The sequence below is a fragment of the Stakelama sediminis genome (assembly GCF_014199335.1).
Classification (GTDB): Bacteria; Pseudomonadota; Alphaproteobacteria; order Sphingomonadales; family Sphingomonadaceae; genus Sphingomonas; species Sphingomonas sediminis.
In genome coordinates this window covers 563,680-675,301 of the sequence record NZ_JACIJI010000001.1, presented here as the reverse complement: position 1 = coordinate 675,301, position 111,622 = coordinate 563,680, and the positions used below count along the sequence as shown (strand labels likewise).

Annotated in this window: 118 protein-coding genes and 1 pseudogene (2 of these 119 running past the window's edge); 57 read left to right on the top strand and 62 right to left on the bottom strand. The window is 63.0% G+C overall.

Features of this window, described 5'->3' with window-relative positions; genetic code table 11:
- The 6 genes from FHR23_RS03470 to aroQ all read right to left on the bottom strand — a co-directional run.
- Window positions 1–851 carry the 5' portion of an MFS transporter gene (locus FHR23_RS03470; protein ID WP_184001510.1) on the bottom strand. Its footprint begins 385 nt before the window's first position, so 851 of the gene's 1,236 nt are visible here — the first part of the coding sequence; its start codon is at window positions 849–851; its stop codon lies off the left edge, out of view.
- A gap of 170 nt (window positions 852–1,021) precedes the next feature.
- Window positions 1,022–1,321: a TM2 domain-containing protein gene (locus FHR23_RS03465; RefSeq protein WP_184001509.1), complete on the bottom strand. Its 300-nt coding sequence runs from the start codon at window positions 1,319–1,321 to the stop codon at window positions 1,022–1,024.
- 108 nt (window positions 1,322–1,429) lie between these two features.
- The gene (locus FHR23_RS03460) at window positions 1,430–1,954 is read right to left on the bottom strand and encodes a hypothetical protein (protein ID WP_184001508.1); all 525 of its coding nucleotides are present in this window, start codon (window positions 1,952–1,954) and stop codon (window positions 1,430–1,432) included.
- A gap of 4 nt (window positions 1,955–1,958) precedes the next feature.
- Window positions 1,959–3,308, bottom strand: coding sequence for an acetyl-CoA carboxylase biotin carboxylase subunit (accC, locus tag FHR23_RS03455; protein WP_343042967.1), 1,350 nt, complete (start codon window positions 3,306–3,308; stop codon window positions 1,959–1,961).
- A gap of 4 nt (window positions 3,309–3,312) precedes the next feature.
- The gene (accB, locus tag FHR23_RS03450; protein WP_184001506.1) at window positions 3,313–3,804 is read right to left on the bottom strand and encodes an acetyl-CoA carboxylase biotin carboxyl carrier protein; all 492 of its coding nucleotides are present in this window, start codon (window positions 3,802–3,804) and stop codon (window positions 3,313–3,315) included.
- A 34-nt stretch (window positions 3,805–3,838) separates the two neighbouring features.
- Window positions 3,839–4,273 (bottom strand): type II 3-dehydroquinate dehydratase, encoded by a 435-nt coding sequence (gene aroQ, locus FHR23_RS03445; protein ID WP_184001505.1) that lies wholly within the window; start codon window positions 4,271–4,273, stop codon window positions 3,839–3,841.
- Window positions 4,274–4,413: 140 nt separating this feature from the next.
- On the opposite strand from aroQ, the gene thiS reads away from it, so the two are divergent.
- From thiS to FHR23_RS03430, 3 genes are all read left to right on the top strand, one after another.
- Window positions 4,414–5,418 carry a sulfur carrier protein ThiS gene (gene thiS, locus FHR23_RS03440; protein ID WP_184001504.1) on the top strand — a complete coding sequence of 335 codons (1,005 nt, stop codon included), beginning with the start codon at window positions 4,414–4,416 and terminating at the stop codon, window positions 5,416–5,418.
- A gap of 147 nt (window positions 5,419–5,565) precedes the next feature.
- Entirely contained in the window at window positions 5,566–5,736 is a 171-nt protein-coding gene (locus FHR23_RS03435) for a CsbD family protein (protein ID WP_184001503.1), read from the top strand.
- Window positions 5,737–5,863: 127 nt separating this feature from the next.
- Entirely contained in the window at window positions 5,864–6,514 is a 651-nt protein-coding gene (locus FHR23_RS03430) for a hypothetical protein (RefSeq protein ID WP_184001502.1), read from the top strand.
- Here the strand turns inward: FHR23_RS03430 and FHR23_RS03425 are convergent.
- The 7 genes from FHR23_RS03425 to FHR23_RS03395 form a co-directional block, all read right to left on the bottom strand.
- Window positions 6,488–8,182 (bottom strand): thiamine pyrophosphate-binding protein, encoded by a 1,695-nt coding sequence (locus tag FHR23_RS03425; protein ID WP_184001501.1) that lies wholly within the window; start codon window positions 8,180–8,182, stop codon window positions 6,488–6,490. The genes FHR23_RS03430 and FHR23_RS03425 overlap by 27 nt on opposite strands.
- A 43-nt stretch (window positions 8,183–8,225) precedes the next feature.
- Window positions 8,226–8,423, bottom strand: coding sequence for a hypothetical protein (locus FHR23_RS03420; RefSeq protein WP_184001500.1), 198 nt, complete (start codon window positions 8,421–8,423; stop codon window positions 8,226–8,228).
- A 38-nt stretch (window positions 8,424–8,461) separates the two neighbouring features.
- Entirely contained in the window at window positions 8,462–9,601 is a 1,140-nt protein-coding gene (gene tgt, locus FHR23_RS03415) for a tRNA guanosine(34) transglycosylase Tgt (RefSeq protein WP_184001499.1), read from the bottom strand.
- A 57-nt stretch (window positions 9,602–9,658) separates the two neighbouring features.
- Window positions 9,659–9,883 carry a hypothetical protein gene (locus FHR23_RS03410; protein ID WP_184001498.1) on the bottom strand — a complete coding sequence of 75 codons (225 nt, stop codon included), beginning with the start codon at window positions 9,881–9,883 and terminating at the stop codon, window positions 9,659–9,661.
- A 72-nt stretch (window positions 9,884–9,955) separates the two neighbouring features.
- Window positions 9,956–11,524 carry an alpha/beta hydrolase gene (locus FHR23_RS03405; protein WP_184001497.1) on the bottom strand — a complete coding sequence of 523 codons (1,569 nt, stop codon included), beginning with the start codon at window positions 11,522–11,524 and terminating at the stop codon, window positions 9,956–9,958.
- Between the two features lie 21 nt (window positions 11,525–11,545).
- Window positions 11,546–13,069: a trypsin-like peptidase domain-containing protein gene (locus FHR23_RS03400; RefSeq protein WP_184001496.1), complete on the bottom strand. Its 1,524-nt coding sequence runs from the start codon at window positions 13,067–13,069 to the stop codon at window positions 11,546–11,548.
- 65 nt (window positions 13,070–13,134) lie between these two features.
- On the bottom strand, window positions 13,135–15,306 hold the full coding sequence (locus tag FHR23_RS03395; protein ID WP_184001495.1) for a primosomal protein N': 2,172 nt from the start codon (window positions 15,304–15,306) through the stop codon (window positions 13,135–13,137).
- 189 nt (window positions 15,307–15,495) lie between these two features.
- Here FHR23_RS03395 and fsa point away from each other — a divergent pair, with 189 nt between their 5' ends.
- The gene (gene fsa, locus FHR23_RS03390) at window positions 15,496–16,149 is read left to right on the top strand and encodes a fructose-6-phosphate aldolase (RefSeq protein ID WP_184001494.1); all 654 of its coding nucleotides are present in this window, start codon (window positions 15,496–15,498) and stop codon (window positions 16,147–16,149) included.
- A 2-nt stretch (window positions 16,150–16,151) separates the two neighbouring features.
- Window positions 16,152–16,676 (top strand): AAA family ATPase, encoded by a 525-nt coding sequence (locus FHR23_RS03385; RefSeq protein WP_343042965.1) that lies wholly within the window; start codon window positions 16,152–16,154, stop codon window positions 16,674–16,676.
- 26 nt (window positions 16,677–16,702) lie between these two features.
- Here FHR23_RS03385 and FHR23_RS03380 read toward each other — a convergent pair whose 3' ends face one another.
- Window positions 16,703–17,077 (bottom strand): VOC family protein, encoded by a 375-nt coding sequence (locus FHR23_RS03380; RefSeq protein ID WP_184001493.1) that lies wholly within the window; start codon window positions 17,075–17,077, stop codon window positions 16,703–16,705.
- 88 nt (window positions 17,078–17,165) lie between these two features.
- Here FHR23_RS03380 and soxR point away from each other — a divergent pair, with 88 nt between their 5' ends.
- Both soxR and FHR23_RS03370 read left to right on the top strand, forming a co-directional pair.
- Window positions 17,166–17,603, top strand: a complete 438-nt coding sequence (gene soxR / locus FHR23_RS03375; protein ID WP_184001492.1) for a redox-sensitive transcriptional activator SoxR — start codon at window positions 17,166–17,168, stop codon at window positions 17,601–17,603.
- 110 nt (window positions 17,604–17,713) lie between these two features.
- Window positions 17,714–18,604, top strand: coding sequence for a tyrosine recombinase XerC (locus FHR23_RS03370; protein WP_184001491.1), 891 nt, complete (start codon window positions 17,714–17,716; stop codon window positions 18,602–18,604).
- A gap of 3 nt (window positions 18,605–18,607) precedes the next feature.
- On the opposite strand, the gene FHR23_RS03365 is transcribed toward FHR23_RS03370, so the two are convergent.
- The 4 genes from FHR23_RS03365 to rsmI all read right to left on the bottom strand — a co-directional run bounded on the left by FHR23_RS03365 (window position 18,608) and on the right by rsmI (window position 21,525).
- Window positions 18,608–19,216 (bottom strand): DedA family protein, encoded by a 609-nt coding sequence (locus FHR23_RS03365; RefSeq protein ID WP_184001490.1) that lies wholly within the window; start codon window positions 19,214–19,216, stop codon window positions 18,608–18,610.
- Window positions 19,217–19,261: 45 nt separating this feature from the next.
- The gene (gene gshB / locus FHR23_RS03360; RefSeq protein ID WP_184001489.1) at window positions 19,262–20,224 is read right to left on the bottom strand and encodes a glutathione synthase; all 963 of its coding nucleotides are present in this window, start codon (window positions 20,222–20,224) and stop codon (window positions 19,262–19,264) included.
- A gap of 114 nt (window positions 20,225–20,338) precedes the next feature.
- Window positions 20,339–20,689 carry a YraN family protein gene (locus FHR23_RS03355; RefSeq protein ID WP_184001488.1) on the bottom strand — a complete coding sequence of 117 codons (351 nt, stop codon included), beginning with the start codon at window positions 20,687–20,689 and terminating at the stop codon, window positions 20,339–20,341.
- A 2-nt stretch (window positions 20,690–20,691) separates the two neighbouring features.
- Window positions 20,692–21,525 carry a 16S rRNA (cytidine(1402)-2'-O)-methyltransferase gene (gene rsmI / locus FHR23_RS03350; RefSeq protein ID WP_184001487.1) on the bottom strand — a complete coding sequence of 278 codons (834 nt, stop codon included), beginning with the start codon at window positions 21,523–21,525 and terminating at the stop codon, window positions 20,692–20,694.
- Window positions 21,526–21,536: 11 nt separating this feature from the next.
- On the opposite strand from rsmI, the gene FHR23_RS03345 reads away from it, so the two are divergent.
- Together FHR23_RS03345 and FHR23_RS03340 are read left to right on the top strand one after the other, a co-directional pair.
- On the top strand, window positions 21,537–22,724 hold the full coding sequence (locus FHR23_RS03345) for a penicillin-binding protein activator (protein ID WP_184001486.1): 1,188 nt from the start codon (window positions 21,537–21,539) through the stop codon (window positions 22,722–22,724).
- A 17-nt stretch (window positions 22,725–22,741) separates the two neighbouring features.
- Window positions 22,742–22,933 carry a hypothetical protein gene (locus FHR23_RS03340; protein ID WP_184001485.1) on the top strand — a complete coding sequence of 64 codons (192 nt, stop codon included), beginning with the start codon at window positions 22,742–22,744 and terminating at the stop codon, window positions 22,931–22,933.
- Between the two features lie 16 nt (window positions 22,934–22,949).
- Here FHR23_RS03340 and FHR23_RS03335 read toward each other — a convergent pair whose 3' ends face one another.
- The 10 genes from FHR23_RS03335 to coxB form a co-directional block, all read right to left on the bottom strand.
- Complete coding sequence (locus FHR23_RS03335) at window positions 22,950–23,819, bottom strand: class I SAM-dependent methyltransferase (RefSeq protein ID WP_184001484.1); 870 nt, start codon at window positions 23,817–23,819, stop codon at window positions 22,950–22,952.
- Entirely contained in the window at window positions 23,816–25,219 is a 1,404-nt protein-coding gene (gene thrC, locus FHR23_RS03330; RefSeq protein WP_184001483.1) for a threonine synthase, read from the bottom strand. The genes FHR23_RS03335 and thrC overlap by 4 nt, the downstream gene beginning before the upstream one ends.
- Before the next feature lie 65 nt (window positions 25,220–25,284).
- On the bottom strand, window positions 25,285–25,902 hold the full coding sequence (locus tag FHR23_RS03325; RefSeq protein WP_184001482.1) for an SURF1 family protein: 618 nt from the start codon (window positions 25,900–25,902) through the stop codon (window positions 25,285–25,287).
- Window positions 25,899–26,267, bottom strand: a complete 369-nt coding sequence (locus tag FHR23_RS03320; protein ID WP_184001481.1) for a DUF983 domain-containing protein — start codon at window positions 26,265–26,267, stop codon at window positions 25,899–25,901. The genes FHR23_RS03325 and FHR23_RS03320 overlap by 4 nt, the downstream gene beginning before the upstream one ends.
- A gap of 15 nt (window positions 26,268–26,282) precedes the next feature.
- Window positions 26,283–27,179 (bottom strand): cytochrome c oxidase subunit 3, encoded by an 897-nt coding sequence (locus FHR23_RS03315; RefSeq protein ID WP_184001480.1) that lies wholly within the window; start codon window positions 27,177–27,179, stop codon window positions 26,283–26,285.
- 35 nt (window positions 27,180–27,214) lie between these two features.
- The gene (locus FHR23_RS03310) at window positions 27,215–27,748 is read right to left on the bottom strand and encodes a cytochrome c oxidase assembly protein (RefSeq protein ID WP_184001479.1); all 534 of its coding nucleotides are present in this window, start codon (window positions 27,746–27,748) and stop codon (window positions 27,215–27,217) included.
- Window positions 27,745–27,882 (bottom strand): hypothetical protein, encoded by a 138-nt coding sequence (locus tag FHR23_RS03305; RefSeq protein ID WP_184001478.1) that lies wholly within the window; start codon window positions 27,880–27,882, stop codon window positions 27,745–27,747. The genes FHR23_RS03310 and FHR23_RS03305 overlap by 4 nt, the downstream gene beginning before the upstream one ends.
- Entirely contained in the window at window positions 27,879–28,793 is a 915-nt protein-coding gene (locus FHR23_RS03300) for a heme o synthase (protein WP_184001477.1), read from the bottom strand. The genes FHR23_RS03305 and FHR23_RS03300 overlap by 4 nt, the downstream gene beginning before the upstream one ends.
- Window positions 28,794–28,929: 136 nt before the next feature.
- Entirely contained in the window at window positions 28,930–30,594 is a 1,665-nt protein-coding gene (gene ctaD, locus FHR23_RS03295) for a cytochrome c oxidase subunit I (RefSeq protein WP_184001476.1), read from the bottom strand.
- Window positions 30,594–31,691, bottom strand: a complete 1,098-nt coding sequence (gene coxB / locus FHR23_RS03290) for a cytochrome c oxidase subunit II (protein ID WP_184001475.1) — start codon at window positions 31,689–31,691, stop codon at window positions 30,594–30,596. Before coxB ends, ctaD begins: the two co-directional genes overlap by 1 nt.
- A gap of 199 nt (window positions 31,692–31,890) precedes the next feature.
- Between coxB and pyrE the strand changes: the two genes are divergently transcribed.
- The 9 genes from pyrE to FHR23_RS03245 all read left to right on the top strand — a co-directional run bounded on the left by pyrE (window position 31,891) and on the right by FHR23_RS03245 (window position 39,269).
- Window positions 31,891–32,475: an orotate phosphoribosyltransferase gene (pyrE, locus tag FHR23_RS03285; protein WP_184001474.1), complete on the top strand. Its 585-nt coding sequence runs from the start codon at window positions 31,891–31,893 to the stop codon at window positions 32,473–32,475.
- Window positions 32,472–33,200, top strand: coding sequence for a pyridoxine 5'-phosphate synthase (locus FHR23_RS03280; RefSeq protein ID WP_184001473.1), 729 nt, complete (start codon window positions 32,472–32,474; stop codon window positions 33,198–33,200). The genes pyrE and FHR23_RS03280 overlap by 4 nt, the downstream gene beginning before the upstream one ends.
- Before the next feature lie 214 nt (window positions 33,201–33,414).
- Window positions 33,415–33,837, top strand: coding sequence for a holo-ACP synthase (gene acpS, locus FHR23_RS03275; RefSeq protein WP_184001472.1), 423 nt, complete (start codon window positions 33,415–33,417; stop codon window positions 33,835–33,837).
- Complete coding sequence (lepB, locus tag FHR23_RS03270; RefSeq protein ID WP_184001471.1) at window positions 33,827–34,717, top strand: signal peptidase I; 891 nt, start codon at window positions 33,827–33,829, stop codon at window positions 34,715–34,717. The genes acpS and lepB overlap by 11 nt, the downstream gene beginning before the upstream one ends.
- Entirely contained in the window at window positions 34,714–35,778 is a 1,065-nt protein-coding gene (locus FHR23_RS03265) for an AI-2E family transporter (protein ID WP_184001470.1), read from the top strand. The genes lepB and FHR23_RS03265 overlap by 4 nt, the downstream gene beginning before the upstream one ends.
- On the top strand, window positions 35,771–36,412 hold the full coding sequence (gene maiA / locus FHR23_RS03260) for a maleylacetoacetate isomerase (protein ID WP_184001469.1): 642 nt from the start codon (window positions 35,771–35,773) through the stop codon (window positions 36,410–36,412). The genes FHR23_RS03265 and maiA overlap by 8 nt, the downstream gene beginning before the upstream one ends.
- A 157-nt stretch (window positions 36,413–36,569) precedes the next feature.
- Window positions 36,570–37,517 (top strand): hypothetical protein, encoded by a 948-nt coding sequence (locus FHR23_RS03255; RefSeq protein WP_184001468.1) that lies wholly within the window; start codon window positions 36,570–36,572, stop codon window positions 37,515–37,517.
- Entirely contained in the window at window positions 37,517–38,044 is a 528-nt protein-coding gene (locus tag FHR23_RS03250) for a DUF2141 domain-containing protein (protein ID WP_184002155.1), read from the top strand. Before FHR23_RS03255 ends, FHR23_RS03250 begins: the two co-directional genes overlap by 1 nt.
- Window positions 38,045–38,069: 25 nt before the next feature.
- On the top strand, window positions 38,070–39,269 hold the full coding sequence (locus FHR23_RS03245; RefSeq protein ID WP_184001467.1) for a glycosyltransferase: 1,200 nt from the start codon (window positions 38,070–38,072) through the stop codon (window positions 39,267–39,269).
- Between the two features lie 22 nt (window positions 39,270–39,291).
- On the opposite strand, the gene FHR23_RS03240 is transcribed toward FHR23_RS03245, so the two are convergent.
- Window positions 39,292–40,986, bottom strand: a complete 1,695-nt coding sequence (locus tag FHR23_RS03240; protein WP_184001466.1) for a dipeptidyl-peptidase 3 family protein — start codon at window positions 40,984–40,986, stop codon at window positions 39,292–39,294.
- Between the two features lie 137 nt (window positions 40,987–41,123).
- Here FHR23_RS03240 and FHR23_RS03235 point away from each other — a divergent pair, with 137 nt between their 5' ends.
- Both FHR23_RS03235 and FHR23_RS03230 read left to right on the top strand, forming a co-directional pair.
- A complete protein-coding gene (locus tag FHR23_RS03235; RefSeq protein ID WP_184001465.1) occupies window positions 41,124–42,752 on the top strand; it encodes an alkaline phosphatase D family protein in 1,629 nt (542 codons plus the stop codon).
- Between the two features lie 75 nt (window positions 42,753–42,827).
- On the top strand, window positions 42,828–43,712 hold the full coding sequence (locus FHR23_RS03230) for a LysR substrate-binding domain-containing protein (RefSeq protein ID WP_184001464.1): 885 nt from the start codon (window positions 42,828–42,830) through the stop codon (window positions 43,710–43,712).
- Between the two features lie 4 nt (window positions 43,713–43,716).
- On the opposite strand, the gene pepN is transcribed toward FHR23_RS03230, so the two are convergent.
- Window positions 43,717–46,308 carry an aminopeptidase N gene (pepN, locus tag FHR23_RS03225; RefSeq protein ID WP_184001463.1) on the bottom strand — a complete coding sequence of 864 codons (2,592 nt, stop codon included), beginning with the start codon at window positions 46,306–46,308 and terminating at the stop codon, window positions 43,717–43,719.
- Window positions 46,309–46,430: 122 nt separating this feature from the next.
- Here pepN and FHR23_RS03220 point away from each other — a divergent pair, with 122 nt between their 5' ends.
- Window positions 46,431–48,095, top strand: a complete 1,665-nt coding sequence (locus FHR23_RS03220) for a M28 family peptidase (protein ID WP_343042964.1) — start codon at window positions 46,431–46,433, stop codon at window positions 48,093–48,095.
- Between the two features lie 10 nt (window positions 48,096–48,105).
- The gene (locus FHR23_RS03215; RefSeq protein WP_184001462.1) at window positions 48,106–48,918 is read left to right on the top strand and encodes a Rossmann-fold NAD(P)-binding domain-containing protein; all 813 of its coding nucleotides are present in this window, start codon (window positions 48,106–48,108) and stop codon (window positions 48,916–48,918) included.
- On the opposite strand, the gene FHR23_RS03210 is transcribed toward FHR23_RS03215, so the two are convergent.
- The 4 genes from FHR23_RS03210 to FHR23_RS03195 form a co-directional block, all read right to left on the bottom strand.
- Window positions 48,843–49,763, bottom strand: coding sequence for an EamA family transporter (locus FHR23_RS03210; protein ID WP_184001461.1), 921 nt, complete (start codon window positions 49,761–49,763; stop codon window positions 48,843–48,845). The genes FHR23_RS03215 and FHR23_RS03210 overlap by 76 nt on opposite strands.
- Window positions 49,760–50,764, bottom strand: a complete 1,005-nt coding sequence (locus tag FHR23_RS03205) for a threonine aldolase family protein (RefSeq protein WP_184001460.1) — start codon at window positions 50,762–50,764, stop codon at window positions 49,760–49,762. Before FHR23_RS03205 ends, FHR23_RS03210 begins: the two co-directional genes overlap by 4 nt.
- 57 nt (window positions 50,765–50,821) lie before the next feature.
- Window positions 50,822–52,846: a transglycosylase domain-containing protein gene (locus FHR23_RS03200; RefSeq protein ID WP_246359671.1), complete on the bottom strand. Its 2,025-nt coding sequence runs from the start codon at window positions 52,844–52,846 to the stop codon at window positions 50,822–50,824.
- A gap of 783 nt (window positions 52,847–53,629) precedes the next feature.
- Window positions 53,630–54,196, bottom strand: coding sequence for an HNH endonuclease (locus FHR23_RS03195; RefSeq protein WP_425506350.1), 567 nt, complete (start codon window positions 54,194–54,196; stop codon window positions 53,630–53,632).
- A gap of 111 nt (window positions 54,197–54,307) precedes the next feature.
- On the opposite strand from FHR23_RS03195, the gene gluQRS reads away from it, so the two are divergent.
- From gluQRS to FHR23_RS03165, 6 genes are all read left to right on the top strand, one after another.
- A complete protein-coding gene (gluQRS, locus tag FHR23_RS03190; RefSeq protein ID WP_343042961.1) occupies window positions 54,308–55,213 on the top strand; it encodes a tRNA glutamyl-Q(34) synthetase GluQRS in 906 nt (301 codons plus the stop codon).
- A gap of 10 nt (window positions 55,214–55,223) precedes the next feature.
- On the top strand, window positions 55,224–55,451 hold the full coding sequence (locus FHR23_RS03185; protein ID WP_184001458.1) for a twin transmembrane helix small protein: 228 nt from the start codon (window positions 55,224–55,226) through the stop codon (window positions 55,449–55,451).
- A 3-nt stretch (window positions 55,452–55,454) separates the two neighbouring features.
- Window positions 55,455–56,024 carry a cob(I)yrinic acid a,c-diamide adenosyltransferase gene (locus tag FHR23_RS03180; RefSeq protein ID WP_184001457.1) on the top strand — a complete coding sequence of 190 codons (570 nt, stop codon included), beginning with the start codon at window positions 55,455–55,457 and terminating at the stop codon, window positions 56,022–56,024.
- Between the two features lie 74 nt (window positions 56,025–56,098).
- Window positions 56,099–57,358, top strand: a complete 1,260-nt coding sequence (gene egtB, locus FHR23_RS03175) for an ergothioneine biosynthesis protein EgtB (protein ID WP_184001456.1) — start codon at window positions 56,099–56,101, stop codon at window positions 57,356–57,358.
- A gap of 6 nt (window positions 57,359–57,364) precedes the next feature.
- Entirely contained in the window at window positions 57,365–58,342 is a 978-nt protein-coding gene (egtD, locus tag FHR23_RS03170) for an L-histidine N(alpha)-methyltransferase (protein ID WP_184001455.1), read from the top strand.
- Window positions 58,343–58,497: 155 nt separating this feature from the next.
- On the top strand, window positions 58,498–59,367 hold the full coding sequence (locus FHR23_RS03165; protein WP_184001454.1) for a 3-hydroxybutyryl-CoA dehydrogenase: 870 nt from the start codon (window positions 58,498–58,500) through the stop codon (window positions 59,365–59,367).
- A 55-nt stretch (window positions 59,368–59,422) separates the two neighbouring features.
- Here the strand turns inward: FHR23_RS03165 and FHR23_RS03160 are convergent, their stop codons facing one another.
- A complete protein-coding gene (locus tag FHR23_RS03160) occupies window positions 59,423–60,247 on the bottom strand; it encodes a MerR family transcriptional regulator (protein ID WP_184001453.1) in 825 nt (274 codons plus the stop codon).
- Between the two features lie 52 nt (window positions 60,248–60,299).
- The gene (locus tag FHR23_RS03155; protein ID WP_184001452.1) at window positions 60,300–61,502 is read right to left on the bottom strand and encodes an MFS transporter; all 1,203 of its coding nucleotides are present in this window, start codon (window positions 61,500–61,502) and stop codon (window positions 60,300–60,302) included.
- A gap of 149 nt (window positions 61,503–61,651) precedes the next feature.
- Between FHR23_RS03155 and FHR23_RS03150 the strand changes: the two genes are divergently transcribed.
- The gene (locus tag FHR23_RS03150; RefSeq protein WP_184001451.1) at window positions 61,652–61,948 is read left to right on the top strand and encodes a hypothetical protein; all 297 of its coding nucleotides are present in this window, start codon (window positions 61,652–61,654) and stop codon (window positions 61,946–61,948) included.
- On the opposite strand, the gene FHR23_RS03145 is transcribed toward FHR23_RS03150, so the two are convergent.
- Window positions 61,942–63,216 (bottom strand): NupC/NupG family nucleoside CNT transporter, encoded by a 1,275-nt coding sequence (locus FHR23_RS03145; protein ID WP_184001450.1) that lies wholly within the window; start codon window positions 63,214–63,216, stop codon window positions 61,942–61,944. The genes FHR23_RS03150 and FHR23_RS03145 overlap by 7 nt on opposite strands.
- A gap of 311 nt (window positions 63,217–63,527) precedes the next feature.
- On the opposite strand from FHR23_RS03145, the gene FHR23_RS03140 reads away from it, so the two are divergent.
- Window positions 63,528–64,223, top strand: coding sequence for a queuosine precursor transporter (locus tag FHR23_RS03140; protein WP_184001449.1), 696 nt, complete (start codon window positions 63,528–63,530; stop codon window positions 64,221–64,223).
- An 18-nt stretch (window positions 64,224–64,241) separates the two neighbouring features.
- Here FHR23_RS03140 and FHR23_RS03135 read toward each other — a convergent pair whose 3' ends face one another.
- Together FHR23_RS03135 and FHR23_RS03130 are read right to left on the bottom strand one after the other, a co-directional pair.
- The gene (locus FHR23_RS03135) at window positions 64,242–64,733 is read right to left on the bottom strand and encodes a hypothetical protein (protein WP_221227332.1); all 492 of its coding nucleotides are present in this window, start codon (window positions 64,731–64,733) and stop codon (window positions 64,242–64,244) included.
- Between the two features lie 13 nt (window positions 64,734–64,746).
- A complete protein-coding gene (locus tag FHR23_RS03130) occupies window positions 64,747–65,142 on the bottom strand; it encodes a hypothetical protein (protein WP_184001447.1) in 396 nt (131 codons plus the stop codon).
- Window positions 65,143–65,650: 508 nt separating this feature from the next.
- On the opposite strand from FHR23_RS03130, the gene argB reads away from it, so the two are divergent.
- The 5 genes from argB to FHR23_RS03105 all read left to right on the top strand — a co-directional run bounded on the left by argB (window position 65,651) and on the right by FHR23_RS03105 (window position 68,723).
- Window positions 65,651–66,550 (top strand): acetylglutamate kinase, encoded by a 900-nt coding sequence (gene argB / locus FHR23_RS03125; RefSeq protein ID WP_184001446.1) that lies wholly within the window; start codon window positions 65,651–65,653, stop codon window positions 66,548–66,550.
- 64 nt (window positions 66,551–66,614) lie between these two features.
- A complete protein-coding gene (locus FHR23_RS03120) occupies window positions 66,615–66,914 on the top strand; it encodes a YggT family protein (RefSeq protein ID WP_184001445.1) in 300 nt (99 codons plus the stop codon).
- On the top strand, window positions 66,911–67,216 hold the full coding sequence (locus FHR23_RS03115; RefSeq protein ID WP_343042960.1) for a DUF167 domain-containing protein: 306 nt from the start codon (window positions 66,911–66,913) through the stop codon (window positions 67,214–67,216). Before FHR23_RS03120 ends, FHR23_RS03115 begins: the two co-directional genes overlap by 4 nt.
- Entirely contained in the window at window positions 67,213–68,088 is an 876-nt protein-coding gene (folD, locus tag FHR23_RS03110) for a bifunctional methylenetetrahydrofolate dehydrogenase/methenyltetrahydrofolate cyclohydrolase FolD (protein WP_184001444.1), read from the top strand. Before FHR23_RS03115 ends, folD begins: the two co-directional genes overlap by 4 nt.
- A gap of 8 nt (window positions 68,089–68,096) precedes the next feature.
- Window positions 68,097–68,723, top strand: a complete 627-nt coding sequence (locus tag FHR23_RS03105) for a MarC family protein (protein ID WP_184002150.1) — start codon at window positions 68,097–68,099, stop codon at window positions 68,721–68,723.
- Here FHR23_RS03105 and FHR23_RS03100 read toward each other — a convergent pair.
- Window positions 68,710–70,491 carry an AcrB/AcrD/AcrF family protein gene (locus tag FHR23_RS03100; RefSeq protein ID WP_184001443.1) on the bottom strand — a complete coding sequence of 594 codons (1,782 nt, stop codon included), beginning with the start codon at window positions 70,489–70,491 and terminating at the stop codon, window positions 68,710–68,712. The two genes, FHR23_RS03105 and FHR23_RS03100, sit on opposite strands and share 14 nt — an antisense overlap.
- Before the next feature lie 92 nt (window positions 70,492–70,583).
- Here FHR23_RS03100 and FHR23_RS03095 point away from each other — a divergent pair, with 92 nt between their 5' ends.
- Entirely contained in the window at window positions 70,584–71,003 is a 420-nt protein-coding gene (locus FHR23_RS03095) for a GtrA family protein (RefSeq protein ID WP_184002149.1), read from the top strand.
- A 10-nt stretch (window positions 71,004–71,013) separates the two neighbouring features.
- Window positions 71,014–71,742, top strand: coding sequence for a class I SAM-dependent methyltransferase (locus FHR23_RS03090; protein ID WP_184001442.1), 729 nt, complete (start codon window positions 71,014–71,016; stop codon window positions 71,740–71,742).
- Between the two features lie 150 nt (window positions 71,743–71,892).
- Here FHR23_RS03090 and FHR23_RS03085 read toward each other — a convergent pair whose 3' ends face one another.
- From FHR23_RS03085 to FHR23_RS03055, 7 genes are all read right to left on the bottom strand, one after another.
- Window positions 71,893–72,252, bottom strand: coding sequence for an SCO4402 family protein (locus FHR23_RS03085; RefSeq protein WP_184001441.1), 360 nt, complete (start codon window positions 72,250–72,252; stop codon window positions 71,893–71,895).
- A 146-nt stretch (window positions 72,253–72,398) separates the two neighbouring features.
- On the bottom strand, window positions 72,399–73,424 hold the full coding sequence (locus tag FHR23_RS03080; RefSeq protein ID WP_184001440.1) for a glycosyltransferase family 2 protein: 1,026 nt from the start codon (window positions 73,422–73,424) through the stop codon (window positions 72,399–72,401).
- A gap of 51 nt (window positions 73,425–73,475) precedes the next feature.
- A complete protein-coding gene (locus FHR23_RS03075; protein ID WP_184001439.1) occupies window positions 73,476–75,005 on the bottom strand; it encodes a methyl-accepting chemotaxis protein in 1,530 nt (509 codons plus the stop codon).
- Window positions 75,002–75,319 (bottom strand): hypothetical protein, encoded by a 318-nt coding sequence (locus tag FHR23_RS03070; RefSeq protein ID WP_184001438.1) that lies wholly within the window; start codon window positions 75,317–75,319, stop codon window positions 75,002–75,004. The genes FHR23_RS03075 and FHR23_RS03070 overlap by 4 nt, the downstream gene beginning before the upstream one ends.
- Window positions 75,320–75,372: 53 nt before the next feature.
- Complete coding sequence (locus FHR23_RS03065) at window positions 75,373–75,789, bottom strand: acyl-CoA thioesterase (protein ID WP_184001437.1); 417 nt, start codon at window positions 75,787–75,789, stop codon at window positions 75,373–75,375.
- Between the two features lie 66 nt (window positions 75,790–75,855).
- Window positions 75,856–77,952 carry a RelA/SpoT family protein gene (locus FHR23_RS03060; protein WP_184001436.1) on the bottom strand — a complete coding sequence of 699 codons (2,097 nt, stop codon included), beginning with the start codon at window positions 77,950–77,952 and terminating at the stop codon, window positions 75,856–75,858.
- Between the two features lie 49 nt (window positions 77,953–78,001).
- Window positions 78,002–78,301, bottom strand: coding sequence for a CC_3452 family protein (locus FHR23_RS03055; protein ID WP_184001435.1), 300 nt, complete (start codon window positions 78,299–78,301; stop codon window positions 78,002–78,004).
- Between the two features lie 136 nt (window positions 78,302–78,437).
- Between FHR23_RS03055 and FHR23_RS03050 the strand changes: the two genes are divergently transcribed.
- Window positions 78,438–78,923 (top strand): winged helix-turn-helix transcriptional regulator, encoded by a 486-nt coding sequence (locus tag FHR23_RS03050; RefSeq protein WP_184001434.1) that lies wholly within the window; start codon window positions 78,438–78,440, stop codon window positions 78,921–78,923.
- Between the two features lie 65 nt (window positions 78,924–78,988).
- Here FHR23_RS03050 and FHR23_RS03045 read toward each other — a convergent pair whose 3' ends face one another.
- Entirely contained in the window at window positions 78,989–79,300 is a 312-nt protein-coding gene (locus FHR23_RS03045) for a DUF2061 domain-containing protein (RefSeq protein ID WP_184001433.1), read from the bottom strand.
- Between the two features lie 6 nt (window positions 79,301–79,306).
- Entirely contained in the window at window positions 79,307–80,518 is a 1,212-nt protein-coding gene (locus FHR23_RS03040) for an LL-diaminopimelate aminotransferase (protein WP_184002148.1), read from the bottom strand.
- A 13-nt stretch (window positions 80,519–80,531) separates the two neighbouring features.
- Between FHR23_RS03040 and FHR23_RS03035 the strand changes: the two genes are divergently transcribed.
- A complete protein-coding gene (locus FHR23_RS03035; protein ID WP_184001432.1) occupies window positions 80,532–82,352 on the top strand; it encodes a PHA/PHB synthase family protein in 1,821 nt (606 codons plus the stop codon).
- Between the two features lie 118 nt (window positions 82,353–82,470).
- A complete protein-coding gene (locus FHR23_RS03030; RefSeq protein ID WP_184001431.1) occupies window positions 82,471–83,382 on the top strand; it encodes a phasin family protein in 912 nt (303 codons plus the stop codon).
- Between the two features lie 97 nt (window positions 83,383–83,479).
- On the opposite strand, the gene FHR23_RS03025 is transcribed toward FHR23_RS03030, so the two are convergent.
- Complete coding sequence (locus FHR23_RS03025; protein WP_184001430.1) at window positions 83,480–84,046, bottom strand: DUF1993 domain-containing protein; 567 nt, start codon at window positions 84,044–84,046, stop codon at window positions 83,480–83,482.
- 188 nt (window positions 84,047–84,234) lie between these two features.
- On the opposite strand from FHR23_RS03025, the gene clpS reads away from it, so the two are divergent.
- A complete protein-coding gene (gene clpS / locus FHR23_RS03020) occupies window positions 84,235–84,564 on the top strand; it encodes an ATP-dependent Clp protease adapter ClpS (protein WP_184002147.1) in 330 nt (109 codons plus the stop codon).
- Window positions 84,565–84,729: 165 nt separating this feature from the next.
- Here clpS and FHR23_RS03015 read toward each other — a convergent pair whose 3' ends face one another.
- Complete coding sequence (locus tag FHR23_RS03015) at window positions 84,730–85,470, bottom strand: Crp/Fnr family transcriptional regulator (protein ID WP_343042958.1); 741 nt, start codon at window positions 85,468–85,470, stop codon at window positions 84,730–84,732.
- A gap of 131 nt (window positions 85,471–85,601) precedes the next feature.
- On the opposite strand from FHR23_RS03015, the gene murA reads away from it, so the two are divergent.
- Entirely contained in the window at window positions 85,602–86,885 is a 1,284-nt protein-coding gene (gene murA, locus FHR23_RS03010) for a UDP-N-acetylglucosamine 1-carboxyvinyltransferase (RefSeq protein ID WP_184001429.1), read from the top strand.
- A gap of 97 nt (window positions 86,886–86,982) precedes the next feature.
- On the opposite strand, the gene FHR23_RS03005 is transcribed toward murA, so the two are convergent.
- From FHR23_RS03005 to FHR23_RS02990, 4 genes are all read right to left on the bottom strand, one after another.
- Window positions 86,983–87,543, bottom strand: a complete 561-nt coding sequence (locus FHR23_RS03005; protein ID WP_184001428.1) for a DUF1003 domain-containing protein — start codon at window positions 87,541–87,543, stop codon at window positions 86,983–86,985.
- Between the two features lie 289 nt (window positions 87,544–87,832).
- Complete coding sequence (locus FHR23_RS03000) at window positions 87,833–89,089, bottom strand: adenosylmethionine--8-amino-7-oxononanoate transaminase (RefSeq protein WP_184001427.1); 1,257 nt, start codon at window positions 89,087–89,089, stop codon at window positions 87,833–87,835.
- Complete coding sequence (bioD, locus tag FHR23_RS02995) at window positions 89,086–89,709, bottom strand: dethiobiotin synthase (RefSeq protein ID WP_184001426.1); 624 nt, start codon at window positions 89,707–89,709, stop codon at window positions 89,086–89,088. The genes FHR23_RS03000 and bioD overlap by 4 nt, the downstream gene beginning before the upstream one ends.
- Window positions 89,706–90,830: an 8-amino-7-oxononanoate synthase gene (locus FHR23_RS02990; RefSeq protein WP_184001425.1), complete on the bottom strand. Its 1,125-nt coding sequence runs from the start codon at window positions 90,828–90,830 to the stop codon at window positions 89,706–89,708. Before FHR23_RS02990 ends, bioD begins: the two co-directional genes overlap by 4 nt.
- Window positions 90,831–90,957: 127 nt before the next feature.
- On the opposite strand from FHR23_RS02990, the pseudogene FHR23_RS02985 reads away from it, so the two are divergent.
- A pseudogene (locus FHR23_RS02985) lies at window positions 90,958–91,242 on the top strand (hypothetical protein); the annotation flags it as partial.
- A 195-nt stretch (window positions 91,243–91,437) separates the two neighbouring features.
- Here FHR23_RS02985 and FHR23_RS16805 read toward each other — a convergent pair.
- The 5 genes from FHR23_RS16805 to FHR23_RS02960 all read right to left on the bottom strand — a co-directional run bounded on the left by FHR23_RS16805 (window position 91,438) and on the right by FHR23_RS02960 (window position 97,080).
- Complete coding sequence (locus FHR23_RS16805; RefSeq protein ID WP_425506349.1) at window positions 91,438–91,719, bottom strand: DUF2335 domain-containing protein; 282 nt, start codon at window positions 91,717–91,719, stop codon at window positions 91,438–91,440.
- Between the two features lie 438 nt (window positions 91,720–92,157).
- Window positions 92,158–93,474, bottom strand: a complete 1,317-nt coding sequence (gene xylA, locus FHR23_RS02975) for a xylose isomerase (protein WP_425506339.1) — start codon at window positions 93,472–93,474, stop codon at window positions 92,158–92,160.
- A complete protein-coding gene (xylB, locus tag FHR23_RS02970; RefSeq protein ID WP_184001423.1) occupies window positions 93,471–94,922 on the bottom strand; it encodes a xylulokinase in 1,452 nt (483 codons plus the stop codon). The genes xylA and xylB overlap by 4 nt, the downstream gene beginning before the upstream one ends.
- A gap of 6 nt (window positions 94,923–94,928) precedes the next feature.
- Window positions 94,929–96,005 carry a glycoside hydrolase family 43 protein gene (locus FHR23_RS02965; RefSeq protein WP_246359670.1) on the bottom strand — a complete coding sequence of 359 codons (1,077 nt, stop codon included), beginning with the start codon at window positions 96,003–96,005 and terminating at the stop codon, window positions 94,929–94,931.
- 142 nt (window positions 96,006–96,147) lie between these two features.
- Complete coding sequence (locus tag FHR23_RS02960) at window positions 96,148–97,080, bottom strand: hypothetical protein (protein ID WP_184001421.1); 933 nt, start codon at window positions 97,078–97,080, stop codon at window positions 96,148–96,150.
- 396 nt (window positions 97,081–97,476) lie between these two features.
- On the opposite strand from FHR23_RS02960, the gene FHR23_RS02955 reads away from it, so the two are divergent.
- The 4 genes from FHR23_RS02955 (at window position 97,477) to acnA (ending at window position 102,317) form a co-directional block, all read left to right on the top strand.
- Window positions 97,477–97,830 carry a helix-turn-helix domain-containing protein gene (locus tag FHR23_RS02955; RefSeq protein ID WP_184001420.1) on the top strand — a complete coding sequence of 118 codons (354 nt, stop codon included), beginning with the start codon at window positions 97,477–97,479 and terminating at the stop codon, window positions 97,828–97,830.
- 9 nt (window positions 97,831–97,839) lie between these two features.
- Window positions 97,840–98,382 carry an ImmA/IrrE family metallo-endopeptidase gene (locus tag FHR23_RS16755; RefSeq protein WP_221227330.1) on the top strand — a complete coding sequence of 181 codons (543 nt, stop codon included), beginning with the start codon at window positions 97,840–97,842 and terminating at the stop codon, window positions 98,380–98,382.
- 595 nt (window positions 98,383–98,977) lie between these two features.
- Window positions 98,978–99,163, top strand: a complete 186-nt coding sequence (locus tag FHR23_RS02940) for a YodC family protein (RefSeq protein WP_184001418.1) — start codon at window positions 98,978–98,980, stop codon at window positions 99,161–99,163.
- 481 nt (window positions 99,164–99,644) lie between these two features.
- Window positions 99,645–102,317 (top strand): aconitate hydratase AcnA, encoded by a 2,673-nt coding sequence (acnA, locus tag FHR23_RS02935; RefSeq protein ID WP_184001417.1) that lies wholly within the window; start codon window positions 99,645–99,647, stop codon window positions 102,315–102,317.
- 84 nt (window positions 102,318–102,401) lie between these two features.
- On the opposite strand, the gene FHR23_RS02930 is transcribed toward acnA, so the two are convergent.
- A complete protein-coding gene (locus FHR23_RS02930; protein WP_184001416.1) occupies window positions 102,402–102,842 on the bottom strand; it encodes a bactofilin family protein in 441 nt (146 codons plus the stop codon).
- A 21-nt stretch (window positions 102,843–102,863) separates the two neighbouring features.
- Window positions 102,864–103,457, bottom strand: a complete 594-nt coding sequence (locus FHR23_RS02925) for a hypothetical protein (protein WP_184001415.1) — start codon at window positions 103,455–103,457, stop codon at window positions 102,864–102,866.
- Between the two features lie 281 nt (window positions 103,458–103,738).
- Here FHR23_RS02925 and rpsL point away from each other — a divergent pair, with 281 nt between their 5' ends.
- From rpsL to rplB, 10 genes are all read left to right on the top strand, one after another.
- A complete protein-coding gene (rpsL, locus tag FHR23_RS02920) occupies window positions 103,739–104,110 on the top strand; it encodes a 30S ribosomal protein S12 (RefSeq protein WP_119511496.1) in 372 nt (123 codons plus the stop codon).
- A gap of 94 nt (window positions 104,111–104,204) precedes the next feature.
- Window positions 104,205–104,675: a 30S ribosomal protein S7 gene (rpsG, locus tag FHR23_RS02915; protein ID WP_184001414.1), complete on the top strand. Its 471-nt coding sequence runs from the start codon at window positions 104,205–104,207 to the stop codon at window positions 104,673–104,675.
- A 47-nt stretch (window positions 104,676–104,722) separates the two neighbouring features.
- Entirely contained in the window at window positions 104,723–106,795 is a 2,073-nt protein-coding gene (fusA, locus tag FHR23_RS02910; protein WP_184001413.1) for an elongation factor G, read from the top strand.
- A gap of 81 nt (window positions 106,796–106,876) precedes the next feature.
- Window positions 106,877–108,070 (top strand): elongation factor Tu, encoded by a 1,194-nt coding sequence (tuf, locus tag FHR23_RS02905; protein ID WP_184001412.1) that lies wholly within the window; start codon window positions 106,877–106,879, stop codon window positions 108,068–108,070.
- 155 nt (window positions 108,071–108,225) lie between these two features.
- Window positions 108,226–108,933 carry an SDR family NAD(P)-dependent oxidoreductase gene (locus tag FHR23_RS02900; RefSeq protein ID WP_184001411.1) on the top strand — a complete coding sequence of 236 codons (708 nt, stop codon included), beginning with the start codon at window positions 108,226–108,228 and terminating at the stop codon, window positions 108,931–108,933.
- 174 nt (window positions 108,934–109,107) lie between these two features.
- Entirely contained in the window at window positions 109,108–109,416 is a 309-nt protein-coding gene (gene rpsJ, locus FHR23_RS02895; protein WP_066476792.1) for a 30S ribosomal protein S10, read from the top strand.
- 301 nt (window positions 109,417–109,717) lie between these two features.
- The gene (rplC, locus tag FHR23_RS02890; protein ID WP_184001410.1) at window positions 109,718–110,476 is read left to right on the top strand and encodes a 50S ribosomal protein L3; all 759 of its coding nucleotides are present in this window, start codon (window positions 109,718–109,720) and stop codon (window positions 110,474–110,476) included.
- Between the two features lie 3 nt (window positions 110,477–110,479).
- Window positions 110,480–111,103, top strand: a complete 624-nt coding sequence (gene rplD, locus FHR23_RS02885) for a 50S ribosomal protein L4 (RefSeq protein WP_184001409.1) — start codon at window positions 110,480–110,482, stop codon at window positions 111,101–111,103.
- Window positions 111,096–111,410: a 50S ribosomal protein L23 gene (locus FHR23_RS02880; RefSeq protein ID WP_184001408.1), complete on the top strand. Its 315-nt coding sequence runs from the start codon at window positions 111,096–111,098 to the stop codon at window positions 111,408–111,410. The genes rplD and FHR23_RS02880 overlap by 8 nt, the downstream gene beginning before the upstream one ends.
- Before the next feature lie 4 nt (window positions 111,411–111,414).
- Window positions 111,415–111,622, top strand: the 5' portion of a protein-coding gene (gene rplB / locus FHR23_RS02875; protein ID WP_184001407.1) for a 50S ribosomal protein L2. It continues 629 nt past the right edge of the window; 208 of the gene's 837 nt are visible here — the first part of the coding sequence; the start codon lies at window positions 111,415–111,417; its stop codon lies off the right edge, out of view.

Below are 111,622 nucleotides of genomic sequence, written 5' to 3'. Positions count from 1 at the left end.
GCGCGCTTGCGTCCGATGGTTTCCGACCAGATGCCGAAACTGATGCCGCCGATAATTGCGCCGACATTCATGATAATCGCCAGCGTACCCGTCATATGTGTGCTGAAATGGTGCTGTGTCTGCAGGAATGTGGGATAGAGATCCTGCGTGCCGTGGCTGAAGAAATTGAACGCGGTCATCAGCACGATCATGTAAAGCGCGGTTTTCCAGTGGCGGAACAGTTCGCGCACCGGGTTGACCTTTGGCCCGTCCTTGCGGGCCTCGAACGCCGGGCTTTCCTCGACATGCATGCGGATCAGGATGACCAGAATGGCGGGCAGGATGCCGACCATGAACATGCCGCGCCAGCCGATCGTGTCGAACAGCAGGTAAAAGACCAGACTGGCGAAAAGATAGCCCGACGGATAGCCGCTTTGCAGCAGCCCGGACACCGGCCCGCGCAGTTTCTTCGGAATCGATTCCATCACCAGACTGGCGCCGATGCCCCATTCGCCGCCCATCGCGAAACCGAACAGGATGCGCAGGATCAGCAGCACGGTAAAATCGGGGGCGAAGGCGGACGCCAGTTCGAACAGCGAGAACAGCGTGATGTCCAGCATCAGGATCGGCCGCCTGCCGAACCGGTCGGCCAGATAGCCGAAGAACAGGGCGCCGAAGGGACGCGCCGCCAGCGTCGCGGCCACCGCGAACGAAACTTTTTCCACGCTGTCGCCGAATTCGCTGGCGATGGCGTGGAGCATGAACACCATCAGAAAGAAGTCGAAGGCATCCAGCGTCCAGCCCAGATAGCTCGCCCAGATCGCGCTTTTCTGTGATTTGTCGAGCGCCCTGATATCCGCGATCAATGCCATGGGCGCTCCTTTTTCCGCGTGTTCCGGGCAGGAAGCAGGAACGCGCAGCGCCTGCTCACCGGGTATTTTCCACTATGTCGATAGCGAGGCGACATGGCGGGTGCAACGCGGTTCCGGCGACAAGGTTGCGTGGCGGCGCTGTCGCGAGCGCCGCCGGCCCCGTGCAAAATTCAGGCGAAAGCGAGTTGCTGACCGCCTTCCATTTCGGTCGTCAGCCGCTGTCGCATCACATCGCGTTTCTGGCGAACCATGTCGGGGATCAGCAACAGATCGAGTAGCAGCCAGAAAAAGCCGATCAGAACGAAATAGGATAGAATTTGCAGGATCGCTGAAGCGGGACGCCCCAAATAGAAGCGGTGCGCACTGAGGAGTCCCAGAAAGAACCAGAGTAGATAGGCAACCGGCGTGCTTGGCCCGTCATTGGTGACGCGTTGTTCGATCAGCGTCAGCTCGGAAGTGTTGAGTGGCATGAACTCTCCCCTTTATTTTTATCCGGCGATCATAACTCAATTCCGGACAAATAAAAGGAAGTTGTTGAACGCTGCTGATCTTGGCTTTGCGAAGACGGGATCCAGTTCCTAAGAGGCTTTCCAAAAGTCCATTTTGGGCTTTCCTGTACGCCATTCGGCCAGCGAAACCCGGTATTCGTGCGAAGCCTTTAATCGCTTCATATAACGGATTTTCCGGCGACTGGCGAAGGGCAGGCTGACCTCGCTCAGCGTGCCGCGCGCCCCGCAATAGGCGGAACAGCTTTGCTCGCCGTCGTCGATGCGCAAACGCTTGCCGTCGCGCCGGATGGTGAGGCGGCACGACCGGTTCGATCCCCAATGTGCCGGATCGCGATAGACGAGCCGGTCGCCGGTTGCCTGCGCAACGCCGTAAATGCCGCAGACATGGCCATTGGCGTAATCGAGATGAATGCGGAAATAGGCGGCATCGGCGGCGACGGGCACGATTTCGACGATATCCTCGCCACGGTAATAGGGACCGCCGACCAGCTTGTCGGAAAATTGCCGGTAATAGCGCCCGGCAAGCGCCTGTGCCGGCGATGCGGCGGGAGCAACTGCTCCCAGCGCGATCACCGGCAACAGGGCACGTATCATGGGGTCAGTCCTGGCTTGCCAGCCATTCCTCCAGCCATTTGATCGTATAGTTGCCCGACAGGAAATCGGGCTGGTCGAGCAATGCCTGATGCAGCGGAACGGTGGTCTTCACGCCTTCCACGACAAATTCGTCGAGCGCGCGGCGCAGCCGCATGATGCAGCCTTCGCGCGTGCGCCCGAACACGATCAGCTTGGCGATCATCGAATCATAATAAGGCGGGATGCGATACCCGGCATAGATGCCGCTGTCGACGCGGACATGCATACCGCCCGGCGCGTGATAATAGGTGATCTGGCCGGGCGACGGCGCGAAAGTTTTCGGGTCTTCGGCGTTGATGCGGCATTCGATGGCATGGCCGCGAAATTCGATCTCGTCCTGCGCGACCGACAGCGGCATTCCTTCCGCGACGCGAATCTGTTCGCGCACCAGATCGACGCCGGTAATCATCTCCGTCACCGGATGCTCGACCTGAAGCCGGGTGTTCATTTCGATGAAGTAGAACTTCCCGTCTTCCCACAGAAATTCGATCGTGCCCGCGCCGCGATAGCCCATATCGGCCATCGCTTTGGCGACCACGCCACCCATGCGTGCGCGTTCCTGCGGCGTAATGACGGGGGAGGTGGCTTCCTCCAGCACCTTCTGGTGACGGCGTTGCAGCGAACAATCGCGTTCGCCCAGATGGATGGCGTTACCGTTTCCGTCGCCGAACACCTGAAACTCGATATGGCGCGGATTGCCGAGATACTTCTCCATATAGACGGTGGCGTCGCCGAACGCCGCCTTCGCCTCGGAGCCTGCCTGCTGCATCGCGCTTTCGAGCTGATCCTCGCTCGGCACCACCTTCATGCCGCGCCCGCCGCCGCCCGATGCCGCCTTGATCAGCACCGGATAGCCGACATCGGCTGCCAGCTTCTTCGCTTCTTCCAGGTCGCTGATCGCGCCGTCGGAACCGGGCACCAGCGGCAGGCCGAGCGCACCGGCAGTGCGCTTCGCCTCCACCTTGTCGCCCATGATGCGGATATGCTCCGGCTTGGGGCCGACGAAGATGATGCCGTGGCTTTCGACGATTTCCGCGAACTTGGCGTTTTCCGACAGGAAACCATAGCCGGGGTGGATCGCGTCCGCGCCGGAGATTTCGGCCGCCGAAATGATGTTCGGGATGTTGAGATAGCTCTGGCCCGCGGCTGGCGGACCGATGCAGATGGCTTCATCGGCCAGCCGCACATGCATGGCGTCGGCATCGGCGGTGGAATGGACCGCCACGGTGCGGATACCCATTTCCTTGCACGCGCGGTGGATGCGCAGGGCAATCTCCCCGCGATTGGCGATCAGCAGCTTCTCGATTTTGGCCACGGGCTTACTCGACGACGACGAGCGGCTGGTCGAACTCGACCGGCTGGCCGTCCTCGACCAGAACCGCCTTGACCGTGCCTGCATTGGGCGCGGTGATCGGGTTCATCACTTTCATCGCCTCGACGATCAGCAGCGTGTCGCCGGCCGCGACCTGCTTGCCGATTTCGGCATAGGCTTTGGCACCCGGTTCGGGCGACAGATAGGCGGTGCCGACCATCGGCGATTTGACCGCATTGGCATGGTCGGGCGCGGCAGGCGCGGGGGCCTCCGCAGCCGGAGCGGCCGCAGGCGCGGCGGCAGCCGGTGCGGCGGTCATCGGCGGCGCTGCATAGGATGCGGCGGGCGCTGCGGTCACGGTGCGCGCGACGCGGACCTTGCGATCGCCGTCCTCGACCTCGATCTCGGTCAGATGCGTGTCATCCAGTACGGTGGCAAGCTGACGCACCAGATCGATATCGACCTGCATTACGCCGCTGTGTTTTGTGTCTTCGCTCATGCGATCCCTCAAAAGAATCCAAACCGGCCCTGTGTCAGAGACTGGCCGCGGCTTCAAGCGCCAGAAGATAGGAAAGCGCGCCAAAGCCCGCGATGGTTCCGCGTGCGGCACGGCCTACATAGCTGGTGTGGCGGAATTTTTCGCGCGCATGCGGGTTGGAAAGGTGAATCTCGATTACCGGCGTCGTAATCGCCGCGACGGCATCGTGCAGCGCGACCGAGGTGTGCGTATAGCCGCCGGGATTGAGGATCACCGCCTTTGCATTCGTCGACTGCGCCTCGTGCAGCCAGTCGATCAGATGCCCCTCATGATTGGACTGGCGCATGTCGATTTCGCAGTTCAGCGCGCGGGCGCGATCCTCCAGCCGTCCGCCAATATCGTCCAGCGTGTCGGAGCCGTAGATTTCCGGTTCGCGCGTGCCGAGCAGGTTGAGGTTGGGACCGTTGAGGACGTAAATCGTGTCGGCCAAGCCGGTGCCTTTCGGTTGCGGGCGGGCGCCTGCGCGCCTAAATCGCATCCATCCTTACCCCCACCGGCCGCGGGAAGTCGAGACGCCTTTATCCTGAAGGCGGTTGCTGCACCCGCGCCGGGACGCATGGAGAAGCGGATTTGCATAACGACGGAACCATCACCATCCGGGTCAATGGCGAACATCGCCGCGTCACGGCGGGCCTGACCCTCGCCCAGCTTGCGAGTGAGCTGGGGCTGGAGCCGGAAAAGGTGGCGGTCGAACGCAATCTGGAGGTTGTGCCGCGTTCGACGCTCGGCAGTGTGAAGGTGGAGGATGGCGATGAGCTGGAGATCGTCCACTTCGTCGGCGGCGGCGATCATGCTGCCGGGGTGGAGGAGGATCGCTGGACGGTGGCGGGGCACAGCTTTCGCTCGCGCCTGATCGTCGGTACAGGCAAATACAAGGATTTCGAACAGAATGCCGCCGCGCTCGAAGCATCGGGGGCGGAAATCGTCACGGTCGCGGTGCGCCGGGTTAATGTGTCGGACCCGAAGGCGCCGATGCTGACCGACTATATCGACCCGAAAAAGGTCATGTACCTGCCCAACACCGCCGGATGCTTCACCGCAGAGGACGCGATCCGCACGTTGCGGCTGGCGCGAGAGGCGGGTGGCTGGGACCTGGTCAAGCTGGAGGTGCTGGGGGAGGCGCGCACGCTCTATCCCGACATGGTCGAAACGCTGCGCGCGACCGAGGTGCTGGCGAAGGAAGGCTTCAAGCCGATGGTCTATTGCGTCGACGATCCGATTGCGGCGAAGCGGCTGGAGGATGCAGGCGCGGTGGCGATCATGCCGCTGGGCGCGCCGATCGGGTCCGGCCTTGGTATCCAGAACGAAGTGACGATCCGCCTGATCGTCGAGGGCGCGAGCGTGCCTGTGCTGGTCGATGCGGGCGTCGGCAGTGCATCGGATGCGTCGCGCGCGATGGAGCTTGGCTGTGACGGGGTGCTGATGAACACCGCGATTGCCGAAGCAAAGAACCCGATCATGATGGCGCGCGCCATGAAGCTGGCGATTGAAAGCGGACGGCTTTCCTATCTGGCGGGGCGGATGGGCAAGCGGCGCTATGCCGACCCGTCCAGCCCGCTGGCGGGACTGATCTGACGGTTAAATACGACGAACGGTGTAACGATGCGCCGAGGCGTTTTGCAGCGCGGAACAAAGTCGAGCCTCGCCCGTTGATTTTACGTGATATCCGAATGGTTTGCGCTCATGCAACCTGTTCGAGCTGACACGTGAAGGAGACGTATCATGGGTGAACTGACTGACAAGATCAAAGGCAATGTCAACGAAGCTGCCGGCAAGCTGAAGCAGAAGAGCAACGACCCCGAAACCCGCGCGGAAGGTGCGGAGCAGGAAGGGAAAGGCAAGGTGCAGCAGTTCGTCGGCAAGGTAAAGGGCGCGCTGGGCGACGATATCTGACCCCCGCTCTATCACCCTACGACAAAGCAAGGCCGTTCCGGAATGCCGGGGCGGCCCTTTGCTTTGGATTTCCGAAAGGATTGGCGGATAGGCTCTGGCCCGACGCAATGCCGCGCCGGAGTCATGAATGGACATACGCTTTCGCACCCGGACCCTGACGCCGGAACAGCGTGCTGCTCTGGTAAAGGCGGGTGCGCGTGATTCCGTGGCGCGGGCGCTGGAACCGGGCCGCAGCAATCCGCCTGTGGCAAAGGAAGGCAGCAGCCTCACTCAGGCGCTGAGGGCGGGACAGGCCGACGCCGCGACGACGGAAGCGTTGCAACGCGTGCTGACCGGGCTGGTACAGACTAAGGTGGCGTCCTCCCGTACCGATTCGAAAACACCGTCCAAATCGCAGGCGATGGTGGACGCGGCCTTGACCGGGCAATTTGCTAAGACGCCAAAGTCGACCCTCGCCACGGCCGGTCGCACGTCGCTCGCATCCGCTGCGCCGCCGCAAAACCAGTCCGGAGCGGCAAATGCCCAGCAGTTGCCGTATCTTTCGCTGGCCATGCCCCAATCCGCGATTCAGGGCGATCCAGAGGGCAATCTGCTTTCCGGCATTACTGGCGGCTTGCCGGGGCAGGGGCGCTATTCCGGTCCCGACCTGATTCGTCAGCGCGCCGATATTCCCGTGCCGCTGCCACGTCCTGAAGGCTGGAACCGACGCTGGCAGGCTGTGGCCTTTCTGGGCGGGCTGGCGGTCGTCGCGCTATTCCTGTTGTGGATCCTGCACTGAGGTTCCGTTCCGACCGCGATTGCGGATAGCCTCAATCGTCGTCGCGGCGGTAATCACCTCAATATCGGTCTTGCAATGCAACAGGCGCAGGCCCGTCTGCGCCAGCGCGCGGTCGAGCGCAGGCGCAAATGCGTCTGTCCGTTCCACCGTTTCCGCCCAGCCGCCAAAGGCGCGCGCCAATGCGGCGAAATCGGGATTGTGCAACTGCGTGCCCGACAGGCGGGCTGGATATTCGCGCTCCTGATGCATGCGGATGGTGCCGTATCCGCCGTTGTCGATCAGGATGACGAGCAGGTTCGCGCCATGTTGTACGGCGGTGGCCAGTTCCTGCCCGTTCATCAGGAAATCGCCGTCGCCTGCAACCGCAACTACCGTTTTTTCGGGCTTGCGCAGCGCCGCGGCCACGGCGGCAGGAACGCCATAGCCCATCGCACCAGCGGTCGGCGCAAGCTGCGTCCCATAGGCGCCATAGTGCCAGTAGCGGTGCCACCAGCCGGAATAATTGCCCGCGCCGTTGCAGAGGATCGTGTCATCCGCCGACAGCCGCTCGCGCATCGCCGCGACGCACGGGCCAAGGTCCAGTGTCACGCCCTCACGCGCGCGCGGAGTCGACCATTCGCGCCACTCGGCATGGGCCTCCGCACCGCCGGGGTGCGGCTGCTCGGGCGCATCCAGCCCGGTGAGCATGGCGGCGAAATCGAACACATCGGCCGGTATCGCCATATCGGCGCGATAGACGCGGTTCAGTTCGTTGGCATCCGGGTGGACATGGATCAGCACCTGCCCCGGATGATCGGGCGTGATCAGCGTATAGCCGTCGGTGGTCGCTTCTCCCAGCCGCGCGCCCAGCGTCAGGATCAGGTCGGCGGCTTTGATCCTCTCCACCAGCTTCGGATTGGGGCCGTATCCCAGATTGCCCGCCCAGACCGGCAGGGCGTTGGGCACTGCGTCCTGTCGCCGGAACGCACCGGCCACGGGGATGCCCCAGCGACGGGCGAAATCGCCGAACGCAGCGCCGGTGGCAATGTCCCAGCCCGCCCCGCCGATAATCGCGACCGGCCGTTCGGCAGTGCGCAGCATGTCGGCAAGATCGGTAAAGTCGGCCGGGTCGAGCGCGGCGGAATGCGGTTCGAGCTTCGGCCGGTCCGTCGCCTCCGCCACATCGCACAGCATATCCTCGGGCAGTGCGATCACCACCGGGCCGGGGCGGCCGCTGATCGCGACATTCCATGCCCGCGCGACATATTCGGGGATACGCCGCGCGTCATCGATGCGCAGCGCCAGCTTGGCGAGCGGGCCGAACATCGCGGCGAAATCGACCTCCTGAAACCCTTCCCGGTCGCGCATCGAACGATCGACATCGCCGATGAAATACAGCATCGGGATCGAATCCTGCATTGCCACATGCACGCCGATCGAGCCGTTGGTGGCGCCCGGACCGCGGGTGACGAAACACACGCCCGGCCGCCCGGTCAGCGCGCCGTCGGCACATGCCATGAACGCCGCACCGCCTTCCTGACGACAGGTGACGAGATCGATTTCGGGCGTGTCGTGGAGCGCGTCGAGGACGGCCAGAAAGCTCTCGCCGGGAACGTGGAAAATGCGGTCGCACCCTTGCGCGACCAGATTGTCGACCAGAATGCGGCCGCCGCTGCGTTTGCTTGTCATCGCACCGTCTTAGCGGGGGAGCCGCGGCATCGAAAGCCGTGCGTTATTTGCGTCGCGATCGCATCGAATAGAGCGCGGCGCCCGCCAGCGCGGCCGAGCCGATGCCCAGCCCAAGCGTCGAAAACCGCATCTTGTTGCGATGCGCCGGTTCCGGCGTGGTCGCCTCGGCGGCTTCGCGGCAATGGTTGGCGCTGCGCGCGGTCGCGGTAATCTCGTTTTCCGGTGCGGTATCGTCCGCCATAATCGATCTCCCTTCCACCAGCCAACGCCCGGATGGCGTCAGCGATCCTTTCCGCCCGAAGCATAGCGTGCGCGAAAGGCATTTGCGAAGTCGGATAGTTGCGTATTTGCGATGGCTGCGCGCAGGTCCGCCATCAGTTGCTGGTAGAACCAGATATTGTGTTCGGTCATCAGCATCGCACCCAGAATTTCGCCCGCGCGTACCAGATGATGCAGATAGGCGCGGCTCCAGGTCGCACAGACCGGACAGCCGCATTCGGGGTCGAGCGGGCCGGTATCCTCGGCAAAGCGCGCATTGCGGATGTTGATCGGGCCGAGGCGCGTAAACGCCTGTCCGGTGCGTCCCGACCGGGTGGGCAGCACGCAATCGAACATGTCGACGCCGCGTTCGACCGCACCGACGATATCGTCGGGCTTGCCCACCCCCATCAGATAGCGGGGCCGGTGGGCGGGAAGCTGGCCCGGTGCATAGTCGAGCACGCCGAACATCGCTTCCTGTCCTTCGCCCACGGCCAGCCCGCCGATGGCATAGCCGTCGAAGCCGATGTCGGTCAGCGCCTGTGCCGACTGCTGCCGCAATTCCTCGTCCAGCGCACCCTGCTGAATCCCGAACAGCGCGGCATGTTCGGCATGGTCGCTGCCTGAATCGAACCCGTCGCGGCTGCGCTTCGCCCAGCGCATCGAGCGTTCCATCGCTGCCGCCTGCACATCGCGCGTGGTGTCGGTGGGGACCAGTTCGTCGAACGCCATGACGATGTCGGAGCCGAGCAGCCGCTGGATTTCCATCGAGCGTTCGGGGCTCATCATATGATGCGACCCGTCGAGATGGCTTTTGAACGCGACGCCCTCCTCCGTCACCTTCGCCAGTTCGGACAGGCTCATCACCTGATAGCCGCCCGAATCGGTCAGGATCGGCCGGTCCCAGCCCATGAAGGCGTGCAGTCCGCCCAGCCGGGCCACGCGTTCGGCGGTGGGACGCAGCATCAGGTGATAGGTGTTGCCCAGAATGATGTCGGCCCCGGCGGCACGGACATCACCGGGCTTCATCGCCTTGACGGTGGCGGCGGTGCCGACCGGCATGAAGGCGGGCGTGCGGATATCGCCGCGCCGCATGCTGATCGTGCCGGTGCGTGCCTTGCCGTCGGTGGCGTGAATGTCGAACTGAAATCGCGGTGCCATGATCCGGCTGCCCATGCCGCGTTAAGCGTGTGCTGTCCATCGCATAAGGCGCATGGATCAGCCGCCGTCGCCGGGATAGCGCATCACGCATCGACGCTGTTTTTTGCGCTCGCCCACCTCGCAATAGCGCTGTTTACGCGTCCATTCTCCTACTTTGCCCGATTGCGGATCGGTGGAGAAAACACCGTTTTCCGAAGGGGGAGAGGGACGGTTGGTGCGCCCATAGGCCATGCAGCCGGAAAGCAACGGCATCGTCGCCAGGATCAGCAGGATACGTATCATCCCTTCTCCCTTGATGGACCGCACCGGGCGGGTCGAAGGGACGATACGCTTATTTGATGGATATTGCGCCGATTAATTCGGTTTCGCGTTCGGACGGGCCACGGCGTACATTTCGCGCGCGATTTCTTCTTTCAGGCCGCTGCGGTCCTTGCCGATCCGGTAGAGGTCGAAATGCGTGCGGCCGGGGATGAAGCGGAACTGCACCGGATCGCCCAGCTTGTTGAGCACCGCCTGCAACCGATGCGCGGGACCGTCGAGATAGAAGGTATCCGCGGTGCCGACGATCAGGTGGATCTTGCCCTTCAGGTCGGGGCCGATTTTCGGCCAGTCACGCTGCAGCATATGGGCGATGTCATAATGGTCGATCCAGTAGCGCGCGACCTTCGGGTCGATCGCGCCGGTTGCCCGGTTGAAGACGGGGCAGGGGCGGCCATCGGGGCATTTGGGGGAGAACACCCATTCGAAACTGGCGAACTGCCCGCCATAGGCACCCAGTACGCGTTCCAGTTGCGCGAACTGTTTGACCGTCGCGATCACCTTGCCCTTGTCGCGGATCAGCGGCAGCGCCTTGCCCACCGCATCATGATAGAAATTGCCGTTGGCGGCATACAGGTCGACATTGGTGAAATCGTGGAAATCGCTGGGATCGGGCGCGGTCGGCCAGGTGCCGCCGAAGATTTTGGGATAGGAGACCTGCAACCACAATGCCGACCAGCCGCCCGAACTATGCCCGGTCAGAAACCGGCCGGAGGGCCGCGCATCCATGCGATACTGTTTTTCGAGCGCGGGGATCAGTTCGGTGGTCAGCGCCTCGCCCCAGGGGCCGTTATTGGCCGAATCGGCAAATTCATGCGTGCCCGTGGCGATGTGATGATCCAGCACCACCCAGATCATCGGCGGGATTTTCTTCTGTACCATCATCGCGCGCATCGTCGCGGCGTTCAGCCGTGCGGAGCGCAGCGTGCTGGTGAACCCGCCATCGGTATAGACGGTGGGATAGGTGCCTTTGCCCCCGGCATAGCCTGGCGGCAGCGCCACCCAGCCGCGAATGACGGTCGGCCGTCCCCAGAAGCGGGTCATCACCGGGCTTTGAAAATTGATGGGTTTCAGCGCACGCAAACCGTTCTCGATTTCGGTGCGTTCTGCTTTCGGCGCGCGTGCGAGCAGCGTGTCGAGGCTGGTTGCGGGGACGTTATGGTCCAGCGTGATGGTGGGCACCGGGCCGGGCAGTTGCACCTCCACCACCTTCGACAGCAGATCGCCGGGGCCGCGCCCGTTATAGGCATAGCTGTGATTGCGGTCGAGCACCGCCTGCACCCGATAGGTGCCGGGCGGCAGGTCCGAAAAGGGGGTGGGATAGCTGTCGGTCTCCGCACCGATAATGGCGGGACGGCCGGGGTCGAGATCGCGGACTTCGCGCGCCGCCACCGCCGTTTGCGTGGGGTTGAAGGCGGAGGTGTCGACGCTGTCCGCCGGTTTTTCTCCCGGCGTGACCTTCTTGGCAAAGACCAGCAACCGCCCCGACAGGGCATGGCCCAGATCGGGTGCGACCGTCACCGGAATGCTGACGGGTGTCGGCGCCGGTTCCGGTGCTGCACCGATCAGCAGCAGCGCGGCGGCACCTGCAAGAATGCGTTTCATGGTTGAGGCCCCCTGTTGGTTCTACTTCGTTGATTTCGGCGCGCAGTGATAGACCAGCCGTTCGTCCGGCTGAGCGGGCAGCAGCGAGCGCAGGCTCGACTGGCGTGACGCAAGCTCGGCCAGCACCGCTTCATTGGCGGAACACAGCTTCAGCTTCTTGTCCGGCTCCATCTTGCGCAACTGCGCCATCTGGTCGTCGCTTTCGAAATACAGGTTGCGGGTCAGCGTGCGCGTCACCGGGTCATAGCTGGACAGGGTCGCCGTCTGCGCATTGGCGGGTACGGTCACATGCTCCCAGCTTCCGCGCGTTTCGACATATTGCGCTTTCCCCGCGCAGCCGTTCGCATTCCAGTCAAAGGCAACATCCCTGCCGTCGGACACGGTGATCCGGCTGCGGTCGGGATCCAGCTTGCACACCATCGCACCGGTGGCGGGTTGCGGGGTGGTGCTGTCGCTTCCCTGATCGGGCAGGGTGATTGAATTGGGGTCGAAGTCGGGGCGGAACAGGAACAGCGATATCGCCCCGACCATCAGTAACGCACCGCCCGATGCCGTCCAGATCGCCGGACGCTTGCAGTCACGCGACAGCAGCAGACCGCCGCCCCCGACCGCCAGCGCACCCAGCACCAGCAGCAATGCCGCCCCCGCCATGAAATTGTCGCGGGTATTTTCATTGGCTTGCTGCGCCGCTTCCACCGCCGAATCATGCGCACGCTGCACCTGTAGCTCGCGGTCGCGTACCGCCTGTTGCTGCGCATCGCTTTGCTGTTGCGCCTGCTGTTGTGTTTGCGCCTGATAGTCGGCCATGCTGACACAGGGCCAGGATACGGCGTTGAACGGCTGGTTTGCGGATTTCAGGAATGCCGCCAGTTCATCCTCGGCCACCGCCAGCACGAAGCTGCCGTCGCCGTCCTGCCCGGTCGTCACCGCGCGATTGACCGCGATCACCCGACCGCAATCGTCGAGCAGCGGGCCGCCCGAATTGCCGCGTGCAATCTGGGCGGTGTGTTCGATACCGTCGATGCCGCGCTGGCTGCGATGGCTCGACAAGACGCCGGTCGAACGCACCGGCGCCATGGGGTCGAGCATATCGGTGGGCGTGGTGCCCGTCGCCTGATCGACATTGGCGGGATAGCCCAGCGACACCAGCGCGGTGCCGTCGGGCACCGGGCGGCTGAACAGCGTCAGTGGCGGCAGCGGCGGGCCGTCGAAATGGATGAGCGCCAGATCGCGATCCTCGTCCAGCGTGACCAGTTCGCCCTGATAATGGTCGCTGCCTTCGCTCGGCACGATATTGATGGTGACGATCGAGGGGAATTTCTTCGCCAGTTCGACGACATGCGCGTTGGTGACGATGGTGTTGGGGCCGATCGCAAAGCCGCTGCCATGCGCGCTGCCCAGCGATTCGCCGTTGATCGAGGCGGACAGCACGACCCGCACCACCCCGCGCGCAGCGGCGGAAATGTCGTCGGCATGGGCCGGGCCTGTCAGAATCATCGCCGCCAGCACCGCCAGCAGTCCGCCCGTCCATCGGATCAATGTCATAGCCCTATCGGTTCCTCCGCCCCCTGTGCGCGCTTTTCCGGCATCCGCCGCGGCGTTTCAAGGGGTCAAACGAAGCTGTAGGGATCGATATCGACGGCGACGCGGACCTTGGACGGCCATTCCAGTCCGCCCAGCCAGTCGCGGATCACGTCCTGCACGTCGAGCGTGCGGCGCGCATGGACGAGCAGGCGGAAGCGGTGACGTCCGCGCAGCATGGCGAGCGGCGCGGGCGCGGGGCCGAACACCATCATCCCCTCCACTTCCGGCGCGGTACGGCCGATGCGCCGCGCGATTGCTTCGGCGGTTTCCTTGTCCTCCGACGACACGATGATCGCGGCATAGCGTCCGAAGGGCGGGGCGTCGGCGTCCTGCCGCGCCTCTGTTTCGGCGGCATAGAAGCTGTCGGCATCGCCCTTCACCAGCGCCTGCAGCACCGGTGCGCGGGGGCTGTGCGTCTGGATCAGCACGGTGCCGGGCTTTTCTCCGCGTCCGGCGCGTCCTGCCACCTGCATGATCTGCTGAAACGTCTTTTCCGATGCGCGCAGGTCGCCGCCTTCCAGCCCCAGATCGGCATCGATCACGCCCACCAGCGTCAGTTCGGGAAAGTGATAGCCCTTGGTCACGAGCTGTGTGCCGACGACGATGTCGATATCGCCCGCCTCCATGCGGTGTACGAATTCAGCCGCCTTGGCGGGCGACCAGAGCGTGTCGGAGGTGACGATGGCGATGCGCGCATCGGGCCACAGCATCGCGGCCTCATCGGCGATGCGCTCGACACCGGGGCCACAGGCAACCAGCATGTCCTCCTCATGGCATTCAGGACACGCCTTGGGCGTCGGCATATTATGCCCGCAATGGTGACAGGCGAGGCGGTTGAGCAGTCGGTGCTCGACCATCCAGGCGGTGCAGTTGGGGCACTGGAAGCGGTGCCCGCAATGGCGGCACAGCGTCAGCGGCGCATAGCCGCGCCGGTTGAGGAACAGCAGCACCTGCTCTTTACGTTCCAGCGTTTCTTCAATGGCTTTGACCAGTTTCGGCGCGATCCAGCGGCCGCGCTCGGGCGGTGTCTCGATCAGGTCGATGGCCTCGATCGCCGGAAGCTGCGCCACGCCGTACCGCCCCGGCAGCTTCAATTCGCGATAACGGCCCAGATCGACCTGATGGCGCGTCTCGATCGCCGGGGTGGCAGAGGCCAGCACCACCGGGCATTGTTCGAACAGGCCGCGCATCACCGCCACGTCGCGGGCGTGATAATGGACGCCTTCCTCCTGCTTGAAACTGGTTTCATGCGCCTCATCGACGACGATCAGGCCGAGATCGGGATAGGGCAGGAACAGCGCCGATCGCGCGCCCACCGTCACCCGCGCCTCCCCGGTGGCAATCGCGCGCCATGCGCGGCGGCGCTGCGATTGACGCATTCCCGAATGCCAGGCGATCGGTTCACAGCCGAAACGCGCGGCGAAGCGTTTGAGGAACGGCTCGGTCAGCGCGATTTCGGGGAGCAGCACCAGCGTTTGTCGCCCCGCCGCAATGGCTTCCGCGACGGCTTCGAAATACACTTCCGTCTTGCCCGACCCGGTGACGCCGTCGAGCAGGAAGGGCTGGAATTTGTGCGCATCGACCGCCGCGCGCAGTTCGTCCGACACGCGTTGCTGATCGCCGGACAGGTCGGGCGGTGCGAAATCGGCGCGGGGGACGGGGAAGGGGCTGTCGAGATCGACCTCTACGGCCTCGATCGCACCGGTTTTGACCAGCCCGCGAATCACCCCGTCCGACACGTCGGCGGCAGCGGCGAGTTCGCGGATCAGGCCCTGCCGTTCGCCGATCCGTTCCAGCGCCTGTTCGCGCTGCGGCGTCATCCGGTCGGGCAGCACGCCGGTCGGGCGATATTCGGTGGTGGTCTTGCTCCCCTCCAGCGCGGAGGTGGAGGCAAGCGCCATGCGCAGCACCGCGGCGGGCGCGGCGAGATAATAATCCGACGTCCATTCGATCAGCCGTCGCAGCGGCGCAGGGATCGGCGGCGCGTCCATCACGCCCAGCAGGTTGCGCAGCCGGTTGTCGCTCACTTCCTCGGCGGGAAGCCGGTCCGCCTCCCACACCACCGCGAGCAACTGACGCGGTCCCAGCGGGGCGACGACGATCGACCCCGGTTCCACCGTCATGCCGTGCGGCACCCGGTAATCGAGCGGGCCGAGCGCGGAATTGAGGACCAGACAACGGACACGGGAGGAAGGCATCGCCTGTCTATATCGGGCTTTGGCGGAAGAAACGAAACCCCGGCCGGCATCAACTGCAAATCGCGAATGATTGCGCTACCATCAATCGGGCTGTCATCCGCGTGCGGGCAGGCTATAGCGGCGTGAACGATTCGCGTGGGGCTTCGTTGATTGCGTGTACGCCCCGCCTAAGCAGAAGAGGACAGGTCCATGAAATTCTTTGTCGATACCGCCGATACCAAGGAAATCCGCGAACTGGCGGATACCGGACTGGTGGACGGCGTCACTACCAACCCCTCGCTGGTGCAGAAATCGGGCCGCGAATTCCTCGACGTGGTGAAGGAAATCTGTTCGATCGTGCCCGGCCCGGTGTCGGCCGAAGTGGTCGCGCTCGACCATGAAGGCATGATGAAAGAGGCCGAAGTGCTGCGCAAGATCGCCGACAATGTCACGATCAAGGTGCCGCTGACTATCGACGGCCTGAAAACCTGCAAGGCGCTGACCGAAGACGGCACGATGGTCAATGTCACGCTGTGCTTCTCCGCCAATCAGGCGCTGCTCGCGGCAAAGGCGGGGGCGACCTTTATTTCGCCGTTCGTCGGGCGGCTGGACGATATCGGGCAGGACGGCATGGACCTGATCGCCGATATCCGGCTGATCTATGACAATTACGATTACGACACCGAAATTCTGGTCGCCAGCATCCGCCATCCGCTGCACGTGCTGCAGGCCGCGAAGATCGGCGGCGACGTGATGACCGCCCCGCCCAAGGTCATCAAGCAGCTGTTCAACCACCCGCTGACCGACAAGGGGCTGGAAAGCTTCCTCGCCGACTGGAAAAAGACCGGCCAGACCATCGGGTAAGCGTGGGCGAGGCGCCCCGCTTCGTCATGATTTCGGGATGCTCGGGCGGCGGTAAATCGACTCTGCTGTCCGAGCTGAAGCGGCGCGGGTACCATGTTGTGGCGGAGCCGGGACGACGGATCATCGCCGAAGAACGCGATGGCGACGGCGCGGCATTCCCATGGGTCGATGCCGCCGCGTTTGCGAAGCGCGCGCTGGCAATGTCGATCGCCGATCACGACGCCGCGTCAGGACTGACCTTCTTCGATCGCGGTATTGTCGATGCCGCCGTTGCGATCGGGGCAACACGAGGCGAATTTCCGGCAGCGGAGATCGCCCGCTATCGCTATGACCTGTTGTTCTTCGCCCCGCCATGGCCCGAAATTTACGTCAACGACGATGACCGTCGTCACAGTCTGGAAAAAGCGCTGTCCGATTATGACCGCGTCCGGCAGGCCTATCTCGACGCGGGGTATGACCCGATATACCTGCCCCGCGATACGGTATCGGCCCGCGCTGATTGGATTCTCGAAAGAATTGCGGGTTAGCGTGCATCGGTCCGCTGAGGATAATCTCATTCATAGCTGACTACCTCGAACTCGATACCGTCCCTGTCGAAAAAATAGAAACTGCGTGGGCCAGGCTCATACTGGCTATGACTGAACGGCTTCAGACCTTCGGCAACGATCAGGGCCTCGGCAGCGTCCAGATCCTCTACGGCAATGCCGATATGATTCATCGGCACGCCCTTCACGAAACCGCCGGACACGGACGGATTGGAATAGATTGCGAGATAGCCGGTCTCATTACCGAGGTGGATGGTATGGCCACCGTTCATCGCCGGGCCTTCCCAGCGCCGGTGCCAGCCGGTGAGTTTTTCCAGCAGTGTGGCGGTGCGATCGGCATCCGTGACCGATATGTTGACGTGTTCCAGGCGAGCCGTGGGCATGATTATCTCCTGCGAATCAAAGATGGTGTGAGTGTGCAATCTCAAGTTAACTTGAGGTCAAGGATGAATTTTGCTACGAGATCGACCGATGAAAGCGGGCGACCTTCTGACCATCGGCGAACTGGCCCGACGCACCGGACTGAGCGTGTCGGCGATCCGATTCTATGAAGAGAAGGGGTTGATCGAGGCGCTTCGCACGCGTGGAAACCAGCGCCGCTTCCTGCGTGCCGATATCCGGCGCCTGAGCTTCATCCTCATTGCCCAGCGCCTTGGCCTCAGCTTGAGCGAGATTTCGGAGGCGATGGCACGCCTGCCGCATGGTCGCACGCCCGATGCCCGCGACTGGGAACGGATCAGCGGAACGATCCGCACACGCATCGACGCCGAAATCGCTCGACTTGAAAAGGTTCGCGAAGATCTGGACGGGTGCATCGGCTGCGGATGCCTTAGTCTGAAGAAATGTGCGCTCTACAATGCCGATGATATCTGGGGTGCCACCGGCCCGGGCCCGCGCGTACTGCGTTAGCTCAGCGTCTATGGATGCTGAACTTGGTTCAGCATGACGCAGTTTGATTGACCGCCACCGATCTCACCCGGACATTGCCCGACCGTGCTTCCACGGCGTAGGATCGCACCATGTCCGAACCTGCCCTGCCGCCGCTCTATGCGCAGCATCTTGCCCGTGACCGGCGGCGGTCGGTGCATACGGTGCGCGCCTATCAGGCGACGGCGGAGCGGCTGATCGCGTTTTTGCAGGGCCATTGGGGAAAGGTGGCGGACCGTGCCGCGCTGGCGACGCTGACGGCGGCGGATTTGCGCGCGTTTCTGGCGCATCGCCGGGCGGCGGCCAACCTCACCAATGCCTCGGCTGCACGCGAATTGTCGGCGGTGCGCGGCTTTGTGCGCTTCGTCACAGGGGAAGAGGCACCGCGCCTGAAAGGGCCGCGCGTGAAAAAGGGTGTGCCGCGCCCGATTGCGCCGGATGAGGCGGTCGCGCTCGCCGAGGAGGTGGCGGACGAGGCTGGCGAACCGTGGATCGGCGCGCGTGACTGGGCGGTGCTGCTGCTGCTCTATGGCGCGGGTCTGCGCATCGGGGAGGCGATGGGGCTGACCGGTGCGATCCTGCCCATCGGCGATACGATTGCGGTGACGGGCAAGCGCAGCAAGACGCGCATCGTCCCGATCCTCCCGCCGGTGCGCGCGGCGGTGGAACGCTATGTCGCGCTGACGCCATATGGGGTTGCGCGCAACGAGGTGCTGTTTCGCGGAGCGAAGGGCGGGCCGCTGTCGGCCGCCGTCATCCGGCGTTCGGTGCGTGCGGCGCGGGTGCGGCTGGGGCTGTCGGATCGCACCACGCCACACGCGCTGCGCCACAGTTTCGCCACCCATCTGCTGGGGCGCGGGGCGGACCTGCGCGCGTTGCAGGAACTGCTGGGCCATGCCAGCCTGTCGTCGACGCAAATCTATACGCAGGTCGATGCAGCGCACCTGCTCGACATTTATCGCAACGCCCATCCGCGTGCCTGATCGTCATGCCTGTTGCGCGGTCGGTTTCCAGGTGAAAATGCGATAGAGATACCACAGCACGATCAGTGCGATCGAAGCGATGGTGACCGGGCCGACCACCTTGTCGATTTCGGTGAACTGCCTGCCCAGCGTGTACCCGGCCCAGACGAGGAATGCGTTCCAGATCGCGCTTCCCGCCGCGGTCCACACCACAAAGCGCCAGAACGGCATCGCCACCAGCCCGGCGGGCAGGGAGATCATCGTGCGGAATGTCGGCAGAAAGCGGCAGACGAAGACCATCCAGCCGCCATGTTTGCGGAAAAAGCGATAGGCGCGCTCGACATCGCACCAGTCGACCGTCAGCCACCGGCCCCAGCGGTCGATAAAGGGTTTCAGGCGCTTATAGCCGACCTTGCGCCCGACCCAGTACCAGAAACAGTTGCCGACCACGGTACCGACGGTGCCCGCGATGGTCAGCAGCACCAGATCCATATGCCCGCGCGATGCCGCAATGCCACCCAGCCCCATGATCAGTTCGGAAGGGATGGGCGGGATGATATTTTCCAGCGCCATCAGCAGCGCGATACCCCAATATCCGCCTGCGGCGATCAGTCCGACGATCCAGTGTCCCATGAAAATCGAACGTCCAGACGGGGTTAAGGGTTCATCGCCATGCGGTCAGCCGCCCGATTGTTCGGCCACACGCCGCTCGATTGCGTCCCAGATCATGCCTGCGGTATCGGTGCCGTCGAAATTGTCGATGGCGACGATCCCGGTGGGGGAGGTGACGTTGATTTCCGTCAGCCACTTGCCGCCGATCACGTCGATGCCGACAAAGATCAGCCCGCGCCGTTTCAGTTCCGGGCCGAGTGCGGCACAGATTTCGCGTTCGGTTTCGGTCAGTTCCGTCTTTTCCGCCGATCCGCCGACCGCGAGGTTGGAACGAATCTCCCCCTTGCCCGGCAGGCGGTTGATCGCGCCCGCCACTGCGCCGTCCACCAGCACGATCCGCTTGTCGCCCTGCGCAATGTCGGGAAGGAAGGCCTGCACCATATGCGGCTCGCGCCAGGCGGTGTTGAACACTTCCATCAGCGAAGAGAGATTCTGTCCGTCCGCATCGATCTTGAAAATCGCCTTGCCGCCATTGCCGTGCAGCGGCTTGACCACGATCGAGCCGTGCTTGGCCAGAAACGCCTTTGCCTCTTCATAGCTGCGGGTAATCAGCGTCGGCGGCATGAAGCGCGCATAGTCGAGGACGAAGACCTTTTCGGGTGCATTGCGCACGCTGGCCGGATCGTTGACCACCAGTGTCCGGTCGGCAATCCGCTCCAGCAGGTGGGTGGCGGTGATATAGCCGAGGTCGAAGGGCGGGTCCTGCCGCATCAGCACGACATCGGCCTCTTCGCCCAGATCGAGGCTTTGCGGCTCGCCCAGCGTGAAATGGTCGCCTTTCACGCGCTGCACGCTGACCGGCCATGCCTTTGCCCAGACGCGGCCATCGGCATAGTTGAGCGCTTCCGGCGGATAATAGAACAACCGGTGCCCGCGTGCCTGTGCCGACAGCATCAGCGCAAAGGACGAATCGCCCGCGATGTTGATGCTGTCGAGCGGGTCCATCTGAACGGCGACGGTAAGCGGCATTATGGTCTCCTTTTCCGTCACCCCAGCGAAAGCTGGTGTCTCATGCGGCAAGAGATGCCGACTTTCATCGGCATGACGACTTGAGCGGAGAAGTAGGGACGATCCCTGCGCTTGTCACCCGATCCACGCATTCTCGATATGGCGCGGCGGCATTCCCCGCGCGATCAGGATCACGTCGATCCGCACATCCTCTCCGTTCGGGGCATAGCGCGGGGTCAGGATTTCCGCCGCCGCCGCCACACGCGCCAGTCGCCGCTCGTCGATGGCAAGGTCGAGGGCGCGTTGCGTCGTGCGGGTCTTCACCTCGACAAAAGCAACCAGCCCGCGTTTCTTCGCCACCAGATCGACCTCCCCCGCCGGGGTGCGCACGCGTTTGGCGAGGATGCGCCAGCCTTTCAGCCGCAGGAACCATGCGGCAATATTCTCTCCCTGTCGTCCGCGCCGTTCCGCCGTCTGCCGCCGCACTGTCATTGCTTGAGTTCGAGTGCGCGGGCGTAGAGCGCCTTGCGGTCGAGGCCCAGCGCGCGGGCGACTTCGCCTGCGGCCTTGGAGGCGGGCAGGCGGGTCAGCGCCTCGGTCAGCGCGGCATCGGCATCGGCCTGAGTCGCGGGCGGCGCTTCGCCGGGCGGTCCGACAACGATCACGATCTCGCCTTTGGGCGGTGCATCGGCATAGCGTTCGGCAAGCGTTGCCAGCGTGCCGGTCACGCATTCCTCGAACTTCTTGGTGATTTCACGTGTGACCGCCGCTTCGCGTTCGCCCAGCCCCTCGGCAAGCGCGCCCAGCGTCGCCGCCAGTCGTGGCCCCGATTCATAGAGGACCAGCGTTGCGCGAATCGTGGCGACCTCCGCAATCGCCTGCGCGCGCGCCTGCGCTTTTGCGGGCAGGAAGCCCAGAAAGAAAAACCGGTCGGTCGGCAATCCCGCCAGCGTCAGCGCGGCGATTGCGGCGCACGGGCCGGGAATCGTCGTCACCGCATGGCCCGCCGCACGCGCGTCGCGCACCAGCTTGTAACCGGGGTCGGAGATCAGCGGTGTGCCCGCATCCGACACCAGCACGACAATTTCATGCGCCATGCGGGAGATTAATGCAGGCCGCACCCGTTCCGCATTATGGTCATGATAGGGTGTCATTGGGCGCTTCACACCGATATGGCGGAGCAGACCGGCGGTAACGCGGCTGTCCTCGACGGCGATCACATCGGCCCGCGCCAGCAACGCACTGGCACGTGGGGAAAGATCACCGAGATTGCCGATCGGCGTGGCGACGATATAGAGACCGGGAGTAGGTTCAGCGTGCATAGGGGATTGTCATGGCAGAGGCTGTAGTGAAACCGCAACGGGGCAAACGCGTCCTGCAGGCTCTGGCAGTGGCCGGCGCGATGGTGTTGAGCGGATGTTCGACGCTGATTCCGCGCGGTTCCACCCCGCCGCCACCGCCGCCGCCGAAGCCGACAAAACCCGTACCGGTCGAACCGGGCATTCCGCAGGATCATGACCGCCATCGCGTCGCGCTGCTGGTGCCGCTGTCGGGAACCAATGCCGGGGTGGGGCAAAGCCTCGCCAATGCGACCCAGCTCGCGCTGCTCGATACCAAGGCCACATCGGTGCGAATCACCACCTATGACACCGCGCAGGGGGCCACCAGCGCCGCGCGCAAGGCGATTGCGGACGGCAACGGCCTGATCCTCGGCCCGCTCCTGTCGAAAAATGCAGAGGCCGTGGCACCGATCGCCAGTGCCGCGCATGTCCCGGTGCTCAGCTATTCCAACGATGTGCGCGTGGCGGGCAACGGCACCTTCATCATGGGTTATACGCCGCAGCAATCGATCCGGCGTGTCGTCGATTACGCGACCCAGACCGGGATTACGCAGTTCGCCGCCATCGTTCCGCGCGGCCTGTATGGCGACCGTGCCTCCGATGCGCTGCTGCGTGCGGTGCGCGCCGACAAGGGGCAGGTGGTTTCGATCCAGCCCTATGACCGGTCGCGCGAATCGATTGCTTCGGCGATCAATCGCATTCCCGATACCTCGCCCTATCAGGCGATTCTGGTTGCCGACAGCGCCGATGTCGCGGTGCTGGCAGCACCCGTGATCCGGCAGGGCGCGAGTGCGAGCGCCCGTATTCTCGGCACCGAATTGTGGAACACCGATTCGTCGGTCGGCTCGAACACCGCACTGAACGGCGCCTGGTTCGCCAGCGTTTCCGACGGCCTTTATCGCCAGTATGCGCGCAAATATCATGCGCGTTTCGGCAAGGCACCGTACCGCCTTTCGACCATCGCCTATGATTCGGTGCTGCTGACCGTTCGGCTGGCGCGCGAATGGAAGTTCGGCGCACCGTTCCCGGAAACGATGCTCTACAGCAAGGACGGCTTTGTCGGGCTGGACGGCGCGTTCCGCTTCGATCGCGGCGGCGTTGCACAGCGCGCGCTGGAGGTGCAGGAAATCCGCAACGGTTCGACCGTGGTGGTGTCGCAGGCACCCCGAAGCTTCCAATAGGCGAAAGGCGGGTGGTCATGCCACAGCTTTGGGCGATTGCCGCAGCGGCCGTCAGCGTCTTCTGCATCGTGCGCGGTATTTCGGATTTTCGTGCCAAGCGCTATGTCTGGGCGGTGTTCGGCCTTGTCTGCGGCATCACGATTCTCGCGCTGCCGGTCCCGACCCATGCCGTGAAAATCGACCTGCCGAGACAGGGGCAGCAACCCTGAACGGCTTGAAGGCGGTTTATCTGGACCAGCGTGCGAAGATGGCGGTCGGCAGCGTCAGTCCGCGCGCTTCCTCGCGCACGCCCAGCTCGCCCGCTTCCACCGTCCCCCCCAGCGATGCGGTGGCCTGTGCCAGCAACTCGCCGATGGCAAGCGCCGACATCCGCACGGCATAGACGGTCAGGAACAGGAAGCGTGATTCGCCGTCGAGCAGCCTGACCGCATCGTCGATCAGGCCGGGCAGCGCCTCTTCCAGTTTCCACACCTCGCCATTGGGGCCGCGGCCATATTTGGGCGGGTCCATCAGGATACCGTCATAGCGCCGCCCGCGCCGCACCTCCCGCGCGGTGAATTTCGCCGCATCCTCGACCAGCCAGCGGATCGGCGCGTCGGTCATGCCGGAAAGCGCAGCGTTGCCGCGCGCGGCCTCGACCGATTTCTTGGAGGCATCGACATGCACCATCTGCGCGCCCGTCGCCGCCATCGCCAGCGTGCCGACACCGGTATAGCCGAACAGGTTCATCACCTGCGGCGCGTCGAGATCGGCGACCTGCGCGCGCATCCATTCCCATACCGGGGCCATGTCGGGGAAAAATCCCAGATGGCGAAACGGTGTGGTCTGCGCGGTGAACCGCACCGCATCCCATGCCAGCGGCCAGCCCTCCTCCGGCACCGGCTTGTCGAAATGCCAGCGCCCGCCGCCATCGGCATCGGATGCGGGGACGAATTCGCCATGCGCGTCCCATACGGGCTGTGCGGGCGCCCACATGGCCTGCGGTTCCGGGCGAATGAAGCGATAGGTGCCGTAACGCTCCAGCTTGCGCCCGTGCCCGCTGTCGATCAGGCCGTAATCGCCCCAGGGCTCGCCGATAAGCTGGACGAGTTTCATGCCTTTGGCGTGGCGAGCTCGGCGATATGCGCGGTCACATCGTCGAAGGTCGCATGAACCACGTCATACTTCTCTTCGCGCTCGAACAGATCGCCGATGCGCGACGGCAGGATCGGGCGGGTGCCGGTGGAGCGTTCGACCGCATCGCGGAACTTCGCCGGATGCGCGGTCGCCAGCGTCACCACGGGAATTGCGGGATCGAGATCGACCGACCGCGCCGCCGCCAGACCGATGGCGGTATGCGGATCGACCAGTTCGCCCGACCGTTCCCAGGTCCGGCGCATCGCCAGCGCCATATCGTCGGGGTCGATCCGGGCGCTGGTGAACAGCTTCGCCGCGCCTTCGCGCTGGGCGTTGGTCAGCCGGATTGCCCGAGTTGTCTCGAACGTCTGCATCTGCTCGGCCAGTGCCGCGCCGTCACGCCCGTTCAGGTCGAACAACAGGCGTTCGAAGTTCGAACTGACCTGAATATCCATTGACGGGGCGGCCGTCGGCGTCACCTCTCCCGCGGAATAATCGCCGCTGGTCAGCGCGCGGTGCAGAATGTCGTTGATGTTGGTGGCGACGATCAGCTTCGCGACCGGCAGCCCCATCTTTGCTGCGACATAGCCTGCGAACACATCGCCGAAATTGCCGGTCGGCACGGAAAAGGCGACCGGGCATTCGGGCGCGCCCAGCCGGACGGCGGCGTAGAAATAATAAACGATCTGCGCCATCAGCCGCGCCCAGTTGATCGAATTGACCGCCGACAGGGTGAAGCGCCCGGAAAAGCCGGGATCGTTGAACATCGCTTTCACCAGCGCCTGTGCCTGATCGAAATTGCCGTCGATCGCGATGTTGTGGACATTGGGCGACAGCACCGTGGTCATCTGGCGCCGCTGCACATCCGACACCCGGCCGCGCGGATGCAGCATGAAGATGTCAATCCCTTCACGCCCCGCCACCGCGTCGATAGCCGCCGATCCGGTGTCGCCGCTGGTCGCGCCGATAATCGTCAGATGCTCGTCGCGATGTTGCAGGAAGGTTTCGAACAACAGGCCCAGCAATTGCAGCGCCACATCCTTGAACGCCAGTGTCGGCCCGTGGAACAGTTCCAGCAGCCAGTGCTGGTGGTCGAGTTGCACCAGCGGCGTCACCGCGTCATGCGCGAACCGCCCGGCATAGGCCTGTTCGCACAACCGGGTGAGCGTGTCGCGGTCCAGGCTGTCGCCGACAAACGGCGCCATCACCCGCACCGCGGTTTCGACATAGGACAGCCCCGCCATTTCCGCGATTTCCTCGGCGGTAAAGTGCGGCCATTGTTCGGGCACGTACAGGCCGCCATCGGCCGCCAGCCCCGCCAGCGTCGCGCCCTCGAAATCGAGGACGGGCGCATTCCCCCTGGTACTCACATAGCGCATAGTGCCGAACGCGTTAGCGGCGGGGGAAGCGGGCGGCAAGCCCGGTTTTCCGCAGTTCCCTTTTGTCAGGAACGCTTCGGCCCGTCCGGCATTCGCCAGCGCCGCCGCAGCGCCAGCGCATAGATGACGAGCGCAATCGTGGCGAACAGGAACCACTGCACCGCATAGGACAGATGATTGTTGGGCACCGAACTCAGGTCGGGACCGGGATTGGCGTTCAGCCCCGGCGGCGGCGTCCTGACGACCAGCAGCAGGGGCTGCGGCTGCGGGTGGAGCATCGTTTCGATCAGAAAGCGATGGGTGGGCGCATGGCTGATAAATCCTTCTACCGTGCCGCCGGGCCAGTGCGTCTTAGCCTGCGGATCGTGCGAGGTGCCGAGCTGTACCGTCATTGCGCCGCCCCGTGCGCGTCGGCAATCGGCAAGCATGCGGAACCCCGCATTGCCCGCACCTTCAAGGCGGAAGTTATCCGCTTTGGCGCAGGTCGCATAGGCGGGGCGGAAGAGCGTGCTCTGGTCCGGCCCCTGCGGAAAGGGGATGGGGGATTTATGCTCATTGGCGGCGTAGCGCGCCAGCAGTGCCTCTTTCCAGTGCAGGCGCTGAATCTGCCAGACGCCCAGACCGATCATCAGCCCCACCGCCAGCAATACGGTGATCGTCGAAAAGATCGGGATACGTTTCATGCGTCGGGCGGGGCGATCCGTCCTTCGCGCGCGGCGTTGCGATATTCGAGCGCGAGCAGCAGCGCCTTGGCCATGCGCAGTGACGCGACCACGCCGATCAGCGTCAGCGGAATCCATAGCAGCATATGCACCCAGATCGGCGGGCTGAACACCAGTTCGACCGTAATGGCGCCAATACAGATCAGCGCCCCCCAGATCAGGATCAGAAACGCCGCAGGACCGTCACCGACATTGAAGGCCGAAAAATCAAGGCCGCACGCGCGACATTTCGGTGCAAAGCCGAGAGTCGTGGCGAAAAGGCCGTGCGCGCCGCAACGCGGACACAGCCCCTTCAACGCCACGGCGGCGGGTGTCGGTTCGCTCATCCCCGCCCGGCCGGATCAGCCGGCGTGGACCGGCGCGCCCCAGCCGCCCCAGACATAGATGGAGACGAACAGGAACAGCCAGACGACATCGACGAAATGCCAGTACCAGGCGGCTGCCTCGAACCCGAAATGCTGACGCGGGGTAAAGTCGCCGCGATAGGCGCGGATCAAACAGACGATCAGGAAGATCGTGCCGATAATGACGTGCAGTCCGTGAAACCCCGTCGCCATGAAGAAGACCGAGGCATAGTTGAACGTACCGAACGGGAAGGGCGCATGGGCATATTCATACGCCTGAATGCAGCTGAAGCAGAGGCCCAGTATGATCGTCAGCCACAGGCCCTTTTTCAGCCCGTCATTGGTGCCGACGCCGATCAGGCCCCAGATCCCCTTTCTTTCACCCCCGCGCTGGCCGTGGATCAGCGCATGATGCGCCCACGTCACCGTCGTGCCCGACAATAACAGGATGAAGGTGTTGAGCAGCGGCAGTTCCCAGGGGTTCATCACGATCAGGCCTTTGGGCGGCCATGTCGCCTCCAGCGCGGCGATCTGCGGTGCGCCGTCGACGATCTGCAACGGCGTCGGGAACAGCGCAAAGGCGAACCACGCCCAGAACCAGCCGACGAAGAACATTACTTCGGATGCAATGAACAGGATCATGCCATAGCGGAAATGCAGTTGCACCACCGGCGTATGGTCGCCGCGATGCGCCTCGCGGATCACATCGGCCCACCAGAAGAACATGGTGGCGAGTACCAGCAACAGGCCGATGAAGAATACCGAGGTGCCGAACGCCACCTTGTGCATCCACATGACGCCGCCGGACGTCATTACCAGCGCGCCCATCGACCCCATCAGGGGCCATGGGCTGGGCGCCAATATATGATAGTCGTGATTCTTGGCTCCGGCCATGATGATCCTCGTCCCCTTTTGTCTTTGTCTATGGTTTAACTTGTGCCGCCTTGTGAATCCACCGGATAAAATGTGTAGGAAAGCGTGATTTCCCGTACGTCGTTCGTGTCGGGATCATTGTATAGCTGCGGATCGACATAGAAGATGACCGGCATGCGCACTTTTTCCCGTGCCGCCAGCGTTTGCTGCGTGAAGCAGAAACATTCGATCTTCCTGAAATATTTGCCGACCCGCGCGGGCGTGACATTGAACGTCGCGGTACCCGTCAGCGGCCGGTCGGTCAGGTTCTGCGCGGTGAAGAACACCATGTCGCGCGCGCCGACATCGATATGTTCGCGCCGCTGTTCGGGTTCGAACCGCCAGCGCAGTTTCGGGCTGATATTGGTGTCGAAGGCGACTGCGACCTTCTGTCCCGTGGCGCCGGGGGCGTCGGCGCCGCGCTGCACGGTGCCGTTCAGGCCGGTCACCTGGCAAAAGGCGCGGTAGAGCGGGACGGAAGCAAAGGCCAGCGCAAGCATGGCGACGGCGATGCCGGCAAACAGCCCCGCCGTGCGCTGGTTGCGGGTCACGGCGTACCGGACGCCATTTTCACGATCGAAATCGCGAAGAACAGGACGACCAGCGCGCCCAGCAGCAGTGCCATGACGCGCGCGCGGGACTTTTGCCGGGCACGGATCAGCTTTTGCCGGTCGGGATCGATCATCCCAGCACCCAATGGTCGATCACCAGCGCGCCGAACAGCGCGAAGAGATAGATAATCGAAAAGGCGAAAAGCTGCTTTTCCGGGCGCAACCGGTCTTCCGCCATCGGCGTGCGCAACGCCACCCGTGCGGCCAGTGCGGCGAAGATACCCGTCATCGCCACTGCCGTCACGCCATAGATCGCACCGGTCAGGCCAAGCGGCCATGGCGCAACCGCCGCCGCTGCCATCGGAATAGTGTACAGCCCGATCTGCCGCCGTGTGGTCTGTTCGCCCGCCACCACCGGCAGCATCGGAATGCCCGCATTGGCGTAATCCATCTTCACCCATAGCGACAGCGCCCAGAAATGCGGCGGTGTCCACAGGAAGATGATCGCGAACAGCAGGACCGGCATCAGCGTGATGTTGCCGGTTGCCGCCGCCCAGCCGATCATCGGCGGAAACGCACCCGCAGCGCCGCCGATGACGATATTCTGCGGCGTGCGGGGTTTCAGCCAGGCGGTATAGACGAACACATAGAACAGGATCGACACGGTCAGGATCGCGGCCGCAACCAGATTGACCGCCAGCCCCATCAAAATCACCGAGAAACAAGCCAGCCCGACGCCGAAATGCAGTGCCGATTGCCGATCCATCCGCCCGGCGGGCAGGGGGCGGTCACAGGTGCGGCGCATCTTGGTATCGATATCGGCTTCGTACCACATGTTGAGTGCGCCCGACGCGCCCGCGCCCAGCGCGATGCACAGGATCGCGGTAAAGCCGATCACCGGATGGATCGGCACCGGCGCGATCAGCATCCCGCACAGCGCGGTAAAGATCACCAGCCGCATGACCTTCGGTTTGGTCAGCGCCAGGAAATCCCGCCACTCGGCAGGCAGGGTCAGGGGATTGTCGGCGGTACTCACATGCATCATCGTCTGAACCCCGAACCGGGCGTGGCGGGGCTTCGCGGGCCTTTATCCGCGAAGCGCACCACCCGCAACCGGGTGCCCGCATCGCGGCCCATCCGCCCGATATAGGAAGGCGAAGGGACGCGTGCGAGCATTTGGACTAGTCCACCTGCGGCAGCGTTTCGAACTGGTGATAGGGCGGCGGGCTGGACAGCGTCCATTCCAGCGTCGTCGCGCCTTCGCCCCAGGGATTGTCCGGTGCCTTCTTTCCTGCCGCCAGCGACCAGACCACATTGATGAAGAAAATAATCATCCCCACCGCCATGATCTCATAACCGTGCGTGGCAATGGCGTTCCAATAGGAATAGGCGTCCGGATAGTCGGGGATGCGCCGCGGCATATTCTGCGCGCCCAGGAAATGCATGGGGAAGAACAGCACGTTCACGCCGACGAAGAAGATCCAGAAGTGCAGCTGGCCCAGAACTTCGCTGTACATCTTCCCCGACATTTTGGGGAACCAGTAATAGAATCCGGCGAACAGCGAGAAGACCGCGCCAAGGCTGAGTACATAATGGAAGTGGGCGACGACGAAATAGGTGTCCTGCAGATTGTCGTCGATACCGCCATTGGCCAGCACCACGCCGGTCACGCCGCCGACCGTGAACATGAAGATGAACCCGATCGCCCAGACCATCGGCGTCTTGAAACTGATCGAACCGCCCCACATCGTCGCGATCCAGCTGAAGATCTTGATGCCGGTGGGCACCGCGATCACCATCGTCGCGGCGGTGAAGTACATCTTCACATTCACCGGCAGGCCGGTGGTGTACATATGGTGCGCCCAGACGACGAAGCCGACCACGCCGATCGCGACCATGGCATATGCCATGCCCAGATAGCCGAATACCGGCTTCTTGCTGAACGTCGCGATGATCTGGGAGATCATGCCGAAGCCCGGCAGGATCATGATGTACACTTCCGGATGGCCGAAGAACCAGAACAGATGCTGGTACAGCACCGGATCGCCGCCGCCCGCCGGATCGAAGAAGGTCGTGCCGAAATTACGGTCGGTCAGCAGCATGGTGATCGCCGCCGCCAGTACCGGCAGCGCCAGCAGCAACAGGAACGCGGTGACCAGCACCGACCACACGAACAGCGGCATTTTGTGCAGCGTCATGCCCGGCGCGCGCATGTTGAAGATGGTGGTGATGAAGTTGATCGCACCCAGGATCGACGCCGCACCGGCAAGGTGCAGCGCAAAGATCGCGAAGTCGACCGACATCCCCGGCTCGCCATAGGTCGACAGCGGTGCATAGACCGTCCAGCCCGTACCCGCGCCCGGCCCGGCAAAAGGCGAGATCATCAGCGAACAGAAGCCCGCGACCGTCAGCCAGAAGCTGATATTGTTCATCCGCGGGAACGCCATGTCGGGCGCGCCGATCATGATCGGCACGAACCAGTTGCCGAACCCGCCGATCATCGCGGGCATCACCATGAAGAACACCATGATCAGGCCGTGCGCGGTAATCAGCACGTTCCAGAAATGCAGCGCCTGATCGAGGTTCTCCTTACCGTGGATCATCGACGCCCAATAGGGCAGATACTGGATGCCCGGCTCGGCCAGTTCGGCGCGCATCAGCCCTGAAATCGCACCGCCGATAATCCCCGCGATAATCGCGAAGATCAGATAAAGCGTGCCGATGTCCTTATGGTTGGTGGACATGAACCAGCGCGCGAAGAAACCCGGTTTGTGATCGGCTTCATGCGCATGGTCGTGCGCGCCGTGCGCTTCGAACGCACTGGGGGTGATGGCGGTGTCGGTCATCAGTCAATCGCTCCAACGGCGGGCTGATCGGTCGCATCGGCATTGCCGTTGGCGATCCCCTGAGTCATGTCCTTGGCGGGCGGCAGCACGCCGTCATGGCCAAGCGGCGTGTCGGTGTCGTTCTCTCCGGGCGGCGGCGGGGCGTTCTCGCCCGGCATCTTGCCGCCTTTCGCATGGACCCACTGGGCGAACTCGGCCGGCGGCACTGCTTCGACCGCGATCGGCATGAAGCCGTGCCGTGCGCCGCACAGTTCCGAACATTGCCCGAAATACAGGCCCGGCTTTTCAATCGTGAAGCTGGTTTCGTTCAACCGCCCGGGAATGGCGTCGAGCTTGATCCAGAAGGCGGGCACCGCCCAGCTATGGATCACGTCGGTCGAGGTGGTGAGCAGGCGGATCGGAACCCCGACCGGCAGCACCACGCGATTGTCGACGGCAAGCAGGCGCGGCCCGTCCGCATCGGTGCGGTACCGCTGCCCGGGCTGAACCTCGTCCTTTTCCTTCAGGATGTTCGAGGTGAACTGAATGTCGCCGTTATCGGGATATTCGTAGGACCAGTACCACTGGTTGCCGATCGCCTTCAGCGTGACGGCATTGTCGGGCGCGGGCCGGTATTGATGCGCGAGCAGTCGAATCGACGGGATCGCGATGAACACCAGGATCAGCACCGGGATTACCGTCCACGCTACCTCCAGCACGGTATTGTGCGAGGTCTTGGACGGCACCGGGTTGCGGCCCGCGCGGAAGCGGAAAATCGCCACGGCGAGCAGAACGAAGACCAGCACGGAGATGCCGATGGCCAGCGGCAGCAGGATATTGTTGTTGAACCCGTGCGCTTCGATCCCCGTCGGCGTCACCTGCGGTTGCAGGTCGACGGCGCGCGCGGTCGGCTGACCGATGCCGGGCGTGGCATGGATGATTTCCTGCCCGTCCGCCGTCAGCGTCGGATCGGCCGGAGTCGCGGCCGTTGCCGTTGTCGTGGCTGCCGCGGAAGCGGCCGGTGTGGTTTGTGTCGCCGGTTGTGCTGCGGCGGCGCCGACCCCCATGATCGAAAGTGCGACCGCCAGCAATACGGGCTTCAACCGAAATAGTTGCATCGTTCCCCGTTACCCCTCTCAAAGTCGCGCCGGATTTGTTTTAGGCGCTGTTCTTTGGGCGAAACACTATCCGCCGAATAAAAGCTATACGGTGGGAAACGCTTTGTCTCAAGCACAACAACCGCTTTTTTGCCGCAGTTGCAGTGCACAACGCGGATGCGTATGGAACGCGCGGCCATGCTTGGATGAAGGAGTTGTGATGACGGATGAAGAGATTCTGGCGGAATTTCGGGCTGCCGATGCGCTGCTGGAGGGGCATTTCATCCTGTCGTCGGGCCTGCGCAGTCCCCGTTATCTGCAATGCGCACGCGTGCTGATGAACCCCGCGCGCGGCGGGCGGCTGGCCGAAGCGCTGGTTGCGCGCATTCCCGAATCGCTGCGGAGCGATATTTCGGCGGTGGTGTCGCCCGCCATGGGCGGCGTGATCGCGGGACAGGAAATGGCGCGCGCGCTGGGCGTCGATGCGATGTTCCTCGAACGCCCCACCGGCACCTTCGAACTGCGCCGCGGCTTCCGGCTGGAACCGGGGCAGAAAGTGCTGATGATGGAGGATGTCGTCACCACCGGCCTGTCGTCGCGCGAAGCGATTGCCGCGATTGAGGCGGCAGGCGGGGAAGTGGTCGCCGCCGCGTCGCTGGTCGACCGGTCGGGCGGCAAGGCTGAATTCGCTATGCCCTTCTTCCCGCTGATCCGGCTCGACGTGCCGACCTATGAAGCCGATGCGCTGCCGCCCGAACTCGCCGCCATCCCCGCGATCAAGCCGGGGAGCCGCGCGGCTGAATGAACGAAGCTTTGCGCCTCGGCGTCAATATCGACCATGTCGCCACCGTGCGCAACGCACGCGGATCGGGCTATCCCGACCCGGTGCGCGCGGCGCTGCTCGCGGCTCAGGCGGGGGCGGACGGGATTACCGCGCATCTGCGCGAGGATCGCCGCCATATCACCGATGACGATATCGCGCGGCTGTCCGACCAGTTGACGATCCCGCTCAATCTCGAAATGGCGGCGACGCAGGAGATGCTGGCGATCGCCCTGCGCCATCGTCCGCACGCCGCCTGCATCGTCCCCGAAAAGCGCGAGGAACTGACGACCGAGGGCGGGCTGGACGCGGCGGGACAGTATGACCGCCTTGCCCCGATGTGCGCACAGCTGAGGGAGGCAGGCGTGCGGGTTAGCCTGTTCATCGAACCCGACCCTGCGCAAATCGAGGCGGCGATCCGGCTGGGCGCACCGGTCGTCGAACTGCACACGGGGCGCTACGCCGAACTGGACGGAGCCGATCAGGCGGCGGAACTGAAACGTCTCGCCGATGCTGCGGCGCTGGCTGCGAAAAACGGGATTGAGGTCCATGCCGGGCACGGTCTGACCTTCGACAATGTCGTGCCCATCGCCGCGATCCCGCAGATACGCGAACTCAATATCGGCCATTTTCTGATCGGGCAGGCGATTTTCGACGGCCTTGCCCCGGTGGTGCAGCGGATGCGCGCGTTGATGGATGCGGCGCGCTAATGGTTGGCTCGCTCTCGCTCGCAGACGGCACCGGCCCGCTCCCCCTCCCGGCCACCCATGACAATATCCTGATTGGGTGGCCGGGAGGGGGAGCGGGCCGGTGCCGCAAGGGACGGGCGGATGCCCGTGCCGCACCCACAAAGAATCGTATTTGCGAGACTAAGGAATATGACGGGAGCCATCTTCACCGGGATGCCGCATTCGGAAATGCGTCATGATCATCGGCCTCGGTTCCGACCTGTGTAATATCGACCGGATTGCCCATTCGCTGGACCGGTTCGGCGAGCGCTTCCTCAACCGCGTGTTCACCGATGTCGAGCGGGCAAAGGCGGCGCGGCGGCCGCACACCATCGCCGGCACGCTGGCCAAGCGCTTCGCCGCCAAGGAGGCCTTTTCCAAGGCGGTGGGAACCGGCTTCAAACGCGGTGTGTTCATGCGCGATATCGGTGTGGTAAATGCGCCATCGGGCGCGCCGACGCTGGCCCTGAGCGGCGGTGCGAAGGAACGGCTGATGGCGATGGTGCCCGCCGGACATGAGGTACAGATACACGTGACGCTGACCGACGATCATCCCTGGGCGCAGGCGTTCGTCATCATTGAGGCGTTGCCGATAGCCGGGACAATGCATGACGAGTGAAAAACTGACGTTGGATCAAGCAAATAACGGCGGGAGCGCCGCACGGGAAGAAACTGCGGGTACAGCCAGGAAAAAAACCAACTGGTGGGCGGAGGCGCGCGCGATCCTGCTGCTGATTTTGGCGGTGCTCGCCTTTCACAGCCTCGTCGCAAAGCCCTTCTATATCCCGTCGGAATCGATGCTGCCGACGCTCCGCGTGGGCGACCGGCTGATCGTCACCAAATATCCTTATGGCTATTCGTACATCACCCCGACCTTTCACGTCCTGCCGTTCATGCATGGCCGCCTGTTCGGGCATATGCCGAAGCGCGGTGACATCGTCATCGTCGTCCCGCCGGGTAAGGACACCGATTATATCAAGCGGGTGATCGGCCTGCCGGGCGACCGGATCGGGGTGGCGGGCGGCACCGTCTATCTGAACGGGGTGCCGCTGAAGCAGAAGCGGATGGGCACGCGCGATATTCCGGTCGACGGCAATACGAAATGCAGTCCCGACGAATATCCCGGCATGCGCGTGCGCAATGCACAGGGGAAATGGGTCTGCCGCGTGCCGATCGTGCGCGAATGGCTGCCCAGCGGTCGTTATTACGACACGATTGACCTGGGCTATTCGCCCGGCGACAATTATCCTGAAATTACGGTGCCTAAGGGGAAGGTGTTCCTGATGGGGGATAATCGCGACAACAGCGCCGACAGCCGGTATCCGCTGTCGGAAGACGGACTTGGCGGGCCGGTGCCGTGGGAAAATATCGGCGGCCGGGCGGAGTTCATCACCTTCTCGCTCGACGGTAACGCGACCTGGAATCCGCTGACCTGGATTCACGATTTCCGTCCCGGCCGGACGGGTCTGTCGCTCCACCCCAAACAGGCGAAGCAATGAGCAGCGAGCCCGAACCGGTGCAGCAGCCGGGGCCGAATGAAATGCGCGATCCCGCGACGCGGGCGGAAGTGCGCAGGGCACTGGTCTGGTTTTCGATCGCGGCGGCGATCGCGCTGATCGTGTTGCTGATTCAGCCCCTGCTGATCATTTTCGGCGGGCTGGTCTTTGCCGCGATGCTCGACGGCGGGGTGCGCCTGCTGGGCCGGGTATTGCCGATCCCGCGCGGCTTTCGCCTGCTGATCGTCGTGCTGCTGGCAACCGCTTTTGTGCTCGGCACCTTCTACATGGCAGGCATGCAGATTGCCGCGCAGGCCAGCCAGTTGCGCACAACGCTGGAAACGCAGGCGGACAGGGTCATCGCCTGGGCCGCCAATCTGGGCATCATGCCGCATCGGGAAGATATTACCGGATTGGTACGCGAAGGCATGGGATCGATCGGCAAGCTGACCTCCGCTTTGGGAACGGCGGTCGGCGCGGTGACGACGATGTTCATGATTCTGGTGATCGGCCTGTTCGTCGCGATGGAGCCGCGCATCTATGATCGTGGCCTGCAATGGATGGTGCCGCTCGACCGGCGTGAGGACTTCGCGGTCACGATCGACAACATGGCGCTGACCATGCGCCGCCTGCTTGCCGGGCGGCTGCTCGGCATGGCGTTCGAAGGAACGCTGACCTGGCTGGCGCTGTGGGCGGCGGGCGTGCCGATGGCGCTGCTGCTGGGCATCCTGACCGGCCTGCTCGCCTTCATTCCCAATATCGGCGCGTTTATCAGCGGCATGCTGATGGCGGCGGTGGGGTTCAGCGCGGGCGTGGACACGGGGCTGTGGGCGATTGGCATCTATATCGTCGTGCAGACCTTTGACGGCTATGTCGTCATCCCGATGGTCGCACGCCGCACGGTGGACCTGCCGCCCGCGCTCACTTTGTCGGCGCAGATCCTGACCAGCGCGCTGTTCGGCATCTTGGGGCTGGCGCTGGCCGATCCGATGGTGGCGATGATCAAAGTGGCGCTGGAGCGTAAATCGGAAATTTCAGCGCGTGGAGCGGTGCCGCATGAGTGATCTGCTGCTCTATGACTACTTCCGGTCCTCGGCGGGATACCGGGTGCGCATTGCGCTGGCGATGAAGGGGCTGTCCTATCGCCGCCATCCGGTGCAACTGCTGCCGGGTGAGCAGCGGCAACCCGATTATCTCGCCCGTAATCCGCAGGGGCTGGTGCCCGCGCTCGATATCGGCGGCGCGGTGCTGACGCAAAGTCTGGCGATCCTCGATTGGCTGGACCGGCGCTACCCGGAACCGCGCCTGCTGCCCGATGAGCCGGAGGCGCGCGCGCGACAATATGCCATGGCGCTGGCAATTGCCTGCGACATTCACCCCATCGATAATCTGCGCGTGCTGCAATATCTCGATCGCGAATTGCAGGTCGCAAAGCCCGACCGCGACGCCTGGTATGCGCACTGGATCGTCGAGGGGCTGACCGCGCTCGAACGCATGGCGGGCGACGGGCGGTTTCTGGGCGGGGAAGAGCCGGGGCTTGCCGATATCTGTCTGGTGCCGCAACTCTATAACGCCCGGCGCTTTTCGGTACCGCTCGACGCCTTTCCCAAACTGGTGGCGATCGACGCTGCCGCAACCGCCTTGCCCGCCTTTGCCGCTGCGCATCCGGACCGGTGCGAAGAAGCGTCCGGCGCATGACGCATTGACGGAAATATGACGGAAACCTATCTACCGTTACTGGCGAAGCCGTTGAGATGCGACGCCTTACACGCGAAATCCGCGTGGTAAGCGGCGGCCTGCATCGGTCGGCGCCGTATGACGTCGATAGTCGATTGAGGCCGCAAAAGCGCACGCCATGACCGTATCCGGTTCCCAGACCGACATTAGCGATACCCCGGTAAAGCCGATTCCGTTCGGGTCCGATATCGCGGGACTGGAGCCGGTCGAAAAAATCCGTCGTCGCTGGCCGCTATGGCTGGGCTATGCGCTCAGCATATTGATGGTGATCGGGCTGGCGCGCGAGCTGTTCGACGACGGGCTGACCGGATTGACGCGGATGGTACCGGTCAATCCACTGTTTTATGCGTTCTTTTTCGCCGCCTATATCGCGCCGCCCGCATTCGATTTCCTGATCTTCCGGCGCTTGTGGAAATTGCCCTTTTCCGGATTCGGGGCGCTGGTCCGCAAACGCATCGCGAACGATGTGATCATCGGCTATTCGGGCGATGTCTATTTCTATGTCTGGGCGCGCGAGCGGCTGAAAATGGTCGTCGCCCCATTCGGCGCGATCAAGGACGTGACCATCCTGTCGGGTATTGCCGGAAACGGTATTACCTTGCTGATGGCGGCGTTCGCGCTGCCGCTGGGGCTGGGATTGCTGACCCCGTATCAGTTCCGGGTATTTATCGGATCGGTGGCGATCGTGCTGGCCACCTCCCTGCCGTTTCTGATTTTTTCGCGACGGGTGTTTTCGCTGCCGCGCGGGCAATTGTGGTGGATTTTCGTCATGCACTGCGCGCGCGCGGTTTTCGGCATGGCGATGCTGGCGCTGGCCTGGCATTTTGCGATGCCGATGGTCGCGGTGGGATGGTGGGCATTCCTGGTCGCGGCACGCCTTTTGGTGTCGCGTTTGCCGCTGGTGCCCAACAAAGACCTCCTTTTCGCCAACATCGCGATTATGTTGATCGGGGAGGGCAAGGCGCTGTCGAACCTGATCGCGTTCACCGCTGCGTCAACATTGCTCCTGCATATAGTGCTGGCAGGAGCGTTTGCGCTCCATGCTTTGTTGGAGAAGAAGAATTGATTGGTAAGATTGCATTGATTGCCGCCGCCGGCAGCGCGCTTCTGGCTGCGCCCGCAGCAGCGCAGGCAGGCGCGATCGGTACCGATGCCGCCGCTTGTAACAGTGACAATGGCCCGGCCATCCGCGTCAATGTCGAGGGGCTGAAGGACCGTACGGGCCGTCTGAAGCTGGAACTCTATCCCGCCGACGCGGACGATTTCCTGAAGGACGATCACGATCTGGAACGCGAAGGAAAGGTGTTCCGGCGCGTCTGGGCGAAAACCCCGCAATCGGGGCCGGTAACGATGTGCATCAAGGTGCCGCATCCCGGCACCTATGCGCTGTTTTTCACCCATGATCGCGATGGCCGTAACAAGTTCAATATCTGGAAGGACGGCGCAGGCATTCCCAGCAACGAAAAGCTGGGACGCAGCAAGCCTAAAGTCGGCGAAGCCGAGGTGACGGTCGGTGATGGTGTCGTCACCAAGGATATCCGCGCCCAATATATGCGCGGGATCTTCAGCGGTTTCGGTCCGCTGAAGAACTAAACAGGGCTGAAAAGGGGGGCGGGTCATGCGCGTCGTCGATATCAACGAGTTCTACTCGCCGACCGGCGGGGGTGTTCGGACCTATCTGGAGCGCAAGATGGCGATCATGGCCGAGATGGGCCATGAACTGATCGTCATCGCCCCCGGCAAGGAAGACGGCGTGGAAGAACGCGTCGGCGGCGGCAGGATCTGCTGGGTCAAGTCGTTGCCGATGGTGGTGGACAAGAATTACCGCCTGTTCTGGGCCGAGGCGCCGATCCACCGCCTGCTCGACTCGCTGAAACCCGATATCGTCGAAACCAGTTCGCCCTGGCGTCCGGGCTGGATTCTGGCGAACTGGCAGGGCGATGCACCAAAGGTGTTCTTCGCCCATAACGACAATGTCGCCGCCTATCCGCTGCGCTGGTTCGAACGGCTTGCCTCTCCGAAGAAAATCGAAGAGGCGTTCGGCTGGTACACGCGGCGGATGGACGGTTTCCTGCAACATTACGACGCGTTCGTGACCAACGGGCCGGCGCTGTTCAAACGCTATGCCAAGCGCGGGCTGAAGGTTCATGCGTCGATGGCGCTGGGAATCGAGCGCGGCTTTTTCTCGCCTACCCTCCGCGACGAGAAACTGCGTAGTGCCTTGCTGGAGCAGCTCGACCTGCCGCCGCATGGCCATCTGCTGCTGGGGCTTGGCCGCCATCATCCCGAAAAGCGCTGGCCGATGGTGTTCGACGCGGTCGAAACCGCCGGGCACGACCTGCCGGTGGGCATGATCCTGATCGGGCAGGGGGTGGATCGCCGGCGTCTGGAACGCCGGATCGCGGGCAGCCCGCATATCAAGATGTTCCACCCGGTCTATGATCGCCCGCGTCTGGCGCGGATCATGGCAAGCTGCGACGCGCTGATCCACGGATCGGATGCAGAGCCGTTCGGGCTGGTCGGGCTGGAGGCGGTGGCGTCCGGCCTGCCGCTGGTCGTGCCGGATGAGGGCGGGCTGTTCGAAATTTCCGATCCGCTCTATGCCGAAACCTATCGCGCGCGCGATGCACACAGCGCCGCCGAGGCGATTTTGCGTCTGTTCGGTCGCGATCAGCGCATCCTGAAGGCGGCCGCCAACCACGCCGCCGGACAGGTCCGCACCGACCGCGATCATGTCGTCGACCTGCTCGCTTATTATGAAAGCCTGATCCGTGAAAAGGCAGGCGACGTTCCGCTGCTGGGACGCGGCGCCGCCTGACCGGCAACCGCGTCCGGTCACGTCAGACCTTGTCGGGATAGATGGGCTGAATGTCGACGGGAATGTCGTGCATCGTCGCGATCACGCCCTTGGCATGGTCGTCCAGCACCGCCCATTTCGCCATGAACGCCTTCGTGCCCGCATAATCGCCGGTCGCCTGAAACATCAGGATCTGGTGGAGCAGGTCGCGGATGGCGCTTTCCATCTTCGCATCATCGACGCGATAGCGTTTGTCGGTCGCATCCCATCGGATCGCGCCCTTGGCTTGTAAATAGCGATATTGCATGGCCGCACCCCGGCCGTGCGCTTCCTCGGTCCCGAAGCGGACGGAACGGAAGATGCCCGCGACATAGCTGGCGAACAGTTGCGGCTTTTCGGAAGCCGGCAATACGCCCTTCTTCATCATGAACAGGATGTTCCACACGCCCGCGACATCGGCCTTGGCTTCTTCCAGCGCGGAATTCTGTTCCTTCAATTCGGCATCGACGGTGGTCTGGCGCCCGTCGACGGTGATCGTGCCCGGCCCCAGGCTGTGCGACAATTCGTGGAACAGCGTGTCGAGCTGCATATATTTCTTCACGACCAGCTTGGCCTGATCGGGTTCAAGCACCAGCGGCGCCATCGGCTTCAGGATGCGGTCGTATTTGGCGCCGAGCACATTGGACAGGATCACCTTTTTCGCGCCCTTGGCCTCACGCACGCGCTCGTCATTGGGCAGGTTGAAGGCAATGGTCTGCACGCCCGGCACATTGTCGCCGCCGCCATGCACCTGTTCGGCAACCGCGATCGGGCTGGCAAAGCCGCGCTTGAAATTCTTGTATTCGTCCGGCTCGGGAAGGTTTGCCTCCATATCGCGCAGATAATGTTTATACTTGTCGAGTGCGGCCGATTCCTTGGGGTTTTTCAGCGTCACGAAGCTTTCGAACGCCGCCTTCGCGCCATACAGCCTGTCGGTATAGACCTCATACGGCCCGATCGCGATTTCGATGGGCGTGTTCTTCAGATCCATCCATGCCAGTTCGCTCTGGAAATAGTCATCGGTGCGGAACGCCTTGGCACGCAGCGTCAGGAAATGTTTCAGGCTGGGGTTGCTGGTGATCGACGCCGCCTTCTCCAACAGCTTCGCCGCCGGTTCCAGCCATTGCCGATACTCGACGGAATAGGGCACCGCCTTCAGCGTGTCACCGTCGCGGCGCACGACGGTATAGAGGCTGGTCAGATCATCCTTCTGGCCGGGATGCGCCTTCAGATAGGCGTCGAACTCCGCCTTGGTCATGTCGGTGGGATAGAAATTCGCGCCCGGCGGCATCGGACGGCTACCCCAGAACGGCTTGTTGTCGTTGAGTTCGTCCCATGGCCCGAAATTCAGATCGTACATGTTGAGCAGCAGGTCGCGGTCCCCGCGCTTCGATTTTGCGATCGCCTGCCGGTCCTGCGGATACCAGGGGTCGCGCTGATGCTTGTAGATTTCGCTCATCAGGTCGGATGCCTGGATCAGCAGGTTGACCACCTGCCGCTGCTCACTGGTCAGGAAGCTGGTGTCCGGGTGCATCTGAATAGGCGCGATCTTGGCGCGGTCGGCGGCGAGCGTCTGTGGCGATTCGTCGGTGATCGCCGCAGCGCTGTTGCCGGTGCCCGCCATGCGGTTGCCCGAACCGCCATGGCTGGGGGTGCAGGCGGCAGTGGCCAGCAACAGGGGAAGCAATGTTGTGCGCATCAATATCCTCTCACGGATCAATGGAACGGCTCTCAATGGCCGGGATGATGATTTTGTAGCCATGGTTTGATGCGCTGTCACGAAGACGCAATTTGCCGGGCGCAGGGGGGCATGAACAGAAATACAGGGAGCCGTTCATGACCGTTCGTATCAACCGCCGCTCATTGCTGGCCACCGGCACCTTCGGGCTGGGCGCATTCGCCGTGCCGGGGTTCGCGCAGGCGCCCAATGTTACGCATCAGCAGGGCTTTACCCATTCGGTCGCCAGCGGCGAACCGGCGGCGGATTCGATGCTGCTATGGACGCGCTATGTGCCAAAGGACGGCGGACAGGTCGAACTGAAGGCGGAAATGTCGACCACCCCCGATTTCAAAAAAGTTGCGGCCGGTGGGGCGGTCATTACCGGGCCATGGGCGGACCATTGCGCAAAGCTGACGCTTGCCGGACTGGAGCCGGGAACCCGCTATTATTACCGCTTTATCGCACCCGACGGCTCCATGTCGCCGGTGGGCGAAACGAAGACGCTTCCCGATGGCAGCGCATCGTCGTTCAAAGCGGCGATCTTTTCCTGTGCGAACATGCCGTTCGGCTATTTCAACGCCTATGGCGATGCCGCCGCGCGCGGCGATATCGACCTTGCCATCCATCTCGGCGACTATTTCTATGAATATAAGAAAGGCGGCTATGCGCCCGATGGCGGTGCCGTCGATGGCCGCTGGCCCGAACCGGTGGGCGAACTGATCCATCTTGCCGATTACCGGCTGCGCTATGCCAGCTATCGCGCTGACCCGGATTTGCAGGAACTGCACCGCAGGATGCCGATGATCGTGCAGTGGGACGATCATGAATCCGCGAACGACAGTTGGGAGGGGGGTGCGCAGAATCACCAGCCTGATGAAGGCGACTGGGACAATCGCAAGGATGCCGCAATTCAGGCCTATGACGAATGGATGCCGGTGTCGGACATGCCATGGAAAGCCTATCCGATCGGCGATCTGGCGACGTTGTTCCGTACCGAAACCCGCATTCTGGCCCGTACCAAGCAGCCCGATATCGCGCCGCTGTTCAAGGAAGCCGATCCGGTCAAGGCGCTGATCGCATTTCGCGACGGAAAATGGATGGACCCGGCCGCGACGATGATGGGATCGGATCAGGAAAACTGGCTGTCGCATGCCATGCAGGCGTCGGTGAAACGCGGCGCGAAGTGGCAGATTGTCGGCTTCGGTACGATTATGGGCAAGACGATTGCGCCTGCGAGCGCAATGGACTGGGTTCCCGCCGGCGCACCCGCTCAGGTGCGCGACTATATGCGCGCAGGGATCGTCGCGGGCAAAGTCGGCCTGCCATTCAATTTCGACAATTGGGGCGGCTATCCGGCGGCGCGCGCGCGTTTCCTGCAATCGGCGCAGGAAATGGGGTCCGATCTGATCGTCCTTTCCGGCGACAGCCATAATGGCTGGGCCTATGATCTGGGCCACGACGGCAAGCCTGCGGGCGTCGAATTCGCCGGTCAGTCGGTGACATCTCCGGGGTTCGAACACTATGTCTCCGCCGACCCCAAAACGGTCGCGGCGGCGCTGGTTTCGGCCAATCCAGAGCTCAAATGGTGCGATACGTCCAATCGCGGCTATATGGCGATGACGGTGACGCCGGAGCGGGTCAGCAACGACTGGATCTTCTGCAACTCCATTACCAGCCGTACCTCGCAAGCCCGCGTCGGACACAGCGCAACGGTGGATCGCGGATCGAACATTATGACGGCCTGATCCTCCTGATACTGGAAGTATCGGAAAAACGGATTAGACCGCTACATCCGATCCGCTTTTCCGATGGGTTTGTGCATGACGCTGGAACAGTTGCGTATCTTCGTCGCCGTGGCCGAACGTGAGCATGTCACGCGTGCTGCCGAGGCGCTGAACCTCACCCAGTCGGCGGCGTCGGCGGCGATTGCCGCGCTGGAGGCGGGGCATGATGTGAAACTGTTCCACCGGGCGGGACGCGGCATCGCGCTGACAGAGGCAGGGCGGGCCTTTCTGGATGAGGCGCGCGCCGTCCTTGCACGCGCGCAGGCGGCTCGCGCCGTGCTCGACGATATCGGCACGCTGCGGCGCGGCACGCTGCGGCTGGTCGCCAGCCAGACCATCGCCGGATACTGGCTGCCGCCGCTGGTGGCCCGCTTTAGACGGCTCCACCCGGCGGTGATGCTGAACCTGTCTGTCGGCAATAGCGAGGAGGCCGCCCGCGCGGTTGCGGAGGACGATGCCGAACTGGGTTTTGTCGAAGGGGCGGTTCTGCATCCCGCACTGGCGCGCCGGGTGGTGGCCGAAGACAGGTTGCAGATTGTTACCGCCCGCCCTGCAACCGCCGGGGTGGATCGCGACTGGCTCAGGCAAATCGCATGGGTCGTGCGTGAGCCGGGATCGGGCACGCGGGCAACGCTGGCCGACATGCTGGCCGAAGACGGCATCGCCCTCGACGCGCTTGAAAATGTGCTGGTGCTGCCGTCGAACGAAGCGGTGCGCACCGCGGTGGAACATGGCGCGGGCGCGGCGATGCTTTCCGATGCGGTGGTCGCCGCCTCGGTCGCTGCCGGAACGCTGCATGTCCAGCCCTATCGCCCGGTATCGCGCCCCTTTTACGCGCTGCATCACAAGGAACGCTATCGCAGCAGGGCGGCGCAGGCGTTCGAGGCACTGATCGAGGAGAAGGCGTCGCCCTCCTCCTGAGACTTTACCCCTTCAGGCTGCGCTCGGCCTGTTCGAACATGTCCTTGCTCAGCCCCGGCGTGGCGAGGATGCGTTCCAGTTCGGCGCGCATCTTTTCCGCACGGTCGGCATCGAATCGTCGCCAGCGGCCCAGCGGCGGCAGCAGCTTCGCCGCGGTCTGCGGGTTGAGCTTGTCGAGCGCCAGCAACTGGTCCGCCAGAAAGCGATAGCCGCGCCCCGACGCATCATGGAATGCGCGCTGGTTGACCGAAAAGGCACCGACCAGCGACCGCGCCCGGTTGGGATTGGCAAGCGTGAAATCCTTGTGCCGGGCAAGCTGCTCGACCTGATCCAGCGTATCGTCGCGTCCCGACAGCGCTTGGGTCGAGAACCATTTGTCGAGTACCAGCCCGTTATCCGAATAGCGGTTGTAGAAAATGTCGAGCGCCGCCACCCGCTTGTCCGACGATCCGTTGGCGAGCACGCCCAGCGCGCCCTGCCGGTCGGACATGTTATCCGCCTGCTCGAACTGGAGGAAAGCCAGGCCGGCCGCATCCGGCGCGCCGCCGGCATTGATATAGCCGAGCGAGACCGTGCGCAGCCGCCGTGCACCTTTCGCGGCGGGGGTCAGTTCGAACCGGTCGGCGCGCGAAGCCTCATAGGCTTGCCGCCACAGCCCTTCCAGCGAGCGGCCGAGGTCGCGGCGCAGCGCTTCGCGCACGCGATGGATCGCATCGGGATCGACGGTGGCCATCTGATCGCCGACGAAGTTTTCGGACGGCAGCAATACCGCTTCCGCGATGAATGCGGCGTCGAGCCGTTCGTCGCCCAGCGTATTGGCCACGGCCTCGATCACCGGGGCATGGTCGGTCCGGCCATGCAGCACGCCCGCGATCATCGTGTCGAGCATCAGTTGCTGCATCGCCTCATAGCGGGCGAAGGGATCGTCGTCATGCGCCGACAGAAACGCCAGGTCGGCGGCACTGCGATCGGTTTCGATCACGACCGGCGCGGAAAAGCCGCGATTGATCGACAGGACGGGGCGTTCGCTCACGCCTTCGAACGCGATTTCGGATTCGAGGTCGGACAGCAGCACAAGCTGTTCGGGACCGAAAGCGCTGCCGTCGGTTTCGCTGAACAGCTTGAGCTTCAGCGGCAGCACCATCGGCTGCTTGTCGGGTTGTCCCGGCGTCGCGGGCACGCTCTGGCGCAGCGTCAGCAGCGCGCGGTCGCTGCCCTGTTCGTGGGACAGGCTGGCGGTGACGCGCGGCGTTCCGGCCTGCGAATACCATAGGCGGAACTGCGACAGGTCGATTTCGCCTGCTTCCTCCATACAGCGCACGAAATCCTCGCATGTCGCCGCCGTGCCGTCGAAGCGGCTGAAATACAGGTCGGTGGCGGCCCGGAATTTCTGCGGCCCCAGCATCGTCGCCATCATGCGGATGACTTCGGCGCCCTTGTTATAGATGGTGGCGGTGTAGAAGTTCGAAATCTCGATAAAGCTGTCGGGACGGATCGGATGCGCCAGCGGTCCGGCATCTTCCGGGAACTGGGCGGCGCGCAGGGCACGGACATCCTCGATCCGCTTGACCGCGGCCGATCCCTGATCGGCGGAAAAGCTCTGGTCGCGAAAGACAGTGAAGCCTTCCTTCAGCGATAGCTGGAACCAGTCGCGACAGGTGATGCGGTTGCCCGACCAGTTGTGGAAATATTCATGCGCGACCACGCCTGCGATGGCGTCATAATCCTGATCGGTGGCAGTGTCGGGATCGGCGAGGATGTAGCGGCTGTTGAAGATGTTCAGCCCCTTATTTTCCATCGCGCCGAAATTGAAATCGTCGACCGCGACGATGTTGAACACGTCGAGGTCATATTCGCGGCCATAGACGCGCTCGTCCCACGCCATCGAGGTTTTGAGCGCTTCGAGCGCATGTTCGGTCTTGGCCAGATCCTTTTCGCGCACCCAGATGCCAAGCTGTACCTCGCGTCCCGACCGGGTGGTAAAGGTGCCGCGATTGACCGCAAGGTCGCCCGCCACCAGCGCGAAGAGGTAGCAGGGTTTGGGGAAGGGGTCGTTCCATTCCGCCCAGTGGCGGCCATGGTCGAGGTCGCCCGACGCCACCGGATCGCCGTTGGACAGCAGCACCGGATAGCGGGTCTTGTCCGCCTCCATCCGCACGCGATAGCGCGTCAGCACATCGGGCCGGTCGGGGAAAAAGGTGATGCGGCGAAATCCTTCCGCCTCGCACTGGGTGCACAGATTGCCGCCAGAGGCATAAAGCCCCATCAGTTGCGTGTTGCGTTCCGGCGCGATCCGAACGACCGTTTCGACGTGATGCATCGCCCCGTCCAGCGGCACGACCAGCGTATCACCGTCCATATGATATTCCGCCTCACGCCCGTCGACGCGCACGCTTTCCGGGGTCAGCCCGTCGCCGTCGAGGCGCAGCGGCCCGGCATCGCTGCCGTTGCGTTCGACCTTCAGCACCGCATGCACCGTGGTGACGGCGGCGTCGAGATCGAAATCGAGCGCAATCTCCGGCACCATCCAGTCCGGGGCGCGATAGTCTTCGCGGCGGATCACATGGGGCTGGGCGGTGGTCTGGGCATCGAGCATGAAACAAGCCTAACAACAGGAAAAGGATTAAATCCAGACGCTTTCGCACGCCGGATGGTTGCGTACCGTGGGCTGGCTGCTACTCCGGTCGGTGCATACGTACAAGCTTTGGGGGAAAGTGCGTGTTTCGTTGGACGGTTTTCGTATCGGCGCTGGCGCTGAGCAGCACGGCTTTCGCGCAACAGGCGGAGGCGCCCGCGCGGGTCGCGCAAGGCAAGGACACGGTCGCGGCGCGCAATGCGATCATCAACCGGCCGCTGCCGCCCGCCGAGGCGGCGATGAAGGCGCATGTGATGTTCCTGGCCTCCGATGCGATGCGCGGACGCGATGCGGGCAGCCACGAATATGATATCGCCGCCCACTATGTCGCGGCGCAATTCTATGCCGCCGGCCTGAAACCGGCGGGCGATGCCGGCAGCTATCTTCAGCATGTGCCCCTGATGGCGTACAAGGTCGATGGCAAGGGTGCTTTCACGCTGCGCGTCGGCGACCGGACCATCCCGCTCCGGTTCGGCAAGGACTATCTGCCGTCCCCGAACCCGGCGGCGGTGGATACGAAGGTGTCGGGCGAAATCGTCTATGTCGGGCAAGGGATCGTCGCGCCGCAATATAAGCGCGACGATTATGCCGGGGCCGATGTGCGCGGAAAGGTCGTCGCGCTGCGCACCGGCGCGCCGTCCTCCTTCAACGGGGAGGAGCGCGCCCATTTCGGTAGCATGCGTACCAAGCTGGTCGAGGCGGCGAAGCACGGGGCGGTGGGCGCGGTGATCCTGCTGACGCCCGGCACCACCTTGTCGGGCAGTCGCAATGCCGGGCGTGAACGAGTGACCTGGATGGACAGGCAGGGCAACGGTTTCACGCCCGCGCCGCAGACGCCGCTGCTGGGGGTGCTGGGCGGCGATGCAGTGACGGCGCTGGGCAAGGCGGCGGGGATGCGTGAGAAAAAGCTGGGCAAGGCGCTGTACGGCGACACACCGATCGTCTTTCCCGCCACGCTGTCGGTCGAGATCAGGACGGCGCGGCGCAGGATGGACAGTTCCAATGTCGCGGGCCTGTTGCCGGGCAGCGATCCGGCGCTGAAGGATCAGGTGGTAATCCTGTCCGCGCATCTCGACCATGTCGGCGTGGGCAAGCCCGATGAGACCGGCGACACCATCTATAACGGTGCCGAAGACAATGCCGTGGGTATCGCCTCGCTGATCGAGGAGGCGAAGAAGTTTCAGGCATCGGGCAAGCCGCCGCGCCGCTCGATCCTGTTCCTTGCCGTCACGGCGGAGGAAAAGGGGTTGGTCGGGTCGGAATATTTTGCCCACAATCCGACCCTGCCCAAGGATCATCTGGTCGCCGACGTCAATCTCGACATGCCGATCCTGACCTATCCGTTCGAGGATGTGATCGCGTTCGGCGCGGATCGTTCGACGCTGGGGCCGATCGTGCGGCAGGCGGCGGCAGATGCCGGGGTCGCCTTCTCGCCCGATCCGATGCCGGAAATGGGCCTGTTCGTGCGCTCCGACCATTATCGCTTCGTCCAGCAGGGTATCCCCTCGGTCTTCCTATGGCCGGGCGAAAAGGGGCCGGGCAAGGCGGCGGTCGAACTGTTCTTCGCCGAACATTACCACAAACCCTCGGACGAACTGGGCAAGGACGGGATCGACTGGGCGCAGGGGGTGCGCTTCATCGACGTGAATTATCAGATCGCACGCGCCATCGCCGATGCCGATCAGCGCCCGGCCTGGCACAAGGGCGATTTCTTCGGCACGCTCTATCACGGCTACGGCGCGCAATAGGACGGGGACGATGCGGCTGCTGATCTTCGGGCTGGGCTATACGGCATCGCGGCTGGCGGCGGCGCTGGGCGACCGCGCGGTGGTGCAGGCGACGACCCGCGACGGGCGCGGCGATACGATGGCGTTCGACGATGCCGCGGCAGTGGAGCGCGCGATTGCAGCCGCCACGCACATCCTCTCTTCGGTGCCACCGGGGCAGGGGGGCGACCCCGTGCTGACCCGCTATGGCGCGCGTTTCGGCGATCGGTGGCTCGGCTATCTCTCCTCGACCGGCGTCTATGGCGATGTCGGCGGCGCGTGGGTGGACGAAAGCGCGCCCATCGGCGGCGGACGCCGCGTGGAGCGGGCGGAGGCGGATGCGGCATGGCTCGCACGCGGTGCGCATGTGTTCCGCCTTCCCGGCATTTACGGCCCCGGCCGTTCGCCGCTCGATCGTGTCGCGTCTGGAAAAGCGCACCGTGTCGATATGCCGGGGCAGGTGTTCAGCCGCGTCCATGTCGATGACATCGTGTCGGGCGTCATCGCCGGGTTCGATGCGCCTGCCGGGGCCTATAACCTCTCCGACGACTGCCCCGCGCCGCAGGATGCGGTGATGACCTATGCCGCGCATCTGCTCGGCCTGCCACCGCCGCCGGTGGTGCCGCCGGCCGACCTCTCGCCCGCCGCACAGGGATTTTATGCGGAGAATCGCCGCGTCGCGAACGGCAAGGCGAAACGCGTGCTCGGCTGGCGTCCGGCCTTTGCCGATTACCGGTTCGGTCTGCGCGCCCTCAGCGCCACGACCAGCCCCGCCACCGCCAGCACGCCGCCCGCAATCGCATAGGCCGACCAGCGATAGCCCTCGAACACGGTTGAAAAGCCCATGGCGATGATCGGCACCAGCACGCTGGAATAGGCCGCCTTGGCCGGGCCGATGACCCGGATTACGCCGAAATAGAGCGTGAAATTCACCGCACTCGCAAAAATGCCGAGATAGGCGACACCCGCCCAGAAACCCGGTGAAGCCGATCCCACCGGCGGGCCGAGGGTCGCCCAGGCCAGCGTGCCGTCCAGAACCGCACCGATCAGCATCGCGACCGCCAGCATCGGGATCATCGGATAGCGGCGCGCGGTCTGTGTCGCCTGCATCACGCTGGCCGCCGATGCCGCCAGCATCCCCAGCACCGCCAGCCCGATGCCGAGCCACATCGCGCCGTTCGCGCTGACATCCAGCCGTGCCTCCTGCACGAACAGCAACGCGATGCCCAGCAGCGCGAGCGCCGATCCGGCCAGCAACTGCCCGCCCATCCGCTGCCCCAGAAACAGGCGCGCCAGCAGTGCATTGGGCACCAGAATCAACGCGATGATCGCCGCCACCAGCCCGGAGGTGATGTACTGCTCCGCGCGATAGACGAAATTGAAGTTCAGGCAGAACTGGCTCAGCCCCAGCGCGGCGGCGAACCCCAGCCCGCGCAGGTCGGTCGGAAACCGCTCACGCCGCCACAGCGCCAGCGCGAACATCACCGCGCTCGCCAGCAAAAAGCGATAGGTGACGGACCAGCTTGCCGGAACATCGGCAATCTGCCCGCGAATCACCGTCCAGGTCGATCCCCAGATCAGCGTGACGATGGCAAAGGGGATCAGGACCGCAAGCTGCGTCGAACGCGGCCGTTCGGCCTCTTCGCTCACAAGGCGGCAATCGCATCGGCCAGCGGCCGGACGCTGTCGGCGGTCTGGTCCCACGAAAAGACGAGGCGGATTTCCCCCGGCGCCCAGTCATAGAAATCGAACCCGGCGGCGCGCAGCCCCGCCGCCTCGTCCGCCGACATCTTCACGAACACCTCGTTCGTCTCGACCGGATAGACCAGCCGCTCCGGCCCCGCCGCTTCGGCGACCAGCGCCGCACCGGCATTCGCCGCGCGCGCATTGGCCAGCCACAGATCGTTGTCGAGCATGGCGAGGATTTGCGCCGCGAGATAACGGCCCTTGGAAAACAGCATCCCGGCTCGTTTGCGCCGCCGCGCAACGCCCTTTGCCCGCCCGGTATCGAAAAACACCAGTGCCTCGGCATGCATGCCGCCGTTCTTGACGAAGCCGAAGCTCAGCACATCGACGCCCGCGCGCCAGGTAATATCGGCGGGCGCGCAGCCCAGATGCACCAGCGCATTGGCAAAGCGCGCACCGTCCATATGCATCCCCAGCCCGTGCCTGCGCGCGGTTTCGCCCAGCGCGCCCACTTCATCGGGGGTGTAGGCAAGGCCGTATTCGGTGGCGTTGGTGATCGACAGCGCGTGCGCCTGCACCTGATGCACATCGGGACGGATGCCCGCCAGCAGCGCCTCGACCGCGTCCGGCGTCACCTTGGCACCGGGACCGTCGACCAGCATCAGCCGCGCGCCATGGGTGAAGAATTCGGGTGCACCCGCTTCGTCCATCTGGATATGCGCCTCGCGGTGGCAGACCACGCCGCCGTCTGGCGGGCACAGCGCGGTCAGCGCCAGACAGTTTGCGGCGGTGCCGGTGGGCACCCACAGCGCGCTGACCTGTGTCTCGAACACCTCCGACAGCCTGCCGTCGAGCTGTGCCGACCACCGGTCGCCGTCATAGGCGGTGTCGAGCGTGTTGGCGCGCGCCAGTGCGTCGAGCACCTGCGGGCAGACCGGGGCGGCATTGTCGGAGAAAAAGCGCATGACCCGTGCCTTGCGATCAGCGGGGCCGCGCGTCAACCGCTCTGTTGCGGAGCGCGCTCAATCGCCCTCGTCGCCCGATCCCGGCGCACGCTGGCGGTCGGCGGGCGGTGGTGCGGGGGGAGGGGGCGGCTGGTTGCCGATGCGGATGCTGCCGTCGCGGTCGATACGCAGGTTCAGCCCCAGCCCGTTAAACTCCAGCGGCTTGTTCAGGTGGATGCCGTCCAGCGGGATCACCTTTTCGACGCTGCTATCGTCATCGCTGTCGTCATTGGCCGGAACCGGCGCGCGATAGGCCGAAACGCCCAGCGCGTGCGTCATGAAATCGCGCCAGATCCGCGCCGGCGGGCCGCCGCCGAACAGCCCCGGATTGGGCGTGTTGTCGTCATTGCCCATCCACACTCCCGTCACCAGCCCGCCCGCATAGCCGATGAACAGCGCGTCGCGCCCGTCCTGCGTCGTGCCGGTCTTGCCATAGGTCGGGATCGACAGCGCCGCCCCCCGGCTGGTGCCGTAATCGACCGACGCGGCGAGCAGCTTGCGCATCCCGGCCAGCACGGCGGGATCGAATTGCCGCGTCCCGCCGGAGAATTTGCTCAGCCAGCTTGTATCGGGATCGTCCGTCGCCGCCAGCCCGCGCGGTTTCACCGGCGCCTTGCCCGCCGCGATCGAGGCATAGGCCGCGGTGAGTTCGAGCAGCGAGACATCCGCCGTGCCCAGCGCAATCGTCGCCTCATCGGGGATCGGCGTGGTGATGCCCAGATCACGTGCCGCGCGGATCACCGCGCCCGGCCCCACCTGATTGGTCAGCCGTGCCGCCGCGACGTTGCTGGAAATCGCAAAGGCGCGGGTCAGCGGGATCGGCCCCAGATAGCGTTTCTCCGCATTTTCGGGCGACCATTTGCCGATCGTGACGGGCTTGTCCTCGACAATCGAATCGGGCGTCATTCCCGACCGCAAGGCGGCGAGATAGACGAACAGCTTGAAGGTGGAGCCGGGCTGCCTGCGCGCCTGCACCGCCCGGTTGAACGGGCTTTTATCGTAATTGCGCCCGCCCACCATCGCGACGACTCGGCCATCGGGGCGCATCACCACCATCGCCACCTGCGCCTTGTTCAGGTGCGCGCGCTGTACCGCGCGTTCGGCGGCGCGCTGCAAGCGGCTGTCCAGCGTCGTGCGTACGGTTTCGTCGGTGACGATCTCGCCCGCCCGGTCGCGCGCATCGGGCAATACCCAGTCGGCGAAATAGCCGCCGCTGGGCAGCTCTTTCATCGCATGGACGCGCAGTTTCACGGGCTTTACCGCATCGGCCTCGGCAGTGCTCAGGAACCCCGCCTCCTGCATGGCGTGCACCACCACCGCTTCGCGCGCCCGTGCGCCTTTCAGGTTGCCGGTCGGGGCCAGCCGCGACGGTGCCTTGACCAGTCCCGCCAGCATCGCCGCCTGCCCGGTGGTCAGGTCTTCGGGACTGCGGCTGAAATAATGCTCGGCCGCCGCGCGCAGGCCATAGACATTGTCGCCGAAATAGACGTTCGACAGGTATCGCGACAGGATCTGGTCCTTGGTCAGCCACGCTTCCAGCCAGAAAGCGATCAGCACCTCGCGCAGCTTGCGGGTGACGGTGCGGTCCGAATCGAGAAAGGCGTTCTTGGCAAGCTGCTGGGTGATCGTGCTCGCCCCCTGCAACGATCCGCCGGAAAAGCTGTTGTGCAGGAATGCGCGGACGATACCGCGCGGATCGACGCCCCAATGGCTATAGAAACGCCGGTCCTCGATCGCGATAAAGGCGTTGGTGACGCGCTTGGGCAGGTTCGACGCATCGACCGGCGCGGCGATGATCGCCCCGCGCCGCGCGATCGGCTTGCCCTCCGCCGACAACAGCGTGATCGATGGCGGCGCGAGCGGCTTCAGCGATTTGGACAGCGGCGCCGTCACCGCCAGCCAGATCACCGCGATCACGAACAGGATAATGAACAGCCCCAGCCCGCGCATCAGCCAGCGGAACCAGCGGATACGACGGCGCGGCGGCTCGACCGTATCGTCTTCGTCGAATTCCGGGTCGTAATAGGGCGATCCGCCGGTCAACCCGGTCGGTTCTTCGCCATGCGCCGGCCCGTATTGGTCGGGCTCCGGGGGATCATGTCGCGATACGCGTGGAAACAGCCTCACAAGCGCTGTATTAACCCCATACGACAGTCCCGGCAAGCATCATGCACCACCCTCCCCGGCAAGGGGAGGGTGGGGAGGCCGCATTGGTCATGTTCCGGTAGAGTCTTATAAAATCGGCAGGTCTGTTTACGCCCCCATTGCGGACATTCCTGAGAGCAGTAAGTTAACGGCGTGACCGTAATAGGAACAGCTCTATTGATTGGCGGGCTTATAGGAGCTGTGGCTGGCTTGGTGCCTCGGGCCAAAATCGGCTGCGCCGTCCTTGTCATTATCCCGCTCGTGATGCTCGTCCAAACCTCCATCCAGCTAAACGACGCAAGCCGTCGTCCAGATGCCCTCGATGCACTTCTCTACGTGTTCAATCCACTCTGGCCGAGCCTCGGAGCACTATTAGGCTTCGGACTTGTGAGACTTCTTCGGGCAATGGCCTTGCGCAAAGATCGGAACGGCAGATAACCACCCCACCCCAGACATTGGGGGCAACTCTGAACCGCATAGGGTAGCGAGCGCCACCCAAACCCAAATCCCGCGCTCTAGGACGGATCACCATTCAGAAGATGATGTGGCGGAGTCGCAGACGTTCGTAGAACAACATGGTGGATTTTCGTGACCCGGCGCGCAGCGTACTTTCAGTACGTGAGCACCGGAAGCGCGGAAAGCTGCCTTTTGCAAGCCATCAGGGCTGAATGCCGATCCGCCCTACGCTTCCAGTTCGATGTCCCAATAGAGCCAGTCGTGCCAGCTTTCGTGCAGATAATGCGGCGGGAAGCTGCGGCCGTGTTCCTGTAGCTGCCAGCTTGTCGGGCGGATCGGCTGGACGTGGAGCGGCATCGCGGCCTGTCGGGGCGTGCGCCCGCCTTTTTTCAGGTTGCAGGGCGCGCAGGCGGTGGCGACATTTTCCCAGGTGGTGCGGCCTCCCTGGGCGCGCGGGATGACGTGATCGAAGGTCAGGTCGCGGGAACTGCCGCAATATTGGCAGGCGAATTTGTCGCGGAGGAAGAGGTTGAAGCGGGTGAAGGCGGGGAACTGGGAAGGCTTTACATATTGTTTGAGCGCGATGACCGAAGGAATCTTCAGCCTCGCGCTGGGACTTCGAACCTCCCGGTCGTAATAATTGACGATGTTCACCCGATCGAGGAACACCGCCTTGATCGCGGTCTGCCATGGCCACAGGCTCAGCGGGTAATAGCTGAGCGGTGTATAATCCGCATTCAACACCAGCGACGGACAGCTGTCCGGATGGCGCAGCATATCCGGGTGCCGGATCAGGTCGGGATGATACATGAACCCTCCTCCCCCAAAATTCCCGATGGGCTTTCGCCTGCGGGAATGACAGGCGTATGACAGCATCGCAGCGATAAAGGGTCAAGAGTGCGCGTGAACGATAAATCTCGTTTGGAAAGTGGCGGTGATGCTGCCATTGTCACGCGCTTCGCGCCCAGCCCGACCGGCAGGCTGCACCCCGGCCATGCGCTGTCGGCCATCCTGGCACACGATTTCTCCCGCGCGCGCGGCGGCACGTTCCTGTTGCGGATCGAGGATATCGACGGCGCGCGCAGCCGCCCCGAACATGTTGCCGCGATCCTCGACGATCTGCGCTGGCTCGGCCTCCATTGGGACGGCCCGGTGCTGTACCAGTCGCAGCGGCTGGGCCTGTATGAAGATGCGCTCGACCGGCTGCGCGGGGCGGGGCTGCTCTATCCCTGTTTCTGCACGCGCGCCGACATCGCCCGCGAAATCGCCGCCAGCGGATCGGCACCGCATGGCATGGGGGAGGTCTATCCCGGCATCTGCCGCGATCTGGCGGAGGCGCAGCGCACGCGCCGCATCGTCGCGGGCGAACCCCATGCCTGGCGCATCGACATGGCGGCGGCGGTCGAGCGGGCAGGGGAACTGGTCTGGCGCGACTGCGAGGGTATGGACCATCGCGCCGACCCGCTGGCGCATGGCGATGTCGTGCTCGCGCGCAAGGATGCGCCCGCCAGCTATCACCTCGCGGTGACGGTGGACGATGCCGCCCGGCATATCAGCCATGTGATCCGCGGGGTCGATCTGCTGCCCTTTACCGATATCCACCGGCTGTTGCAGGCGCTGCTCGGCCTGCCGACGCCGGTTTATTGCCATCACGCGCTGCTGACCGACGAATCGGGGCAACGGCTGGCCAAGCGGCACGGCGCGCCGACGCTGGAGGCGCTGCGGCGGGCGGGCGTGGAAGGGCACGCTTTTGCCGACGATCTGCGCGCCGGGCGGATGCCGGTTGGCATCGGCGCTGCAAAGGGATAGACTTGCCTGCATGCAGACGTTTCTCGTCCTCTTGCTGATCGCTTTGATGATCGCGACCGTGGTGGCGCTGATCCGTGGGATCGTCACTTTTCTGAAGACCAGCAGCGACGAACTGAAGGGCGACGGGCCGAGTGCCTCCGCGCTCAAATCCAACCGGATGATGCAGATGCGCATCCTGTTTCAGGCGCTGGCGATTGTGGTCGTGGTGCTGTTGCTGCTCTCCTCCGGCAGAAGCTGATCCTTGGTCCGGCTGAACCGGATTTATACCCGCACGGGCGATACCGGCACGACGGGGCTGGTCGACGGTTCGCGCGTCAGCAAGGCGAATCCCCGGCTCGACGCGATGGGCGATGTCGATGAACTGAACAGCGCCATCGGCGTGGCGCTTGCCGCACTGGGCGACGATGCGCGCGCGGATGTGCTGCGCACCATTCAGAACGACCTGTTCGATCTCGGCGCCGACCTCGCCACGCCGGGAGAGGACTTCGCGCCCGGCGAAATGATGCTGCGCATCGTACCCGAACAGGTCACGCGGCTGGAACGGGAAATCGACGCGCTCAACGCCGATCTGGAGCCGCTGAAAAGCTTCATCCTGCCCGGCGGCAGCGCAAGCGGGGCCGCACTGCATCTTGCCCGTGCGATCGCGCGGCGTGCCGAACGCACCATGGTCGCGGCATCCGAACAGGTGGCGCTGAACCCGCAGGCGCTAACCTATATCAATCGCCTGTCGGATTATCTGTTCGTCGTCGCGCGCCATGTGAACAAAAGCGGCGCCGGGGACGTTCTTTGGGTTCCGGGAGCATCGCGATGATCGCCTGTCGCAGGGACAGCGGCGGTGGCCCCGGCGGATAGCGACCTCATTTTTTTGAGGGGGAGGAGAGAGTCATGTCGGCCATACGCGCAGTGCAGAACAGCCGCGATCCGGCGCTCAGGCATTTCGGCGCGGTTCGCGCACTGACGGAGGCGCTGACCGAGCCGCTGTCCGACGCCGACGCCACCGTGCAGTCGATGGCCGATGCGTCGCCCGCCAAATGGCATCTGGCGCACACGACATGGTTTTTCGAAACCTTCATCCTGCGCGACCATGTGTCCGGCTATGCGCTCCATGACGAGCGCTTCCCCTATCTCTTCAACAGCTATTATGAGGCGGAGGGGGAGCGTCATGTCCGCGCGCGCCGCGGGATGTTGACCCGCCCCACTCTGGCGGAAGTGCGGCAATATCGCGCGCATGTCGATGCGGCACTGGCCGATGCGATGCCCGATCTGCCGCAATCCGCGCGCACCCTGATCGAACTGGGATGCCATCATGAGCAGCAGCATCAGGAACTGTTGCTCACCGATCTGCTGCACCTGTTTTCCTGCAATCCCATCGAACCGGCGGTCTGGCCCGGCCAGCGCAAGGTGCCGGTGCGCTGGCCCGGTGAAATGGGCTGGATCGAACATGACGGCGGACAGGTCGAGATCGGCCATGCCGGTGACGGCTTCGCCTTCGATTGCGAAGGGCCGCGCCATGCCGAACTGCTCCACCCGCATGCGATTGCCGACCGCACCGTCACCAATCGCGAATGGACGGCGTTTATTGAGGACGGCGGCTATGCCGAGCCGCGCCACTGGCTGTCGGACGGCTGGGCCTGGGTGCAGGAAAACGGCATATCCGCGCCGCTCTACTGGGATAAACGCGACGGTGTGTGGACGCGCTTCGGGCTGGACGGCCGCCGTCCGCTCGACCCGGCGGCGCCCGTCACCCATATCAGCTTTTTCGAAGCCGACGCCTATGCAAGCTGGGCAGGCGGGCGCCTGCCGACCGAAGCGGAATGGGAGGCTGCGGCATCCGGCCATGACGCTGCCGACGGCAACCAGCTCGATCGTGCCGGTCCCGTCGAACCGCGCCCCGCCGAAACCGGTCCCGCCTTTTTCGGCGATGTCTGGGAATGGACGGGCAGCGCCTATCGCCCCTATCCGGGCTTCCACCCCGCCGAAGGTGCGGTCGGCGAATATAACGGCAAGTTCATGAGCGGTCAGTTCGTCCTGAAGGGCGGGTCGTGCGCCACCCCGCGCGGCCATGTCCGGGCAAGCTATCGCAACTTCTTCTATCCCCATCAGCGCTGGCAGTTCACCGGCGTGCGACTGGCAAAGGATCTGTAAAGCCTCATGGCAACCACCGCAGAAAAAACCGGCGAGGGCGCCCTCGTCGATCCCGATTTTCGCGCCGATGTGCTGCGCGGGCTGGCCGCGACCCCCCGAGCCATTCCCGCCCGCTGGTTCTATGACCGGCGCGGGTCGGAACTGTTCGAGGAGATCACGGACGTCCCCGAATATTACCCCACCCGCACCGAAGCGGCATTGCTCGACGCCATCGGCCCCGCCGTGGCGCGTGCGACCGGCAAGGGCCGTGCGGTGGTCGAATTCGGTTCCGGCTCCTCGGCAAAGACGCCGCGCCTGTTGAGCGCGATCGCGCCCGCTGCTTATGTCCCCATCGACATTTCGGGCGATTTCCTGCGCGATTCCGCGGCTGAACTGGCACAGGCCTTTCCCGGCCTTGCCGTGCATCCGGTGGAGGCCAATTTCATGGCGCCCGTCCCGCTGCCCGATGCGGTGGCGGACCTGCCGAAACTGGGCTTCTTCCCCGGCTCGACCATCGGCAATATGACCGCGCGCGCGGCGGTGGATCTGTTGCGCACGATGCGCGATTCGCTGGGGGAGGGCGCGCACCTGCTGATCGGCATCGACCGCGTGAAGGAACCGGCGGTGCTGGAGGCCGCCTATGACGACGCGCAGGGCGTGACGGCGGCGTTCAACCTCAACCTGCTCACCCGTATCAACCGCGAACTGAACGGCGACATTCCGGTCGATGCCTTTCGCCATCGCGCGATCTGGAATGCCGATATCGAACGCATCGAAATGCATCTGGAGGCAACCCGCGATATGCGCTTCACGGTAGAGGGCGAACGCTTCTCGATGCAGGCGGGTGAGACGATCCACACCGAAAACAGCCATAAATATACACTGTCGGGCGCGCGCGTGCTGCTGCGCGCAGGCGGCTGGACGGTCCTCGATACATGGAGCGACGCGGACGACCGCTTCGCCCTGTTCCTCGCCGAAGCGCAACCTCATCCCATGGCACCATAAGGCTGCGTCCCGTCATTGCGAAAAGCCGAAGGCGGCGCAGCAATCCGGTGCCTTTTCGATAAGGAGCACCGGTGCATCCTCGCCCCGGTCGTGATAGGGCGCGCACAAAGGTCGGCCCGTATGGAGTCGGCGCACGGAATCGAAGGAGCAAGGCAATGCAGACAGTCGGGGTTATCGGTGCGGGCCAGATGGGTGCGGGGATCGCCCAGGTATCGGCGGCTGCGGGCTATCGCGTGCTGTTGTCCGACCTCGATCTCGACCATGCGCAGGCGGGCAAGGCAAAGATCGCCAAGGGGCTGGACCGCCTCGTCACCAAGGAAAAAATCACTGCCGAAGTGCGCGACGGCACGCTGAAGAATATCGAACCGGTCGGCGACGTTTCGGCGATGGCGCCGTGCGAACTGGTGATCGAAGCCGCGACCGAGCGTGAGGAAATCAAGCGCAAGATCTTCGAAAATGTCGGCAAGGTGTTGTCGGATACGGCGTTGCTTGCCTCCAACACCTCCTCGATCCCGATCACCCGGCTGGCGCAGGCAAGCCATGATCCGGCGCGCTTCATGGGCGTGCATTTCTTCAATCCCGTGCCGGTGATGGGCCTGATCGAACTGATCCGCGGGCTGGCGACCTCCGACGCGACCGTTGCGGCGGTGGAGACGTTCGGCAAGTCGCTGGGCAAGGAAATCGTCCACGCCAACGACGCGCCGGGCTTCATCGTCAACCGCGTGCTGCTGCCGATGCTCAATGAAGCCTGTTTCGCGCTGGGCGAAGGCGTGGCGACGATCCCCGATATCGATACGGCGGTGAAGCTGGGCCTTAATCATCCAATGGGGCCGCTGACGCTTGCCGATTTCATCGGCCTCGATACTTGTCTGGAGATTTGCCGGGTGTTGTTCGAAGGAACCGGCGACCCCAAATTCCGGCCCGCGCCGCTGCTCGTCAAATATGTCGAAGCGGGCTGGTACGGCCGCAAGACGGGCCGGGGCTTTTACGACTATTCGGGCGAGGAACCCGTTCCCACCCGCTGAGACTGATGGACGCGCCATATCGCGACAGACGATATGGCGCGTCGCTTCTCTCACATCATTCCTGCCGGGTCGCGCCTTTTCCTTCCGTCATCCATGCGGGGCCGTCTACCGTGCCGCCCGCGTCGATCCGCGCACGGGTGGCGGTGCTGATGAAATCCCACACCTGTCTGGAAAATCCGGGATCGGCCTGACCTTCCCAGGCTTCCATATCGGCATACATGCGCGCGGTGTTGTTCCACATCTCGGGTTTAGCCACGGCGCTGAACGGTTTCAGCAGCGCGAACCAGTCATCCACGAAAGCCTGTGCCTGTGGCGACATCGGATCGAGCGGCAAAGCCGCTTCGATAAGCGCCGACAATTGCTTCCATTTCCCGCCATAGGCCTCCTGATCGAAACCGGCGGGCACCTTTGCCATCTGTTCTTTCCATTCGCGTTTTTCTTCTGCCGTGAAATAGCGGTCGGTGACTTTGCGCCATTGTTCGGATTCCATCGTTCGTTCTCCGCTTTTGATCAGCGAGCAGAGAGTCGCGACGTCGATCGGCTCGCCTCGATCGATGCGGGACAAAATCGTGTTCAGCACCGTGCGGGCGCTGCCCAGGGCTTTTTCCTGAACCTGAATTGCGGCGATCTGCGCTTCGATCAGGCGATGGAGATCGACCTCGACCCCCGACAGCATCCGGCCGATCTCCGCCACGGAAAACCCGGCGCGTTTCAGCGTGACGATCGCGTTCAGCCGCGCCAGTTCGCCCGGTCCGTATACGCGGCGGCCGCTATCGGTGCGCAGCGGCCGGATCAGCCCGCGCGCCTCGTAAAAACGCAGCGCACGCGGGGTCAGCCCCGTCAGGCGCGCAATGTCTCCGATTTCGTACAGATCATCCATAGCAATCGGGTGTAGCCCCTGACGTTGCGTCAGGAGCAAGCGGTTTTTTGATTTACGCGGTCAGCGCCTTTTTCCGCCGCCAGTGCAGCACGAACGGCAGCAGCAGCGTACATGCCGCGAGTGAAATCAGCGCGTCGGCGGCGAAGGTGCCGGTCATGCCGCCCATGCCGTACGCATGGCCGTCGACCGCCTGCATATAGACGATGGGCAGTGCTGCCGCCGCGCCCAGAAAGGCGAACTGCGTCGACGCCAGCGGATTGCCCTCGCCGATGCTCTGAAACACGATGGTGTTTTCGACCGTGAAGGCGGCCGACTGAAACACATTCTGCCCGATCAGCGCGATGGCATAGACCAGCGGCACGCGCGGCATCCCGATCAGGCTCAGCGTGAACAGCGCGCCGACGCTGCCGATCGTCAGATACAGCAGGCGCGCGGAAATATAGCGGGTGATCTTCGGCACGATCAGGTTGCCGAACACACTGGCGGCCAGCACCGCCGTTCCCGACAGTGTGGCGACGAAGGTTTCCGAGGCATGGAAATCATCGCCCAGCCCGCCGAGCGTGTTGGTCAGCGCAAAGGATGCGGCGGGCAGGCAGAACAGGAACAGCGTGCGCAGCACGATCCGCTGCTTCACCAGCGCGACAAGATCGCGAAACAGGGTGCGGAAACTTTCGTGCAGCAGCATCCGGTCGTTCTGCGGTGCCGGAATGAAGGGCAGCATCGCCAGCGGTGCGATCAGCAACAGCGCGATCAGCACATGGCCCAGCGTGCCCGGCAGCACGCGCAACAGCGTGATGATCGTAATCGCGCCGACCCCGAAACCGCCGGTATTGCCGACCGCGAACCATGCACCCAGCGGGCTCGACAGGTCGTCCGGCACGATGCTCCCGAACCATCCGCCCAGCGCGGTGACGAACATCTGCGAACAGAAAAAGCCCAGGAACAACAGGGTCGATAGCAGCTTGATATCGGTCAGATGCTCCAGCGCGACAAAGCCCAGGATCGCCGCCGCCACGCCCAGCACCAGCGCATAGCTTCGTCGGCTGAAATGCACGTCGAGGATCGGCGCGAGCAGGAAGCAGGTGAAACCGGGGATCATCGCAAAGGAAGTGATGCCCGCAATCACCGTTTCGGGCACATGCCGTGCCTCCAGCAATTGCGGAACGGTAATCAGCGTCAACGCACCGAACATGCCGAAGGGAAGGACCGCGAGGCCGATGAACCAGATGGGCGGCAACGACTTCGTGGACGGCATGGGCTCTCCGGCTTTCGTGTAAAGGAGATGGTGTATCGTCCCTGAATGAACCCAGCCTGACCGCGCCTTTCTACGGGTAAGTGATTATTGCCGATTTTTCGGGCTTTGTGATAGGATTGTACAAAAGCAGAGAAATAGGGGAGGGTGATGTGAATTCAGGAGACGCCAAACGGCTGCATTCGTCACTGGAATTTATCGGCATTCGCACACAGGCGACGGCGGCGGGGCTGTTGCAGCTTTGTCGGGAACTTGCGGGCGCAGGCGTGCTCGACGCAGGCGCGGTCAGCCGCATTCGCGATACCATCGTCAACGATATTGCGCTCGATTGCCCGCGCTCGATGAGCCGCGACCAGTATCAGGCAATGGTGCGCGAACGGCTCGACAGCCTGCTGACCGACCCGGTGGGGAAGAAGCCGCAGGGGTCCGCAGCCCAAATGCTTCAATGAGGGAGCAATAGCCCCGCCAGCGCCGCCGACATCAGGTTGGCAAGGCTGCCCGCCAGCAAGGCGCGGATGCCCAGCTTTGCGATCACCGGGCGCTGATTGGGCGCCAGCCCGCCGGTCACCGCCATCTGGATCGCGATCGAGCTGAAATTGGCGAATCCGCACAGCGCGAAGGTGATGATCGCCTTGCTGCGGATGCTGAGTTCGGTCATCGGGCCGAGATAGGAAAAGGCGACGAATTCGTTGAGCACCAGCTTGGTGCCGAACAGGCCGCCCGCGATCTTCGCTTCGTGCCAGGGGATGTTGAGCAGGTACATGACGGGCGCGAACACCCATCCGACGATCTGCTGAAAGCTCAGGGTCGGATAGCCGAACCAGCCGCCGATCCCGCCCAATATGCCGTTGGCCAGCGCGACCAGCGCGACAAAGGCAAGCACCATCGCGCCCACCGCCACGGCCAGCTTCACGCCCGTCTGCGCGCCCATCGCGGCGGCCATGATGATGTTGGCGGCGCGCTCCTCTTCCTCATGCATCTCGGCGGCGCGGATGGCATCGTCCTCCATCTCCTGCGCGGCGGGTACGGCTTCGCCCGCTTCGTCGGTGACGATTTCGTCCGGCATGATGATCTTCGACATCAACAGCCCGCCGGGGGCCGCCATGAACGACGCGGCGAGCAGGAACGGCAGATACTGGTTGCCGAGGAACGCGGCATAGGCGGCCAGGATCGTGCCCGCGACGCCCGCCATGCCGACCGACATTACCGCGAACAGTTGCGACGGGGTCAGGCGCGCCAGATAGGGTTTGATGACCAGCGGCGATTCGGACTGACCGACAAAGATGTTGGCGGCGGCGCACAGCGATTCGACCTTGGATACGCCGGTGATCTTCTCGATCCCGCCGCCGACCCAGCGGATGATGAACTGCATGATCTTCAGGTGATAGAGCACCGAAATCAGCGCCGCGAAGAAGATGATGACGGGCAGCGCGGAGATCGCAAAACTGTGCCCGCCGACATCGGGACTGGCGATGGGGCCGAAGATGAAATCGGTGCCGTCCTTGGCATAGCCGAGCAGTGCGGCGACGGCCGCCGACATTTCCTGAATCGCGATCTTGCCCCAGGGAACATAGAGGACGAGGACCGCGATACCGACCTGAAGCCCGAACGCCGCGCCGACGACGCGCAGGCGGATGGCACGGCGGTTGGTCGACAGCAGGACCGCGATTGCCAGAATAACGGCGATCCCCGCCAGACCGATCAGAAATTGCGTCATAACAGTATTTGTGCGCCCTTACCCGTGCAACTGACGCAAGGCCCCCCGGCGCATGCGTCCCGCGACAATACACAGGTCAGCGCGCAGGGCTAGGAGCAAATTCCTCCCCTGCAAGGGGAGGTGGCAGGCCAACGGCCTGACGGAGGGGTATGGCATTTGCGATGGCGTCTGTCCTTTGCCCATGGCGACACCCCTCCGGCGCTGCGCGCCACCTCCCCTAGCAGGGGAGGAATATGGATCGCATCGCCGCCGACCATGAAACTGCGCCAAGACGCTTGCCCGCAACGCCCCGATGCCGCTAGCAGTCGGGGATGAACGAACCATCCGCACCGTCGGCGCTTTCGATTCCGCGCTCGCTCTTCTTCCTGTCGATCTTTTACGGCGGCATGGTCTGCATCGCGGGCGTGCTCGGCAACAAACAGGTGACGCTGGGGCCGATCTCCGCCATCGGCACCTGGTTCGGGCTGGGCCCGCTGGCCGTGGAATCGGGGATTTTCGCCTTTCTGCTGCTCGTCATCGTGTCGAGCTCGGTGGCGGAACTGCATGGCCGCGCGACCGCCAACCGGCTGGTGCAGTTCGGCTTCGTGCCGCTGATCGTGTCGATCATCCTGTCGATCGTCGTCCGCGCGCTGCCCGCATCGCCGGACATGCTGCCCGCCAATCGCGACGCTATCCAGCTTGTGCTGGGCGGCACCTGGCGGATCTGGCTGGGCGGCATCATCGCCTATGGGATCAGCCAGACGCTGAACGTCACCATCTTCTCCGCGCTGAAAGGGCAGGAGGGCAGCCACCTGCTCTGGCTGCGGGCGGGTATCGCCAGCGTGCTGAGCCAGATCGTCGACACGCTGATCTTCGTGACGGTGGCGTTCATGGGCGTGTTCCCGATCGGCGAACTGATTGCCGGGCAGATGCTGGCAAAGGTCGTGCTGTCGGCGATCCTCGTGCCGCCGCTCATCTATCTCGTCGTCGGCTTCGGGCGCCGGCTCGACGGCAAGAAAGCCGCCTGATCGACAATGCTGACCGGCCTAATCGATCGTCGCCGTCGCTGTCGTCGCAAAATAATGCCAGTCGTTATCCTCATCCGCGATCATCGACCGGGCGTCTTCGCATAGCGGTGCGCTATTATCGGCATGTTCGGCCAGCATCACGCCGACGATCATGCCGTAATTGACCAATATGGTGTGATCCCATTGCTTCTGGTCGGCCGCGCTCAACCCATCCCAGTTGGTGGGGTGCAGTGCCAGCGTGGCCTCCGTTACCTTTGGCATGTTCATCTTCACACCGTCGCACAGCATTTCGGCAACCGCATGATAGGCGATCAGCGTCAGTTGAGAGGCTTCATGCTCGGGTATCGCCTTGGCCAGATCGGCGCGCATGGCCGTCCATGCTGCATCTTCATAGCCGTTAAATTGCTCAGCGGCCTTTGCATCCGGTGTCGTCTGGGGGCTGGTCTGTCCCGCCGCCATGGGGATTGCGGCGCTAAAGGCGAGCGCCAAACCAATCATGTATCTCTTCATGCTCGCCTCCTGCTCAATGGAATTCGCGACGGGTCCAGTGGGGGCTATAGCCCCGCCCGACCTTGTAGCAGGCGCGTTGATCGCGATAGCAGGTCACGCCCCGCGCGGGGTACCATTGCCGCGGACGATCCCGGAAATCGCGGTAATGGTCGGGATATTGATAGCGGTCCTGACGCTTGGAAGATGCGGCCACCGCAACGGCACCGATCACCAGCGCGCCTGCCAGTACCGCCGCTGCGGTCTTGCCCTTGTCGCTGTGATGGCGCTTGTCATGATGGGATTTGTTGCGGTCGTGATGGTCGCGATGCTGTCCGGTACCCGCCGGATAGGGCGCGGCCTGTGCCGGAATATAGGCAAAGGAAGCTGCGGCAGCACATGTAACCATGATGCCAAGTCTGGATTCTCGCATAACGTTTCTCCTCGGGCGGGAGTGCGTTTCTGGCCGATGCATATCTGTAGCTGCGGCCGACATGGGTGTCGGTACGCGCTGTTCGACCGTTCGGAACATGCAGGGCCTACACTGTGCTGGTCGGCAGTTTCAGGCATTGAAAACGCCTGCACGACGAGTGGGGGGGCATATCGAGCCGACCAGCACCATTTTGAACTGCGAAAATATTTATACCGAAGATTCCGCTGAGTATCCACGTCAATTAGGAGTGGGTAAGTGCAATCGGCAATAGTCGTACTCATTTCGTTGAGAGCGATAAGTATTTTACTTATAAAGTATCGCATTTTACTTGAAGAACAATTCCGTTCGAATCGCTGCCTGCAAGGACGTATCTGAGCTGTGGTCTACAGGAACTGCCCATATGCGTTGGCATTGGTCTCGTGCCGGTACAGGCTATCGGCATACTGATCGTGCCAGCGGTATTGAAAGGCTTTCACCGATCGGAACGTGCGGTTAAAGCGGCTGTGAAATGACCGAGGAATTTTCCGAAACCGCGATGCTGCAAAAGGCGAAGACGCTGACCGAGGCGCTGCCTTATATGCAGCGCTATGCCGGCAAGACCTTTGTGGTGAAATATGGCGGGCACGCCATGGGCGATCCTGCGCTGGCGCGGAACTTCGCTGAGGATGTGGTGCTGCTGAAGGCGGTCGGCATCAACCCGGTGGTCGTGCATGGCGGCGGGCCGCAGATCGGCGCGATGCTCAGACAGCTTGGCGTCGAAAGCGAATTTATCGACGGGCTGCGCGTTACCGATGCCGAAACCGCGAAGGTCGCGGAAATGGTGCTGTCGGGTGCGATCAACAAGGAAATCGTCGGCTGGATCGGGCAGGCGGGCGGCCGTGCGGTCGGCCTGTCGGGCAAGGACGGCGGCTTCGTCCGCGCTGCCAAGGTACGCCGCACCGCGCGCGATCCCGACAGCAATATCGAACGCATCCTCGATCTCGGCTTTGTCGGAGAGCCGGAGGCGATCGACCGCCGGGTCATCGACACCGTGTCCGCCGCCGGGATGATCCCCGTGGTCGCCCCCATCGGCGTCGGTGCGGACGGCCATACCTATAATATCAACGCCGACACCATGGCGGGCGCGATTGCCGGTGCGCTGGAGGCGGCGCGCCTGTTCCTGCTCACCGACGTTCCGGGCGTGCTCGATAAGGACAAGCAGTTGCTGACCGATCTCGATCCCGCTGCGATTGCCCGGCTGCGGGACGACGGCACGATCACCGGCGGCATGATTCCGAAGCTTGAAACCTGCGTTTCGGCGGTCGAGGCGGGGGTGGACGCCGCCGTCATCCTTGACGGACGCGTGCCGCACGCCATGTTGCTGGAAATCTTCACGACGCGCGGCGCCGGTACGCTGGTCCGCGAATAGGCTGTTCATGGTGCAACGCATACTGTATCAGTTGAGTGACACACTGGTTCTTCGGAGAGTTTGATTGACCTCGATTCTGGAAATTCTGCAGTTTCTGCTGGGCCTGTTATGGTGGGTCATCATCATTCAGGCGGTCCTGTCGTGGCTGATCGCGTTCAACGTCATCAACACCTATAATGATTTCGTGCGCGCCATCTGGAACGCGCTCAACGTGATCACCGAACCGATCTACCGTCCGATTCGGCGGATTTTGCCCGATTTCGGTGCGCTGGACCTGTCGCCGCTGGTCGTGCTGATCCTGATCGCGGTCCTCGACATCATCCTGCGTAACCAGATCGCGGCGAGCATGTCGTACGGGATGTGACGTCGGCTGCATGGGCTGAAACGGACGACGGCATCACGCTGGCCTTGCGGGTGACGCCGCGCAGTTCACGCGAATCCATCGGCCCCGGCACCGATATGTTCGTCGTGCGGCTGCGCGCGCCGCCGGTCGATGGCGCCGCCAACAAGGCGCTGGTCGCCTTTCTCGCCAAAAGTTTCGGGGTCGCAAAGCGCGACGTGACCCTGCTTTCGGGCGAAACCGGGCGGCTGAAACGCGTTGCCGTATCGGGCGACACGCAAGCGCTGGCGTCCGTCGCCGCCAGCCTTTATGGCTCCGAATCATGACGGCACAAATCATCGACGGAAAAGCGTTCGCGCTCGGACTGCGCGCGCGGGTGGGGGAACTGGCGGCGGCATTTCGCGGTTCTGCGGGACGGCCTGCCGGGCTGGCCGTGGTGCTGGTCGGCGACGACCCCGCGTCGAACGTCTATGTCCGGTCAAAGGGCAAGGCGACGATCGCCGCCAATATGGAAAGTTTCGAACATCGCCTGCCCGCCGAAACCAGCCAGGACGATCTGCTGGCGCTGGTGGAGCGGCTCAATGCAGATGATCGCGTCGACGGCATTCTGGTGCAGCTTCCGCTGCCCGCCCATATCGATGCGCAGACGATCATCACCCGGATCAGCCCGGACAAGGATGTCGACGGCTTCCACCCGGTCAATGCCGGTCGGCTGATGACCGGCCTGCCGGGTTTCGTGCCTTGCACGCCGCTGGGCTGCCTGATGCTGCTGGAGGATCAGCTCGGCGATCTTTCGGGGCTGGACGCCGTGGTGATCGGCCGTTCCAACATCGTCGGCAAGCCGATGGCCGCGCTGCTCACCGCCAAAAGCGCCACCGTCACCATCGCCCATTCGCGAACCCGCGACCTGTCGAGCGTGGTGCGGCGTGCGGACATCATCGTCGCGGCGGTGGGCCGGGCCGATTTCGTCAAGGGTGAGTGGATCAAGCCCGGCGCCACCGTCATCGATGTCGGCATTAACCGCACCGATGAAGGACTGGTCGGCGATGTCGATTTCGACGGTGCGGCCTCGGTCGCCGGTGCGATCACGCCGGTGCCGGGCGGGGTGGGGCCGATGACCATCGCCTGCCTGTTGCGCAACACGCTGGTCGCCGCGCATCGCAATGCCGGGGTGGCACTGGAAGAAGGGGCGATCTGACCGGCATGCTGTACGAACTGTTCCTGTCGACCTTCATCACCTTTTTCGTGGTGATCGATCCCATCGGCTGCGCGCCGATCTATGCCGGACTCACCTCCGGCGCATCGGCCACCGCGCGCCGCTCGATGGCGATCCGCGCGGTGGTCGTCTCGACGATCATCATTTTCGTATTCGCGCTGTTCGGGGAACAGTTGCTCCACGCGCTCAGCATCAGCCTCAATGCCTTCCGCATTGCCGGCGGCATCATGCTGTTCCTGATCGCGCTCGAAATGGTGTTCGAAAAGCGCACCCAGCGGCGCGAAGACCGCGCACAGATGGTCATGGAATCGCCGGAGATCGAGGATGTTTCGGTCTTCCCCATGGCGATGCCGATGATCGCCGGTCCCGGCTCGATCGCCAGTGTCATGCTGTTGATGGCCGAGAATCAGGGCATTGAGCGGTCGCTGACCATTTTGGCGGCGGTCGGCGTCATCCTGTTGCTGACGCTTGCCGCGCTGCTGGCCGCCGGGCCGATCATGCGCCTGCTCGGCACCCGGATCGAGGCGGTGATTACCCGCCTGCTCGGCGTGCTGCTCTCCGCCTTCGCCATTCAGTTCGTGATCGACGGCGTTCGCGCCAGCTTTATCGGAGCTTGATCCGGAACGCCCGGAAGGGCGATTTTTTGGGCAGCTTGATCGGCGTCAGGAATTTCGGAACCTTGCCGTGCGCCAGCTGGTCGTAGAACCCGCCCGGTGCACGCGCGCGATAATTAGTCGTCTCCGACATGTTCGGGCAGACCAGCAGCACGGTCGCATGGTGCAGGCGCGCGATCCGGCGGAACCGGTCGGGCGATCCCATGAATGCGAAGTGCACGTCCAGAATGGCGTGCCCGTTGCGGTGATAGGGACCGGCAATCGCGTTCAGATCGGTGGTGTCGATCAGCCGCGGCCCCAGATCGACATGGGTGAACACCGTGGTCCCTGCCGGGATATAGCGGTTGAGCTGCAACAGATACGGCAGGCTGGTGCACCGGGCATTGGCGCGATCGATCGTCCGCACCCGCTTTGACGGCGGATCGACCGGGAACCAGTGCAGCAACATGCCGGTGAAGGAGCCGGAGATCACGATGACGGCGACCGCCGCGCCCACTACCCGCACCACTGCCGAACTGCGGGTCAGGAACCAGGGCACCACGATCCACGCCAGCGCGGTAATGCCGGGCAGCGCCAGCAATTGCGCCGCCGGACCGGCGCGCACCTGCCAGAACAGCATGGCGATGGCGAAGGTCACGAACAGCGTCACCGGCACCCATGCGAGCGAGCGCCGCCGCTTCCAGTCGATCCAGGTCGCGACATAGGTGCCGATCAGGCCGATGGCCGGAATCGCACCGATGGGCAGGATATTGCGCAACGGGAATTTATAGATCGGCTTGGCCTCGCGGACATTGTCCAGCCAGATCCGCATCAGTTCGGGCGATGCCTGTTCGGGGCGGCCCAGACATTGCGGAAACACCTTCGCAAACGCGATGCCGATGGCGACACCCGCCACCGCCGACGCGATCAGCCGCACCGTGCGCGTCGTCGGGTTCCACCATGCCAGCACGTACAGCAGCGCGCCCGCCACCAGCATCACCGACAGCCATACCGGCGTCAGCGCGTCGCATCGCATCGCATGGTTGGCATTGGAGGCAAAGGCGGCGAAGCCGATGCCGCAACCGCCCGCCAGCGACAGCGCATAGACTTTCAGCCGCATGACATCGCCGCGATCCCACACCCAGCGCAGCGTGACGATCGCGCCCGCCATCGCGCAATAGGGCAGCATCTCCAGCCCGATATTAAGCGATACCGCGCAGGACAGCCCGATAATCATCCCGCTGCGGATCTGCCTGTTGTCGGCCAGTCCCGCGACGGTCAGCATCAGCATCGCAAGCTGCCAGTTATGATGGTCGATGCGTTCGGGCATGAACATCACCAGCCCGACCGTGCAGCCCAGCATGAAGGCGATGGCGATCGGCCAGGCATAGCGGGAGATCAGCTGACGCACGGTAAAGGACAGCGCGGCGATCACCACCGACAGGGGGATCAGCGGCGCAATGCCCGCCGCCAGCCGCTCTGCCCAGAAATTGGTGGTGAACATGCGGAAAAACAGGATCAGCCCGGCAATCGGCAGATCAACGATGCGCGACCAGTGGATGTTGAACCCGTTGGGCGGGTCCATCCGATACTGGGTCAGGTCATACCAGCTCTGGCCGTTCAGCCAGGCGCGCACCTGCATCATGCGCATATTGTCGTCGGTATCGCCCAGCGCGAACCAGTAGATATAGGGCCATCGCTGCCAGATATAGAAAGCGGTGATCAGAACCCAGGCGAACAGGCTCCAGCGGAGCCAGTGGCGGTCGACTTCCCGGCGCAGCTCGACTTGCATACGCAATACTTTGTTGGGCAAAACTGCTTTCCTCCAGCGCTTGAGCGCATTAGGGCCGGAACCGGGCAAAGAGCAAGGCTGACGTGCAGGCAATGTTGAAACAGGTGGAGACGCTCAGGGCATCGGGCGTGCTCGGCCAGTTGATCCGTTTCGGGATCGCGGGCGGGATTTCCACGGTGATCTATTCCGCCGTGTACCTGCCGCTGGCATATTATGTGTTTCCGAAAGGGCTGGCGGTGGCCGCCGTGCCGATCGCCTTCGCGGTCGCGGTGGTGTGCGGATTTTTCCTCCACAGCTTCTGGAGCTTTCGCGGCCACGGCACGCGCGACAACAGCGGCAGGCAGCATCTGAAATTCCTGATCGTTCAGGGGGTTGGGCTGCTGCTCAACGCCGGGTTCACCTGGGTGCTGACCGGCTGGATGCACAGCCCCACCTGGGTGCCGCTGGTCCCGATCGTGACGATCACGCCGCTCGCCACCTTTGCCCTCAACCGCCAATGGGTTTTCGGGTAAGGGGCGTCGTATGGACCGGATCGTTTATGACCGCATGGCGGCGCATGACAGCACGCACTGGTGGTATCGCGCGCGGCGGGAGGTGCTCGCCGATTACCTGACACGCTATGGCGCGCTGCCGAAGGATGCGCGGATTCTGGAAATCGGCTGCGGCACCGGCCACAACCTGCCGATGCTGGCGCGATTCGGCACGGTCGATGCGATTGAGATCGACTCGGCGGCACGCGCCATCGCGGCTCAGCGGCTGGGCAAGCCGGTGGGGTCGGCACCGCTGCCAGTGCTCGACGGGGTGGAGCGCGCGGCCTACGATCTGATCGCGGTGCTCGACGTGGTCGAACATATCGACGATGACGTCGCCGCCCTGCGCGCGATGGCAGAGTGCCTGAAGCCGGGGGGAAAGATCCTCATCACCGTGCCCGCGCATCCATGGATGTGGAGCGCGCACGACGTCGTCAACCACCATCACCGCCGCTATTCCAAACGCACGCTGGGCAGGGCGATTGCCGATGCCGGGCTGCGCCACAACGGCCTGCGCTGGTTCAACTCGCTGCTGTTCCCCGCCGCCGTCGCCGCGCGCATCGCGGGCAAGCTGACCGGCAAGGACGACAGTGACGACTCGCCGCCCGCAAAGCCGCTCAACACCGCGTTTCAGGCGATCTTCGGCCTCGAACGCCACCTCGTCGGCCGCCTCCCGCTACCCCCCGGCCTGTCGCTCATTACGCTGGCGTCAAAGGGGTAGGGGAAGCCAAGCGACCTGCCCATCCGACCTGCTTGCGCAGGTGGTAATTCAGAGCAGGCGAACAAACGCCGAAACCACAAACGTCCAGTTTCGGGTAGCACTGCTCGTCGCATCGAGCGACGGGAATGTCGGGGATTGCTGCCATCGTGGTCAAGCGGCGAGTACCTCCTGCGCTGCACGGGCGGACGTAGTTACGTTCACCCACAAGCGATGTACAACGAAGTCGTCATCACTCTTGTCGCCTACAACCTTTAACATAGCGTCCAAAGCCTGCTTCACAGCACCGACAGCCGCGACCTCCTGTGGATCGAAGAAAACAACGCCAACGTCACCCTTATCAAAATCATGGTCATCGAAGAAAAAGTGGAACACCTCGTCTATTCCTGATGAGAGACCCTCCTGACGCTCTTGCTGCCAAATCGCGCGAGGGTCATCAGCGGCCAACTCACTGAGATAGCTTCTAAGCTCTTCTCGAAGCTGAGGTGCGGCTAAAGGCGAAACCTTGTCCATAGCCGCATCGTGCCGCCAACTTCGGGTGACTGCAATATTGTCGGAAGCGGATTGTCCGCTTCTGTACCCAACTCGCGAAAAACTGCCGTGGCGACAGTATGCCGAATTCGCCGACGCGATCTGATCCGCACCGGCTCGCCCGCGCGTCAGTTCGCGGGCAAATCTTCCTGATCGACATCGCCCGGCGCGAAGGCGTGGCTCTGTCCGGCGCGATAGCCCAGCGTCGATTGCCCCTTCACCGGTCCCGCCACATCCTGCACTAAATAGAGCGGGCGGCGTTTCGATTCGACGTATAGCCGCCCCAGATATTCGCCGATCATGCCCAGCACGAACATCTGCACCGCGCCCAGCACGACGACCACCAGCATGGTGGAGGTCCAGCCCTGCACCGTCGATCCCGTCACCCAGGCAAAGGCGATATACAGCACCAGCAGCAGCGACAGCCCGGTCAGCACCAGCCCGAAATGGCTGGCGAAACGCAGCGGCGCGGTCGAAAATCCGGTCACGGCGTCCAGCGCGAAGCGAATCATCTTCGCCAGCGGATATTTGGTCTCGCCCGCATGGCGCTCGGCCCGGTCATAGGCGAACGGCACCTGCCGGAAGCCTATCCATGCGACCATGCCGCGAATGAAGCGCGCCTGTTCGGGCAGGGACAGCAGCGCATCCAGCGAGCGCCGGCTCATCAGCCGGAAATCGCCGGTATCGAGCGGGATCGGCGTATCCGTCACCCGGTCGAGCACGCGGTAGAACAGGGCCGCGGTCAGCTTCTTGAAAATCGTCTCGCCCGCGCGTTTGCGCCGCACGGCATAGACCACATCGGCCTCCTGCTCGCGCATCGTCCTACGCATGTCGGTCAGCAGTTCGGGCGGATCCTGCAAATCCGCGTCGATGATCAGGATTTCCTCGCCCGCGCACAGGTCCAGCCCGGCGGTCAGGGCAAGCTGATGCCCGTGATTGCGCGACAGGTTGATCGCGACCAGATGCGGGTCGGCTGCCGCCAGCCGCTGCATGACCGGCCAGCTTCCGTCGCGCGATCCGTCGTTGATGAAAACGATCTCATAGTCCTCGCCCACCGCATCGCGCGCGGCGGCGGAAACCCGGGCGTGGAGGGTGTCGAGACAGCGTTCCTCATTGTAACAGGGAACGACGACGGAAAGACGCGGACGTTGCATGACCGCGCTGTTTAGCGTCGGGATTGACCGCCGTCATCCAATAAGGCGCGTTTAACCCGCTTTCAGGGTGCCGACGAACCCGCGCGTTGCCTGTTTCAGCCGTTCCGCGCTTTCCGACAGCCCGGTGGCCGACGCCATGACGGTATCGGACAGTTTTTCCGTATCGGATGCGACGATTGCAACTTCGGTCATCTGATGCTCGATCAGTTCGGTTCCGTTGGCGGTGTCCTGCGCCGTCGCTTCGATCAGCGCCGCCGTTTCGCGTTGCCGCGCAATCGCTGCCTCGATCATGTCGGCGGTTCCGGCGAGCTTGCCCACCATGTCGACAATTTCATTCAGGGTGACGAACACGTCTTCCGCGCCCTGTTCGACGGTCTGGGCGAGATCGCGAATCTTGCCCGTTGCGCTTCCCGACTGTCCGGCGAGCTGTTTGATTTCGGACGCCACCACGGCAAAGCCCCGACCGACTTCTCCGGCGCGCGCAGCCTCGATCGTGGCGTTGAGCGCTAGCAGGTTGGTGCGTCCGGCAATCGCCTCGATCGAATCGGCGAATCGGGTGATCGCCGCGGTGCGGTCGCGCAGCGCGTCCATCGCGCCGTTGCTGTTGGCCGACCGGCTGCGCGCCACATCGCCCAGCCGCGCCTGTTCGCCGATGCTGCCCGCAATCGTGGCGACGGAAATGCTCAGTTCCTCCAGCCGCTGGGCCAGCGATTTCGCCGCGACGGAGGACTGGCTGGCCGCTTCGGCCGATACCAGCGTTTCCTTGCTGGCTCGCCTTGCCAGATCGTTCAGTGCCCTTGCGGATTTGCTCATGCCGGTGGCGGCGGTGGTGAATTCCTCGACAATAGCCGCGACCGAGGCTTCGAAGCTGTCGGCGAGTTTCAGCATATCGGCGCGCCGCCGCTCGGCCTCGCCGGAACGGATCGCATCGCGCTCGGAACGCTCTTCTGCGGCACGTTTTTCGGCGGCGCGCTGTGCCTTCAGCGCGGTTTCGGCCTCGATCCGCTGGTCATCCGCCTGACGGGCCAGCGTTTCACTGACGCTGCGTGCGGTCGCAAGCGAGGTGATCAGATCGCGCAACCGGACGGACAGATAGCCCAATACCGCACATTGCAGAATGACCGCTGCCGCATGAAACACCACGCGGCCCAGCGTGCCGCCGCCGGTAAACACCCATTCCGGCGCCATATAGTCGAGGATCAGGTGATGGGCCGCGATCAGTCCGGATGCCAGCACGATCGGCCGCCAGTCGTACATCAGCGTCAGCGCCGCCAGCGCCACCATGAAATAAAGGTGCGTATCGAGCTGCCATGTCCGCCCGGCCATCATATAGACGGCAAGCGCGGGCATCGCGGCGGCAAGCGTGCCGACCACCATCCGCGCGGTCAGGTCGTATCGTCCCCGCCATGCCATCCATGCGGGTGCGACATTGACGGCAAAGCCGATCAGCAGAATGTCACGCGCGGTCGGTACTTTCAGGATGATCGCGATCAGCCAGATACCCAGCGCAGAGGCGACGCCCGCGGTCGACAATATCTGCACGCCGCGACGCTGAAGCGTGTCCAGTTCGGTAACATTCATGCGGTTGTTCCTGCAGCAAAGCATCCCGCCGGCGGTGCGGCGATGATCAGGACCGGAAGGCCGGATGTGGCGCGGCGCATGGCGGCATAGTCGGCGTTGACGACCATCGAACCGCGCAACGGGCCGGGACCGATCAACAGGGCGTCGCCATCGATCGCCCGACGCGTCAGCGCCGTTGCCGCGCTGTGGTCCAGCGGCAGCAGGATCATCTTGCCATGCGTCGGCGGATCGAAAGCGAGTACCAGCAGGCCGCCGAGTATAACGGCAACCTGCAGCGCTATGATTGCGTGCCCGCTCTTCCAGAATGCGTACATTGCGTAATCTTGTACGCGCTATTGGTTAAAGCAGGGTTAGGGAGTTTCCGAAATCAGTCGCGGTGCAGAAAGCGCTCGGCCAGGTCTTTCGCGATCCGGCGCGGGCGCTGGGTGGCGGTATCGAGCGCGCACCAGGTGCTTTCGACTTCGGCCAGCACCTCTTCGCCGCGCTTGATCATCGTGCTGAAAAAGGCGCGCGCGCCCTCCACCCTGCGGGCAACGACAGTGGCGATGATGTCGTCTTCCAGAAAGGCCGGGCGGCGATAGGTGATTTCGTGCTTCAGCGCGACCCAAAGGTGATGCGCCACCGCTTCCGACGGCGCGACCTTGCGCCAATATGCGACGACCGCGTCCTGCACCCAGTTCAGATAGACCGCATTATTCACATGCCCCATAAAGTCGATGTCATCGGGGGCGACATGCAAGGGATGGCGATGGGCAGGGGCGGGCAATGATTCCATAGCGACCATTCTACAGGGTACTGACACGGGTGTCGATAACCCCAGGCGGTGAATTGCCGTTTATGGGTTTACGGCCTAAATCCGTTCCGCCGATTCCACCGATTCCGCCGCGCGCAACGAAGCCAGAATCTTCATCAGGTGGCTGGCGTCGCGCACTTCCAGATCGATGGTGTTGAGGTGGAAGGTGGTGTCGCGATTGTCCAGTCGTAGCTCCAGAATATTGGCGCGATGCGTGCCCAGGATGGTCGCGATTACACCCAGCGCGCCGGGTTCGTTTTTCAGGTTGACCGCGATCCGCGCCACCCCGCCTTCCGCCGTGTCGCCCCAGGCAAGGTCGACCCATCGCTCATTTTCCTCGGCGTTCAGCGTGTCGCAACTGATCGTATGCACCTCGATCGCGTCGCCGGGCCGCCGCACGCCGACGATCCGGTCGCCGGGGACGGGGTGGCAGCATTCAGCCAGGCGATAGGCAACGCCCGGTGTCAGCCCCTTGATGGTGATCGCTTCCTGTTGCGGGGGCAGCAGCATTTCCGCCTCCGCGCTTTCGGAAATGCCGGGCATCAGCGCTTCTGCGACCTGCACATCGGTAAGCTGCTGGCGACCGATGGCTTCCATCAGCGCGCGCTCATCGGAAAGGTTGAGGCGTTTCAGCGCATCGGCAAGCGCGTCGTCGCCGATGGTGACCGGCATCCGGCTGACGATTTCGTCGTAAAGCTTGGCACCGATACTGGCCATCTCATCGCGTTCCTTGTGGCGCAGATGGCGGCGGATCGATGCGCGCGCCTTGCCGGTAATCGCGAAGTTCAGCCAGTTGGCCTGGGGCTGCTGCCCCTTGGAGCGCAGAATCTGTACCTGTGCGCCGTTCTGGATTTCGGTTCTGAGCGGTGCCACCCGACCGTCGATCTTCGCCCCCACCGCCTGATCGCCCAGATCGGTGTGGACGGCATAGGCAAAGTCGATCGGCGTCGCGCCCTTGGGAAGCTGGATCAGTTCACCCGCAGGCGTGAAGGCGAATATCCGGTCCTGATACATCGCCATGCGGGTATGTTCGAGCAGTTCCTCCGGGCTTTCGGCATTGTCGAGAATCTCGACAAGATCGCGAATCCACCGGACCTGCGTATCGGGGCGCACCGACGACTGTTTATAGGCCCAGTGCGCGGCGATGCCGTATTCGGCCTGGGCATGCATGTCGTGCGTGCGAATCTGGATTTCGACGCGCTGATTGTCGGCCAGCATGACCGTGGTGTGCAGCGAGCGATAGCCGTTGCGCTTCGGCGTGGAGATATAATCCTTGAACCGGCCCGGCACCATCGGCCAGCGGCGATGAATGATGCCCAGCGTGCGATAACATTCCTCTTCCGTGTCGACGAGCACGCGAAACGCCATCACATCGGACATTTTCTCCATGCTGACATGACGTTCGGTGGTTTTGCGCCAGATCGAATAGGGATGCTTTTGCCGTCCGGAAATCTCGCACGGGATGCCGGAGCGCTCGACCAGCCGTTTCAGGTCCGCCGAAATTTCCGCGATTCGGTCGCCGCCGCCTTCCTCGCGCAGGGTTTCCAGCCGACGGGTAATCGATTCATACGCTTCGGGTTCCAGCTCGCGAAACGCCAGCGTCTGCATCTCGCGCATGAATTCGTACATGCCGATGCGCTCGGCCAGCGGCGCGTAGATGTCCATCGTCTCGCGCGCGATGCGGCGGCGCTTTTCCTCCTTCTTGATGAAGTGCAGCGTGCGCATATTGTGCAACCGGTCCGCCAGCTTGACCAGCAGCACGCGGATATCGTCCGACATGGCGAGCAGGAATTTGCGCAGATTTTCCGCCGCGCGCTCGTTTTCGGACTGGGCATCGATCTTCGACAGCTTGGTCACGCCGTCGACCATGCGTGCCACCGACGGGCCGAATTTGGAGAGGATTTCTTCCGGTGTCGCGACCGTATCCTCGATCGTGTCGTGCAGGATCGCGGTTGCGATCGTTTCGTCGTCGAGGCGCAGATCGGTCAGGATGCCGGCAACCTCGATCGGGTGGCTGAAATACGGATCGCCGGATGCGCGTTTCTGGCTGCCATGCGCCTGCATCGAAAAGACATAGGCACGGTTGAGCAGGCCTTCATCGGCCTCCGGATCGTAGTCCAGGACCCGATCGACAAGTTCATATTGACGCAGCACAGTGCCTAGATGGGGCCGAACAGTGCTGCTTTGCAATATATTCCGTGCGTTATCGTGCGTGCGCGTTGCACGATTTCAACTGTTTGTCGTCGAACGGCTTGCCGTCAGCCTCAAAAGCGTTGAGCGTACCGATCTTGCGCGCGGCGAGGCGGCACATCACCTGATCGCTGCTGCCGCTTTCGGGCGCGGTGCATGCGCCGTCGGCGCAGGACCAGATGGTCGTGCGCGTGATGAATTGCGCATCTTTCGGCTGGCCGGCCGGGGTTGCGCGATAATAGCTGCCACCTGCGGCAAGGGCGGGCGTAGCGGCGGCGGTCAGCAAGAGCGGCAGGGCGAGAAATTTCAGCATGACATTTCTTTCGTCAGATTGGTTTCCGACTGCTACTTACATAAGTGTAAATATTGTTGCAATGCGGAATTTCTGTCCTGCTGCGGGAATCGGATTTTCTTTGGTTTATGCGATATTTGCCCTAAGCTTGCTGATTATGGGGGATAAGGTCGTAACGCCACTGAATCGACTCGCTGCCAAATGCAGCCTTCCCGCCGCATTGGAAGCGGTGGGGGAGCGGTGGTCGTTCCTGATCCTGCGCGCGGCGTTCAACGGACTGTGCCATTTCGAAGAGTTTCAATCCGAACTGGGCATTGCGCGCAACATCCTCGCCAATCGGCTGGCGCGGCTGGTCGAACACGACATTCTGACCCGCCGCCCGATGGCGCGTGACAAGCGCAAGGTCGAATACAGCCTGACGGAAAAGGGGGCGGCGCTGCTGCCGACGATGATTGCGTTGCGGCAATGGGGCGAACGTTGGGAAGCGGGTGAGGGGGCCTGTCCGCTACTGGTCGATGCCCGCGATCACGAACCGCTGGCGAAGGTGGTCGTGCGTGCCCATGACGGACGTATTCTGGGCAGGGACGATCTGTTATGGACCTTGCCGGACGAGGATGAGCCGCAGCCGGCGGGCACGCCCTAGGGCGGATCGTCAGACGCGGATGGCGCGGGATTCGCCATCCGCTCGTTACTCGGGCCGGACCGGTTTTACGGGTCGATTTCCAGTGCAGATATGCCGGAACCGGTGGATGCGCCTGTATCGCCCTCTGCTTCGGACGCACTTTCGTCCGGCAGACGCTGGGTGACATGTCCCCAGCGCACTGTCGCCCAGATACGCTCGTGGAAATAAAACAACACGATCTTGGTGAACACTTCGGTGCCCGCGATCGCGCCTGCGGCACTGGGGTTATGGGTGAACAGGAAGCTCAGCACGAACGTGTCGATGCTGCCGAGCACGCGCCAGCTTACCGCCTTGACGATGGAACGCGGATGGCTCTCCGCGCCGCGGAACAGGAACATAAGAGCTTAGCCCGTATGCGCCACAGGTGCGTTTACACCCATGCTTTGCAGATAGCGTTTCACGTTGCGCGCCGCCTGGCGCAGACGTTGTTCATTTTCTACCATTGCGATCCGTACATAGCCTTCACCATTCTCGCCATAGCCGACGCCGGGCGCGACGGCGACCTTTGCATGGGTGAGTAATTGTTTGGAGAACTCAAGGCTGCCTAAATGCGCAAGCGCGGGCGGTAGCGGCGCCCAGGCGAACATCGATGCGGGCGGGGAGGGGATATCCCATCCCGCCCGACCGAAGGATTCGACCAGCACGTCGCGGCGATGCTTGTAACGCTGACGGGCTTCCTCGACGCAATCCTGCGGTCCGTTGATTGCGGCGACGGCAGCGGCCTGAATGGGGGTGAAGGCACCGTAATCGAGATAGGATTTCACCCGCGACAGCGCCGCGATCAGTTTCTGGTTGCCGACTGCGAAGCCGATGCGCCAGCCCGCCATCGAATAGGTTTTCGACATCGACGTGAACTCTACCGCGACATCTTTCGCGCCCGGTACCTGCAGGATCGACGGGGTCGGCTTGTCATCGTCGAAATAGATTTCCGAATAGGCAAGGTCCGACAGGATCCACAGCCCGTGTTCCTTCGCAAACGCCACGACGCGTTCGTAAAAGGCCAGGTCTACCGTCTCCGCGGTGGGATTGGACGGGTATCCCATCACCAGCACCGACGGGCGCGGCACGGTGAAGTGCATCGCGCGCTCCAGGCTCTCAAAATAATGCTCGTCGGGCGTGGTCGGAACCGAGCGGATCGACGCGCCCGAAATGATGAAGCCGAAGGTGTGGATCGGATAGGACGGATTGGGTGCCAGAATGACATCGCCCGGTGCAGTGATCGCCTGCGCCAGATTGGCCAGCCCTTCCTTCGACCCCAGCGTCACCACCACTTCGCGGTCGGCGTCGATATCGACCCCGAAGCGGCGTCCGTAATAATTCGCCTGCGCCTTGCGCAGGCCGGGAATCCCCTTGGACGCCGAATAGCCGTGCGCGTCGGGTTTGCGCGCGACTTCGGCCAGCTTTTCGATGACGTGCGGCGGCGGCGGCTGATCCGGGTTGCCCATGCCGAGGTCGATAATATCCTCACCCGCCGCCCGTGCCGCCGCGCGCATGCCGTTTACCTCGGCAATGACGTAGGGCGGCAGACGCCGGATGCGGTAAAATTCCTCTGACATATGATAAACCTCCATGCCGCAGGTTCCCTTGTGGCGGCATACCCCGCTATACGAACATGCGGAACGCCGCGCCAGAGGAGAGGTGGAATTGGCCGATACGGATACGCCCGACCAGACCGGGGAGGCTCCCCGCACCGCCACGCTGGACGATCTTCAGCACTGGACATGGGTGCTGGGCAAGGCGCAGCAGATGCTGCTCGAAAACGGCTTCATGACGCTCGATGCCGCCGATCTGAAAGGGTGGAGCGATCCAGGTGCCTTTGCACGCGCAAGCACCGATTTCTGGAGCGACACGATGAAGCTCTGGCAGCGATTTCTCGATCCCGCGCAGGCCGAACCGCTGGTTGAATCGCCGGAACATGCCCGCGACCGCAGGTTCAGGGCACCGCAATGGCGCGAAAACCCCGTCTTCGATTTCATCCGGCAAAGCTATTTCCTGATTGCCGACCATCTGCTGAAGGGGGTCGATGCGATCGAGGGCGTCGACGAAAAGCAGAAGGAGCAGATTCGTTTCGCCACGCGCAGCTTTGTCGATGCGATGAGCCCGTCCAACTTCGCGATGACGAATCCGCTGGTGCTCGAACGCATGATCGAAACGCGCGGTGAAAACCTGTTGCGCGGGCTGGAGAACATGCTCAACGATATCGGCAAGGGGCAGCTGACCCAGACCGATCCGCAGGCGTTCGAGCTGGGACGCAACATCGCGATGACGCCCGGCAAGGTGGTCCGCCGAACGCCGCTTTACGAACTGATCCAGTATTCGCCGACCACCGAAACCGTGTTCGAAACGCCGCTGGTGATCTTTCCGCCATGGATCAACCGCTTCTACATCCTCGACCTGTCGCCCGAAAAAAGCTTCATCAAATGGGCCGTCGATCAGGGGCTGACGGTGTTCGTGGTTTCGTGGAAATCGGCGGACGAATCGATGAAGGACGTCGGCTGGGAAGATTATATCGAACGCGGGCAGATCGATGCCATCGACGCCGTGCGCGACCTGCTGAAGGTCGATTCGGTGCACACCATCGGCTATTGCGTCGCGGGCACGACGCTGGCCGCGACGCTGGCGGTGCTTGCCGCGCGCGGGCAGGCGGACAAGGTGGCCAGCGCGACCTTCTTCACCGCCCAGGTCGATTTCACTCAGGCGGGCGACCTCAACCTGTTCATCGACGATGAGGTGATGAAGCTGATCGATACGCTCAGCGCCGACGGCTATCTGGACGGACGCTATATGGCCGCGACGTTCAACCTGCTGCGCGGGCGCGACCTGATCTGGAACTATGTTACCAACAATTATCTGATGGGGGAGGACTATTCCCCCTTCGACCTGCTGTTCTGGAATTCGGACGTCACCAACCTGCCTGCCAGATGGCATAAAAGCTATCTGAGCGATCTCTATCGCGACAATCTGCTGGTGAAGCCCGGTGCGATGGCGATTGCAGGCACGCCGATCGACCTGACGAAGGTGAAGACGCCCGCTTATGTTCAGGCGGGGCGCGAGGATCATATCGCGCCTGCACAAAGCGTGTGGAAGCTGACCGAATATCTGTCCGGGCCGTTACGTTTCGTGCTGGCCGGGTCCGGCCATATCGCGGGCGTCGTCAATCCGCCCGATGCCAGGAAATATCAGTTCTGGACGAACGAGAAGCAGGCCGCCTCGCTCGACGACTTCCTCGCTCATGCGACCGAGACAAAGGGAAGCTGGTGGCCGGACTGGTCGACCTGGATCGCGCAACGCAACCCGAAAAAAGTCAAGGCGAAGGGCGCCCGCGTCCCCGGTCGCGGCAAGCGCAAAACCTATGGAGACGCTCCTGGAAGCTACGTGCGGACGCGCTGATTACCGTAGCATAATCGCTGCAACATGACAGTCATGTTGCAGTGCACAATTTCCTTGAAATCGCTGCTGATGGGGTGTATATGCTGCGCCGCAGCAATAGTAGCGGGAGTCCGCAAGGATGGCAGACAAGGAAAAAACGACCGGAACTTCTTCCGGTTCCACGCCCAAGGCCGCGCCGCCCAGGCGTGTAGCGAAGCCGAAGGCAACGCGCCGTAGCACCGCCAAGGCTCCGGCGTCGAAACCGGTGGCTGCCAAATCCGCCGCCGTAAAGGCTGCGCCGACCCCGGCGAAGAAAGCTGCACCTGTAAAGGTTCAGGCAAAGCCGGCCCCGGCAACGGCAGCGCCAGCCCCGGCAAAGGCCGCACCGGCTCCTGCCGCGGAAGTCAAAGAAGTGAAGAAGCCCGATCCGGCACCCGCTCCCGCAGCGAAGGTTGTCGAAACGGCGCCGAAGGAAATTGAAAAGACCGTTGAAGCTGCCGCTGCCCCGGCCAAGACGGCAATCGCGCAGAGCGCGACCGCAGTTGAGAAAGCGGTCGCTGAAACATCCAGGGCCGCGGAGTCCGTCGCCGCGTCCACAATCAAGGAAAAGTCCGTTATGACCACCGTTGAAGCTACCATGGAAAAAGGCCAGGCGATGTTCGCCGAAATGAATGAAAAGACCAAGGCTGCGTTCGAAAAGAACGCCAAGATGGTCGAAGAATTCAACGATTTTGCCAAGGGCAATGTCGAAGCGATGGTCGAATCCGGCCGCATCGCTGCCAAGGGCCTTGAAAGCCTGGGTCAGGATGCAGCCGAATATGGCCGCAAGTCGTTCGAAAGCGCGACCGCCGCGATGAAGAGCATGTCGTCGGTCAAGTCGCCCACCGAGCTGCTGAAGCTGCAGGGCGATTTCTTCCGTGGCGCGTTCGACAGCTATGTCGCCGAAGCATCGAAGCAGACCGAAGCGATGCTGAAGCTGGCCGGTGATGCTGCCCAGCCGCTGTCCAACCGCGTTGCGGTTGCCGCTGACAAGGTAAAGACTGTCGCCTGAGCATATCCGGCAGTTTTTACCCGACAGGGCGGTTGCGTATCCACGCAGCCGCCCTTTTTCTATGCAGGCAGCAACTGACTCCTGCCGCTGACCGGGTTCAGCCGGTCGGCATGGTGCCGGGACGCAGATAGGGGAACATGTGGGCGACATAATCCGCCTTGCCCAGTTCGACCCCCTGATTGCGCAGGATGGCATAGGCCGTCATGACGTGGAAATAGAATTGGGGCAGCGTCCAGTCGCGGGCATATTGTTCCGCCGTCATGTCGAAGATCATGCCCATCGGCAGGGCGTGGGCGATCGGCCGCTGCGCATCGCCGTCAAGCGCATCGGGCGCCAGCGCATCGAGCGTCGCAACCGTTTCTTCGATCCTCGCCTTTGCGTCGGCGATGGTGCCGGGCCGCTCGCCTGCCGCACGGCCCTCGTTCAACAGCGTTTCGACCGCCCCGGCAAAGGGTTTATCCTGCAACCGGCCGATCGCTTCCAGGGGCTGCACACAGGCAAAGCGTATCTGTGTCGACAGCGGCAACATGTCGGGCGCGAGCCGCGCGGACAACAGGGCGTCGGCCTTTTCCGGTCCCATCTGGCTTTGCGCCTTGTCCAGCCAGGTCGACACGGTGTTCAGCATCTGGCGGCAGGTCGGGACGAGCAGGCTGGTAAGCGACATGGGGAGACACCTTTTTGCAACGAAAATTCGGGACGAGGACTGTTGGGGTCAGGCCCTAACGCGTACCGCCGGTTTACGCCAGTTGCGCGATGACGGGTATTTTTACCGCGATAGGCTCTTGTCGCGGGCGGGCGGAATGCCATATTTTCTATCGCGTGATGGTTGAGCTTCCCGATTTTACGATCCGTATGAACGATGCGGATGACGATGACGATGGCAACGACAGTTCTGTCGGCCTTGCCACCCGCACGCGCACGCGCACCAAAAAGCCCACGCCCTATCGGGTGCTGATGCTCAATGACGATTACACGCCGATGGAATTCGTCGTGCTGGTGCTGCAACGCTTCTTCCGGATGACGATGGAGGAAGCGACGCAGGTGATGCTCCACGTCCATCAAAAGGGCGTCGGCGTGTGCGGTGTCTTCAGCTATGAAGTCGCAGAGACGAAGGTGGCGCAGGTCACCGACTTCGCGCGCCAGAATCAGCACCCGCTGCAATGCACGCTGGAAAAGGCCTGAGCGTTCGTTTCTTACGTCGCTGGCCAGCGACTTTCTGAACCCGGCATCAAACTCTAAGCCAGCCACCCGGTTCGTCACTGCGAGGAGCGAAGCGACGCGGCAGTCCCGCGCATCGGATCGGGCTGCCTTGCCGCGCACAAGGCCGGCCCCCGATAGCCGCCGGGCCTATCGCGCGGGCAACAGCCAGCCCAGTTGCAGCCCCTGATAGCGATTGACGTAATTGGCGGTACGCGCCAGCGCGGCTTCGTCGGTCAACGTCACCCGGCCGTTTTCGCGACGGATGAACCCTTCTTCCTCCAGTTGCCGCAGCATCCGGTTGACATGCACCGATGTCAGGCCGGTGGCATCCCCGATTTCTTCCTGCGTCAGGCCCAGCGTGAAGCTGTCGGTGATGTTCTTGTCGGTGGTACACAGCCGGTCGCGCATTTCCAGCAGCAGCGCGCCGACGCGGACCTTTGCAGAGGTGCGCCCCAGTATCGCCAGCCGGTCGGTCAGCGCCACGCGCTCGATCTGGCTCAGGATCAGGATCAGCGCGCCCACGCGCGGCTGTTCGGTCAGCAACTCGCTGAGCGCGGAGCGGTCGAACGGGCACACCGTGCAATCCGACAGCGCGCACAGCGTTTCCGGCGCTTCGGTGTAAATCACACCGGGCAGGCCCAGCATGTCGCCGGGAAACAGGAATCGCAGAATCTGGCGGCTGCCGTCGTCGAGCAGCACATAGCTCATCATCAGGCCCTTGCGCAGGATGAACATCTCGCTCGACGGTTCATTCGCGCATTGCAACAGGGTGCCGCGACGGATCTCCCGCTGGCGTTCTTCCAGCCGCTCCACAGCCTGCCGTTCCGCGTCGGTCAGTTTCGCAAACTCGCTCAATACATCTGCGAAACAACTGGCTGATTTGCCCACGCTTTCCCCCTGAACTTAGGATGCTGAAAGAGCAGTGCCGGACGATTTGTGCATTAAAGTCGATCAATCTGCCGCATCATTCGTCGCAGCGGCCCCTTGATCGCATCCGTGCAGGCGATAGAAGCCCGTCAATGGATCGTATTCTCATTCGCGGCGGCAATCGCCTTTCCGGACGCATCGCCATTTCGGGCGCCAAGAACGCTGCGCTGACGTTGATGCCTTGCGCGCTGCTCACCGACGAGCCGCTGACGCTGCGCAACCTGCCGCGTCTCGCCGATGTCGACGGTTTCGGCCACCTGCTCAATCAGCTCGGTGCCTCGACCGCGATCGAGGGCACGCGGCCCGAAGATTTCGGCCGGGTGATGACGATCCGCGCGGGGCGGCTGACATCCACCGAAGCGCCCTATGACATTGTCCGCAAGATGCGGGCCTCGATCCTCGTGCTCGGCCCGCTGATCGGGCGCGCGGGCGAGGCGACGGTCTCGCTGCCCGGCGGCTGTGCGATCGGCAACCGGCCCATCGACCTCCACCTGAAGGCAATGGAGGCACTGGGCGCGGAGATCGAACTGACGGCGGGCTATGTAAAGGCGACGGCGCCGGGCGGGCGCTTGCCGGGCGGACGTGTCAGCTTCCCCATCGTCTCGGTCGGTGCGACCGAAAATGCGGTGATGGCGGCGGTGACGGCAAAGGGCGGTTCGGTCATCGAAAACGCCGCACGCGAACCCGAAATCGTCGATCTGTGCAATCTGCTGGTCGCGATGGGCGCGTCGATTTCCGGTATCGGCACGGAGACGCTGGAGATTGAGGGGAGCGACCGGCTGCACGGCGCGACCTATCGGGTAATGCCCGACCGGATCGAGGCGGGCAGCTATGCCTGCGCCGCGGCGATCACCGGCGGTGCGCTCGATCTGGTCGGGGCCGATGCCGATGCGATGCGCGCGACGCTGAGCGCGTTGCAGGAAGCGGGCGTGACCATCGAGGAGCGCAAGGGCAGTGTCTATGTCGAGGCGTCGAACGGTCTGGCCCCGCTGACGCTGTCGACCGCGCCCTATCCGGGCTTCGCCACCGACATGCAGGCGCAGTTCATGGCGATGCTGTGCAAGGCGGACGGGGCCAGCGTGCTCACCGAAACCATTTTCGAAAACCGCTATATGCACGTCCCCGAACTGGCGCGCATGGGCGCGGATATTCAGGTGCGCGGCCGTGCCGCCGTGGTGCGCGGCGTCGACAGACTGGTCGGCGCGCCGGTGATGGCCACCGACCTGCGCGCCTCGATGAGCCTGATCCTCGCCGGGCTGGCGGCGGAAGGCGAAACCCAGGTCAACCGCGTCTATCACCTCGACCGCGGCTATGAGCGGCTGGAGGAAAAGCTGCAAAAGGTCGGCGCCGATATCGAACGCGTCGGCGACGGGTAGGTACGTCCTCCCTGTTCACGGGGAGGCGGACCATGCACAGCATATTGGAGGAGGCGTGTCACGGCTACGCCGCATTCCTGTATCGGCGATCTCCGGTTCAGGATGTGCCCCGGCATCCCAGCTTGGTGTGCAATTCCTCCGTCATGGCCTCGATATGCTGGCTCAATTGTCTGGTCAGCTCGGTCAGTTCGGTGTTCTGCTGCATCAGTTCGACAAGCTGCGCGGTCTGCAGGGCAGCGACCGACTGGCGTTGTTCGGATGCGGCGGCAAGGTCTTCGCGATGTTTCGCCTCGGCAATCGCATCCAGCTTGTCGCGATCGGCCTGACGCGTCTGGGCGAGCAGGATCAGCGGCGCCGCATAGGCTGCCTGTAAACTGAACATCAGATTCAGCAGGATGAACGGATAGGGATCGAACCGCGTCCAGCCGACCACATTCACCAGTATCCACCCGCCGACGATCACGGTCTGGGCGGTCAGGAATGTCGGTGTTCCGAAAAAGCGCGCGAACGTTTCCGCACGCTGTCCGAACCAGTCGTCGCCGAAAACCGAGGTTGCCCGGTGCGTCGGCCAGTGAAAATGTTTCGCCGGTCCCGATTTGCCCGATGCGGGGCCGCCCGGCCCCTGTTGCGCCCCCGGTTGCTGTTGCGCCGATACCATGTGCCGTCCTTTGCCTGCCGTTGAAAGAGGGGGTAGAGCTATCCTCAATGCCGGATTCTGCGCGATGAAAAGCGCAGACCCGTCCTGCTTTCATACGCCGGGATCGGTTTCGAAGCATCTGATTGCGCATGGGCAGGCATCAAAAATACGGGGGGCGCCGAAACCGCAAAACCCGCACGAAAGGCGTCGAAAAGTTCCAGAGTGCTGTTGGCGGTATGTCTGCGATTCTTCTGCCTTGATGACCCGACCCCCGCCGGGCCTGGGCGGCGCACCTCATGAGAACGGAAAATCACCCACACGCATCGATGCCGCTCGCAATCGCCGCATACACCGCATCCAGTTCGGCCTCGGTGATGCAATAGGGGGGCATGACATAGACGGTGTTGCCCAGCGGGCGCAGCAGCATGCCCTGCGCGCGGAAATGCGCGGCGAGTTTCGGGCCGACGGCGGAGAGATAGGTGCCGTTCGCATCGCCGACCTCCAGCGCGGTGATCGTGCCCGCCTGTCGCGCACCGTGCACCGCCGGGTGCTCTGCCAGTGCCGCCAGCCGCAACGCCTGCCGCTCGGTCAGCGTCGCGATGCGTTCACGCACCGGCTCCTCGCGCCAGATGTCCAGATTGGCGCACGCCGCGGCACAGGCAATCGGATTGGCGGTATAGCTCGACGAATGGAAGAACATGTCCGCCTTGTCGGTGGAATAATGCGCGTCGAAAATTTCCGGCGTCGCAAGCGTCACCGCCAGCGGCACCGCGCCACCGGTAATCCCCTTGGACAGGCAGACGATATCGGGCACCACCCCGGCCTGTTCGCAGGCGAGCAGCGTGCCGGTCCGCCCCCATCCGGTCATCACTTCATCGGCAATGAACAGCACATTGTGGCGCATGCAGATTTCGCGCATCGCCGCCAGCGTCTCCGGCCCGTAAAAGCGCATCCCGCCCGCGCCCAGCACCAGCGGCTCGACAATCAGCGCGGCGAGCGGCTCGTCGCCGGTGCACGCCGCCTCCAGCGCGTCGAGCGTTGCCTGCTCCGCTCCGGCGGCAGGGAAGGGCAGCGCCGTCACATCGAACAGCAGCGGCTGGTACGGCCGGTTATACACGCCCCGCTCGCCCACCGACATGCCGCCGATCGTGTCGCCGTGATAGCTCGACTCCATCACCGCGATCCGGTGGCGCGGCGCGCCGCGATTGACCCAGTATCCCAGCGCCATTTTCAGCGCGACCTCGACACTGGTCGATCCGCTGTCGGAAAAGAACACATGCGCCAGCGGTTCTGGCATCATGGCGATCAGCCCCGCCGCCAGCGTTTCGGCGGGCTCATGCGTGAACCCGGCAAAGATGATCTGGTCCAGCCTGCCCGCCTGTTCGGCAATCGCCGCCATGATGCGCGGATGGCAATGGCCGTGCGTCGTCACCCACCAGGACGAGATGGCGTCGAGGAAATGCGTGCCGTCCTTCGTCCACAGGCTCGCGCCCTCGGCCCGCGCGATCTGCGGGATCGGCTCGCGCAATCCGTGCTGGGTAAAGGGGTGCCAGACAGGGGAGGTCATGCGAAATCGTCCGGGTTGAAATGCTCGGTGAAGGTGGATGCAAGGGCTTCGGGCGTCAGCGGGTTGAGGCGCGGCAGGCGGCCCAGCCGCTTGACGCCCCCGATCTCGCAGATGGTGGCTTCGCTGTCGGGTTCGGGGTCGCCGACGAACGCGATCCCGCGGGTCGGCACGCCCCGGCTGCGCAGCGCCTCGATCGCGGTCAGGCTGTGGCTGATCGTGCCCAGCATGGTGCGCGCGACCAGTACCACCGGCACCTGCCAGCGCGCGAACAGGTCGGCGAACAGCAGGTCGCGGCGCACCGGCACCAGCACCCCGCCAGCGCCCTCCGCGACCAGCGGGCCGGGCGTTTCGGGCAGCGCCAGCGCATCGTCGGCAATCGTCACCCCGTCAATCTCCGCCGCGCGGTGGGGGGAGCACGGCGTGTTGAGGCGATAGGCGGGCGGCAGGATCGTGTCCGCCGGACGGCCCGACAGCCGCGCGACCGCGTGCGAATCCTCCTCATCCTCCAGCCCCGACTGAATCGGCTTCCAATAGTGCGCGCCCAGCGCCCCGGTCAGGGCGGCGGCGAACACCGTCTTGCCGATGCCGGTATCGGTGCCGGTGACGACGATGCGGGTCATGCCATGCTCTCCTTCAGCGCGTCCGCCAGCGCATCGATGGCGGCGCGGTCGATATTGCGGGTGACGGCGATGCGCAGCCGCGCGGTCCCGGCGGGAACGGTCGGCGGGCGAATGCCGCGCACGTCGAACCCGCGCCGCTGCAACGCTTCCGCGACCGCCATGGCGCGGGCATCCTCGCCCAGAATCAGCGGCAGGATCGACGATCCCGATGCCACGGCGCCCAGCGGCTCCAGCCTTTCGCCTGCATAGGCGACCAGTTCCGTCAGTTCGGCCCGCATCGCGTCGCCCCCGGCCACCAGCGCCAGCGACGCGCGCGCCACCGCCGCCATCAGCGGGGAAGGGGCGGTCGAGAAAATGAACCCGCGCGCGCGGTTGACCAGCATGTCGCGCAGCACGGCGGGGAGCAGCAGCAGCGCGCCCTCGCACCCATAGGCCTTGCCCAGCGTCACCAGCCGCACGACCCGCTCCTCGCCCGCCAGCCCCGCGGCCAGCCCGGTGCCGCGCGGCCCGAACACGCCGCCTGCATGGGCCTCGTCGATCGCCAGCATCGCCTCATGGCGGCGGGCGACGGCCAAGAGGTCGGTCAGCGGTGCACGGTCGCCGTCCATGCTGTACAGGCTCTCGACCGCGATCCACGGCGTGCCGGTGCCGCCGTCCCGGCGCCATGCGGCAATCGCCCGGTCGGCGGCGTCGGGGTCGTTATGGGCAAAGCCGGTCGCGGCACAGCGCGCCAGCCGCATCCCGTCATGGCTGCTGGCATGGATCAGCGCGTCGTGGAAAATATGGTCGCCGGTTTGCGGCAGGGTGGCGAGCAGCGCGGCATTGGCGGCGAACCCGCTGCCGAAGAACAATGCGGCCTGCGCCCCGAACAGCGTGGCGGCCTCCGCCTCCAGCGTCGCATGTTCGGGATGGTTGCCGCGCAGCAGCCGCGATCCGCCGGACCCGGTCGGCACCCCGCGCTCCAGCGCCGCGCGCGCCGCGTCGCGCAACGCGTCGCTGTCGGCCAGCGCCAGATAGTCGTTGGACGCGAAATCCAGCCCGGTGCGCGGGTTCAGGCTGCGCAGCCGGGCAATGCGTTTCAGACCGTCCAGATGGTCAGCGTACCGTGACAACAGGGGCATGGCGTGCGCTTAAGCGCTCCATGACTGTCCGGCAACCTGTGCAGTTGCGCACTATGGGGTCAGAGACCGGCATCCTTCGCGATCACCGCGCCGATGCCCGACCAGTCGATATCCTCCCCCTCAATACTACGGCAGGTTTATCAACAAATACGTCTATGACCCTATCGAGCACGGCTACGTGAAAGCGGAACTCGACAAGCTGAATATCACCGATGAGGGCAAGCGCCGTGCACGGTTCCATCAGTGGCTAACTGGCGAGGGCCGAACCATCCTGACTCGCCAGATCGGCAAGGTAGAGGGCATCATGGAAATGTGTGACGACATTGAATACTTCAAGCGGGTTACGTCCCGCCAAAAGGCCATCACAGTGGCTCCATACCTGTTCGACGAGATAAATCGGATTATTGATTAGGCTACTTGCGCCTCTTTGGGCGACGAGAGGGCTTAGGGGCAGGCGGCGTTGGCTCCTGTTCTGTGACGCCTCTGTCGCGCCCAAGAAACATCCCTGTAATTGCAATAAGCGTTGCACCGCCGAGCACAGAACCAGCGATTGGCTGACCTAGCCAAAACGTGAATGCGATCACGGCGAGCATCGCAAAGAGTGCTGTCAGGGAAACCATTGCCCTCGCGTCCGGAGCCCATATTCGCTTTTCACCAAACCGCTTTCCATGGCGTGCCGATGCTTCATATTATCTTCGGCCATGGTGATAATGCGGTCAGCGGCACCGGGACTAATTTCATCATAGTGAGCCAAGTCCTCGGGCGCTGGGAGCGGGCCGCTATGAAATTTATGGAGAACCGTGCCTATCAAGAGCTCAGCTTCCCCCCTCTTTTCGGGGCGGAGAAGTGGCTTAAGCTTAGATACGATTTCTTGAGTTGGTGAATGCATTCCCTCAGACTGAGCGGGGCGGTCTGGATCAGCCACGTTCGTCGGCGTAAACGGTAAGAGCCCTACGCAAATCAGCACCAACCGCGTTCCAATCGTCCGCAATATCGCCCATCTCAATCGACGGCATTGCGCTCCAAAGATTGATCGTCCCAGCTCCTTGCTGGAGCAGGCGGCGCCTACGGAACCTGTTGACGCTCCGGTTAGCCGCCATCAAGCGCTTATCATGGAATGTCATAAATCACCCTTCAGGTATCAGCAGCATAAGTGGCGCTAGACTTTCGGGTTGTCAACGAGCCATCGTCCAAGAACGTTCCTTATAGGGCCGATGTGACCGTTGGGTTAACGAGAACCTATGTGGGTAGCTATTGATATAGGTTCCCCAAAAAAAGCGCCGCCGCCACAATCGGACGACGGCGCGAGGCAAGGAAGCTGTGGCGGTCAGACGAAGCGGTTGATCAGGTTTTCCAACCGCTCCTGACGCCCCGAAACCGGCTTGGGATTCAGGTCGCGTTCGACTGCGAGATCGGCGATTTCGGACAGGTTTTTCTGGCCGATGGCCTGACCCAGCTCGCCGTCCCATCCGGCGTAGCGCTCCTTCTTGAACTGGTCGAGGCGACCGTCCGCGATGATCGCTTCGGCGTTGAGCAGCGCGCGGGCCAGTACGTCGATGGCGCCGACATGGCCGTGGAAGATATCGACCGCATCGACCGACTGGCGGCGCACCTTCGAATCGAAGTTGAAGCCGCCGGTGGTGAAGCCGCCCGCGCGGATCACCTCGATCATCGCCAGCGTCATTTCGGGCACGGAATTGGGGAACTGGTCGGTGTCCCAGCCATTTTGCGGATCGCCGCGATTGGCGTCGATAGAACCGAAAATGCCCAGCGCGTTCGCGGTCGCCAGCTCATGCTCGAACGTGTGGCTGGCCAGCGTCGCGTGGTTCGCCTCGATATTCACACACACTTCGTCCTCTAGGCCATAGCGCTTCAGGAAACCGTACACCGTCGCGGTGTCGAAATCATATTGATGCTTGGTCGGCTCGAACGGCTTGGGTTCGATCAGGATCGTGCCCTTGAACCCGATCTTGTGCTTGTGCTCGACGACCAGCGACAGGAAACGGCCGAAATTGTCCAGCTCGCGCTTCAGGTCGGTATTGTGCAGCGTTTCATAGCCTTCGCGACCGCCCCACAGCACATAATTGGCGCCGCCCAGCCGGTGGGTCGCCTCCAGCGCCGAACGCACCTGAAGCGCCCCCCAGGCATAGACTTCGGGGAAGGGGCTGGTCGCGGCACCGGCGGCATAGCGCGGATCGCTGAACAGGTTGGCGGTGCCCCACAACAGGCCGATGCCGGTTTCGCTCTGAAGCTTTTCCAGATGATCGACTGCTTCGCCGAAATAGCGGTTATATTCGCTGACATTATGGGCCTGCGCCATCACGTCGACATCGTGGAAACAGTAATAGGGCACGCCCAGCCGCTTGACGAAATCGAACCCGACGGTGCGCTTGTCGGCGGCACCTTCCGGCGTGTGGGCATTGGCCAGCCAGGGGCGGTCAAAGGTGCCGGGGCCGAACACATCGCTGCCGGGCCAGCAGAAAGTGTGCCAGAAACACACCGACAAGCGCAGATGGTCCTCCATCCGCTTGCCGAGCACCATCCGGTCCTTGTCATAGAAACGATAGGCAAGCTCATCGGTGGCATCCGGCCCCTGATAGGTAACGGGGCCAATTTCGCTGAAATAATCGGTGGCGGACATCATGAACCTTTCTTGGGCGTAATGCGGGGATAGGCGTCCTTGAACGCCTGTTTCTTTTCGGAAAGCGCGGCGACCAGCGCCGCGTCGGGATCGACGGTGCGGGCCACCGGCGGGGGTGTGCAGACATCGGCGGCGCTGCCGCCGTCGACGGCAATCTGGGCCAGGCGGGCCGCCCCCAGTGCGGGGCCGACTTCGCCGCCTTTCAGATAGACCAGCCGGGTGTCGAACGCGGCCGCCAGGATCGACCCCCAATAGCTGGAGCGCGCACCGCCGCCGATCACGCTCAACTGCTCGACGGTCGTTCCGGCGTCGCGCAGCGCGTCCAGCCCGTCGGCCAGCGCGAAGGCGACGCCCTCCAGCACCGCCTGTGCCAGCCGGGCAGGGTCGGTATCGTTGTCGAGCCGCAGGAACGCGCCGCGCACGCGGGCATCGTTATGCGGCGTGCGCTCGCCGGAGAGATAGGGGAGGAAAAGCTCCGGTCCGCTGGCGACACCGCTCGATTCGGCCAGCGCGAACAGGTCGGCCACGCTGGTCGTGCCGGTCAGCCGCGCCGCCCAGTCGACGCAGGACGCCGCCGACAGATGCACCGACATCTGGTGCCACAGATCGGGCAGGCAGTGGCAAAAGGCATGGACCGCGCGGTCCGGGTTGGGCCGGAATTCCCGCGTGGCGACGAAGATCACGCCCGATGTGCCGAGCGACAATAACGCGTCGCCGTCGCTGACAACGCCGATACCCGCGGCACCGGCGGCATTGTCGCCGCCGCCGCCCGCCACCGGCACGACCGGCACGCCCCAGCTTTCGGCAACCTCCGCGCGCAACTGTCCGGCAATCTCGCTGCCTTCGACAAGGCGCGGCATATTGGCCTCGCTCAGCCCCGTCGCATGAAGCAGCGTGTCGCTCCAGCGCCGCGCCGCGACGTCCAGCCACAGCGTGCCCGCGCTGTCCGACATGTCGGATGCCTTGTCGCCGGTCATGCACAGCCGGACATAATCCTTGGGCAGCAGCACGGTCCTGACCTGCGCGAACACCTCCGGCTCCTGCTTGCGCACCCAGAGCAGCTTGGGCGCGGTAAAGCCCGGCATGGCGATATTGCCCGATATCGCGCGCAGGTCGGGCACCGATGCTTCCAGCTCGGCGCATTCGGTGTCGCTGCGGCCGTCATTCCACAGGATCGCCGGGCGTAGCGGCCGGTCGTCCGCGCCCAGCAGGGTCGCCCCGTGCATTTGCCCGGCCAGCCCGATGCCGCGCACCGACCGCCGCACCTCCGGCGCAATCGCGCGCACCGCGGCGGTCGTCGCCTTCCACCAGGCTTCGGGGTCCTGTTCGGACCATAGCGGCTGCGGACGCTGCACGGTCAGCGCGGCGGTACCCTGTCCCGCGACACTGCCGCGCTCGTCCAGAACGACCGCTTTGACACCCGATGTGCCGATATCGATACCCAGGAACATGGCGCCTCAGTGCGTGAACGGATCGATCGTCTGGATCGTCCCGTCGGGATTGAAGTGCAGTTGCGTCACCTTGACGTTGCGCAGCGAATTCTTGTTCGAAAGCTGGGTGTCCGCATAGAACAGCCACCATTTGCCGTTGTGCTTCACGATCGACTGATGCGTCGTCCAGCCCTGCACCGGCAGCAGGAAATGCCCCTTATAGTGGAAGGGGCCATAGGGGTTGTCGCCGATCGCATAGGCGAGGAAATGGGTGTCGCCGGTCGAATAGGTGAAATAATATTTGCCGTCGCGCTTGAACATCCACGACGCCTCGAAAAAGCGCTTGTCATGCTCGCCGCCGGTCACCGGCTTCCCATCCTTGCCCAGAATGACGACATCGCGCGGTTTTTCGGCGAGATGCTGCATATCCGGTGCCAGCATCGCAACCTTGGCCGTCAGCGCGGGCTTGTCATCCTGATGCAGGTCGGTCGCGGAGCCGTGGGGATTGTATTTCCCCGTCACCCAGCGTTGCAGCTGCCCGCCCCAGATGCCGCCGAAATACATATAGCTCTTGCCGTCGCTATCGGTGAACACCGCCGGGTCGATCGAATAGGCACCGGGGATCGGCTTCGGATCGGCCTTGAACGGTCCCATCGGGTTTTTCGAGGTAGCGACGCCGATGCGGAAAATACCCTGATGGTCGCGCGCCGGGAAATAGAGATAATAGGTCCCGTTCTTGTACGCGGCATCGGGCGCCCACATCTGTTTCGCCGCCCAGGGCACCTGATCGACGTCCAGCGCGACCGGCCCGACCGTCACCTTGCCGCCGACATGGTCCATTTCCAGCACGCGATAGTCGCGCATCGCATATTGGCTGCCCAGATCGTCGTCGGGAATGTTCGTCTTGATGTCATGCGACGGATAAATATAGATTTTTCCGTTGAAGACATGCGCGGACGGATCGGCGGTATAGATGCTCGTGACCAGCGGCTGCGACAGATAATGGCGGCCATTGGGCGCAACCGGTCCGTCCTTGGCCAGCGCGGCGGTGGAAAGAAGCGCGGCCGCAACTGCTGCGTACCGCCATTTGGAACCCGGTTTCATCTGCATCTCCTAAGCCGGATCGATCGGCCTGTATGTTTTTAGGTAGCGCTAACGTTAAATGCTAATCCGACGCGAGGCAAGCCGTTCGGAACACCATGCGCCGCTTGCAGGAAAGCGCCGCATCACGCCCTGCGGCCCATCGCTATCCCGGCGGCGGATCACTGGCTGCGGCATCCGCGCCCCCGGCCCGCGCTTCCCCCGCCGCCAGCCGGTCGAGCCGCCGCAGCACCTCGCGCTTCGCCTCGATCTGGCTTTCATACACGACACAGTCCTGCCGCGTATCCCACGCCCACCATCCCGATCCGTCGCAATCTCCGGCATTGCCCTGCCGCACCGCCTGCGCCGCCAGCCAGGCCTGCGCCACCGGGGAGCGCGGATCGGCGACGCTGCCGTCCGGCGCGATCAGGTCGCCCCACATGCCGGTGGTGAAGTCGGGCACGCGCAGCGCCGCCCCCTGCGCCTCGCCAGCGGGGGCAGGGGCCGCATCCGCCCCCGCACCGGCATCCCCCGCCTCCTCGCGCAGCAGCAACAGCCGCAACAGCGAATCCGAATAGCGCCGCCGCTGCGCCACCACCTTGCCGCCCGAAACGATGGGCTCGTCCCATCCCGTCACCGCCCGGTCATAGGCCGCCTGCTCGATCGTCGGCTGCGCCTTGGCCAGCGCCCGCGTCCATGCACGCGCAAAAGCGGGGGAGGATTTGCGGATGCGATAGGCGCTGGTCGACGATATCCGCGCCCGCTTGCACGCATCGCGCACGCACCCCGTTTCGGACAGCGCGCGCAGGAACAGCTTCTGCCGCGCCGCCGTCCAGCCGTCATGGCGCATGCGATATTGGGGGAGCAGCCGCCGGGCCGCCGCCGCATCGGCCGACCGCCCGGCACAGCGCGCCGCCTTCGCCTCGGCCAGTGCTGCGTCCCAGCGCGCCGCAAAGCCCGGATCGCGCGCCCGACGGCGATAGGCGCTCGCCGCCGTCACCCCCACCGCGCGCGCCGCCGCCCGGACCTCGCCCTGCACGCGCAGGGCTTCGCAAAACCGCGCCGTCAGCGCGTCCGTCCATGGGGAAGGTCTCGGCATGATTCGATGCTCCGCAATCCAAAGGGAGCAGAGCAGCTATCGCAAAAGCACGGCTGTAGGACAGCGGAAAATGGGGGCGGCTGACGACTGCTGTTGGGCCGGGTAGCTTGGGTCGCAGTATCGACCACTACGCCTTAACGGCAAGAGCGAAAATATGAATAACGAAAGGCGATCACTCTATTTCAAAGTCTTGGAACCGAGCGAATTCGCCGCAGTCGATAAGACAGTACCCGGGCAGCACGCACCCGAGAATCGTTGCGCTCACCAATAGCCGCACGAGGAATAAAACCTCTTGCGTTCAACAGTTCAACCATATAGGTTGATTAATACAACCTAACGGTTGACAGATTCTTCAGTTTCAGTTACAATGTTTGAAACTGGGAGAAAGGTAAGGTCATGATCACCGAACTCGGAAAGGAGCTACGCAAAATCAGAATCGATCGTGACGAACGTTTGCTTGATATGGCCGAAAAACTGAAGAAGTCCGCCGCTTTCGTTTCAGCGGTTGAAGTTGGAAAGAAGACACCGCCCAACGGCTTCGAAGAATCGGTTGTTAAGGCATATGGTTTGGCATGGGACGTGGCTGAAAGATTGCGACAGACCGCAGATCGCGCTCGAAAAGCTTTTACGATTGAACCGAATACTATGCTGGGACGCGATACGGCGGGCTTGCTGGCACGCAGAATGAATGGACTGACTGAAGATGAACTCAACAATATCCGGGACATTTTGAACCGGAAGCAGGGATAGGAAAGCAAAGTGAGTGGGCAGAACTTCATCGTTCCAGCAAGAAGCTGGGATAACATTGAGCAAATCGCTCAGGGTTGGCGGTCGAAGTTCGGCTTGGACCAAACCCCGTACACCCCCATCATGGATATGATGGAGCGGGTATTGGATAATGCGCTTAACTACTTCACGTTAATTCCCGTCGAAGCTTCGGAAATGGGGCCGGCGGAAGGTTATACCGACCCGGACGGCACCTGCATCATGCTCCGCGAAGATGTTTATCGTGGAGCATGGGCAGGCGAAGTTCGCGATCGTTTTACAGCCGCACACGAACTGGCCCATTGGGCCATTCACACGAAAATTCCCCTAGCGCGAGCAACTGCCGGCCAAGAGGTCCCTGCATATCGATTGAGCGAACCACAAGCCAATCAGTTTGCGAGCGAATTGCTCATGCCAGCGCGCTTCTTCACTATACTTGATACCGTGCATACTGTCATGGATCGCCACGGCGTAGGCTATAAGGCGGCGAGCAATCGCCTCGAATACCTCAATAGGAAGGGGAAGATTACCGTATAAAAAAAGACCTGAGCAGGGCTCAGGCCTTCATTTTTTCCTATCGGGCTTACAGGGGCTCGCCGGTAGGGAAGCCTCAGATAAGCGCCGAATCGGCCGTGTTGCAACGCCGCGCATATTGCGTTTCGGTCTCCTTGTCAAGGCAGACATCGCCCCTCGGAGACGTGGTATGGCGACGGGTTCACTCCCGCCAGCGCCGCCGGGATACCGCTACATCTTCCGCCCTTGGCGGAAGTGCGCGCGCACCGGCAAGGTGCTCTACGCTAAGGCTTTCGGGCTGAAGGCGTGGCCGATCCTCATTCCGGTTTAACCGATGATGAGGCGACGGTGGGCAGTGATGCCCACCGTCGTAGGAAGACGCCATGCGAACGTCTCGTCGTTCAACTGCTTTATGGAGATTGAAGATGAGTAATCCGAAAGGACCCCGAAAGACCGTATTTCGTGACTCTGGCAGCGGCCAGTTCGTAACCGAACGCTACGCTAATCGTCATCCGAAGACGACCGAACGTGAGCGCGTGATCGATCCGTCGAAGCGCCGGTAATCATAAGGAATGCGCCCCAGATTCGGCTGGGGCGCATTCCGCATAAGGAGTTCGAAATGAGCGACCAATTTAATGTAGGTGACACCGTAGTCTTGAAGTCCGGTGGCCCAAAGATGACGATCACTACGATTCGTGAGAGCGGATATATGGGCGGCGGCCCTATTCACGCATATTGCACGTGGTTCGACGGCAAAGGCGTGAAGACCGGCGATTTCCCCTTGCCCGCTATTGAACATTCTTAACCTATCGTGGGCGGTGTCGCGCCCGCGGTGCCGCCTGTGAATAGCCGAACTTGGAAACTGCACCCAAAGTAATGAGCGTGCTAGCCCGAGTGGTCCCAGCTGAAAGAAATTCTCTAAGTTATTGAATAATAGTTCTTCCAATGAGGATTGAATTCCTGTCTCAGCCTTGCCAAGGATGTGGTTGACGTCGACGATACAAACGGCAGGTTTTGAGCGATCTGATGCTTGTACGGAATGGCAGCTATTAGAGCGCAAACCAGCCATGCTGAAGTTGGCCAAACTCCGTTACGCCTCCACCCCCACCCCCAATCACTCCACCGATACCCCATCAAACCCGACACCACCCACTTCCCCAAACGGCACCCCCTTGCTAAGTGCGCGCACGAATCTCGCATTCGCGAAATTGCTGGCGTGCTCGCGCGGACCTTCCGCTTCCCCGTCGCGTTGGCAGGACAAATGGCAAGGAAGGAAGGGCCTCGATATGACCGCAATTGGCCAGGATACGCTCGGCACCCGCGACACGCTGGATGTCGGGGGAAAGAAATACAGCTATTATTCGCTCGCAAAGGCGGCGGAAAAGCTTGGCGATGTTTCGCGGCTTCCCTTCTCGATGAAGGTGCTGCTCGAAAACATGCTGCGGTTTGAAGACGGCTCCACCGTCACCACCGACGATGCGCAGGCGATTGTCGACTGGCAAAAGGATGCCCGCTCGGACCGCGAAATTCAGTATCGCCCCGCGCGCGTCCTGCTGCAGGATTTTACCGGCGTTCCCTGCGTCGTCGATCTCGCCGCGATGCGCGATGCGATCACGAAGCTCGGCGGCAGCGCCGAAAAGATCAATCCGCAGGTTCCCGTCCATCTCGTCATCGACCATTCGGTCATGGTCGACGAATTCGGCACGCCAAAGGCGTTCGAACAGAATGTCGAGCTGGAATATCAGCGTAACGGCGAACGCTATGAATTCCTGAAATGGGGGTCGAAGGCGCTCGATAAATTCCATGCCGTGCCGCCGGGCACCGGCATCTGCCATCAGGTGAACCTCGAATATATCGGCAAGGGCGTGTGGTCGTCCGAAGGGCCGGACGGACAGCCGGTGGCCTATCCCGACACGCTGGTCGGCACCGACAGCCACACCACGATGATCAACGGCCTCGGCGTGCTGGGCTGGGGCGTCGGCGGGATCGAGGCGGAGGCCGGAATGCTCGGCCAGCCGATTTCGATGCTGGTGCCCGAAGTCGTCGGCTTCAAACTGACCGGCAGGCTCAATGAAGGCATCACCGCCACCGACCTCGTGCTGACGGTGACGCAGATGCTGCGTGCCAAGGGCGTGGTCGGCCGCTTCGTCGAATTTTACGGCCCCGGTCTGGAGGCGCTGACGCTCGCCGACCGTGCGACCATCGCCAATATGGCGCCCGAATACGGCGCCACCTGCGGCTTCTTCCCGATCGATGAAAAGACGCTCGATTATATGCGCCTCACCGGGCGCGACGACGAAACCGTCGCACTGGTAAAGGCCTATTGTCAGGCGCAGGGCATGTGGCATGAGGCGGGGCGCACCGATCCCGTCTTCACCGATACGCTCGAACTCGACATGTCGACCGTCCATGCCAGCCTTGCCGGGCCGAAGCGTCCGCAGGACCGCATCGAACTGCCGCAGGTCGATGATGTATTCAACGGCGACCTTGCCAGCGTGTATAAAAAGGATGCGCCCGCGCGCGTGGCCGTCGATGGCCGCGATCACGATATCGGCGACGGCGATGTTGTCATTGCCGCGATCACATCGTGCACCAACACCTCCAACCCCGCGGTGCTGGTCGCCGCCGGTCTGGTCGCGCGCAAGGCACGGGCAAAGGGTCTGAAGCCAAAGCCCTGGGTAAAGACCTCGCTCGCACCGGGATCGCAGGTCGTGACCGACTATCTCGACAAATCGGGCCTGACCGAGGATCTGAACGCGCTCGGCTTCAACCTGGTCGGCTATGGCTGCACTACCTGTATCGGCAATTCCGGCCCGCTGGCCGAGCCGATTTCAAAGGCGATCAACGGTAACGACATCGTCGCCGCGTCGGTGCTGTCGGGTAACCGCAACTTCGAAGGCCGCGTGTCGCCCGACGTGCGCGCCAACTTCCTCGCTTCCCCGCCGCTCGTCGTCGCCTATGCGCTCAAGGGTACGGTGACCCAGGATATGGAAACCACGCCGATCGGGCAGGATACTGACGGCAACGACGTTTTCCTGAAGGACATCTGGCCGACCAATCAGGAAGTGGCCGACATGGTCGGTGCCAACATCGACGACGACATGTTCCGCGACCGCTACGGCAATGTCTATGCCGGTGACGAACACTGGCGGGCGATCGACGTCGAAGGCTCCGACACCTATTCGTGGAACGCCGGTTCCACCTATGTGCAGAATCCGCCCTATTTCGAAGGGATGCAGATGACGCCCGCCCCGGTCGGCGACATCATCGAGGCAAAGCCGCTGGCGATCCTCGGCGATTCGGTCACCACCGACCACATCTCCCCCGCCGGCAGCATCAAGGCGGACAGTCCCGCCGGAATTTACCTGCAAAATCATCAGGTTAGCCGCAAAGACTTCAATTCCTACGGCTCCCGCCGCGGAAACCACGAAGTCATGATGCGGGGTACTTTCGCGAATATCCGGATTCGCAATGAAATGGTCCCCGGTGTCGAAGGCGGCATGACCAGATATGACGGCGAAACGATGGCCATCTACGACGCCGCCATGCGCCACAAGGCCGACGGCACCCCGCTGGTCGTCGTCGCGGGCAAAGAATACGGCACCGGCTCGTCCCGCGACTGGGCAGCCAAGGGCACCATCCTGCTAGGTGTTCGCGCTGTTATCGCCGAAAGCTTCGAACGTATCCACCGTTCGAACCTGGTCGGGATGGGCGTCCTGCCCTTGCAGTTTCCGGAAGGGGTTTCGCGTCAGACGCTGAAACTCGATGGCGCCGAAAGCTTCACAATACGTGGTGTCGCCGACCTTAGACCGCGCCAGGAGGTTGAGGTGACGGTGACGCGTGCCGACGGCTCAAACGAAACCTTCAAGGCGCTGTGCCGCATCGATACCGCCAATGAGATGGAATATTTCCTGAATGGCGGCATCCTGCAATATGTGCTTCGTAAACTCGCCGCCTGATCGCTCGATCAGCGGCTGAAGCAAAAATGCGCGGGAGGGGTCGTCCTTCCCGCGCATTTTTTTGCGTGTGATATTGTGGCTGCTTCAGCCCGCTTCCGCTGCCGATTCGATCAGCCGGACATGGTCGCTCTTGGTGCCGACGGCAGATTGTTTCAGCATATTGGCACCGACATGGCGCAGCGTGCCGTCCACACGCGCGCCTGTGGCGATAGACAGATTTTCATATTCGACATCGCCAGTGACTTGCGCGCCATGTTCGATCGTCAGATCACGAACCCGCACGCCGCCTTCCACCGTGCCGGCGATACGGGCGCTGTCGGCGCATATTTCGCCTTGCACATGGCTGCCCGCGCCTAGCACCAGAGATTGGCAGGTGACATCGCCCTCGATTCGGCCATCGATATGCAAATCCGCCTGAGCCGACACATTGCCGGCGACGGTTACGTCCGCGCTGAAGATCGAAAATTCCCCCCGCTTTCCGATGCTTGGGATTTCTCGAGTCGGTTTGTCAGTCGATTTGAACATGCGTTGCGCCCTCCCGCGGAATCAATTCTTCGCGGAAAGGCTAACATAATCCAGGTTAAGCGCTACCCCGGCAAAGGGTGAAGCGTTTATTATGGGCAGGTTGTCGTTGGCGGCGTGAGGCGTGACGAGAATACGAGTTGCCGCGATTAGTGCCGCCAGCAGGGCAACGCTGCCAACCGCCGGTGCGCAGGCAAGGGTTTCTGCAAGTGCAAGCCCGAACAGCAGCGCGGGCAGTCGCTCTTTCTGTCGGAGGAGCCATAGGGTGAAGGGAAGGGCCGCCACGATCGACACGAGTCCCATATCCGGCATCGTCATGCCGGGTATGGCGATTGCAAGTATCGCGGCCGCGGCCCGCGCCTTGCCCCCATATGGCGGATTGCGGGCAAGTGCTGCCGTCAGCGCCACCGTTGCTCCGAGCGCCACTGCGATGGCGAGTAATGCAATCGGCGCGTCGGGAGTCAGGGTCTGTGCGAGCGTCCATAATCCGGGAACGGGAATAGGTGGAAGTAGTGTTGCGGCGAAGCCCAGCGTGACACTTGTCATCAGACACGGAAGGGCCATATCATGACGTGTGCGTATGATCCGGTATTGGGGGCTCGGAATAAGGTGCTTCATGGAGTTGCGCTTGTACCCGTAAAGGTATTGACGCTTGCTTGACGTCTCGGCGGATTAGTGCACGGCGCCCCATTGACCCCACACTCTTGCATGGGTATAGGCGCCCGCGTCCCGTAAGGCGTATCCGTCAGGACACGTGTATGGGCTTTGAGCTGAACGTTGCTGAAGACGAAGGCCCGGGGGGTCGGGATGACCGCCGGGGCTTTTTGTATTGCACAGGTAAGGGCTTCAGCAAAGTAACCGCCGGAATTTGCCGGTAACGAAAAAAGGTGAAGGGCTTCATGCCGACGATTAATCAATTGGTCCGCAAGGGCCGTGTTTTGCAAAAGGCCAAGAGCAAGGTTCCTGCAATGGAGCAGAACCCGCAGAAGCGGGGCGTCTGCACTCGCGTGTACACCACCACGCCGAAAAAGCCGAACTCGGCGCTTCGCAAGGTGGCGAAGGTTCGCTTGACGAACCAGCGCGAAGTCATCAGCTACATTCCGGGCGAAGGCCACAACCTGCAGGAGCATAGCGTCGTGCTGATCCGCGGCGGGCGTGTGCGCGACCTTCCCGGTGTGCGCTATCATGTGCTGCGCGGCGTTCTCGACACGCAGGGCGTGAAGGACCGCAAGCAGTCCCGTTCGAAGTACGGCGCGAAGCGTCCGAAGTAATCAGCCAAAGTAAGCCCCGGACAGGGGTTCCGTCGATGGTTCGGCGGAATCCCGGAAGTTCCGGATACGCTGAATTAGACCTAAGGAATCAGAAATGGCTCGTCGTCGTCGTCCCGAAAAACGGGAAATCCTGCCCGATCCCAAATTTGGTGATCTGGTGCTTTCGAAATTCATGAATTCGGTCATGCTGGACGGCAAGAAGGCTGTCGCAGAAGGTATCGTCTATTCCGCGCTCGACACCGTTGAGGCGCGCGCCAAGAAGGATCCGCTGGGAATCTTTCATGAAGCGCTGAACAACATTAAGCCGGGTATCGAAGTTCGCAGCCGCCGCGTCGGTGGTGCGACTTATCAGGTGCCGGTCGAGGTTCGCCCCGACCGTGCGCAGGCGTTGGCGATTCGCTGGCTGATCACTGCTGCTCGTGCGCGTTCGGAAAACACGATGTCGGCACGCCTGTCCGGCGAACTGATGGATGCCGCGAACAATCGCGGCAATGCGGTCAAGAAGCGTGAAGACACGCATCGTATGGCGGAAGCCAACCGCGCCTTCAGTCATTACCGCTGGTAGTTTTTCCCTAAACGCCGGGGATGATCCCCGGCACCGGAGTGTTTACAATGGCTCGCAAAGATCCGCTCAAATCGTATCGCAACATCGGCATCATGGCGCATATCGATGCTGGCAAGACGACGACCACCGAGCGCATCCTTTATTACACCGGCAAGTCCTACAAGATCGGCGAAGTGCATGAAGGCACGGCGACGATGGACTGGATGGAGCAGGAGCAGGAGCGCGGCATCACGATCACGTCGGCCGCGACGACCTGTTTCTGGAACGATCACCGCATCAACATCATCGATACTCCCGGCCACGTCGACTTCACCATCGAGGTGGAGCGTTCGTTGCGCGTGCTCGACGGTGCAGTGGCGTGCTTCGACGGCGTTGCTGGTGTCGAGCCGCAGTCGGAAACGGTGTGGCGTCAGGCGGACAAGTACAAAGTTCCGCGGATGTGCTTCATCAACAAGCTTGACCGCACCGGTGCCAATTTCGAATATTGCGTTCAGTCGATTATCGATCGTCTGGGTGCTACCCCGGCTGTTCTGTACATTCCGATCGGTATCGAAGGCGGACTGATCGGCCTGGTTGATCTGGTCAACAATCGCGGTATCGTATGGAAGAATGACGGACTGGGCGCCGAATTCGAATATACCGATATTCCGGAAGATCTGCAGGATAAGGCGGCTGAGTATCGCCAGAATCTGATCGAATTGGTCGTCGAGCAGGACGACGATGCGATGGAAGCGTATCTGGAAGGCAATGAGCCGGACGCCGACACGCTGAAGGCGCTGATCCGCAAGGGTACGCTTAACCAGTCTTTCGTTCCGGTGCTGTGCGGTTCGGCGTTCAAGAACAAGGGTGTGCAGCCCCTGCTCGACGCAGTCGTCGACTATCTGCCCAGCCCGCTCGATGTTCCGGCGATTAAGGGCGTGCTGCCCGACAGCGATGAGGAGGCGACGCGTCCGTCCTCTGATGACGAGCCGTTTGCCGCGCTGGCCTTCAAGATCATGAACGATCCGTTTGTCGGCTCGCTGACCTTTACCCGCATCTATTCTGGCAAGCTCACCAAGGGTTCGTACCTGAACTCGGTGAAGGACAAGAAGGAAAAGGTCGGTCGTATGCTCCTCATGCACGCGAACTCGCGTGAGGACATCGAGGAGGCCTATGCCGGCGACATCGTTGCGATCGCAGGTCTGAAGGAAACGACGACCGGGGACACGCTGTGCGATCCGGCCAAGCCAATCATTCTGGAGCGCATGGAATTCCCTGATCCGGTGATCGAGCTTTCGGTGGAGCCGAAGACCAAGGCTGACCAGGAAAAGATGGGCGTCGCGCTTAATCGTCTGGCCGCCGAGGATCCGTCGTTCCGCGTTTCGACCGATCATGAATCGGGTCAGACGATCATCAAGGGCATGGGTGAACTTCACCTCGACATTCTCGTCGATCGCATGAAGCGTGAGTTCAAGGTCGAAGCGAATGTCGGTGCGCCACAGGTGGCGTATCGCGAATATCTCGCTAAGCCGGTGGAACTGACCTACACCCATAAGAAGCAGTCGGGTGGTTCGGGCCAGTTCGGTGAAGTGAAGGTGCAGGTCGCACCGGGCGAGCGTGGTTCGGGCTTCCAGTTCTTCGACGAGATCAAGGGCGGCAATATCCCGCGCGAATATATCCCGTCGGTTGAAAAGGGCTTCCGCGAGACCGCCGAGACGGGGCACCTGATCGGCTTCCCGATCATCGACTTCGAGGTCCACCTGGTCGATGGTAAGTATCACGACGTCGACTCGTCGGCGCTGGCGTTTGAAATCTGCGCCCGTGGTGCAATGCGCGAAGTGGCGGCGAAGGCGGGTATCAAGCTGCTGGAGCCGATCATGAAGGTCGAAGTCATCACGCCGGAGGATTATCTCGGCGATGTGATCGGCGACATGAACTCGCGCCGTGGCCAGATCCAGGGTACCGAAAGCCGTGGCAACGCGCAGGCGGTGCTGGCAAATGTGCCGCTGGCCAATATGTTCGGCTATGTGAATCAGTTGCGTTCCTTCACTCAGGGACGTGCTCAATACACGATGCAGTTCTCGCATTACGACGAAGTGCCGCAGAATGTGGCCGACGAAGTGAAGGCGAAGCTGGCATAACCTGAAAGAACTCGTTAAGGGGCGCGCTCTCGTGTCTTCCAAGACGATTCGGAACACGCGTAGATCAGAAGGTAGGAAATAATGGCGAAAGCAAAGTTCGAGCGGACTAAACCGCACCTGAATATCGGCACCATCGGCCACGTCGACCACGGCAAGACGTCGCTGACGGCCGCGATTACGAAGGTCCTGGCCGAAACGGGCGGCGGCACGGCCGTCGACTTCGCAAACATCGACAAGGCACCGGAAGAGCGTGAGCGCGGCATCACTATCTCGACCGCGCACGTCGAGTATGAAACCGACAAGCGTCACTATGCGCATGTCGATTGCCCCGGCCACGCCGACTATGTGAAGAACATGATCACCGGCGCGGCGCAGATGGACGGTGCGATCCTGGTGGTTTCGGCCGCAGACGGCCCGATGCCGCAGACCCGTGAGCACATCCTACTCGCTCGTCAGGTCGGCGTGCCGGCGATGGTCGTGTTCATGAACAAGGTCGACCAGGTTGATGACGAAGAACTGCTCGAGCTGGTCGAGCTGGAAATTCGTGAACTGTTGAGCTCGTACGAGTTCCCGGGCGACGATATTCCGATCGTCAAGGGTTCGGCTCTGGCCGCGCTGGAAGACAGCAACGAGGAAATCGGCAAGAAGGCTGTTCTCGAGCTGATGGCGCAGGTCGACGAATATATCCCTGAGCCGGAGCGTCCGCTCGACAAGCCGTTCATGATGCCGATCGAAGACGTGTTCTCGATCTCGGGTCGCGGTACCGTTGTCACCGGCCGTGTCGAAACCGGTATCATCAAGGTTGGTGAAGAAGTCGAGATCGTCGGCATTCATCCGGAAGTCCGCAAGACGACTGTCACGGGTGTTGAGATGTTCCGCAAGCTGCTCGATCAGGGGCAGGCTGGCGACAATGTCGGCGCGCTGTTGCGCGGTGTCGCTCGTGACGATGTGGAGCGTGGCCAGGTGCTCGCGAAGCCGGGTTCGATCACGCCGCACACCGAGTTCAAGTCGGAAGTGTATGTTCTGTCGAAGGACGAAGGTGGCCGTCACACGCCGTTCTTCGCCAACTATCGACCGCAGTTCTACTTCCGTACGACTGACGTGACGGGTACCATCGAACTGCCGGAAGGCACCGAGATGGTTATGCCCGGCGATAATGTTGCGCTTGGCGTTAAGCTGATCGCACCGATCGCCATGGACGTTGGCCAGCGCTTCACGATCCGCGAAGGCGGTCGTACCGTTGGCGCCGGCGTGGTGAGCTCCATCGACAAGTAAGTTGCGGTAGCTCCTCACGGCGCTGACGAAACGATAAAGACCCGGCTTCCCCATGCGGGAGGCCGGGTTTTTTGCATCTAACGTAACACCGAAGCATTTTTGTTAATGCGAGGGGTCTTCGTCCGACCGCAATGATGACTATTGGGAGTTTAACGATGGTATTCGATAACAATCCAACTATTCTGATCGTCGGTGCATCGCGCGGATTGGGTTATGCCATGGCGGAGGAGTTCGTCACGCGGGGCTGGTCCGTGATCGGTACTATACGCGGGCGTCGTTCCCATTCAGGTCTGCATGACCTCGCTTCTCGGTATCCGCAACAGGTGCGGGTGGAGGTGGTCGATATCGACGACGTCGATACAATTGTCGATCTGCGTAGTCGCTTATCGGATAGACGCCTCGACATATTGTTCGTCAATGCCGGTACGACGACCGGAGACCCGCTGGCGCTCGTCGATCAAGTCAGCGACGCAGAGTTTGTGCGGGTGATGTGTACCAATACGCTTGGCCCGATGCGGGTGATTGAGGCGTTAAAGGATCGCGTACCAGCCGATGGCCTGATTGGTGCCATGTCGTCGGGGCAGGGAAGCATTGCAAATAACGAGAAGGGAACGCGCGAGGTCTATCGTGCCAGTAAGGCAGCACTGAACATGTTGATGCGGTGTTTTGCGGCAAGAGAGCGTGAACAGTCGCGTTCAATCGCCGTGATGGCTCCGGGATGGATACAGACCGATCTTGGCGGCCCAGATGCGCCCTATACCATTGAGGAGGCGGTGCCACCGCTTGTCGATGTGCTACTGGCCAAGCGAACGCGCCCTGGTCTGGAGTATCTCGACCGTTTCGGGGATGCCGTTCCTTGGTAACAGCGAAAAATGTTGCATTGGGGGGGTTGATCCCATCCTCACTCCCCTGTAGAGGCGCGCCTTCAGTTTTTGGTTTGAACAGCAAGAGGTGGCTATCTCCGCCTCGTCATCGGCTCCCTTGGGGTGGATGGCAAGTGGAGCAAGGGCACCCCGCTCTTTCGCATCGGTAGGGACATGGACAACAATATCCGCATTCGCCTGAAGGCGTTCGATCATCGCGTGCTCGATCAGGCGACAGGCGACATCGCTGACACCGCGCGCCGTACCGGCGCTCTTATTCGTGGTCCTATCCCGTTGCCGACGCGCATCGAGAAGTTCACCGTGAACCGTGGGCCGCATATCGACAAGAAGTCGCGCGAGCAGTTCGAGGTTCGCACCTATAAGCGTATGCTGGATATCGTTCAGCCCACGCCGCAGACCGTCGACGCGCTGATGAAGCTCGACCTTGCTGCGGGTGTTGATGTTGAGATTAAACTGGCGTAAGGCCGCGACTTCTCAACGCTAACGCGATTCGGCGGTCTCGACCGGGCATGGCTCGACGCAAGGCCGCAAGTGCCGCATCATTACGGCGCGCAGGAGGGTTCGCCCTCAGCGACATTGGAATACCGCCGGGCTTGCCCGGGTCTGCGTTCCCCGTCTTGCCCGGTTTCGGGCATTTCAGCCCGGACGGGGCTACGCATCAAAAAATCGGGCTGAATACGGGGTTGTCGGGGTATTTCGACGGCGCCGGACACGCCCCCGTAGGATGGGCCTTCGGGGGCCTCTGCAATGGAGTATTTGGATCATGCGCACTGGCGTGATCGCGAAGAAAATGGGGATGACCCGCCTGTTCCAGGATGATGGCCGCCACGTGCCGGTCACTGTTCTGGCACTGGATGGCGTTCAGGTTGTCGCCCGTCGCGAACAAGATAAGGACGGCTATGTCGCGCTGCAGCTCGGCGCTGGCTCGGCCAAGGCAAAGAATGTGGCGAAGCCGCAGCGCGGTCATTTCGGCAAGGCCGAAGTGGAGCCAAAAGCAATTCTCTGCGAATTTCGTGTCGAAGAAGATGGTCTGCTTGACGTCGGTGCCGAACTGGCTGCCGATCATTTCGTTGCAGGGCAGTTTGTCGACGTTTCCGGCCGTACTCAGGGTAAGGGTTTTGCCGGTGCGATGAAGCGCTGGGGTTTCGGCGGTCTGCGCGCGACCCACGGTGTTTCGCTTTCGCACCGTTCGCATGGTTCTACGGGTAACCGTCAGGATCCGGGCCGCGTCTTCAAGAATAAGAAGATGGCTGGTCACATGGGCGACCGTAACCGCACCCAGCAGAATCTTGAGATCGTGCAGACGGATGTCGAGCGCGGTCTGATCTTCGTGAAGGGTTCGGTGCCCGGCCACAAAGGCGCATGGCTGATTGTGCGTGATGCCGTAAAGGTTCCGCGCCACGCTGATGCGCCGTTCCCGGCAGGGCTGAAGGCTGCTGCCAATTCGAATGACGCCGCTCCCGCAGAGACGCCCGCCGAACAGGCTGCGGCTCCGGAAGCGGCCGAAGGCCAGGAGGGCTGATAGATGAAGGTCAAGGTTCAGACCCTCGATGCCAAGGCTAAGGGCGATATCGAGCTCAACGATGCGGTGTTCGCCGTTGAGCCGCGGGCGGATATCCTCCACCGCGTCGTCACCTGGCAGCTCGAGAAGCGTCGCGCTACGGCGCGTCCGACGCGGGAGCGTTCCGATGTTGCGCGTACCGGCAAGAAATGGGGTCGCCAAAAGGGTGGTGGTACTGCCCGTCACGGTGACCGCGCCGCACCGATTTTCATCGGTGGTGGTAAAGCCCACGGTGCCCGCCTTCGCGATTTCGGTCATTCGCTGAACAAGAAGGTTCGCACGCTCGGCCTGAAAATGGCGCTGTCGAGCCATGCCAAGGGTGGTTCGTTGATCATCCTCGATGATCTGTCCGGCGTCGAAAAGACGAAGGCGCTGCAGGGGCAGCTCGAAAAGCTGGGTTTTGGTAAACAGGCGTTGGTGATTGACGGCGAAGCGGTCGAGAACGGTTTCGCGCTGGCGGCCCGTAATCTGGTAGGCATCAACGTCCTGCCGAGCATGGGCGCCAACGTCTATGACATCCTAAAAGCGGATACGCTGGTTCTGACCCGCGCCGCTGTCGAGAAGCTGGAGGCGCGTTTCAATGGCTAAGAAGCCTGTCAAAGCGGTGGACAACCGCCATTATGACGTGGTGCTCGCGCCCCACATCACCGAAAAGTCGACGCTAGTGAGCGAGGCGAATGCGGTGGTGTTCAAGGTGGCCGGCGACGCAAGCAAGCCGGAAATCAAGGCTGCGGTCGAGGCGCTGTTCAACGTCTCTGTGGCGAAGGTGAACACCATCGTTCAGAAGGGTAAGACGAAGCGGTGGAAGGGGGCTCCCTATCGCCGCTCGGACATGAAAAAAGCGATCGTGACGTTGAAAGACGGTGATTCGATCGACGTGACGACGGGGGTCTGAGGCAATGGCACTCAAGAATTACAACCCGACCTCTCCGGCGCGACGTGGACTGATCCTCGTCGACCGGTCTGCGTTGCACAAGGGCGGCCCCGTCAAGGCGCTGACGGAAGGCAAGCGCAAGACCGGTGGCCGTAACAACAAGGGTCATGTGACCTCGCGCGGCATCGCCGGTGGTCACAAGCAGCGCTATCGCTATATCGACTTCAAGCGTC

Coding starts and splice junctions, on each gene's coding strand:
- FHR23_RS03465 (WP_184001509.1), bottom strand. CDS start 1,321: ATGCCACTCAACACTTCCGAGCTGACGCTGATCGAACAACGCGTCACC.
- FHR23_RS03460 (WP_184001508.1), bottom strand. CDS start 1,954: ATGATACGTGCCCTGTTGCCGGTGATCGCGCTGGGAGCAGTTGCTCCC.
- accB (WP_184001506.1), bottom strand. CDS start 3,804: ATGAGCGAAGACACAAAACACAGCGGCGTAATGCAGGTCGATATCGAT.
- FHR23_RS03435 (WP_184001503.1), top strand. CDS start 5,566: ATGGGTGAACTGACTGACAAGATCAAAGGCAATGTCAACGAAGCTGCC.
- FHR23_RS03430 (WP_184001502.1), top strand. CDS start 5,864: ATGGACATACGCTTTCGCACCCGGACCCTGACGCCGGAACAGCGTGCT.
- FHR23_RS03425 (WP_184001501.1), bottom strand. CDS start 8,182: ATGACAAGCAAACGCAGCGGCGGCCGCATTCTGGTCGACAATCTGGTC.
- FHR23_RS03420 (WP_184001500.1), bottom strand. CDS start 8,423: ATGGCGGACGATACCGCACCGGAAAACGAGATTACCGCGACCGCGCGC.
- tgt (WP_184001499.1), bottom strand. CDS start 9,601: ATGGCACCGCGATTTCAGTTCGACATTCACGCCACCGACGGCAAGGCA.
- FHR23_RS03410 (WP_184001498.1), bottom strand. CDS start 9,883: ATGATACGTATCCTGCTGATCCTGGCGACGATGCCGTTGCTTTCCGGC.
- FHR23_RS03405 (WP_184001497.1), bottom strand. CDS start 11,524: ATGAAACGCATTCTTGCAGGTGCCGCCGCGCTGCTGCTGATCGGTGCA.
- FHR23_RS03400 (WP_184001496.1), bottom strand. CDS start 13,069: ATGACATTGATCCGATGGACGGGCGGACTGCTGGCGGTGCTGGCGGCG.
- FHR23_RS03395 (WP_184001495.1), bottom strand. CDS start 15,306: ATGCCTTCCTCCCGTGTCCGTTGTCTGGTCCTCAATTCCGCGCTCGGC.
- fsa (WP_184001494.1), top strand. CDS start 15,496: ATGAAATTCTTTGTCGATACCGCCGATACCAAGGAAATCCGCGAACTG.
- FHR23_RS03380 (WP_184001493.1), bottom strand. CDS start 17,077: ATGCCCACGGCTCGCCTGGAACACGTCAACATATCGGTCACGGATGCC.
- soxR (WP_184001492.1), top strand. CDS start 17,166: ATGAAAGCGGGCGACCTTCTGACCATCGGCGAACTGGCCCGACGCACC.
- FHR23_RS03370 (WP_184001491.1), top strand. CDS start 17,714: ATGTCCGAACCTGCCCTGCCGCCGCTCTATGCGCAGCATCTTGCCCGT.
- FHR23_RS03365 (WP_184001490.1), bottom strand. CDS start 19,216: ATGGGACACTGGATCGTCGGACTGATCGCCGCAGGCGGATATTGGGGT.
- gshB (WP_184001489.1), bottom strand. CDS start 20,224: ATGCCGCTTACCGTCGCCGTTCAGATGGACCCGCTCGACAGCATCAAC.
- rsmI (WP_184001487.1), bottom strand. CDS start 21,525: ATGCACGCTGAACCTACTCCCGGTCTCTATATCGTCGCCACGCCGATC.
- FHR23_RS03345 (WP_184001486.1), top strand. CDS start 21,537: ATGGCAGAGGCTGTAGTGAAACCGCAACGGGGCAAACGCGTCCTGCAG.
- FHR23_RS03340 (WP_184001485.1), top strand. CDS start 22,742: ATGCCACAGCTTTGGGCGATTGCCGCAGCGGCCGTCAGCGTCTTCTGC.
- FHR23_RS03335 (WP_184001484.1), bottom strand. CDS start 23,819: ATGAAACTCGTCCAGCTTATCGGCGAGCCCTGGGGCGATTACGGCCTG.
- thrC (WP_184001483.1), bottom strand. CDS start 25,219: ATGCGCTATGTGAGTACCAGGGGGAATGCGCCCGTCCTCGATTTCGAG.
- FHR23_RS03325 (WP_184001482.1), bottom strand. CDS start 25,902: ATGAAACGTATCCCGATCTTTTCGACGATCACCGTATTGCTGGCGGTG.
- FHR23_RS03320 (WP_184001481.1), bottom strand. CDS start 26,267: ATGAGCGAACCGACACCCGCCGCCGTGGCGTTGAAGGGGCTGTGTCCG.
- FHR23_RS03315 (WP_184001480.1), bottom strand. CDS start 27,179: ATGGCCGGAGCCAAGAATCACGACTATCATATATTGGCGCCCAGCCCA.
- FHR23_RS03305 (WP_184001478.1), bottom strand. CDS start 27,882: ATGATCGATCCCGACCGGCAAAAGCTGATCCGTGCCCGGCAAAAGTCC.
- FHR23_RS03300 (WP_184001477.1), bottom strand. CDS start 28,793: ATGATGCATGTGAGTACCGCCGACAATCCCCTGACCCTGCCTGCCGAG.
- ctaD (WP_184001476.1), bottom strand. CDS start 30,594: ATGACCGACACCGCCATCACCCCCAGTGCGTTCGAAGCGCACGGCGCG.
- coxB (WP_184001475.1), bottom strand. CDS start 31,691: ATGCAACTATTTCGGTTGAAGCCCGTATTGCTGGCGGTCGCACTTTCG.
- pyrE (WP_184001474.1), top strand. CDS start 31,891: ATGACGGATGAAGAGATTCTGGCGGAATTTCGGGCTGCCGATGCGCTG.
- FHR23_RS03280 (WP_184001473.1), top strand. CDS start 32,472: ATGAACGAAGCTTTGCGCCTCGGCGTCAATATCGACCATGTCGCCACC.
- acpS (WP_184001472.1), top strand. CDS start 33,415: ATGATCATCGGCCTCGGTTCCGACCTGTGTAATATCGACCGGATTGCC.
- lepB (WP_184001471.1), top strand. CDS start 33,827: ATGACGAGTGAAAAACTGACGTTGGATCAAGCAAATAACGGCGGGAGC.
- FHR23_RS03265 (WP_184001470.1), top strand. CDS start 34,714: ATGAGCAGCGAGCCCGAACCGGTGCAGCAGCCGGGGCCGAATGAAATG.
- maiA (WP_184001469.1), top strand. CDS start 35,771: ATGAGTGATCTGCTGCTCTATGACTACTTCCGGTCCTCGGCGGGATAC.
- FHR23_RS03255 (WP_184001468.1), top strand. CDS start 36,570: ATGACCGTATCCGGTTCCCAGACCGACATTAGCGATACCCCGGTAAAG.
- FHR23_RS03245 (WP_184001467.1), top strand. CDS start 38,070: ATGCGCGTCGTCGATATCAACGAGTTCTACTCGCCGACCGGCGGGGGT.
- FHR23_RS03240 (WP_184001466.1), bottom strand. CDS start 40,986: ATGCGCACAACATTGCTTCCCCTGTTGCTGGCCACTGCCGCCTGCACC.
- FHR23_RS03235 (WP_184001465.1), top strand. CDS start 41,124: ATGACCGTTCGTATCAACCGCCGCTCATTGCTGGCCACCGGCACCTTC.
- FHR23_RS03230 (WP_184001464.1), top strand. CDS start 42,828: ATGACGCTGGAACAGTTGCGTATCTTCGTCGCCGTGGCCGAACGTGAG.
- pepN (WP_184001463.1), bottom strand. CDS start 46,308: ATGCTCGATGCCCAGACCACCGCCCAGCCCCATGTGATCCGCCGCGAA.
- FHR23_RS03215 (WP_184001462.1), top strand. CDS start 48,106: ATGCGGCTGCTGATCTTCGGGCTGGGCTATACGGCATCGCGGCTGGCG.
- FHR23_RS03205 (WP_184001460.1), bottom strand. CDS start 50,764: ATGCGCTTTTTCTCCGACAATGCCGCCCCGGTCTGCCCGCAGGTGCTC.
- FHR23_RS03185 (WP_184001458.1), top strand. CDS start 55,224: ATGCAGACGTTTCTCGTCCTCTTGCTGATCGCTTTGATGATCGCGACC.
- egtB (WP_184001456.1), top strand. CDS start 56,099: ATGTCGGCCATACGCGCAGTGCAGAACAGCCGCGATCCGGCGCTCAGG.
- egtD (WP_184001455.1), top strand. CDS start 57,365: ATGGCAACCACCGCAGAAAAAACCGGCGAGGGCGCCCTCGTCGATCCC.
- FHR23_RS03165 (WP_184001454.1), top strand. CDS start 58,498: ATGCAGACAGTCGGGGTTATCGGTGCGGGCCAGATGGGTGCGGGGATC.
- FHR23_RS03160 (WP_184001453.1), bottom strand. CDS start 60,247: ATGGATGATCTGTACGAAATCGGAGACATTGCGCGCCTGACGGGGCTG.
- FHR23_RS03155 (WP_184001452.1), bottom strand. CDS start 61,502: ATGCCGTCCACGAAGTCGTTGCCGCCCATCTGGTTCATCGGCCTCGCG.
- FHR23_RS03145 (WP_184001450.1), bottom strand. CDS start 63,216: ATGACGCAATTTCTGATCGGTCTGGCGGGGATCGCCGTTATTCTGGCA.
- FHR23_RS03140 (WP_184001449.1), top strand. CDS start 63,528: ATGAACGAACCATCCGCACCGTCGGCGCTTTCGATTCCGCGCTCGCTC.
- FHR23_RS03135 (WP_221227332.1), bottom strand. CDS start 64,733: ATGAAGAGATACATGATTGGTTTGGCGCTCGCCTTTAGCGCCGCAATC.
- FHR23_RS03130 (WP_184001447.1), bottom strand. CDS start 65,142: ATGCGAGAATCCAGACTTGGCATCATGGTTACATGTGCTGCCGCAGCT.
- argB (WP_184001446.1), top strand. CDS start 65,651: ATGACCGAGGAATTTTCCGAAACCGCGATGCTGCAAAAGGCGAAGACG.
- folD (WP_184001444.1), top strand. CDS start 67,213: ATGACGGCACAAATCATCGACGGAAAAGCGTTCGCGCTCGGACTGCGC.
- FHR23_RS03100 (WP_184001443.1), bottom strand. CDS start 70,491: ATGCAAGTCGAGCTGCGCCGGGAAGTCGACCGCCACTGGCTCCGCTGG.
- FHR23_RS03095 (WP_184002149.1), top strand. CDS start 70,584: ATGTTGAAACAGGTGGAGACGCTCAGGGCATCGGGCGTGCTCGGCCAG.
- FHR23_RS03090 (WP_184001442.1), top strand. CDS start 71,014: ATGGACCGGATCGTTTATGACCGCATGGCGGCGCATGACAGCACGCAC.
- FHR23_RS03085 (WP_184001441.1), bottom strand. CDS start 72,252: ATGGACAAGGTTTCGCCTTTAGCCGCACCTCAGCTTCGAGAAGAGCTT.
- FHR23_RS03080 (WP_184001440.1), bottom strand. CDS start 73,424: ATGCAACGTCCGCGTCTTTCCGTCGTCGTTCCCTGTTACAATGAGGAA.
- FHR23_RS03075 (WP_184001439.1), bottom strand. CDS start 75,005: ATGAATGTTACCGAACTGGACACGCTTCAGCGTCGCGGCGTGCAGATA.
- FHR23_RS03070 (WP_184001438.1), bottom strand. CDS start 75,319: ATGTACGCATTCTGGAAGAGCGGGCACGCAATCATAGCGCTGCAGGTT.
- FHR23_RS03065 (WP_184001437.1), bottom strand. CDS start 75,789: ATGGTCGCTATGGAATCATTGCCCGCCCCTGCCCATCGCCATCCCTTG.
- FHR23_RS03055 (WP_184001435.1), bottom strand. CDS start 78,301: ATGCTGAAATTTCTCGCCCTGCCGCTCTTGCTGACCGCCGCCGCTACG.
- FHR23_RS03050 (WP_184001434.1), top strand. CDS start 78,438: ATGGGGGATAAGGTCGTAACGCCACTGAATCGACTCGCTGCCAAATGC.
- FHR23_RS03045 (WP_184001433.1), bottom strand. CDS start 79,300: ATGTTCCTGTTCCGCGGCGCGGAGAGCCATCCGCGTTCCATCGTCAAG.
- FHR23_RS03040 (WP_184002148.1), bottom strand. CDS start 80,518: ATGTCAGAGGAATTTTACCGCATCCGGCGTCTGCCGCCCTACGTCATT.
- FHR23_RS03035 (WP_184001432.1), top strand. CDS start 80,532: ATGCCGCAGGTTCCCTTGTGGCGGCATACCCCGCTATACGAACATGCG.
- FHR23_RS03030 (WP_184001431.1), top strand. CDS start 82,471: ATGGCAGACAAGGAAAAAACGACCGGAACTTCTTCCGGTTCCACGCCC.
- FHR23_RS03025 (WP_184001430.1), bottom strand. CDS start 84,046: ATGTCGCTTACCAGCCTGCTCGTCCCGACCTGCCGCCAGATGCTGAAC.
- clpS (WP_184002147.1), top strand. CDS start 84,235: ATGAACGATGCGGATGACGATGACGATGGCAACGACAGTTCTGTCGGC.
- murA (WP_184001429.1), top strand. CDS start 85,602: ATGGATCGTATTCTCATTCGCGGCGGCAATCGCCTTTCCGGACGCATC.
- FHR23_RS03005 (WP_184001428.1), bottom strand. CDS start 87,543: ATGGTATCGGCGCAACAGCAACCGGGGGCGCAACAGGGGCCGGGCGGC.
- FHR23_RS03000 (WP_184001427.1), bottom strand. CDS start 89,089: ATGACCTCCCCTGTCTGGCACCCCTTTACCCAGCACGGATTGCGCGAG.
- bioD (WP_184001426.1), bottom strand. CDS start 89,709: ATGACCCGCATCGTCGTCACCGGCACCGATACCGGCATCGGCAAGACG.
- FHR23_RS02990 (WP_184001425.1), bottom strand. CDS start 90,830: ATGCCCCTGTTGTCACGGTACGCTGACCATCTGGACGGTCTGAAACGC.
- FHR23_RS16805 (WP_425506349.1), bottom strand. CDS start 91,719: ATGCATTCACCAACTCAAGAAATCGTATCTAAGCTTAAGCCACTTCTC.
- xylA (WP_425506339.1), bottom strand. CDS start 93,474: ATGATGTCCGCCACCGATTATTTCAGCGAAATTGGCCCCGTTACCTAT.
- xylB (WP_184001423.1), bottom strand. CDS start 94,922: ATGTTCCTGGGTATCGATATCGGCACATCGGGTGTCAAAGCGGTCGTT.
- FHR23_RS02965 (WP_246359670.1), bottom strand. CDS start 96,005: ATGAAACCGGGTTCCAAATGGCGGTACGCAGCAGTTGCGGCCGCGCTT.
- FHR23_RS02960 (WP_184001421.1), bottom strand. CDS start 97,080: ATGCCGAGACCTTCCCCATGGACGGACGCGCTGACGGCGCGGTTTTGC.
- FHR23_RS02955 (WP_184001420.1), top strand. CDS start 97,477: ATGATCACCGAACTCGGAAAGGAGCTACGCAAAATCAGAATCGATCGT.
- FHR23_RS02940 (WP_184001418.1), top strand. CDS start 98,978: ATGAGCGACCAATTTAATGTAGGTGACACCGTAGTCTTGAAGTCCGGT.
- acnA (WP_184001417.1), top strand. CDS start 99,645: ATGACCGCAATTGGCCAGGATACGCTCGGCACCCGCGACACGCTGGAT.
- FHR23_RS02930 (WP_184001416.1), bottom strand. CDS start 102,842: ATGTTCAAATCGACTGACAAACCGACTCGAGAAATCCCAAGCATCGGA.
- FHR23_RS02925 (WP_184001415.1), bottom strand. CDS start 103,457: ATGAAGCACCTTATTCCGAGCCCCCAATACCGGATCATACGCACACGT.
- rpsL (WP_119511496.1), top strand. CDS start 103,739: ATGCCGACGATTAATCAATTGGTCCGCAAGGGCCGTGTTTTGCAAAAG.
- rpsG (WP_184001414.1), top strand. CDS start 104,205: ATGGCTCGTCGTCGTCGTCCCGAAAAACGGGAAATCCTGCCCGATCCC.
- fusA (WP_184001413.1), top strand. CDS start 104,723: ATGGCTCGCAAAGATCCGCTCAAATCGTATCGCAACATCGGCATCATG.
- tuf (WP_184001412.1), top strand. CDS start 106,877: ATGGCGAAAGCAAAGTTCGAGCGGACTAAACCGCACCTGAATATCGGC.
- FHR23_RS02900 (WP_184001411.1), top strand. CDS start 108,226: ATGGTATTCGATAACAATCCAACTATTCTGATCGTCGGTGCATCGCGC.
- rpsJ (WP_066476792.1), top strand. CDS start 109,108: ATGGACAACAATATCCGCATTCGCCTGAAGGCGTTCGATCATCGCGTG.
- rplC (WP_184001410.1), top strand. CDS start 109,718: ATGCGCACTGGCGTGATCGCGAAGAAAATGGGGATGACCCGCCTGTTC.
- rplD (WP_184001409.1), top strand. CDS start 110,480: ATGAAGGTCAAGGTTCAGACCCTCGATGCCAAGGCTAAGGGCGATATC.
- FHR23_RS02880 (WP_184001408.1), top strand. CDS start 111,096: ATGGCTAAGAAGCCTGTCAAAGCGGTGGACAACCGCCATTATGACGTG.